We start from the raw sequence: 115343 nt of genomic DNA, 5'->3' as shown, positions 1-115343 counted from the left end.
GAAATATCTCTTGGATTATCAATGGCTTCCTTAATCGCTGATTTGGTGATTTCGTTGAAAAAAATACGGTGGACTGTTTTGTCTTTTAATAAGTTTCGCTCTTTCATTAACTCGAAAACATGCCAGGAAATGGCTTCACCTTCTCTATCCGGGTCTGTTGCAAGCAAAAGCGAATCGGCTTTTTTTAAAGCCTTTGCAATTAATTCAATATGTCGGGCATTTTTTTCAATGGGGCGGTAAGTCATTGCAAAATGATGCTCCGGCTCCACAGAACCTTTTTTGGGCGGTAAATCGCGAACATGCCCATAGGAGGCAAGGACATCATAATTATCGCCTAAATATTTTTGAATGGTTTTCGCTTTTGCAGGTGATTCAACGATAACCAAATGCTTACTCATGAGCCGTTAAACCTCGTTCCTGTGGTAATATCAATGCAGTGAATACCCATCTCTTTTTTGATACAGCACAAGATCAAGAAAAGCAAGTTGTTTGGTATTTAATGTATCAGCAAGCACACTACGAACCGTCCATTTCGTTTCCTCTAGGGAAACAATACGGGAATCAGAAAATACAAGTTGATTGATAATCAGCTCTAAAGTATCACGGTCAATAATTTCCCATACCAGTAAGCGCATCAAAAATTGATAGCTGGCTTTAGTAAATTTCATCTGTTCATCGTAAGTAAAGACACGCATGGAATCAGCACGCGCGGATTTGAAAAAATCAGCCTCGAGGTCTTCGCTAGCTATATCGAGGGAAGACGTATAAAGATCCGGCAAGTTTTCCTTGATTGTCTCTTTAGTTGCTCCATCGGTTGCATGATTTTCTTTTAGCTTATTTAATGTTTTTTCAAACAAACTTAATAGCATTTCAAACAAACTGTCTTTCATAACCTACACCTCATGTAACCGCCAGGCACTGCTTTTACAATGCCGTCCAATTCCAGCTCAGTCAAATCACAAGTCACTTTTTCAACACTTAAGCCACTGCGCTTAACAATCTGATCCACTGTCGTTGTCTCAAACCCAATGAACTTTACTAGGTTTTGGTTCTTACTTGCAAGGGAAACACAAACTTCTGCTGTATTTCTTTGCATGCTGGCTTGCACCCCTAATTCATTCAAGATGTCTTCACACGAAGTCACCAGTTTTGCACCTTGCTGCACCAAATAATGGCATCCTTTTGCTAAAGGATTATGAATTGAGCCTGGAATCGCAAAAACATCACGGTTTTGTTCCAATGCCAAGCGAGCTGTAATCAGGGAACCGCTTCTTATTGCAGCCTCAACAACCAATATGGACAATGACAAACCACTTATTATACGATTTCTACGTGGGAAATGTCCAGGCGCAGGCGGTGTTTCCAGGGGAAATTCCGTTATTAACAAACCATTACGAAGGATGCGTTCAGCCAGTTTTTTATGGCGAGAAGGGTAGATATAATCTATTCCTGTTCCCATGATAGCAATGGTTTTTCCTCCTGCTTCCAGACACCCTTCATGCGCCTGGGCATCTATACCAAAAGCCAAACCACTGACAATGGTGATATTATATTTAGCCAATTCAAACGCAAAGTGCCATGCAGTTTCGCTGCCCGTTATGGTTGGTTTTCTACTTCCCACGATGGCAATTGCCTGCGATTGCAAAGCAGATAAATCACCCTTAACGTATAATACAGGCGGTGAGTCATAAATTTCACGCAGCAAATAAGGATATTGCTCATCACACCAGGTAATCAAAAAATGATTTTCATCCTCTTGCCATTGCAAATCTTTTTCTATTTGGGTGACATCAAATGCCGCAATTGTTTTTGCCAAGCGCGTAGGTAACCCCGATTTTTCAAGTTCTATAGCAGACATTTGAAAAAGTTCTTCCAAATTGGGCCAGCGCGCCATTAATTTAGCAATCGTGCGAGGACCTACCTGATTCATTCGATTAAGGGCAAGCAAATAATGTTTATTATTCATGGGTTAGTAACAATATCCATCGGTTGAACTGCGCGGATTGAACGGACAACCAAAGCAAAACTGGTGTGCGTAAACGTGCGGAAAACCATCACTTCGCCAAGGCGTTCGGGAGGAAGCTGCACGCAAGAAGGGGGACATTGGGGGTCTGGAACCATTCTGCTTCGACTGAATACCCCAAGCACATCCCCTGCCTGTAATCCGGCATCTTTTCCTCGATTCAGTACAACAACAAGCCCTACAGCACCCTGTGAATAATCCCCAGGTAAGTCAATAATGGCACCATTAACCGGATGATTGGGCGCTTTAGGCTCAAAAGAAAGCGCAAATTCAGGATGATTATTGGGCATGACTCGATCATTTAATTCAACGCCTTGCATGATATCAGTTAACAGGACGGTAGCAGGATCACCTCGCCGCAACAGTTCAGCATAGCCTACCAATATAGCCTTATAGCCAAGAAAACACTTTGTTTCCGGATCGATGTATTCTCCGCACGGCCGATAAATGCCATAAGAAAAAGTAGTTCCTGGTGGTGGCGTTGGCGGGCATAAATTTTTGACATATATTTCATCCCCCTGACCGCCTAAAAGGTGTTCTGTTGTAAACGCAACAATATAGGGTGCATTTAATAAACTGTCTTTATCAAGCACCAACGATGCATCCAAAAAAGGCTTGATGTCACTAAGAGGAATCGGCGGAATAGCGTCGTCAAGCGGCATTGGACGCATGTAGGGTGATAATTTTATCGTTCCATTAGACAGCACTTTCAAATAAGGATTTTGCTGATAAAAATGCAACTCCAATACCGCTCCCGGATACAGGCGATTAGGGTTCTTTATTTGTGGATTAGCATGCCATAATGATTTCCACTCCCAGGGATGAGCCAAATAGCGATTAGCTATCTCCCACAAAGTATCCCCAGACTGTACCACATATTGTTTAGGAGCATCGGGACGTAATGTCAACGCCTGCGCAGACACCGAAAGCATCAATCCTAAAAAGAACATCACATAGCGCATAAATCGGTCCTTATCATGCATGCCTCTCAGAGCCTGTTCTCGGATATGAACATGTGAGTTTAACAATTAAACACAGTGCCAGCATCTTGCTACGGCACGGGGTATTAGCGATAATAACACGCATTTACTTTTTTAAAACAGATTCAATATGGCTATTCGCAAGATTATTTATTTGCCTGATCCTCGCCTCAGACGAGTCTCAGCAGAGGTAGAAACCTTTGATGACAAATTGCAAGCATTGATCGATGATATGTTTGATACCATGTATGATGCTCATGGCGTTGGACTGGCTGCTCCGCAAATTGGCATTAATCTTCGCTTATCCGTTATTGATGTGATTGGTGATAAAACCAACCAACTCGTTATCGCCAACCCTGAAATCGTTGACTCAGACGGCAAAATCGAATACCAGGAAGGATGCTTATCTGTTCCTGGCACTTACGATACGGTTATTCGTGCTGAAAAGGTAACCGTGCGAGCTCAAGACCGTTTTGGCAAGCCATTTGAAATAAATGCCGAAGGACTTCTGGCTGAATGTTTGCAACATGAAATTGATCATCTTAATGGTAAGCTATACATCGATTTACTGTCGCCTTTAAAACGAACCATGGCCAGAAGAAAATCCGAAAAATACGTCCGCCAGAAAGACAGAAACGCATGAAATCCTTAAAAATTGTATTTGCAGGAACTCCAGAATTTGCCTTGCCTTGTCTGGACGCATTGGCGGCCTCAGAGCATCAGTTAGAAGCAGTCTATACTCAGCCTGACCGCCCTGCCGGGCGCGGTAGGCAAATGCAGGCTTCTGCAGTAAAGCAATGGGCAGAAACTCAACATGTCCCCGTGTATCAACCGCTGAATTTTAAAACGCCCCAAGCCATTGATGAATTGGCAATGCTTGCTCCGGATATCCTGGTTGTTATTGCATATGGCTTGATCTTGCCTCAAGCGGTTTTGAATATCCCTCCTTTAGGTTGCATTAACGTACACGCATCCCTCTTGCCTCGCTGGCGCGGCGCTTCACCCATCCAACATGCTCTTTTGCATGGAGATACCCAAACGGGTGTAACCATTATGCAAATGGATGTTGGCATGGACACAGGAGATATGCTGGCGAAAGCAACTTACACCATACAACCTGAGGAAACCGCAGGAAGCCTGCATGATCACCTGGCGAAACTTGCCGTCGCACCTTTAATGAAATCACTGGAAAACATTGCTCTTGGAAAGAGTATTCCCCAGTCTCAAGATCATGCTGCCGCAACGTATGCTCCAAAAATCAACAAAGAAGATGCCAACATTCACTGGCAACGTTCGGCCATTGAAATTGAGCGCCAAATCAGGGCGTTTAATCCTTGGCCCATCGCATACACCCAAGCCGAAGACATTACTTTACGTATCCATCAGGCACGGGCTCTTCATGAATCCTGCGAAGAAACTCCTGGAACAATCTTGTCTCTTGATAAAAAAGGCATCAAGGTTGCAACCGGAAAACAGGTCCTACTGGTTGAACGCATTCAATTTCCTGGAGGTAAAGCGATGACAATAGCTGACTGGTTAAATGCACCACGCGCTCAACTTCATAAACAACTGGTTTTACGATGAACCATGATGAGCGATTGCAGGCGCACCGCATTCTTATGCAATTATTACGAAACCATACGCCCCTTTCCCATTCCATGCAGTCCGTACCACTCACGGCTTTCAGCAAAGATATTTGCTTTGGTGTGTGCCGCTATTATTTTCGTCTACAAGCCATTGCTGATCATTTACTTAACAAACGCCCTAAAGACATGGACGTATGGTGCTGTTTGCTGATCGGGCTATATCAGCTTCATCATCAGCATATTCCAGACTACGCTGTCGTCAAGGAAACTGTCTCTTTACTGGATAAAATTAAAAAGCCATGGGCAAAAAGTCTGGTGAATGCTGTATTGCGCAACTACTGTCGAAAACAAGAAGAAATCCTCACGACGTTAAAAAATGATGCGACATTTCAAAATAATCATCCAGAATGGCTTAGCAAGCGCCTGCAAACAGCCTGGCCAAAGGACTGGCAAAAAATACTGGCCGCCAATGACACCCACCCACCCATGAGTCTACGCGTCAATCGTCAGCAAGATTCTGTCGAAACTTATGTGTCCCGATTGCAAACCGCAGGCATCCAGGCGGAAACCCTTAACTACGCAACGTGCGGCCTTCGATTAACAACCCCTTGTGATGTTAAAGCATTGCCTGGATTTACCAATGGCGATGTATCGGTGCAAGATGAAGCCGCCCAATTGGCCGTTTCTCTTCTTGATTTAAAACCCGGGCTTCGACTTCTTGATGCTTGTTGCGCCCCCGGTGGTAAAACCTGCCACATACTCGAATCGCAGCCACATCTTGCTGTTTGTATGGCGCTTGATGTGGATGGTCAACGCATGCAACGCGTTCGTGAAAACCTTGAGCGCCTGAAACTGCATGCTACTTTAGTGGAAGCGAATGCGCTTGATAGCAATACCTGGTGGGATGGTAAACCATTTGACCGAATTTTGCTTGACGCTCCTTGCTCAGCCATCGGAGTCATCCGTCGACATCCTGATATCAAGTTGTTAAGGACCCCAGCCGACCTAAACATTGCAATAAAATTACAACAAAATCTATTGCATGCATTATGGCCTCTTCTTGCTCCTGGCGGTATTATGATTTATGCAACATGTTCCATCATCCCTGAAGAAAATGAATTGCAAATCGCTCAATTTATTAAATCTCAAAAAGATTGTCGTTTTTTAGCAGAAAAAAAGTCTGACTGGGGTAGAGAAACTGGTCATGGATGGCAAATTTTACCAGGTGAACATAATATGGATGGCTTTTTTTATAGTGCTTTAGGTAAGATAGGTTGAACATTTCTTGATACATTCTATTGTTTTTGCAGGAAAAATAATATGACAATCAATTGGCCTTTAGTCATTGTGTTATTTGTTCTCGCTATTCCCGGAGTATTTATTGCGATACCACGCCTCATTAATTTGTTATTAAGCAAAAATTCAGCCCAAATAAAAAAACGCCTCAGTGGACTAGCCATCGGCCAAACCTTGCTTATGGTGTTCGTCATGAGTATTGCTGGCAGTGTATTATCTGTGTCCACAGGACTGAATGCTTCTCTTCTGGAATCTCTGTTAAGAGGTGAATCCGTTGTTACAGCAATCCAAGATGGACTGCTGCCTGTGTTTTTATACACTTTAGGCGGATTAGTCATATTTTTCATTTTGTACTATGGAGTGGTCGCCAGTTTTCTTGATGAAACAACGTTAAAAATCATGCAAACTCTGCGAGGCAGCATAGGCCTGGACGGCTGCATGCTCTATGGTGGTGTGGTAGAAGAATTGCTGGGACGATGGGGTCTTATGAATCTCATGGCTTTTTTTGCAATCCTGTTTAGCGGACAGAGGGGACCACTGATTTTCTGGAGTGCGATTCTTATTTCTGGAGGCATGTACACCCTGGGACATATTCCTGCTTATCTTGCAGCTGGTTGTCAACCTACCCATCGCTTTTTTTATTCCCTTGTGCTTTTGCAGGGTTGGCAAGCCATCCTGTTTGGCCTGCTGTTCTGGCATTATGGATTACTGTTCGCCATCATAGCCCACATGCTTTTTCATTTGGGATGGTGGTTATACGATAAACCAATCACATTGCCTTTGTCGTCATGAATGCCTCCTTACAGCAATTACCCATTGAAAGCCTGCAACGAGGCCGCTACCAGCCTCGCCAAACATTTGCTCCTGAAGCCATACAAGAACTCGCTCAATCGATTCGCAAACAAGGTTTGATTGAACCTTTAGTCGTACGAGAAATAGCCCCCGGTCGTTATGAAATCATCGCTGGCGAACGACGATGGCGTGCCGCAATGACCATCGGTTTGACAGAATTGCCCTGTCTGATTGGACAATACAATGATCAACAGGCTGCAGCCGTTGCACTCATAGAAAATGTCCAACGTGAAAATTTAAATTTAATTGAAGAAGCCAGTGGTTATCAACGCTTGCTTAATGAATTTCATTTTAATCAGGATGAAATTGCCATCCTGGTAGGAAAATCACGCAGCCATATTGCTAATCTTTTACGTCTTCTAACGCTTAGTCCTTTCGTTCAAGAGCAGCTGCGTTCAAAACAATTAACATTAGGCCATGCGCGTATGTTAGTGGGGCTTGAGTCCAAGCAGCAGGAGACCTTGACCCGAAAAATACAACAGCAAAACTGGTCAGTAAGACGTCTTGAACAAGAAGTACGCCTCTGCAAATCTTCATCCTCTCTCATCTCACCGCAGCAGAAAAGCTATGATGTCAGCCATCTGGAAACGCAACTAGCCGAACAAATTGGAGCTCCTGTTCAAATCATCAGCGGTGATATCCAAGGTGGAGGATGGTTGAAAATAAAATTTTATGACAATGACACCCTTTCGGGACTTCTAGAACGCCTGGGCTTGCGCTATGATTAGAGCTCAACATTTTTTCATTCCATTATGAGTACTGTATCCATGAAACGGATTTTTTCAGGCTTATTATTATGGCTTCTCGGAACGGCAGCTGTTGCAGCCAGCCTGCAAAGATCAGTGGATGCATTAATTAATCAAGTCGACCCTGCCATTAATATGGGCATTGTGGTCGTTGATTTGAATACTGGGGAAACGCTGTATCAAAGGAATCCTAACCGGGCGTTTATTCCGGCAAGTAACATGAAATTATTTTCAGATGCAGCAGCTTTATTGGTTTTAGGGCCGGATTATCGTTTTAAAAGCCAATTGAGCACCAACGCAACCAGTCTAGAAAATGGCATACTCAAAGGCTCCATTTACTTACATTTACCAGGTGATCCTTCTTTTACCCAAGCTCATTTAGCCGACTTATTGAAAGAATTATCCAATTGGAACATCAAACGCATTCAGGGGAATATCGTCCTGGTCAGTAATAACCGCTACGTCAATGCCTATGCCCCAGGTTGGATGGTGGAGGATTTAAAATATAGCTATGGTGCACCTGTGGCACCGTTAGTAGTCGATGAAAATCGCTTAACGGTTACTGTCAATCCTGCCTATCAACCCGGACAATTGGCATTAGTAGAAGTTAATCAAAATGCAAACTTTTTAATTAATAATCAGGTCAAAACAAAAAGCAGCGCTGCCGGCTGTGGCGTTGATTTCAACATGGACCATGAAAACCGCCTGACCGTTCGGGGTTGTGTTGGGCTAAATCAATGGGCTATCCAGCAACGAATCGCCATTCGTAATCCGTTACGATATACGCAAGAATTAATTAAACAACAATTAGCCGATTTGCATATTGAACTGGACGGACAAATCATCCTTGGCGGCATGTCTGCCGGATCCTTCTTATTGGCCACCCATGATTCAAAACCAGTTGCACAACTCATGGCGGATACCTTAAAACCGTCTGATAATTTATATGCAGACAGCCTGTTTTTGCATGCCGCAGCAAAACTTCAGGGAGCACCACTAAACTGGCAACAGGCACAATCCGTTATAAAAGCATTCTTGCAAAATCAAACGGGTATTCCTTTAGACAGCGCGGTATTGACAGATGGGTCAGGATTATCCCGTTATGATCAGCTAACGCCGGATCAAACCGTGGGTTTATTACGCTATCTGCATACACGTTTCCCACTGGCTTATGAATACATTGCAGCGTTACCCGTTGCCGGCCACGATGGGACCTTACAAAAACGTTTTCGAAAACCAGAAGAACAAGGTTTGATCAGAGCAAAAACTGGAACCATGACTGGTGTTGTTAGTCTTTCTGGTTACTTATATACTGCTAATGGCCATACCTTGGCCTTTGCTATCTACATCAATAACATGCCAGGAACCAAACCAACTGTATCCGGACGCTACCGCTATTTAGTTGACACCTTATGCAGTTTTTTTCTCAAGCAAAAACCAAGATTCCACCTGTTCAGCTCACCACATAATCCACAGGCACGTGTAGCTTACCAGCAAAACCCGCCCAAACAGAACTGCAACGCAAGAAAAAAGCCAAATGGCGAAGTTTCGAATCTGCTGTAAAACAAGCCCTTAAAGGTCAGTCTGTAACGGTTGTATTCCGAGGAAATGAATTGATACTTCAGGATCATAATCCAAATGCCAATAAAGTCTGGGCAGTACTACAGGGCTTAAGAAAAAAATATGCCTTTGCTGCCGCCTTGGAAGATCAATCCACACCAATAAAAGATGCTCATTATCCTCTGCTTTTATGGGTAAAAAGCTCCAAACAAAATTCACCTCGTATTTGGACTCTGCGAGAGGCAGTCAGTTAATATTTACTTAATATCGATGTTATAGACTTCTAAATATAAGATAAAAGTAATCTTCAGAGGATTGACGGCCATGCCCTATCCAAAATTATCAGCAGTCTTAAACAACTGCCCACTGCATGCGTTGACTCCAGAAATTAAAGAGGAAATTTTAAAATTTGCAGCGGATGAACATTATGATAATCATCATAACGCGCAATACGAACAGTTAAAAAATGAGTTTGCAACGTTTTATGGATTTACCCCGGATACATTCAGTTGGCAACAATTTGCAGGAGTTTTAACTCGTTATAATGAGTTTGACACTCAAATTATCATGGGGCCAGTATTGCGTCATTTTATGAAGCAATACATCACTGCAGAAAATGAGGCAGCTTACTTGCTTTCCGTAGAAGCAGAGAAAGATTCAATAGACGAATACCGAACCTATGTCACAGAAATTGCAGAAGGCAGTGCCCGTTATGCAAGTCTTGATCCAGCAGCTCTTTTTCATTTTGTCAGCAAACCGTTAGGATTTAATCTTGAATACCACAAAGAACATACAGATACCTTCCGAGTAGCTGCCCATCCTATTAAAACAGTAGCCATTTACCATCAGGGGGGAGTCCACGGCGCAAGCTCAGGCGGTCATTGGGAACGAACTGCCGGAGGTGCTCAAAGCATCGACTATGAAGCGGCCCCAACCACCCAGCTTGGGTTCGCCCTACCTTTTCTGGGTGAAGGCGATCCCCGGTTGAATCCAAGTGGGTTCCTTTTGTTAAAAACACATGTAGCACTAAGTGCCCGCCCTACTACAGAGCTGGATGAAGTAGCTGAAGATTTTGCAGAACTCGCCCTAACTTCCGTGCAGATTAAACAATATCTTTATAATGTACAATTTGTACCCAAAGCACTTGCCATTACGCTTTTGGAAAGAGAAACCATGCTCACGGAAGAAACTAGGGAATTCATAAGAAACTATGAACTCATTGAGGTACCTAAAAATCAGATCTATGAACGCTATATAAATGCCCCCTTAGATAGAAAACCTGAAGTAAATGCATTTGAGTTACAAGTTATAAGAACACTTACAACTCCTGTTCAATTGCCTGAACCTGCAGCTAGCCGATTAAGAGATCATCGCCGTGCAATAGAAGAACGACGAGCGGCAGAAGAACGACGAGCGGCAGAAGAACGACGGGCCGCAGAAGAACGACGGGCCGCAGAAGAACGGCGAGCCGCAGAAGAACGCAGCAGGCGCCATCCGTCCAGAGAACAACATACTACAGAAGAAGATAGAGTACATGCAAGATCTCAAGACGCTCTAAGACAAAAACGGCGGCGCCAAGAAAAAGAGGAAGACCGAACTCGAGGAGTGGGAGATCTGGCAGAAACGACTCATCCATTACTCCCTGCGCATCAACCAGTTCGGGAGACTCCAAACTATAATTTTCTGCTGAAAGCAGGAGCAACGTTATGTGCAGCGGCAAGTATTGCTGCAGTGACGGTAGTAATTCTGGCTCTTATTGGCGTCATTAGCGTCTCGACGTTCGGCATTGGCGCCATTGCTATTGCTGGCGTGGCTGCCGCTGGACTGGCCGGTTATGGTTTCTTTAAATCGAGCCAGTCTGGTAATGGGCCTCCTGATAAGCCAGAAGAATCAGCTCCTTTATTATCAGATACCCCCACTTTGATTTAAATTATCTTGTTAATAACATGTAGCCTGGTTAACGCAGCGCGATAACCAGGTTTAACTGCCATCTATTTTTAGATCTCATCAACATGACGCTGCAAAATACTTAACTCATTACGCACACGCTCCAGCTCTTCCAGCAATTCCAGAACCAATACCACTCCAGGCATATTAATTCCTAAATCACGCTGCAACCTTTGCGCTGACTGGATTTTATGTAGAGTGAAATAATCAAATTGTGTCTTCTTCAAATTTCTTGTTTCAAATAATCCATGCTCCATCATTTCCGTCAGCAATTCTTCGGAAAGATTATATTTTTGACAAACTTCCACGTAAGAAAAGGATACATTTTTATCCATGATTAGACCGGTGATTACTTTTTTTCATTCATTCTTATACCCTCATGTTTTCGCGTGGATTAAAAGGCATTTCTTCTGCCATTTTTTTATATAATTCCCGCGCTGCATCCGTTGCTGGCTGAGGAATAACAATTTTGAGAATAACGTATTGATCACCAGCTTTCTCACCTGGCAAGCCACGATTTTTTAATCTTAATGTTTGCCCGCCCTGAGAACCGGGTGGAATTTTTAAATCAACCTTTCCTCCAAGCGTTGGCACAACAATGGTTGAACCTAATGCGGCCTCCCACGGTGAAACTGGTAAAGTAAGATACACATCATTATCCTTTACATCAAATATTGGATGCTTATCAATATGAACGGTTAAATAAAGATCGCCTCTAGGACCACCACGTCTACTTTCAGCACCCTGACCAGCTAAACGGATCTGTTGGCCGGATTTTACACCTGCAGGAATTTTTACCCTCAAAGTCTGTGCACCGAGACGTTCACTCTCTGAAGCTATTCGTAATTCTTTGACAGCACCTTGATAAGCCTCCTCGAGACTAATGCGGATACTGCTATGATAGTCAGTTCCTGCAAACGGTTGCTCACGAAAAGAAGAAACTCCAAATAACGATTCAAAAAAATCTGGGCTAAACTGATGGCTATCCTTACCGAGGTCCCAGGCTCCTTGTTGGGAAGAATAGTTTGCTTTCTGTCGAATATCCCAGTCTTGTACGTATTGATCATAGGTTCGCCGTTTCTCTGGATCCTTCAAAACCTCATAAGCCTCTGCCATCTCCTTAAATTTTTCTTCAGCATCCGGCTCCTTGCTGATGTCGGGATGATATTTGCGCGCCAAACGACGATAAGCAGTTTTTATATCTTTCTCCGTGGCATCACGATTCAACCCCATGATTTTATAATAATCTTTATGATTCATAATTATTCCATCTTATTTTTGTAAAACATAACTTCCAGGTGCTGCGGGTAAAGACGAATCGAGTGCATGCGGCTCAACACGATGCAATGAAGAGCGCTCAGCCAACCAGTTATGCCACGCAAACCACCAAGATCCATCCCTCACCTCCGCTTTCTCATACCATTTGCGTGGACCAACATAGGGAGTATGCTTTTTATGCTCGCGAATACGATAAAAACGGCCAGGATGATTCGGTTCGCTGACAATTCCCGCATTATGTCCACCGTTTGTTAGGACAAAAGTAATATCACTATTAATCATTAAATGTATTTTATAAACAGATGGCCAAGGAGCAACGTGATCTTTTTCCGTACTCACCACAAAAGCAGGTATACGAATATTTTCTGCAGCAATATGAGAACCTTCAACCATATAACGCCCTGCAGCAAAATCATTATTTAAAAACAGTTTTTCCAAATACTCACTATGCATTTTATAAGGCATACGGGTTGCATCTGCATTCCAAGCAAGCAAATCAATCATACCCCTTTCAGTACCATGCATATAATCTTGCACCATCTTAGACCAAATTAAATCATAAGACCGCAGCATCTGGAATGAGCCGGCCATTTGCTTGGTGTCCAGATACCCTTGATCCCACATCATATTTTCAAGAAAAGACACCTCGCTTTCCGTGATAAACAGCATAAGTTCCCCAGCTTCAGTAAAATCCCCTTGAGCAGCCAGCAAAGTAAGACTTTTAAGCCGTTTATCCCTTTCTCTTGCCATGGTTGCTGCTGTTATTAAAGCCAATGTTCCCCCTAAACAATATCCCATTAAATGAATTTTAACATTCGGAATTCGCTCTTCTACGGCATCGATTGCCGCCACAGCACCAAGTCGATAATAATCATACATGCTCAAGTCATGATCATTTCCATCAGGATTACGCCAGGAAACAATAAATACCGTATGTCCTTGACTCACCAACCACCTAACCATGGAATTATGTGGCGATAAATCAAGAATATAATATTTCATAATCCACGCAGGTAAAATTAATAATGGTTCTTTAAATACGGTTTCTGTCTGCGGTTCATATTGAATCAATTCAATCAGATGGTTACGATAGACAACTCTGCCGGGAGTAACAGCAACATTCTTGCCCGGTATAAAATGCTCTGCTCCTTTGGGAGGTGCTCCGCTGATTTTCTCCAGCATGTCTTCAACACCAATTTCCAATCCGCGAATAATATTTTTACCTCCCGTACGAATCGTTTCTTGAAACAAATCCGGATTGGTTAAAACAAAATTAGAAGGCGATAAGGCATCCAACATCTGGCGTACACAAAAAGATACGGTACGTTCAACATGACTTGGTACACCAGGGATATCAACGGTAGCACGCCGCCACCAATCTTCCAGCTGTAAAAAACCTTCGGCCCAGGCACGCCATGGGAATGTTTGCCAATTTTCCGTATGAAAACGTACATCCTGGCCGTCTGCTGGCTTTGGCTCAGTTAAGATACGTCTCAAAGCATCGCCACCATGCAAAACCGGATAAAACATTAACTCCAATAAATGGCCAGGTGATTGTGATAATTGCGCAAGCCAGGAAAAACCGGCACTGGCCATGGCTGCAGGACTAATACCAGCGGTCATTTTTGCAAGATTTGCCTGATAAATCCTATCTATGAAGGCAAAAAACTCTTCTGTTTTACCCTCATTAATACTCTGACAAGCTTGTTTCGACGCATCTGAAGATAAACAACGTACATCAGGCATGGTATGTTTTTTTCTTGTGGCAGCTCATTTCCTGATTTATTCATATTCATATCCCTGTATTACAATCCTTGTATTCTGCGTTTATCCGCACAAGACCTATACTCATTATAGAGCAAGAATTAAAGTAACTGATATTACTGGATATAGATGAACAAAGCATTCATCAAAGATGAAAACACTTTAAGACGAATCCCATTAGCATTCGTTTTTTACTCATCTTCATCATGGGTCTTCCAATTATTGCCTTAAATTATTTCACTGTAGACTTTAACGCCGTTATGAATGAAATGCCTACGCATATCACCCTGGACATTTCAATACTGGAAGCAAGAGTGCATCGCTATCTATGGCAAATGCTACTGCAGTGGACTGCCATTTCCCTATCTATTATTACGGTGTTGCTTGCGTTAACTCAATATCGCCTGACTCGCGATTCTATCGCCTTAATTATCGGCATGGCTGTTTTGTTTTCTGGACTGTTTGAATTATTACAAACGGTTATGATGAAGGAACTTTATCCCGTCCTAATTAATAAAAATTTAAATGCATTGATCTGGACCGTTGCCAATTCTATCAGTGGTCTTGTCCTCATGATTGGGCTTATTTTAATTTTAACTCATAAAGGAAAAACCCTATTCGAATTTTTATGATTCCCCTCGCCGCTCTTTTATTATTAGTTATCGCATTTTCATTGATCTATTATGCGGCAACGAAGATGCCTGTCGTGCACTTATGGCAAGAATACACTTTATTATCCAGATATTATGACGTTACTTATTTGATTATTTATCTGGTTATTGCGCTCTTTATTTATCCTTTTCTTTATAAAAAATACCCATCCATTCTGACAAATTGCGTTTTTTATATGGCGGTCACCCAAATAGTGGCGGCAATCTATTTAATAGCATTATCAACCACCTATTATAACGGTGCTTATAATATCGCTTATTTTCTTAAAATTATTGTATATTTCATTCCATTTACTTGTTTAATCATCAACTATATTTTTTCTTATAATTCCTATCTAAAAACCCAGGGTTTATTAAAAATAAATCAGGGAAAACTGGACTACATAACTACCCATGACCCTTTGACAAACTTGCATAATCGTCATGGATTTGAAATTTTATTAAAGAAGACCATCACAAACAATACCAAAGAAAACTCCTTATTTGCCTTATTTATTATAGATATCGATAATTTTAAGTTGATTAATGACACCCTTGGTCATGTTGAAGGAGATCATTTACTTAAACAATTTTCAGAAAATCTGTCTTTATTAACAAGAAAGGAAGACATTTTATCTCGAATTGGCAGCGATGAGTTTGCTCTAATTGTAACAAAAATAGCATCAATATCCTCGGCAAAAAAAATTGCCACAAGAATGTTAAACCAATTGAACATACCTTACCGTTTTGGCAATCAATTATTAATGGCTACAGCAAGCATTGGCATCGCGATTTACCCGATGGATGGAAAAAATACAGAAGATTTGTTAAAGCACGCAGACATTGCTATGCAGCATGCTAAGAAATCAGGGAAACAGTCGTATAGTTTTTATACAAAAAAATACATTTTCTCCATCGCCGCGAAGCCGAACTTGAATCCTATTTACGGGAAGCATTAAAAACGATGAATTAACAGTACATTATCAACCCAAATTCAACTTGCTCACGAGAAACATCGTTGGAGCAGAAGTTCTATTGCGTTGGCATAATAAAACCTTGGGAATTATTTCACCGGATGAATTTATTCCAGTCGCAGAAAATTCGGGATTAATCATTGATATAGGTCAATGGCTTTTAAATAAAGTATGCGAGCAAACAAAACAATGGTCAGAAAAATATAAAAAACAATTATCTTTCTCAATCAATGTTTCTCCTATCCAATTTGAACATCGGGCTTTTTTTAACAATCTCAGTGACGTCTTGAAAAAGTATGACTATCCTGCCAAATACCTTGAACTTGAAGTGACTGAAAGCCTCCTAATAAAAAATAATGATACAGTAACAGAAGGATTAAAATTCATAGACAAACTGGGCATTAATATTGCAATTGATGACTTTGGTAAGGGTTATTCCTCTCTAAGTCGCCTGAAATCACTTCCTATTCATACGATAAAAATCGATAAGTATTTTATTTCAGAAATCCAAAATGAACGAGATAAAGTCATCATCATCGATACTATTATAAAACTGGCTCATGAGTTAGATATGAATGTCATTGCTGAAGGGATCGAGACGCAAGCGCAACTAAATTATTTAATTGCTAAAAAATGCTATTTAGGACAAGGATTTTTCTTCAGCAAGCCATTGCCAGCTGAAAAATTTGAAGTATTAGCCTATTCATTTTAATAGAAAAAATTCAGGCATTCCTTTCTTCATGCTGGATTTTTTTTAATCCAATTAATTAATCCGCCCAACGTTATAATGTCTTTTTGCCGTTTAGACAAATTTTGTTTTACCCGAATTTTCTTATCATGAATCGTTATGGTGAAAACCTGTTTATTGAGGATATCCGGCAAATGGTCTAATTCAACGATATCATTCATTTCAATATCATCATAATCTTTTGAGTTCTCAAACACTAAAGGCAAAATGCCAAAGTTAATTAAATTCTGCCAGTGAATTCTGGCAAAACTTTTAGCAATCACCAGACGTAACCCAAGATACCTTGGTGCCAAGGCAGCATGTTCTCGGCTTGAGCCTTGCCCATAATTTTCACCACCAATGATTACATGTCCTCCTTTCCCTTGTTTTGCCCGCGCAGGATATTCTTCATCTATGCGAGTATAGGTAAATTCACTGATCTTGGGAATGTTGCTGCGAAAAGGTAATATTTTTGCACCGGCTGGAGAAATTTCATCGGTACTAACATTATCACCCACTTTAAGTAAGACCGGTAATTTAAATTGTTCCGGCAAAGCACTTAATTCAGGTAAGGAAACGATATTAGGCCCTTTGATTAAGGTAACTTGTTTTGCCTGCTCTGGCGGCAAAGGTGAGGCAATAGAAGGACGATTTAAAATTCTTTTTTCAGGCAAATGTACTTGCGGATAATCAAAATCCAGCGTTCTTGGGTCGGTGATAACGCCTTTCAAAGCCGAGGCCGTTGCTGTTTCTGGGCTGCACAGAAATACTTTATCTTCTTTTGTGCCAGAACGTCCAGGGAAATTGCGAGGTACCGTACGCAAACTGTTTTTATCCGTTGCAGGAGCCTGCCCCATGCCAATACATCCATTACAACCGGCCTGATGAATTCTTGCACCGGCATGAATGAGATGACCTAGATGTCCATCTCGTACCAATTCTTCTAAAATGGTTCTTGAACTTGGGTTAATATCCAATGAAACGCCAGGGCTTACTGTTCGTCCTTTCATTATTTCTGCAGCAATTGCAAAATCACGGTATCCCGGATTAGCCGACGAACCAATATAAGCCTGATAAATTTCTTCCCCTGCAATTTCCGAAACCGGTACAACGTTTCCTGGACTACTGGGTTTCGCGATTAATGGTTCAAGGGATGATAAATCAATGTCTTCGCCTTTATCGTAAGTTGCATTTTTATCAGCCTTCAACTCAATCCAGTCTTGCTCTCGTCCCTGACTTTTTAAAAATTCTCGCGTTATCTCATCGGAAGGAAATACCGTCGTGGTAGCACCCAGCTCTTGTCCCATATTGGCAATAACGTGCCTGTCCATCGTGCTTAAATTCTTTAAACCCTCACCATAATATTCAACAATATACCCTACGCAACCTTTTACATCATATCGACGTAGCATTTCTAAAACGACATCTTTCGCACTGACCCACGGAGGTAGAGCACCCGTTAATTTTACGCCCAACACTTTTGGCATTTTTATATACAACGGATATCCAGCAATAGCCATAGCCACTTCCAGTCCACCTGAGCCAATGGCAACCATCCCTAAAGAGCCCGCTGCACATGTATGGCTGTCTGAACCAGTCAACGTTTTTCCTGGTTTTCCAAAATATTGCATATGGATCACATGGCTAATGCCATTCCCGGGACGGCTAAAATATAAACCGAAACGTTTGGCGGCACTCTCAAGAAACAAATGATCATCGGGATTTTTATTATCTTCCTGAATTAGATTATGATCGACGTACTGTACAGAAATGTCAGCCTTAGTACGTTCCAGCTCCATGGCTTCCAATTCAAGCATGACTAACGTTCCCGTGGCATCCTGACAAAGCGTCTGATCTATTTTCAAGGCAATTTCTTCTTCTGCCTTCATTTCACCAGATAAGAGATGAGATTTAATGATTTTTTGGGTAACATTCATGACTGATACTTCCTTGTGATATTTGCCTATCATACACTCGGTATAACATCCTGTTATACCGAGTAGGGTTGCTAAACCTCTTTTAAACTATAGCACAGAGCAGTAGGCCCCGCGTTGTAAAGAACGGTGAGAGTTTTTAAGCAGTATGTTTACACAGTTTAATATATATTTTTTGCATGCTGGGCATATACTCAGACAGTTGTTGCAAGGCAAAGAGCGTTTTTTGTACTTCTGTTTCCTGCCCTTGTTGCCAATTAAAACTAAGCCATAACAGCCAACTGTGATAGCACAAGGCCCATAAAAGATCGTCTGCCCGAGGCAGTTTTCCTGCCTGCTGTTTATAGCCCATCAGGACAGCCTCAAAACGTTTTCTATTAAATTGTCCTGTAATGAGTCCTGCAGCATTGACAGCCACACCAATTAGCTCAACAAAAGGATGAATGAGGCCTGTACTTTCCCAATCAATCAGAAAAGGAGTATCTTTATTTTGCCATATTACATTAGCAGGATAAATGTCCCGATGACTGGTCACCCAATCCGACAATGCATGCAAACGGTTTTCATTACATTGCTGGATTTTATCATTTAGAAAATCCGTAGTGTTTGCTGTTATCATTTTTATCTCAGGAAAAGGCTTTGCCTGGGTTGTCGGTAATGGCAATTGATGCATGGCCGCTAAGAGAACTCCTAACAAAAAGCTTTGCCTGCCAGTCCAGCTACTTAATGACCGTCCTTTGCAATAAGGAATAAACAAAAGCCTTTCTCTGCAATTTGGGACAAGATACTGATTATTCATCCATTGATGTGCAGGCAGAGTGATGCCAAGCTTATCTGCCACCATAGAAGCAATGATTTCATTAAATTCTATGGCATCGCTAGACAGGGCTCCGAGCCAGCTCCCAGATTTTATTTGTTTACTGATCCAGACACTTTTGTCCTGCAATTTGACAAGCCAGATATTATGAATTCCGGTATGGTTAAGGGGGATGATTGCAATACTCGTTTGGTGAAACAATGTCTTGCAAAGCTTGCTTAACTCATCAGCATTGAAAGAAGTTAAAACGTCATTCATGCATTAACTGTTCAATATAGCGTCGACAGGTCAGTGGTTTATTAAGGTAGGTGATAATTTGCCGGCTGCCGCCTGTGCCGGTAATGACTAAAGAACCATATCGCAGGATGCTGCCAAATATGGATTGTCGAATATCAATGCTTTCAATTTTAGATAAAGGAATATCCATCGTTTGGCGAACCAAAAAACCTGTACATAAAATCACTTGCTTGTTTTTAATAGTCAACGAGGAAAACTGGTAGGTCACCCAAATCATAATCAACCAAGCCAATGCAATAAAGACTAGAAAATAGGGGACAGGATACAAGATAGGGTAATTAATAGCAGCATACACTGCCAAACAAAGCAATGCCAATGGCCAGAAAAAAAGAATCCAATGCAGACGCGCCTGGTATACGATGTTATTATTTGTCATCGATGATCCTTAAATACTCTACTATAAATTTTAGCCACGATTTATATAATATTGCAGGCAGATTAATTTTGCTATTCTAAAGAGAGGAACCAGCATGCGCCGCATCAATTCTTGTTTAAATGCCCAGTTGGAGACCCTATGCCAGCGTGTCATACAATTGGATGAGATGAACAAAATTGTATCTACCTACCTTCCCGAAACATTCCGTGAATACTGCCAGGTCGGAAGTTTCAATAAAGGATGTCTTGTATTATTGGTCAAAAATTCTGCACTAGCATCGCAACTTAGATATAGCTTGCCAGAAATTCGCAATAAATTAAGGACAGAAGCCCATATTTATCAGCTGACTTCCATTAAAATTACAATAGAAGTAGAACAATTTAATGCGCCGCTAAAAAAAACAAATCCACCATTTCTGTCTGATATAGCACGAAATTCAATCGTTACAACTGCAAATCAATGCCACTACACCCCATTGAAAGAAGCTCTTTATCATCTAGCTTCCTGTGGTGGTTCTGATAGGAATGACTAAGCTTCTAATGGTATCAAGCCTGTTTGAATTGAAGGCTGATAATTTTCTATGTCAAAATAAGTGTATTCCCATGCATCCTGACGAGCCATCAATGCTCTAAGCAATTTGTTATTTAACTCATGCCCAGACTTATAACCCTCAAACGCCCCAATCAAGCCTGAGCCCAAGAGATATAAATCGCCAATTGCATCCAGCACTTTATGTTTTACAAACTCATCATCAAAACGCAAACCATCTTCGTTAAGCACGCGATAATCATCAACAACGATGGCATTATCGAGACTACCGCCCTTAGCTAGATCATTTTCTCGTAATTTTTCATAATCAGAAAGAAAACCAAATGTTCTGGCACGGCAAACTTCTTTTACATAGGAGGTTGTAGAAAAATCAAAAATGGCTGATTGTGGTTTATCATTAAAAACCGGATGCTCAAAATCAATCGTAAAGGAAACCTTGTAACCGTTATATGGAAGGAACTGTACATATTTGCCATTTTCTTCAATTCGTATAGGCTTTAAAATACGAATGAAGCGCTTGGCAGCACTTTGCTCGCGGATGCCAGCAGATTGAATTAAGAAAACAAAAGGAGCTGCGCTCCCATCCATGATAGGTATTTCAGGAGCATTAATATCAACGTAGGCATTATCAATGCCTAATCCTGCAAAAGCGGAAAGCAAATGCTCTACTGTAGCAACTTTGACACCTTTATGCTGCAAGGAAGTACATAACATGGTATCACAAACATGTTCATAAGAAGCTGGGATTTCAACAGCCGGCGAAAGGTCTGTACGCCTGAATACAATCCCTGTGTTGATAGGCGCGGGACGTAAGGTTAAAAGCACTTTATCACCCGAATGCAAGCCAACACCCGTTGCTTGAATCACCTTCTTAGGAGTACGTTGTTTTATCATTAAGTGCTCACCCTTAAGCTAACCATTTTTCACGCGTAAAACCCCCGGAATCTTATCAACAATTTATTGATTAGTCTAATTTTTTCACTTCCCCCTGGGCAAAACCATACTTTGATTGCATTATACCTTATTTGTATCATTTTCGCGCAGGCAGAAATCCATCTTGCAAACAATGTCAACTCATCATAAAAATAGGTTCCCGCCTGCGCGGAAATGACAAAATTATAGCCACATCATAAGAGCATTTGTTAATCAAAATGGCATGATATTGCCTTGCCACTCCCCCAATAAGGTTTTCTATAATTAAATGAAAAAACGGCCTACAGGCCGTTTTTACGTTAACCTTCTTCCTGCCGACGCAGAAACGCTGGGATATCCAGATAATCAACATCCGCTACAGCCTCAGTCTCTGGCTTTGCAGCCGAGGCAGCAACAGATTGCTTGCGGATAACTGCAGGTCGGTCAAGTTGTTCGTAATCCAAAGATCCGTCACCTCGTCTCGTTTCCACTAAACGGGCTCTTCCAGCAGCATTTTGCTGAGATTGACGCTGTCTTGCATCACCCAATCCAGTCACAATTACCGTAACACGCATTTCTTCAGTCATCTCTGGGTCAATGACTGTTCCAACAACAACCGTTGCATCATCAGAAATGAACCCTTTGACAACATCGCCTACCTCTTCGAATTCGCCAATGGACATGTCCAAACCAGCAGTGATATTCACTAAAATACCACGCGCTCCGGAGAAATTAACGTCCTCAAGCAATGGTGAAGCAATTGCAGCTTCTGCAGCTTGACGCGCTCGTTGTTCTCCTTTAGCGCTGCCTGTTCCCATCATAGCCATTCCCATTTCCGACATCACGGTACGCACATCGGCGAAATCCACGTTAATCAAACCAGGACGAGTAATCAGATCAGAAATGCCTTTAACTGCACCCAACAAAACATTATTTGCAGCTTTAAAAGCATTTAATAAACTAATATTTTTACCTAATACACTAAGCAATTTGTTATTGGGTATCGTTATTAACGAATCTACATGTTCAGCCAAACGGCGAATGCCTTCCTCGGCGGCCAATGCACGCTGTTTGCCTTCAAAAGAAAATGGCTTGGTAACCACGGCGACCGTGAGAATATTTAACTCTTTCGCCACCTCAGCAAAAACAGGCGCAGCACCGGTGCCCGTTCCACCACCCATCCCTGCGGTAATAAACACCATATCGGCACCTTGCAACACTTCTTTAATTCGATCCCGATCTTCTTCTGCGGCTTCACGCCCAATTTGGGGATTAGCACCAGCGCCTAATCCTTTGGTCAATTGATCGCCTAACTGAATATGTATTTTAGCATTGGAATTTTTAAGTGCCTGAGCATCCGTATTAGCACAGATGAATTCCACGCCATCTATGTTTTCCACAACCATGTGTTCGACGGCGTTGCCACCGCCACCTCCAACACCAACGACTTTGATTACGGCATTGTCTTGCTGGCCTTCCATTAATTCAAACATTACTATACCTCTCGTGGTTCAAGTTGATCCGCTGCCTTATATACTCTGCGCACTTGAGTTTTCGGCTATGTTGCAAATTCGCTCGGCTTCAGTCATGTACTGTGTGTACACTCCTTCGCCTCGTTCATTTGCGCCTTGCCGAAAACCCAATTGCTGTGGGTATATTTTTTAAAAGTTGCCCTGAAACCAATTTTTCATTCGGGTCCATATGCCACTGGCACCATCACTCAGTACAGGGACATTATAACCACCTTCGTATTGTTGTTGGAAGCCATGAAGTAATAAGCCTACGCCCGTTGCCAAAGAGGAATTTGTAGAAGCTTCATTTAATCCGGAAATCTGATGCGCGCACCCATGACGCACAGGCATTTCGAAGCATAATTCAGCCAATTCAATTGCTCCCTTAATATTGGATGCTCCGCCAGTTAACACAATGCCTGCAGCCACTAGATCTTCAAAGCCACTGCGTCTTAATTCATTACGCGCCAAAGCAAATAACTCTTCATAACGTGCAGACACCACATCTGAAAGCACCTTGGCGGAAATTTTACGACCAGGGCGTTCATTGACGCTAAGAACTTCTATCATTTGATTTGCATTGGCAAGTTCGGACATCACGCAACCATAGTTTAACTTGATGGTTTCAGCCGCTTTACTGGGTGTACGCAGGGCCACTGCAATATCATTGGTCACCTGATCGCCAGCAATTGGAATTACTGCGGTATGTTGAATAGCGCCCCCTGAAAAAATGGCAATGTCCGTCGTGCCCCCGCCAATATCAACCAGGCAAACACCTAATTCTTTTTCATCGTCCGTTAATACTGCGTGGCTAGAAGCCAGCTGTTCCAAGATAATATCGTTAACTTCCAACCCACACCGACGCACGCATTTGGCAATATTTTGTGCGGCACTAACTGCTCCTGTAACAATATGGACTCGAGCTTCTAGCCGAACACCCGCCATGCCAACTGGCTCACGAATGCTGCCTTGATTGTCGATAATAAATTCCTGTGGCAGGATGTGGAGAATTTTTTGATCAGCGGGAATAACAACTGCTTTTGCTGCATCAAGAACTCGATCAATATCCGCCTGTGACACTTCCTGATCACGGATAGCAACGATTCCATGTGAATTAAGGCTGCGAATATGGCTGCCTGCTATACCCGTATAAACACTACGCACCTCACAACCCGCCATTAATTCCGCTTCTTGTACTGCACGCTGGATAGAATTTACGGTGGCTTCAATATCGACCACCACGCCCCGTTTTAACCCTCGTGAAGGATGCCGGCCAATTCCAATAATTTCAATTGTTCCATCCGCTGTTACCTCCCCTACTAGAGCAACAACTTTAGATGTTCCAATATCCAAACCAGTGATGATATTTTTTTCCGATTTTTTAGCCATTATCTTCCCGTTTGTTGTTTCCATTGCACCGCCATCCCACGCGCATAACGCAAATCAACACTAGACAGCTGCTCGGGTTTATCCGCAAACAATGCAGGATAGGCACTACAAAAACGTTGCAGGCGCCGCTCCATATCTCGCTTCCCCAAACGCAGCTGCACACCGTTTTCCAAGGAAAGCTCCCAAGCTTGGTTATTACTTAATTGCAATGAAGTAGCCCGTAAGCCATATTTTGATAATATCTTACTCAATTTTTGATAAATTTGTAAGACATCTCGTTGCTGATTCTCAGGGCCAGATAATCGGGGAAGCTCCACACTATTTTGATCAAATTCATGCTGAAATAATTCGCCATCATTTGTTAAAAAAGAATCATTCCATATGGCAACAGGCGTTTTTTCAGTTAATGTAATTTTAAGAGTATCAGGCCAAATTCGTACAACACTCACTTGTTTTGTCCATGCCAATGTACTCAAATCGGTGTGTAATTGTTTGACTGGCAATGAAAAAAAACTGGCATTGAGATATTTGGTCAACACTTCCTCGAGCTGCTTGCGCGTGATGTGTTGATAGGTGGCCACAATTTTAACCGTATTGATTGGAAACCGATGAGCATCTGCCAGGAATAAATAAATCAAGCGTCCCGATAATAATAATGCACAAGCGATGAGTAATCCCAAAAGACACATAAAACGTAATTTTGCCTTATCCCATCCTATCCATTCCATTCATCTATTCCATTTGTGCATATACTATTTGTCGAAATTTATTGATAGTGCGTTACTAATTTCTGACGATTATGATGGTGGACCATGGCAATCTGAATTAATTGATCCATTAATGCAGAATAGGATAAACCACTTGCCTGCCATAATTTAGGGTACATGCTGATAGGGGTAAACCCAGGTAATGTGTTGATTTCATTAAAATAAATTTGTCCATCATCACTGACAAAAAAATCAACTCGTGCCATACCTTTGCATTTAAGTGTGATAAAGACGTCGGCTGCAGTTTGCTGCAGTCGCAATAGCAATGCTTCGTCCAGTTGCGCGGGAACATGTAATTCAGTTTGGTCACTTTCCAGATATTTTGCTGTATAAGAATAAAATCCGTCTACATGATGCACACAGATTTCGCCAGCAATACTTACCTTCGGAGCCATCGTAGGAATAACATTTTCCAACACGGCCAATTCGATTTCCCGTCCTGAAATAAATTCCTCAATAAGAATTTCTTCATCATAACGTCGGGCATCATCAATAGCAGATAATAGTTCATCCATATTTTTTGCTTTATGGATACCCACACTAGAGCCCATTGAACATGGTTTGACAAACAATGGCCAACCTAATTCAGCAGCAATTTGCTGACATAATGATTTCATTTCAGACGCTTGGGAATGCCAGGAAAGCAAGCGATAACGTGCTGATTTTAAGCCATTTTTGCAAGCCAATCGTCTTGCCATATCTTTGTCCATGCCAATTGCGGACGCCAATACACTGCAACCAACAAAAGCAACATTGACCAATTTTAATAATCCTTGCAAGCAACCATCTTCATAAAGCGGTCCATGGACAACTGGGAAAACAACGTCTGCAGCAATCGCAAGACGCCCATCCTTAATCAAGCTGGGTAAAGGTTTGGAGTTTGGAGTCGTAACAGGCAGAGCATGCTTATAAAGCAGGAGCTCTTCGTATTGATTCAAAAAAAACAACCTTCTTTGTCTATCCCAACGGGTATGATGTTATAACGTGATGCATCCAGATTTGCCAACACAGATGCGGCTGAAACCAAGGAAACTTCATGCTCGCCAGACTTACCCCCATAGAGCAATACCAGATTAATAAGATTGGACATTATTCGTCTCCAATGATATGTACTTCGCGGATCAGTTTAATGGCTGTTTGCTCATACACGGTGTTTTGTACAAATTGAATTAACTCTTCAATATCTCTTGCCGATGCGCTGCCCTGATGATTAATAATAAAATTGGCGTGTTTTTCCGAAACCACAGCACCACCAAGGCGCTTACCCTTCAAACCACAGGATTCGATTAATTTTGCAGCATAATGATTCGGCGGATTTCTAAATACTGAACCACAATTATACTCACTCGTTGGTTGAGTTGCAGCGCGCCTCGCCAATAATTCTTTAATAATCTGCATGGATTTCTCTTTATCACCTGAAGGTAACCGACACGTAGCAGAAATAAACCATTCTTCTTCTGCTAATCCGGAAACAGAACGATAAGAAAAATCAAATTCATGCGCCTGGCGACGGCGTATTTTACCATCTCGCATCATGGTTTCAACTTCAATGACTAATGGCCATGTTTCTCCATTAAAGCAGCCAGCGTTCATACGTAACGCACCGCCCATGGTTCCGGGAATCCCTGCCCAAAACTCGCCACCAGTGAGATTATTTCGCGCGCAGAACCTAGCCATTTTTGCGCATGAAACACCGGCTTCTACATACACCGTATTGGCGTCCATTAAGCTAATTTCATTCAAGCAGTTTTGGGTCAAAATCACCGTACCGCGAAATCCCTTATCCTTGATGAGCGTATTACTGCCTAACCCCAACCAAAGTAAAGGTTCATCCGCAGGCACGGTCGCAAGAAAAGAAGATAGATCGGCAATACCAGCAGGTTTATACAATTTTGCTGCCTTGCCGCCAACTCGCCAGGTCGTATAATCGGCAAGGGACTCATTTAATAGCAACTGGCCTTGAGAAAGCACTGTTTCTTTGGTTGCTAATTCAGATCCGTTCATGCTGTTTCTCGCAGTTTTTGCATCAGATTTAAAGCCATTTGCCCAATATTCCCAGCACCCTGCATTAAAATCACATCGTCATCGACAATTATACCATCCAAAACTTGCTCAAGATTTTGTTCATTGACCAACGTCACTTTAGGGAAGTGATTGCGTATTTCTTTTGCCAATAGTTCACTGCTTACTCCTGGAATTACGGCTTCCCCAGCAGAATAAATATCAAATAAGAGCAGTTCATCCGCGAGACTTAATGAGGCTACAAATCGGTCAAAAAGCGATTGAGTCCGACTGTAACGATGAGGTTGAAACACATGAATCAAACGTTTATTCGGCCAAACCGAACGAAACGCTTCAATGGTAGAAAGAATTTCTTGTGGATGATGACCATAATCATCTATAACCAAGGCCGTTCCTCGTGTGAAGCGTCGCTCTCCCAACATTTGAAAACGTCGGCCAACCCCTTGAAATTGAAATAACCCTCGTCGAATGGATTCATCATCCACCCCAAGTTCGGTTGCAATCGCTATCGATGCCAAAGCATTTAATACATTATGACGGCCAGGCCACTTAAATTGGATCGACAATGGTTTATAAGGAGATGGACGATGAACAACAAATTCGCTCAACAACCCACTTTGCTTCCAATCAACAGCACGATAATGCGCTCCCTCACAAAAACCATATGTTCTGGTTGGACGTTGAATCGCTGGCAATATGCGCCGTACTTCCTCATCCTCAATACAAAGTACTGCTAAACCATAAAAGGGTAAGTGATGTAAAAACTTAATAAAAGTCTTACGCAAATTCTCAAAATCATTCCCATAGGTACCCATATGATCTGCATCAATATTGGTCACAACAGCCATGGTTGGTTTTAAAAATAAAAATGAAGCATCACTTTCATCTGCTTCGGCAACAAAATAGGCGGATTTTCCTAATTGTGCGTTTGTTCCACGGCTGTTTAGCTTACCCCCAATAACAAAACTCGGATCAAAACCGCCTTCGGCCAAAAGACTGCTAACCAAGCTGGTGGTTGTCGTTTTACCATGTGTCCCAGCAATTGCAATGCCTTGGCGAAAACGCATTAATTCAGCAAGCATCATGGCACGCGGAATAACAGGTATCATTTGCTCTTGAGCCGCAATAATCTCAGGATTATTATCATCAACTGCGGTTGAGCGCACCACAACATCCGCACCAATAATATTTTCTACGCGATGGCCTATGTGAATGATAATACCCAGTGCTCTTAAATGTTGGACAACACGTGTTTCACCTAGGTCTGAGCCAGTGATGTGATAACCTTCATTATGCAATACTTCTGCAATACCGCACATGCCGGCCCCACCAATGCCTATAAAATGTATATGCTCTACTCTCCCCATCCTTGGAGATTGAAAATGTTCGTTGTTATTCACCGCATTCCCCCTATTAATAAGCCACGAGTTCGATAGTTAACGTCATTCCTTGACAAGCTTTATTATAACAGTGTCTACGACCGCAATCCTAAGAATTGCCAGCGATTCTCATGATCAATCCGCAGCAATAATGCTGCGACACAAATACACACCATCATGCTGGCTCCCCCATAGCTCATTAGTGGCAATGTCAACCCCTTGGTGGGAAGCAACCCGGCATTGACTCCCATATTAATTGCCGCCTGAAATCCCAGCCAAAATGTAATACCATAAGCCGTGTAAGCAGCAAAAAACCGTCCGAGAGAATAGGCATTGAATCCTATCATAAACCCTCTAAACACTAATATACTATATAAAATTAAAACCAGCAGAATCCCAACTAGCCCCAACTCCTCTGCCAATACTGCAAATAAAAAATCCGTGTGTGCTTCTGGTAAATAAAATAATTTTTGCACACTATCCCCTAATCCTACTCCAAACCAGCCACCACGTCCAAATGCAATTAATGATTGCGTCAATTGATAGCCCGTATTGAATTGATCAGCCCAAGGGTCAAGAAATGCTGTCACTCGTGACAATCGATAAGGAGATGATATGGCAAGCGCAGCCAGACAACCACCTACGATTAACAATAAACCGATATAATACCGAAATTTAACTCCCGTCAAAAACAGCATGGCCATCGTAGTGACAGAAATAACCACCGTTGCTCCAAAATCTGGCTCTAACAGCAGCAAAAAAGAAAATACGCCAAGAATGATCATGGGTTTTATAAAACCGATGATGCTTTGATTAACAAGTTGATGTTGGCGTACCAAGTAACCTGATAAATAAAAAATCATGGTCACTTTGGCAAGCTCCGAGACTTGGATACCAATAGGCCCGAAAGCAAGCCATCGTCGACTGCCATTCACCATACGACCTATGCCAGGGATTAATACAATGATTAAAAGAAACAAGCACCCCAGAAGAATTGGGACGCTATACTTTTCCCAAACGCTGCTGTCGGTACGTATAATCACCAGGGCCACTAACACGCCAATAAAAAGATAAGCAACTTGTCGAAGCAGGAAGTGAAATGGTTGATGATAATATTTTGTCGAAATCATGACTGAACTGGAAGATACCATCATAAGCCCAATAATAATCAGGCCTACAATCGCCAAGATTAACCATTTGTCATAAAGAGCCATTGGCTTATGGGTTGGCTTTCCGCGTTGATTCAGATGACGGGGGCGCATTGTGCTCACAATGCATTTACCGCCGCAATAAAATCATCGCCTCGATGATTGAAATCGCGAAACATATCAAAACTGGCACAAGCAGGCGAGAGTAACACTACATCACCTTGCTTCGCATGAGATTTGGCCACATGAATCGCATCATCAAGAGAAGAAGCATGGAATATCGGCGCAATGCCACTTAGAGCTTTTTCTATTTTAGGAGCATCCTCACCAATCAACACCACGGTACGAACATAATCCGCCACTGGCTGGCGCAGGTCGGAAAAATCAGCTCCTTTTCCCTGACCACCAGCTATCAATACAATTCGACCTTCTATCGAGTCACCAATCCCTGCAATGGATGAAATCGTAGCCCCCACATTGGTTCCTTTGGAATCATTTACCCAGTCCACTCCATCTATGGTTCTCACCCATTGGCTACGGTGAGGCAATCCCGCAAAACGTTGCAAAACCTCCGTCATAAAACTCGGTTCAATGCCTGCTGCATCAGCCAAGGCACAAGCTGCAATGGCGTTCAGCCAGTTATGCTTTCCTCTGATATGCAAAACATCGACGGGTAACAAACATTCCTGGCCATGAGCAATATAATTGATGCCATTTTTATTAATGAGACCCCAATGATCACCTTCAGGAGCATCTAATCCATAGCTGACAAGCCGTCGTCCACCCAGACTTGCATCGGGGAAAGTCTGCTGGTCTTTGCGATTGTACAATAAAATTTCTGCCTTTCTATATATCCGCTGTTTTGCCTTGGCATAAGCCTCAAGCGTATGATGTCTGTCTAAATGATCAGGGGTGATATTCAAAATAGTCGCAGCCAAGGGCGCAAGAGAATAGGTCAAATCCAGTTGAAAGCTGGATAGTTCCAGCACCCATAAGTCATAACGAACACCGACATCCAGTATATCAAGCACCGGCAAACCAATATTTCCGGCAACAGCAACTGATAAACCGGAAGCCTTTGCCATTTCACCCACCAACGTCGTTACTGTTGATTTACCATTAGTCCCCGTAATAGCAATGATTGGAGCATCCACTTCACGTGCAAGACAATCAATGTCACCAAAAACAGGAATTCCCATTTCTAAAGCATCTTGAAAAATAGGTTCATCGAGCGAAACTCCCGGACTACTAATGATTCCGGACAATTGGCTATATAAAGACTTGGGAAATTGGCCCAAAAATACATCAACGCCTGGAAATTCATTACGAAATTCATCCACACCGGCAAGATTCGCACGAGTATCAAAAGCGACAAAAGGCAGATTCCTGCGACTTAAATAGCGGGCAATGGAATAACCAGTTTTTCCTAAACCTGCGACCAAATGAAGCGATGATTGCATATCCACCTCTAAATGCATATTGCAGCTCGCGGGACCACCGAACTATTTCCCGCACCGTAAATCTTTATCGGGTTTGCCTAGAATGAATACTTCAATGCGCATCACAGCAAAACCTCAAGGAAACTTAGCGAAGTTTTAACGTCGCCAAGCCACACAATACAAAAATAACCGTCATAATCCAAAAACGCACAATCACTTTTGGTTCGGACCATCCTTTCAGTTCAAAATGATGATGTAAAGGAGCCATGCGAAATAATCGCTTTCCTCCTGAATATTTAAAATATCCTACTTGTAAAATAACCGATAGCGTTTCAATGACAAATAACCCTCCCATAATCAGCAAGACTAGTTCCTGCCGAATAACAATAGCAACAATACCCAGTGCAGCCCCTAAGGACAATGAGCCAACATCTCCCATAAAAACTTGTGCAGGATACGTGTTATACCAGAGAAACCCCAACCCTGCGCCCACGATCGCGGAGCAAAAAATAGTTAATTCCCCCGTGTTGGGAACAAAAGGGATGGCAAGATAATGAGCATAAACCGCATTGCTTGCTGCATAAGCAAACACACCTAATGCTCCCCCGACCATAACAATTGGCATAATTGCCAGCCCATCCAAACCATCGGTTAAATTCACAGCATTACTACTGCCTACAATCACAAAATAAGCAAAAATTGGAAAAAGCGGTCCAAGATTGATTAACCAGTTTTTAAAAAAAGGAATTGTCAATTGCGTATGAATAGGCATACTGGCATTAAAATACAGATAAAAAACAGCAATCAGTGCAATGACAGATTGCCAAAAATATTTCCAGCGACCCGGTAACCCCTTACTGTTTTTCAATACCACTTTGCGATAATCATCTACCCATCCCACAAGCCCAACACTGAGAGTTACTAATAATACTAACCATAAGCTTGCCTGGTGCAAGTCACCCCATAGCAATGTACTAACCGTAATAGCTAATAAAATCAGCACTCCGCCCATCGTTGGCGTTCCGGCTTTCGCCAAGTGCGTTTTCGGTCCATCGTCCCGAACCATTTGACCAATTTGCAATCCTTGCAACCAACGAATAGTCATCGGACCACAAAAAAGCCCAACCAACAATGCCGTTAAAGCAGCCAAAATGGAGCGAAATGTTAAATATTGAAACACTCTGAACGCATGGTACTGTCCTTGTAAAAGTTGCGTTATCCAATATAGCATTTAAACATACCTCGTCTTAATTATTATGAATGAGCTATCGACTCACTTAAATCAATTGATGCACAACCTTTTCCATAGCCGCCGATCGAGACCCTTTTACTAACACCGTCGTGTTTGAATCCAACTGATTTAATAACTCGTCTACCAGTCTTTCTTGATTATCATAGTGTTTTCCATGTGAACCAAAGGCCTGGGATGTATATTGGCTATGATGCCCACAAGTCATGATGGCATCAATTCCAAGACGACGCGCCACCATCCCTATTTCCTCATGATGAGCTTTAGTCCACTCGCCCAATTCGCCCATATCTCCTAGAATCAGAATACGCCGGCCTTTATATTTTGCAAGCACAGTAAGTCCCGCCAACACAGAGCGCAGATTGGCATTATAAGTATCATCAATAATGACGGAATTATTTTTACCAGTACGATAAGTCATTCGACCTGATACCCCGGAAAACTGATTTAGTCCCGAAACAATCTCGGCTAAACGAATACCCAGCGCATACGTGCAAGTGGCTGCTGCCAAGGCATTATTCACATTATGAGCACCAGGCACTTTTAACTGGATTTCAGCCTCATCATCAGGTACCACTAATATAAAACGAGCACACTCCCTCTCATTATAATGAATATCGCGAGCATGAATTGCCGCGGGCTTAACCATAGAAAAACGTAAAATACGCTTATCAGCTAACAGGGCATCCCAATAATGAGCAAACGAATCATCCTCATTAATAACCGCCACTCCACCTGGAGCAAGGCCTTGATGGATTTCACCTTTGGCATCAGCTACCCCTTCGATAGAACCAAACCCCTGAATATGAGCTGGAGCTATATTATTGATCAGTGTCACTTGCGGCTGCACAATTGCCACGGTATGAGCAATTTCTCCAGGATGATTTGCCCCCAACTCAAATACAGCATAGCGATGCTCCGCCTGAAGCTTTAATACACTCAGAGGCACGCCAATGTGATTGTTCAAATTTCCCAAGGTCGCGTGTGATGGTTTAGGTAGGATTGCCGCAATCATTTCTTTGACGGTTGTTTTCCCGTTACTGCCTGTTAAAGCAATCACACCACAGGGGCATTGTTGGCGATGGTAAGTTGCTATGATTGCCAACGCTTGTATTGTATCTTCAACAACCAATTGTGGTACCTTGACCGCCGGTGATCTAGTCATACATAGTACCGCAGCAGCACCTCGTGCAACCGCCTCTGAAATAAAATTATGCCCATCAAACCGTTCGCCACGTATGGCAACAAACAAATTTCCAGGTTCCACGGTCCGGCTATCAATACAAACTCCGGTTAAATGGATATCCTGATTATCAGGGATGTTCAGCAAAGATGACATTTCAGCTAAATTCATATTCATAGCCATTTTATAAATAAATTATGAGAAAGCATGGTATACTCTTCGTACTTGAGATTTCGGCGTTATTGCAAACTCATTCGTCATCAGTCATGTACTGCTTGTACACTTCCTCAACTCATTCATTTGCGCCCAGCTGAAATCTCAATTGCTGTGAGTATACCCGCCCTATTTTATTGCAATATTCGTCATTAACCATTCAACGATTTGTTCCTGATTCCTATCCTCCGTCAAAATACGTATGACTTTATTACGACTTTCTTTACCTATTTGAATCAAAATATCTTTTTGCTGCACACGCAAGCGCTTAGCCAAGTATTTTATAAGCATTTTATTTGCCTTTCCCTCACATGCAGCGGCTTGTAAGGACAATAACAACTGCTGCCCTGACGATTCAATAGATATCTGGTTTTCTTTACTTCCCGGTTTAACTTTAATCTGTAAAGTTACATAGTGAGGATATACTTTAAGCCAAGGCGGTTTGTTCACATTCCTCACCAAGATTTAAATAACGGTAATAACGTTGAAGGCTGGTGTCTGAGAAAGGTTGACGTTTATCATCAAGCAAATGAGTGTCCAATCCTTCGCTTAATTGCTTTGCCGTATCCAACATAATGGAGAACCGTTCACGATCAACAACCGGATTACCTGAGGCCTGCATAAAAATACAAAGCCCGCGCACGCTAAATGCCCCGATATTTTGCAAATCAAAAACTCCAGTTTTTGTAGCCGCAGCGAGACTACACAGCACTGGCCCCTGGCCATTAGGATGCTGATGGCGATGAAAGAGATGCCCTTCACCAAAACGCAATCCTGCCGAAAGTACGGTCTGTAACAATTCATAACCGGCTAATTGTCGATTTTCCTTTGCCAGCAAAAACATCATGATAGACGAGGGCGCATCAACGGCTTTTACCGGCGCTGCTTTTGGTTCTGTACTCGCAGGTTTTATACTCGCAGGTTTTATACTCGCGGGTTTTATGTTAGAGGGTTCTATCGGTTCCTCACGAATTACTCTACGTACTGCAATAATATCGTCTTGTTGTTTATCATGAACGGTTGTATCCGGCGCTCCAACGGATGGCTGTCGATATGCGACCTTTGCATTGGTTCGCCTTGCCTTCATCATACGAGCGATCGCGATAAATACCCCAATTAATAACAGGACATTAAGAATTAAACTCCAATTTGCCTGCATCATTAACTCCTATTCATAGACAAGGCTTGCTCCACATCCACCGCAACGATTCGAGATACCCCTGGCTCGCGCATCGTTACCCCAATCAAATGTTCAGCCAATTCCATAGTATTCTTGTTATGGGTAATAAATAAAAATTGAATCCATTGGGACATTTCCTTTACCAATTCACAAAAACGCCGCACATTTACATCATCCAGTGGCGCATCCACTTCGTCAAGCATGCAAAATGGTGCCGGGTTCAATTGAAAAATAGCAAATATCAATGCCACCGCTGTCATTGCCTTTTCACCACCAGATAGCATATGAATCGTACTGTTACGTTTCCCGGGTGGTTGTGCCATAATTAAAATGCCCGCTTCTAAAAGATTATCACATGTCCATTGTAATGTGGCACGTCCGCCGCCAAAAAGTCGAGGGAAAAGTGATTGAAATGATGCATTAATTTGCTCGAAGGTTTCTTGAAGACGTTGTTGTGTTTCTTTATCCATTTTAGCAATTGCCAGTTCAAGCGTTGTTAAAGCTTCCATCAAATCCTGATGCTGCTTATCCAAATAGAGCTTGCGTTGCAATTCTGTTTCATATTCCTCAATGGCAATAAGATTAACCGCCCCTAAACGACTGATTTTATCACTGACTTCTAATAAATCCCTTTCGCGCTCTTCCAATGTCAGATTAACTGGCAAATTATTCAGCAAATCCTCAGGTTGTGTGTTTAATTCCGATAAAGATTCTATCATATTATCTGCGTGGATACTCAATGCCTGCTCTTGCATTTGTTGGTGCTGAATAGTTTCCTGAATTGTTTTTATTTGCTGTTCCAAGTTCCTGCCAAACTGGGCAAGGTGGTTGTTTTTGACTTGCAATTCTTCTACCTTTTGTCGGCGTTTGCTTAATTGCTCATCAAATTCGTGATGCCGCAGGACAGTCTGCTCAAGCAATCGTTTGTGGTCATCGCCCGCAGAATCCATCTCCAGGCAACGAGCCGACAGTGATTCTAATCGTTGTTGCAAAGTATCAATACGCAGAACTTCGCGTTGCAAATTTTCGTGAACTTGCTGTATTTTTATTTTTTCTTTTCATGATGCATTTCAGTTTCATGCAAAGCGCTCTTTATTTTTTCTACTTCTTGCCGACACTCAAAAAAACCGTCCTCCCATTGTTTTTTTCAACCTCTAATTGTTTTTTCTGTTGTTCATAATGAGTAGAATCTTGTGTAGCTATTTGCCATTTATATTCGGATTGAGATTGTTCTTCTGTGAGTGTAATAATAAGATTTTCTAATTCTTCAATGTCTTCTGTTAAAATTCTGGTGCGAAGTAAAGCTTGTTCCATCGATTGCTGATTTTTATGAATTGCTGCATCACAAAGTTGTAATTCATGTCTCTTTTCAGAGATAAGCTGTTTTAAATGTTCTTCTATTGCTTGGCCATCTTTTAATTGTGTATGCATCGCACCATGCTTATCCTGCAATTGCTTTAAATTTAATTGTGCAGTCGTCAAAGTTTGACTTACCTCATCAAGCAATTGCTTCCTTTTAAGCAATCCTTCTTGATTTTCTTTTGTAAAATTCGTGCTTCTTACCCATCCGACTCCAAGCCAGTAACCATCAGCCGTAACAACGGACTGACTGGAATTTAAAGAGGGCAGCCATTGTAAAGCCTCTTCCAAAGTCTCTGCGGCAAACACATGCTCCAGCAAATTATGCCAACAGGGAATTGCACCTTCAACCATATCAGCCAATCGCGGATATGGTGTTTTATTCTTACTTTTCTCAGCCTCAACAACAAATATGGAAGAAGTACCATGCAAACCAGGAGCTAGCGTTTGTAAAAAAGCCGTAGAATCCAGCAATATCGCATGCATTCCATCTCCCAATACCAACTCACAAGCACGGGACCATTTATCACTCACCTTCATGGCATCCACGAGGCGTAATGCATTTTTCCATTGTGGGTGTGCAAAAGATTCATTGATCGTTTGCAATGCCGAGTGTTGTGCCGCTTGTAAAGCGGCTTGCTCCATCGTTAAGGATTGTACCGTATTTGCGAGCTGCCGAAGCTGCTGTTCAATTTCAGCAATTTGCTGTCGTAAGACGGTATTTTTGCCGGTTGTTTTTTGATATTCATCGATGAGGCTTTCCTGTTCTTTAAGCAAATCAGCCTGTTCGGTCTGTTTTACTAACAACGCGTCTTTCAGTGCTTTGATATCAAAAAAAGACAATTCGTCTTTTACCTTTTCTAGTCGTAATAACGCTTGCTGACGACGTTGCTCTATGTGCTGCAAATGCACCTTTTCAATGTCTACTTTCTTTTGCGCCGTGACATACTCGGTATTCACCTGATGCCATTGAGCATTCCAACGCTTTTCCTCGTGCTGCTTTTGCGTTAATACGGTCTGATTTTCAGCAAATGCCGCCTGCAGCGTATGCAATTGTTTTTCCAGAACATGTAAAGACTCTGTGTCTGTTTGTAATAATTCCCTGTCTTGTTTTTGTTGTTCTATAGCCAGCTGGCAATCTGATTCCATTTGTTTTTTCTCTTCCAATAATCGCTGCTTTTCACGTTGCCGCTGCTGGATGAATTCTTCAAGACGAGCAATTTCAAGATTCAATTGATAGACTTGCATTTGAAGGTTCTGCAACTCGTCACTGCCCTCATGTAGGGTTTCCTGAGTCAATAATTCTTCTTTCCTTAGCTCACTCAGTTTGCTTTGATGCTGCTCAAGCTGCAGTATAATTTGCTGCATTTCCTCACGAATTTTTGTCCGTTCATGATTCAATGCGCGCCATTTCATTGCAAAAATTTCCGCTTTGTATAAACGTTCTTTTTCTTTTAATAACTTAAAACTTTCCGCCATTTTTGCCTGCCGTTCCAAGCGGCTAAGCTGCTTACTCAACTCTTCGCATATATCTGCTACACGCTCCAGATTTTCGCGGGTATGAGTGATTCGTTGCAGAGTTTCTCGTCGACGCTCCTTATACTTAGAGACGCCGGCGGCTTCCTCCAAATAAACTCTTAATTCTTCAGGACGGGCTTCAATCAAGCTCGTAATCATATTTTGACCAATAATGGCATAACCACGGGCTCCCGCCCCGGTTCCTAAGAAAATATCATTGATATCCTTACGACGGCAGCGGATGCCATTAAGATAATACGAGGAATCACCATCACGAGTGACCACCCGTTTAACTGCAATTTCCTGATAACTACCATATTGTCCAGTCAAACGGCCCAAACTATTATCAAAAATCAATTCAACCGATGCTTGTCCAATTGGCTTGCGGTGAGAGGAGCCATTAAAAATAACATCTGTCATTGACTCCCCACGAAGACTTTTTGCCGAACTTTCCCCCATAACCCAACGCACTGCATCGATAATATTTGATTTTCCGCAACCATTCGGCCCAACGATAGCCACCAGCTGGCTGGGGAATGGAATGACCGTGGGTTCAACAAACGACTTAAAGCCTGCCAATTTTAATTGCTTAAGATGCATGACAGCATGCCTGGGATAAAATGATTTTGATTGTAACCTACATTAAGCCATGGCCCAAGAAGCGAAACTACTTTGATTGTGAATCTTGCGTATACGGAACCTTTTCAAGTAATTTTTCAATAAAGTTAAGACTGCGTTCATAATCTTCCTCTAAAGAAAACAGCTCATCTTCAAGCTGTTCATATTTTTCCTCCAACAAAGAATTGTCTCTTACTTTATCCAGTTTAGTTTTTAGTGCATGCAATTCTTCATGCAATTCTTCAATGATAAGCGTTTTATCGGCTAATATTTTAGTTAAAATTTGCTTTTCACGCCGTACCTTGGCCATTCTTAACCATTGCAAAAAAATCATAATTGCTAATATCACAATCATGGGAAAAAACCAAAGTGGCCAGGCATGAAAGAAAAAATGAAAGCCTGGATAGGAGCGTTGCACAGGTAACCCGTATTGGTCATATCCACCCAGATAATGAGTCAAGAGATATGCCTCCCAAAAATAATATCCTACCGCGGCACCTATCACGCCTAGGGTAATCAATAAAATGATGGGGATACTAGAGCGTGTATTATCCATCAATGACTCTAAGAAAGTAGTCCTACTTGCTAATTTAATTCAAAACGCAGGAAAATAAAAATGCTAAAACACATTAAAGAAGTTATTATGACTAGAAATTTTTTTATGTTTAGCCATGCTATTTCTTTTTTATATTGAATAAGAAATACGTCATTAGGAGTTGAGGTGTATCAAGAAATAGAAATCAGCAAAACCATGCGTTCCATTGCAGAAAAAGGATTGCGCTTATTGGCTAGTATTCAGGAACAGCCTACGCAATTACCTATGTTTATGGAAAAATTCATGGAATTATCAGGCGATTTCCAAGCTATGCTTGCAGCTCTATTAAAAAATCCTGAAAAACTGTGGCAAATGCAAATTGCTTATTGGCAAGATGCCTTAGGTCTCTTGCAAGAGCAGCTTAAATACTGGTTGGAAGGCAAAGCCATGCCAATAGAAGACAAGCGCTTTCTAAGTGAAGAATGGGTCAATAATCCCTTTTTTAATTTATTAAGCCAACAGTATCTACTGGCAAATGAACATCTGAATTCCTTGTTGGAACATCTTGATTATGGAGATAAACGCCTGGCTAAACGTGTGCAATTTTTTGCTCGCCAATACCTGGATGCCTTGTCACCCGACAATTTTTTGCAGACCAACCCGCAAATCATCGCCGAGACCATTCAAAGTCACGGTAAAAATTTATTATATGGACTGGACAATTTCCTTACGGATATTGAAGCCGGATCAGCGCGGCTCATCATGAAAATGACGGATATGGAAGCATTCAAGGTTGGAGTCAATCTAGCCATCACACCCGGAAAAGTTATTTTTCGAAACGAGCTGATGGAATTGATTCAATATACCCCGCAAACCCAAAAAGTAAAATCAGTGCCTTTATTGATTATCCCACCATGGATAAATAAATATTATATTTTGGATTTAAGCCCTCAAAATTCCTTGATTCGTTGGCTAGTCAGCCAAGGTATTACTGTTTTTGTTATTTCTTGGATTAACCCTAATAGCAACTATGCAAATAAAGGATTGTATGAATACTTGAATGAAGGCCCCATGACGGCGATTCAAATCATTCAGGAGCAGCTGCAGGTAAAACAAGTGAATGCACTTGGATTTTGCATAGGAGGAACCTTACTGGCCCTTTTATTAGCCTATTATAAAGCGCATAAGCAAACGCCAGTACGTTCGGCCACGTTCCTTGCAGCCATGATAGATTTTAGTGATCCTGGCGATATCTCCGTGTTTATTGATGAAAATCAGATTGCTAAATTGGAAGAAAAAATGAATGCCAAAGGCTATCTGGAAGGCCACTTTATGGCCAGTGCTTTTAATTCGCTGCGAGCCACTGATCTAATCTGGTCCTTTTTTATTAAGCACTATCTTCGTGGCCAAACACCGGTACCCTTTGATATCTTGTATTGGAACGCTGACTCTACCAACATGCCGGCTAAAATGCATTCGCAATATTTACGCTGGATGTACTTACATAACGACTTGATAAAGCCAGGTAAAATTCATCTGAATCATACGCCATTAGATGTCAGCAAGATCAATATACCCACTTTTTTTATTTCCACAAAGAAAGATCATATCGCTCCCTGGAAGACCACCTATATAGGATTTCAAACCATGCAGGGAAAGAAAAATTTTCTCCTGGGCGGTTCTGGCCATATTGCTGGAATCATTATTCCACCTGGTAGTGAGAAATATGGTTTTTACCGCAACAACAGTGTTGCAGCAACAGCTGAAGATTGGCTGGCAAATGCCAGCCACCATCCAGGTTCATGGTGGCCTGAATGGCTGGAATGGTTAAAAAAAGAATCCGGACGTCTGATTAATGCCCCTGATATAACGCAGCTGCCATATAAACCGTTAATGGATGCTCCAGGCAGTTATGTTTACATGAACTCAAAAACAACAGAAGATGCTAAAGCCTCGTCGACTCCTGCCTAAGGTAGAATAAAAGGAAAAACTCAAATCCATATTCTGCGACCTAGGGACATTTTTGTTTAATCGAGACAAAAAGCGGGATTCAAACGGCGAAAAATCATTTTTAACAAAGAATAAACCTGGTGCAAAATATGGTTAAAGCCTGGCCAACACGACCAGGCTTATATATGGATTAAACGGGGGCAGCTACTGCTCGGTGGACTTCAGAAAGAGCAGGGCCTGCGCGCACGACATCAATGACTTTCTGAACGTCATCGCGATATTTCTGAATTTCAGCAGTATTGACACCCGCTGCAATTAACGCATCACACACTCGTTGTGAATTTTCCAAGTACGCCAACACATCGTCCTTATCAAAATCACCATCACCATCGACATCGCCAATTTCTTCCAATTTTGTGGGAACTTTAATTTTTGCAAGGGTATCCGCCACCCCGCTGCTTGCCTCGGCAATGGTATTAATTCGTCTTAATACATCCAATGTCCCTTTGGTATCGATACCCGCAGCTTCCAGTGCTTGCACATACATCTGTGCCGTTTTGGCAACACTGCCTAAAAGATTGATTGCTTCGCCAATCGTCTTGAATACTTCCGAAGCAGTTACTTTTCCATCCCTATTCCGGTCAAAAAATCCTGAACAGCAATTTCCCATGTTAATATCCTTATAGTAGTAAATAATGCCTCCTGACTATATCACTGGGAATTTTAAATGTTAACTACCTCTTATCAAATAAAAAATCCCCGAAAAACCGGGGATATAGAATAGATAAAAGTGATTGCCTACATCATCCCTCACAGGCATTATTTTTTTGCTTCCGCTTTTTCTGATTTGCTTTTGCTTTCTTGCAAAAGAGAAAGCATTGCTTTTTCCATAATCTGAAATGATTTTTGCATGTAATCTAATGCTTTGTGCCCATTGGCAACCGCCAGTTCAATTTGCTTTTCCAGCAATTCTTCAGGCTTTTTAACATTTGCAAATTCATCAGGCTTCAAATAGGTAAAACCTTGTAAGGTTTTTACATTTAATTCTGCCATTGCTTGAAATGGTTCTTGAGCTTTTTTGGCCATATCTGATAATTTTTCAAAATACTCTTGATTCATCATGCTCTCCAATTTATGTTGCACTGCACAATTAAATTGTAGTTATTAACAATATAAGTTGTCAATACATGTCATCAATTTTTTTTGCAATGCAGCAATATTACTAAATTTTATTTATTTTTGAAAAAATGCTGCCATTGGCTAAAAAAACTTTGCATCTGCTTATTCCATGCATCCGTCGCTTGTTGATAATCTTGTAAATAGGGATTCGCTTGCATTTGTTTATCCATAAACTCCATCATTTGCTCCAACATACCCTTCAACGTTTTATTCATGGGATGATGAGCCAGACCTATTAATTGGCGAAGTATTTCTGAAGATAAAAATTGACTTGATCCTGCTTCCATTTCTACCAGAATTTGCATCAATGTCCCATTGGTAATATCTTTACCTGTTTCTACCTCTTCCACCCGAAAAGGCAAACCGTCTACAACATAACGCTGCAAATCATCAATGGTAATATATTGGCTTTTTTCTGTGTCATACAAACGGCGATTTTTATATTTTTTAATTAATCTGGTCATAAAATTTCCCATTAATGAACAGAGCAGACTTACAAGGTTGATATCAAGCCTCTGATGTCTGCTTCAGGCTAATACATATGCAAACCACCATTAATACTTAAATTCGCTCCAGTAATATAGCTACTTCTATCATCGATAAGAAATTCAACCGCCCATGCAATTTCTTCCGGCTTCGCCAAACGCTTCGCCGGAATTTGCTCAATGATTTTTTCTAAAATGTCCTCACGAATCCCTTCCATTAAATGGGTATCCACATAGCCAGGAGATATACTATTCACAGTAATATTTTTTGACATCAATTCCTGAGCCAAACTCTTGGTAAATCCATAAATCCCTGCTTTGGATGCCGCATAGTTTGCTTGTGAAAATTGCCCTTTTTGAGCATTCACAGAAGATATATTTACAATTCGCCCACTTTCCTGCGCCCGCATAGGTTCCACCACTTGTCGAGTGACATTAAACATACCATCTAGATTGACGCGCAATACAGCATCCCACTGTTGTTTGGTCATTTTATGAAAAACAGCATCACGAGTAATGCCCGCATTATTGATGAGCACATCGATACGACCGAATTCATCCACCAATGCAGCAATGACTTTCTGACAAGCATCAAAATCCGTCACATCCATTTGTCGATAAAGCACATGTTGATACCCTTGTTTCTTTAAATCCGTCAGCCATTCAGCATGCTCATCAGGTTCGGCAATATCCAAAGCGATGACTTTGCCATATAAGCCATTTAACCGTTTGGCAATGGCTGTTCCTATATCTCCGCTACCTCCAGTAATTAATGCCACCTTTTCATTCATTCTTTTATCCAACCTAATATTATGCACCGTTTCTTCTACAAGAAATCAGCAAGTATCTCCTGCCACAAAAATACCAGCGGCTCACATATACTGACCACCATTCACATCAAGATTGGCGCCTGTAATAAACCCTGCTTCTGTAGAAGCTAAAAAAGCAACTGCTTCTGCAATTTCTTCAGGTCTTCCTAAACGACCAACAGGAATATCAGAAATAATCGACTTCAATACATCTTCTTTCATCGAAGCAAGCATGGGCGTTTCAATATAGCCCGGAGAAATGGTATTGACCGTAATACCCTTAGTTGCAACTTCCTGGGCCAGGCTTTTGGTAAAACCATATAAAGCAGATTTGGTTGCCGCATAATTACACTGACCAAACTGACCTTTGCGGCCATTAATCGAGGAAATATTAATAACGCGGCCATATCCATGTTCAAGCATCGCGGGCAATACATTTCTGGTCATATTAAAAACGCTGGTCAAATTGGCATCAAGCACTTGATGCCATTGTTCAGGTTTCATTTTTTTAAGGGTAGTATCGCAAGTAATGCCTGCATTATTGACCAAAACATCAATATGACCATAACGTTCCATGACCAAAGCAACCAGTTTTTCACAATCAGCAAAATCAGCAATATTGGCGTATAAAATGTCCAAATCATAACCGGCTTTTTTTGTGCTGCCTGCCATCGCTTTGCCTCTTCATGGTTACCATCTTTAAAATAACAAGCAATCACATGATAATCGGCAGCCAGCCGTCGGCATATTGCCGTCCCGATTCCGCCTGTACCCCCAGTCACTATCGCAATTTTTTGCTTCATCCATGTCTCCCTTAATGGCAAATGCAGATAGTATACTACAGATCAAAAGCCTGAATATGTCAAATTAGGGAAATAGCAAGATGAAAAGGATATTTTAAGAAAATATAAAAAGATAAAGGAATAAAACACGTCAATCAATTGCTCTGCAGATGGTGTAAGCTATCTGCAGAGCAATATAATCAGGCAGCAACTGGCTTAGGAACATAGCCTTTTAATTGTTGAGCGAATTGACGCAACACTTCAAGTCCAGACTCTTCTGCCTGCTTGCACCATTGCTGCAACGATTCAATCAAGTCTTTTTGTGAAGTTGCCGTTTTTAACCAAATGTTTTGCAGTGACTGACGATAACTGTATACAAGACGCAACCGCTCATATCGATTCAGCAGAGCCTGAAGCCGGCTACTAGCGCGTGGGGACAATAACTTTTCTTGACGCCGCAACAGGCTACCCGCGCGTAAAAAAAGCCGCTTATCGCCTTTGTTTTCTACATGATTGCGCTTTTCCTGGCGAAGAATTGGACGCACAACATGCTTATAATAATAAGACATCACTTGAAAACGATTGGATATAACCGCTTTCACCGTGTCCAAATCAACATGCCGCTTGCCTTCCTCTCTCGCTAATTTGGGCGGTAATTTTTTAACCTTGGCAAGTCCTAAAAAAGACAAAGTACGGATATAAAACCATCCTAAATCAAACTCCCACCATTTAACGGAAAATTTCGCAGAGGAAGCGAACGTGTGGTGATTGTTATGCAATTCTTCACCACCGATCCAAAATCCCCAAGGAAAAACATTTGTCGCAGCATCTGGGCATTCAAAATTACGATATCCCCAAAAATGACCTACCCCATTCACAACGCCTGCAGCCCATAAGGGAATCCATATCATTTGCAATGCCCAAATGGTAATACCAGGAATGCCAAATAAAAATAAGTCAATGAGCAACATCAATAAAATTCCCTTGGCAGAGTGACGGGAATAGAGTTTGCGCTCGATCCAGTCTGTTGGGGTACCATGAGAATATTTTTCAATCATTTCCCGGTCTTTTGCAGCCTCTCGATAAAGTTCAGCGCCTTGCCAAAATACTTTTTTTAAGCCAAGTACTATAGGACTATGGGGATCACCTTCAACATCCGTCGTAGCATGATGCTTACGATGAATAGCAACCCATTCAGCAGTGACCATACCTGTGGTTAACCAGAGCCAAAAACGGAAAAAATGGCTCACAATTGGATGCAACGTTAACGCTCGATGAGTTTGATATCGATGCAAATAAATCGTAACCGATGCAATAGTGATTTGCGTCAGTATGACAGTAGCCAATACATAACCCCAAAATGAAAGATTTAAGACACCAAAAAGCATAGGTTTACTCCTCAGGTGGATAACCAGATATGGACAAACAGCCCATTCTGCCCTCTTTGTATAAAAATACAAAGCATTTTGCCAAAAAAATAGCAATATATTATACTAATAATACCATATTTTGGACAATCCTGATTGCGTCAAAACGAATTGTAAACGATAATTTATTAAATAATGCTGGAGCATTTCCTAATCGTGCCTGCTTTACAACGCTAATATTACAGGCAATAAATCCATTTAAAAAACAGCAAGGCTTCCTTATGAACAATAAATTACAGCAAATACTAGAGCATCTTATACCTTTCATCATGTTAGGCATAGCTATTGCCTTTGCTGTTGGATTATTAATGATGTTTTTTTATGTCGTGATATGGGGCATTATAATTGGCGGCTTTATATGGCTAGTTGTATTTATAAAAACTATTTTTTCCCGCATCAAACTCCAAAAAACTCTGAAGGCCATATTATAGAACATAAAGATCAACATCGTGACTAGATTTTAGTGATGCCTGAATTACCTGAAGTTGAAACCACTAGACGAGGCATACATCCTTTTCTGCTGAATCAGACTATAGAGCGGATTGATATACGCCAAGGAAAACTGCGCTTTCCTGCAACACCGGAATTAAATGCATGTTGCTCTGGCAAACAGATCTTGGACGTTTCTCGCCGGGCAAAGTATTTACTTCTGCCATTATCCAGCGGGACCTTACTCATTCATCTGGGGATGTCCGGTTATTTACGTCTCGATAATCCACAATCTTCCCTTAAAAAACATGATCACATTGACATGTGTTTATCCAACGACATGGTTTTACGCTATCATGACCCTCGTCGTTTCGGCTTCTGGCTCTATATCGCCGGGAATCTTCTCCAGCATCCACTAATCGCGCATCTCGGCCCCGAACCTCTTTCCGATGATTTTAACGGTGATTTCTTATACGATAAAGCACGTGGTAAAACCCAAAGCATCAAGTCCTTCATCATGAATAATCATGTGGTTGTGGGCATTGGCAACATTTATGCGACCGAAAGCTTGTTTCTTACCGGAATCCACCCCCAAACAGCCAGTGGTAGGCTCGCAAAAGAACAATTCATACGTCTGAGCATTAACATTAAACAAATATTACAACAAGCCATCACTGCAGGAGGGACAACATTACGCGATTTTTATTCTTCCGATGGAAAACCCGGTTATTTTTCATCCGCTCTGCACGTATATGGCCGCCAAGGTCAACCATGCCCTCATTGTTATGAACGCATTTTGGCCGTTACCATTGCTGGACGTAAGTCCACCTTTTGTCCCCGATGTCAACCAATATAATGCCTCTTACACTATTCAATAAAATCCTTGTAGGCAAGACAGGATGCTTACAGTATTATCTGCTCTCCCAGTGAACCAATATTGAGTAAATCATGAAAGCCAGTAAACTTCGTACTCTATGGATTATGATCTTATCCGCATTTTATACTGCAAATGTCTGTGGTCATGCTGCTCTTAAGCATTTTTTAGGTAATATTAACCGTGAATGGGTTGATAAAACGATTCAACACTGGGTAGCCAAGATTCTTGGTTTGATCGATGTAAAATTTAAATTGGTTAATCCCCACCAGGTACAACCTCAAGCTGGACAACCCACCATCATCATGTGTAACCACAGCAGTCTGTATGATATACCATTAAGCCTTAAAGCATTTCCCAACCATTCCATCCGCATGTTGTCTAAAAAGGAATTATCAAAGATTCCTATTATGGGAAAAGGTATGCAAGCGGCAGAATTCCCATTTATTGATCGCCAAAACCGACGACAGGCCATTCAAGATTTACAAGCCGTACGCAAATTGCTGGAAAGCGGCATCGTCATGTGGATAGCACCTGAAGGGACGCGCTCTAAAGATGGAAAATTAAAAGCTTTTAAAAAAGGAGGCTTTATTACTGCCATTGAAGCAAAGGCGGTCATTATTCCTATTGGGATTAGAGGCGCCTATGATATATTACCTGCCCGCACCTACCAATTTAATATTCACCGAACCGCCGAAGTCCATGTTGGAAAAGCCATTGATGCCTCAAAATACACATTAGACAATAAAGAAGCCTTGATCAACGAAGTTCATGAAACCATAAAAAACCTGATAGAAGAACCAAATAATGTCTAGGCGTGCATGCTCAAAACATAGGGAATCTCATTTAATGTAACAAACCATACCCATCTTTATTTTTGCTTACCACCATCGCCATTCCAATATGTCTTGGATCAGAAGCTGCTGTAATTAAATGGTGTTTCTGATCCCAAGTAATGGCTTGCATGTCACCATAATACTGCTGTAAAGCCATCAAATGATACCCCATATTTAATAATTCCTTTTGTACAGAGGGTGAAAACGTATCAGGCTCAAACACTAACCAATCCGGTAAATATTGATGGTGAAAACGCATTTCCGATACCATTTTAATTGCTCCAAAAGAGTCATAAAAAGCAAGTGAGGCAATTAAAACCATGGTTGGTATGCGGCTTCCTCCTGGGGTACCCAAAATAGCCACCCGCCCAGGTAATTCCAAAAAGGTAGGTGTCATGCTAGATAGTGGTCTTTTTCCAGGTTCAATTTGATTCTTTTCACTGCCTACAATGCCAAACACATTTTTTACTTTAGGTTTTATGGAAAAATCATCCATTTCATCATTTAGTAAAACCCCCGTTCCTTTTGCCACAACACTGGAACCAAAAATATAATTAATCGTTAACGTGGCAGCAACACGGTTTCCTTCTTTGTCAATAATGGAAAAATGCGTTGTATTGTGTGCATTATCTGACGTTAATGCATGGGTTGGTAATGATGTACTGCTTGTTGCATGGTCTTTTTGAATGAGAGAACGCAAAAATCTCGTGTTTTCAGAAGATAATAATTTAGACACATCAATCTTGATAAAATCAGGATCACCCAACAATTCAGTACGCTGCCAAAAAGCCAACCGCATCGCTTCGATCAAATGGTGCACCCATTGAGCTTTTGGCAATGTTTGCAAGGGATAATCGGCAAGGATATCAAGCATGGTCAGCAAAGCAACACCACCAGCAGACGGGAGAGGTGCCGTTACCACATGCATTTGATGATAATTCCCCTCTAACGGTTGGCGGACTTTAATCTGATAAGAAGCCAAATCTTCCAACGTCCAAATTCCTCCTGCACGATTAACTTCTGTTACCAGAAGTGCTGCGATTTGACCTCGATAAAATCCATCATGGCCTTTCTTTGCCAAAAGACGCAAGGTGTTTGCCAAATCTCGCTGATATAATCGCTCACCAATCTGATAGGGTTTACCCTCATGTAAAAAAACCTCTGCAGAAGCAGGAAATTTTTTTAACTGCTGTAAACGATCTCCCATCGTTAAAAAATATTGCAGTTGAGGATCCACAATAAACCCATGCTCCGCTAACCGGATAGCCGGTGCCAATGTTTTTGTAAGAGGCAAACGTCCAAATTGCCTGGCGATATAAACCAAGGCGGCCGGTTCTCCCGGAATGGCCGCTGATAATCCACCAGTCAATGACAATCCTGGAATTGGCTTACCATCTGCAGCTAAAAACATATCCTTGGACGCTGCATGCGGTGCAACTTCTCGGCCATCAATAAAGATATTTCTTTGATTTTTTGCTTCGTGCAATAGCCAAAAACCTCCACCGCCCAAACCGGAATGATACGGTTCCACAACAGCAAGTGTCGCGCTCACTGCAACAGCCGCATCAAACGCATTTCCTCCTTGTGCAAGAATTTCAAGGCCGGCACTGGTTGCCAAAGGATGGGCGCTGGCAACAGCATACCCAGGAGGAACAATCTCCTCTGCCGCAACGATTATTGGCTGAACTAAAAATAACCCGCCAATAAAAAGATAAATTATACGGACAACAAGATGATTCATTTTTTTTGCGTCCGCATGCTTTCCAACGCATGCACAACGACATCAGGGACAAATTCTGACACATCGCCGCCCAAAGCAGCTATCTCTCTCACGAGAGTCGATGAAATAAACATATAATCTTCAGAAGGCGTCAAAAACATGGTTTCAATATTTTTCGCCAATTTACGATTCATTCCTGCCAATTGAAATTCATATTCAAAGTCAGACACGGCACGCAATCCTCGTAAAATCACGCCAGCCTCTTGCTTAAGTGCAAAATGGATCAAGAGCGTATCAAAACCCATAACACTTACACCCGGTAGTACACCCACAGCTTGTTGTACCAGCTCAATGCGGGTATTTAAAGGAAAAAAGGTCGTTTAGCCGCATTGCTGGCAACTGCCACAATCAACTCGGGAAATATTTTTGCAGCACGGGTAATGATATCAATGTGTCCATTTGTGACTGGATCAAAGGTTCCTGGATAGATTGCTTTTTGTTTCATATTCGACTATCTTGATAAATTGCATGATTTTCAGTCTAACGTATTGTTATTCGAAAAACTATTATCGACTTAATCAAAAGTTGTTGGCAGTATACTAATTTGTCATATTTTTTAGGATCAAACGTTTCCGTTGCTTAATTAACAGGGAGTTTAATCACGCAATGAATGCATTTAAGCGCCACATCATCATTACTCTGGGCCTTCTAACTGCTTGTGCTCCACCAAAGCCCGCTCCAGAAGCACCTATAAATGAAACCATGCCCGTGGTTGAACGAGAAGTAAAAACCGCAACAATATCTTCATGGGACATTGCAGGAGCAATGTCTGCCAGTAACCAGAAAAAAGCATGGACAGCTTCATTGAATTGGCATCAACAAGGGATCAATCATTATCAAATACGTTTATTTGGCCCATTGGGGGCGGAACAGTCATCATTGAAAAAGACGGAGGCATGATCACTTATAAAGATGGTCCGAAAACCATCTCATCAAAAAGTGCTGACGAACTACTATATCAAGAGACAGGCATTCGCTTACCAGTTACAAACCTGTACTACTGGGTTAGGGGTTTACCTGCTCCGGGGGCCGTTCAGTCAACCCAATATGATCAATACAATCATTTGACACAACTTAAACAGGCAGGCTACACCATTGATTATGCAAAATATACTTCTCTTAAAAACATTGACTTACCGAGTAAAATTCATTTGCAAGGTCATGGGGTAACAATAAAATTAATTATAAAACAATGGTCTGTTTAATTTTAATGGCGTTCAAAAGCATAATATAGTGCTGATTGTATTTATAAGGCGTATTTTTTTTCTTGCTTCATTGACAAGGCAGTTAAATCGCTGCAAAATACGCACCAGTTCGAGGTAAATGCCTCGTACATTCACGGATAAGAAAGAATCTTCAGCTTATTGGGGTGTCGCCAAGTGGTAAGGCACAGGGTTTTGATCCCTGCATTCCTAGGTTCGAATCCTAGCACCCCAGCCATACTCTTGTTGATTCAAGTAAACAGACGGCAGAAGATCCCCGGGGAGGATGCGTTCACCGGAATCGCTAAAATAATAATAATATCTTTCTGGCTGTCTTCTGCTATGTGTTTAAGCTACCGATTAAACTAAATCGAAGGTTTCATGCGCATGTCCACAATGATGATTTTCACCGGCAACGCCAATCCTGAGCTTGCATATAAAATTTCTTCTCACCTAAATTTGCCAATAGGTCAAGCTAACGTCGGCACGTTCAGCGACGGCGAAACCATGGTAGAAATACTTGAAAACGTTCGAGGTAAAGACGTATTTATTATCCAATCCACGTGTGCTCCAGCCAATAATAATTTGATGGAATTGCTGGTCATCGCGGATGCACTGCGTCGTTCCTCCGCCAGTCGTATTACCGCCGTTGTTCCATACTTTGGCTATGCGAGACAAGACAGAAGAGTGCGCTCAGCACGTGTTCCTATTACAGCAAAAGTTGTTGCAGATATGATGACTTCTGTAGGGATATCCCGTGTTCTCACTGTTGATTTACATGCCGATCAGATACAAGGTTTCTTTTACATGCCAGTCGATAATGTTTATTCAACGCCCATCTTACTTGAAGACATTAAACAAAAAAATCTTAGCAATCTTATGGTCATTTCGCCTGATGTTGGTGGCGTAGTTCGTGCTCGAGCCATGGCAAAAAGACTCAATGATGCCGAATTAACCATCATTGATAAACGTCGCAGCGGCCCTAATAAGTCTGAAGTAATGCATATCATTGGGGAGCCTAAAGGTCGTCATTGTCTTATTATTGATGATATAGTCGATACCGCCGGAACCTTGTGTTCAGCAGCGCAAGAGCTAAAAAACAGCGGAGCAATCAGCGTTCGTGCCTATGTTACTCATCCTGTATTATCTGGACCAGCGATTAACAACATTAATCATTCAGCATTGGATGAAATTGTGGTGACAGACACAATTCCTCTATCAGAGCCTGCAAAAAATTGCCCAAAAATCCGGGTTGTCAGCCTGGCAGAAATGCTGGCCCAAGCCATTAAGCGTGTCAACGAAGAAGAGTCCGTCAGCTCGATGTTTGCTGAGTAATGATCTTCTGAAAACCGCTATAAGCTACCCACGCGGCACTTATTTGTTTCATTTATTTGCTATTTTCTAAAAATAAAAAAAGAGGAAGACGCATCTTCCTCTTATCTACAATAATACTCTAAATGATTTTTTGTAGAAATTTAATCAAGCATTCGCTGAACTTATTCCAAAAGGCACAGAAAATTGACTTATCCCTTAACGGCGGGTTATTCGCGGGTTCCAACGTATTTATCGTCAAAATATCGACGCAGTTTTGTCCTTAATGTTCCTCTGCTAATACCAAGCATCAAGGCAGCACGAGATTGATTATATTTACAATGCTCCATCACAGCCCGGAACAACGGAGCTTCAACTTCTTCTAAAACAAACTGATAAAGATCAACAGGGTCGGTTCCCTTAAGTTCAGAAAAATACTTTTGCACGGATTGAGTTACGCTTGCAGCTAAAGATGCAGTGGTATCCCCAGCTTCATTGCTGATTGTTGTCATTATTATTAACTCCTTCTTTCAAAAACATGATTTTAACGAATTGGACAATTGTCGACAAGCATAGATATGAATACTTTGACCAAACGTGTGGGCAAATGCCCACACATCCTATCAAAATTTCATCACGGCGGGATTAAATGGTTGTCCATTTACACTAAGCTGTCCCTTTTCAAGCTTCAGCTCTATCGTATAATCACTTCCTTCCGCCTTCAGCATTCCTGCCTGTACTAATGATGACAGTTTATTTTCAGCCTGCATTTCAGCCTGCTTTTCAATATCTGCAGATGAAGCTGTGGGTGCAGCAGGTTGAGAAGATGTGTCTGGAACATTTTGCTCGCCTGTTGCAACAGTTGAATCACTCGCAGGAGTAGAATCGCTTGTATTTGCCTGCTCATCTGCACTTGCAGCATTTTTATCTTGCTCATGCTGTTGCATCTGATTTGCGATCGCTTGTGGCAATGTTGGCTGTTGCATCAATTGCTGTTTTGCAGATTCTGTCATCAGTCCCTTAAGTACAATAGCAGGTACCGTCAGCTTGCCCTCTCCCTCCATTTGCTGAATTAATTGGAATGGATTATTGCTATCGCTCTTTGGCAAAGAGACTAACACATGGCCTGCAATAGTCCCCTCTGGCATAACAAAGCTCATTTCTGAAATCTCAAATTTCGCCCCTTTATTAAATAGTTTGGGTAATTCAGGAATGAGCGCTAGTAATGCCTGCTGGCGTTCCTGTGCCGAACCTTGTTGTATTCTGTTTACTTGCTCATTAATTTGCGCAAGAACTTGGGCATCCAAATTCTTTAAAGACACTTCAATAAGACCAGGACCATAGGTTTTACCATTCGTAATGATTTGGTCTAAAGACGTTTTAAAATAAGAATTAAATAGTCCCCCATCCACATCGCTGCTAGTATGGATATCAAAATGTTCCATTTCGAATACTTTTTGATCTTTATTATTAACTATCAATGAAGGGAAAGAAAAATTGGCTTCACCCAAATATAAGCCTTCGTTAGTTTGATGAAGATCATAATTACTGGTAATTTTACCAATAACAGCATTCATGTTGTCTTTCGTTATCTTAATGCCATCAATGGTTAAATCACCATCAATGGTGCTTAGATTTGCAGCGACAGTAACATCACTGGTCATACCAAGCCACTCAAAATGCCCATTGCCTTCTTTAGCAATTAACGTAAACGCAGGCAATTCAATACGAAAACGGCTCTTATTTAAATAATTAACCAACACACTTAAATTCAATACAGGTTTGGTTGATTCACTGGAAAAGACCGTGGAAAATTGTTCTGCATAAGGTTGCGGTAAAGTTAAAACCGTATGTGCGTATCCTAAGCCAAACTGGACACCCTTATTTGAAAAAATAATTGGACCATGATAAACGACGAGTGGCATATCCAGAGAATAATCTTGTGCAGGAATAATTCTAGATTGGTTATTAGCATCTTTAGTAACCCTTTCAGGAACATGCAAATGCCATTTGAATGTTGCTGAAGAAGTAAACCAGCCACGATCATAGTGCTCTATTTCAGCATGCAGTCCATTGGACTGATTAATCATATTGACATTTTTTCTCAGTGTTCTCTCTGTAATTAATCCCGTTCCATAATAACTTCCGAGGACTAGAACAAGTATAATAACCACTAATCCTATCAATTTTTTCATTCTTATCTCCGTTTTGGTAATGGCCCCTCTATCGCGGTGGTTTTAATAAAAATACCGCAAGAAGGATAGCATCATATCGTAAAAAACTTACGATAGAAAACAGATGATATTAAAACACGATAATTACTATCTGGCCAAGTCACTAAACCACGTAAATGCCAAAAAATTAAGGAAAATTTAAGATATGAGATATAAAAATACGCCCTTATTGAGCATAGAATTTATCACCATCGGTAATAAACATTTTTTATGAATACAACTCAGCCAAACAACCCGTTTTTTATGACTATTCTTTCAGCGGCTTGCAATAAGTTTCTTTTACTGCAAACGCTAAAATTAAGGCCACTAAAGAACATAAAGGTAAAATACGCAAGCCAAATTGAAAATCGGAGAGCATAAGCGTTTCAACATGATAAGCACGCTCACCTGAGACCATATCAACCAAACGTCCAACCAAAGGTTGAAGTAAGGCGCCCACAAAAATGGACGTCATGTTAGTAAATGCAATGGAAGTCCCAATCACATTGCGCTTGTGCAATTCGGTTGACACTGCATACGCAATGGCTACACCAGTGTTTGTTAAACCAAAAACAAAAAATAACAGATAAGCCGTACTTTTATTCAAGTTGGGATAAAAAACAAACAGTGTGGTAAGAACAATGCCAAACAAAGCAGAGACAATCATGATTGGTTTTCTTCGTCCCATCTTATCGGATAACCAGCCAGATAAAGGCCCACCTATTCCCCAACCAATAAAAATCAATCCCGTAGCAAACGCGGCAGCGTGCGCATTAAGACCGCGCCCGTATTGAAGATAAGCCGGTCCAATTGCTTCACCAATAACAGCCGTTGGGCCAAAAAGAAAGCCTGCATATAAAGCATTTATCCAAGCCTGGCGATGCGACAAAATAACACGAAGACTTTGCAAGATACTTAATCGATTAGCTTCTGCTTCCCTATGAACTTTGGCATGTGGTTTATCTTGAACAAATTGATAGAGCAATGCCGCAAGCACAATAAAAAGAAATGCAATAACCAACATGCTGTGTCGCCACCCTACGGCACCAACCAGAAAAGAGACGGGCGCTTCACCAGCAGCAGCACCCAGCATGCCTAACGCTTGCGTCAAACCAGCCAAAAGCCCCAACATAACTGGAGGAAACCAGGAAGTCGCCAAACGCAGCGCACAAACAAAAGCAAAAGCAGCACTGAATCCTATCAACATGCGGCCAATAGATGCAGTCATTAAACCATCGGCCAAACCAAAAACACAACAGCCGAAGGCCGTAACCAGAGACATAATGGTTAATAACCAGCGAATACTTATTCTGTCAACAGTAAGCCCGACCGGAATTTGCATGAGGATGTATGGGATATAAAATGAAGCCGTCAAAATACCAAACCCTGCTTCGTTCATACCAAAATCAATTTGCAAGTCACGATGCATCACACCTGGGGCAACCCGCGCCATGTAATCAGAAAAATAAAACGTGGCCGCCAAACCCCAAATAAGCCATGCATAACCAAGTTGATTGTTACGTAATTTTTCTACTTGAGATAAAACAAATGTTTTCATAAATCCACTAATTTCTTTTACAGCCGTGATAAACAGACTGTTTATTTCCAATTAAAGTCCAAAATTGCTCAACAAAAGCGCAGACCAAGCTATTTATTATACTGCGATGGTCAACAATTTCAACATCTTGCTTATCTGAAGCGCTTTTTTTTGATCCCACTCATAATTTACTAACTATTTTTTAGTTTCAAACTTCTCATTATCTTTACAAGAAATTAAATAGTACAAGAGGAATGTTACGATTTGAAAAGTCAATCTTATCACGTGTTGATGCTCAAATTCATATTGTATAAAAAACTCGTCAAATAATATAAATATGGCCGTTATTGCCAAACTTACGGCAAAAGCCAAATAAGACACTTCTTTATTTAGTGAAATCACAGCCCACCAGAATAAAATGGAGGCAATAAAACACCCCAAGATAATTGCCAAATATGCCCCTGTCGCCAGTGACTGAAGATCATACACAAGAAGTGTTTTTACAACCAAATTATAATTATGTGATGAAAATGGAATATTAGGTGATAAGAAATGAGTAACTTGCAATAGATTTACTGAATCTGATGCTGTTACCAAGGTAAACCAAACCGCCCAAAATAAAATAATGCCACGTAATATCCAATTTAATAGTGTATCCGCACGCATCCTACTATTCTCTAATTATTACAGGTTAAAATTCAATTTCATTTAAAAATTATCATCGATGAAGTGGGTATAAATTCTTTTTGCATGCTACCATTGAGCGTACTTTTCATATCCAGAATATGGTATAATAAGCCCAAGCTACGTAGGTAAACACATCCACCTTCCGCCCATAGTATTATGGCAATGAGATATTTTTGGCAAGCAGGTGAAAACAAAAATATACTCAAAATCCTAGTGTAGGAAACCACTCAAGCACAGACTATGGTTGCAAGTTAAACAGGTCAAAAACAATGAATGCATTAGAAAAAGCAATTGCTGTGGCTTTTAAGGCCGAAGGCAGCAGTAAAGAAGCCAATAAAGCTTACTTGGAATTTATTAAAGCGAACTTTATTATACCTATTGAAAAAAATCCTCGTAGCACAGAGCCGGAAGTTCTTTATTTAGAGGAACAAAATCAAGTGTTTCTGCCTGTTTTTACCAACATGAATTTATTTAATCAATGGGCTCAGGGTATTTCAGATAAAATTCAATTACTTAAATTATCCGGTGTTGATCTTTTAAAGGGGCTTGGTGAACAAGTTACAGTGAGTTTAAATATTGGCAGTGATATTTACAAGGAATTCAATCCAAGTGAACTGGCAAGAATGCGAAGTATGGTCTTAAAACTGTTTAGCTGAAAAAAGCAACCGGGGGACATCATTCATCCCCCGAGATATTGATAATACTAAGCAACTAAATCAATAACTTGAAATCCAACAAGAGCCGAAACGGCAATCACTCCTGTGATTTCTAATACTTTAATAAGAAAATTATGCTTTTGCTGCTCATGATACATCTCATCATTAGCCGCTTTTTCCACGGCATCGACAGAGCGTGTCAGATAATCAGAAAGATCATAAATAGGCGGCTCACCGTAAAACCCTGCCCACCATCCCTCAAGCCATTGTTCACTTTCTTTTGTGCCTGAAGGAAAAGGATTTTCTGCCTCTTCTATTTCTGCCAATGCGCACTCATAGCCAAAAGCATAACACTCCTCAAAGCTCGGGTGCTTAATATTAAATTGCAATTTAACATCAGATAATAGCCCATTGAAATTGTCCATGCTGCTACCCCCTCTTAATAAATTTGTGTGTCCAACCACAATCATTCCGCTTAGATACAATTCTACCGCCAGGGATGCAGCAATGCGTTTCAAGGGGAAAAATTTACGTTTTTTTGACAATAAAATTATGGCGCTAATCTTCGATGAGTCCATTCACCTTTTTTCCGATAATAATGGATGCGGTCATGCAGACGACTATCACGTCCCTGCCAAAACTCAATTTCGTCAGGAATTATAATATACCCACCCCAATGCTCAGGGCGCACTACCATTTCTTGTTGATGGTTAACAATTAAGTCATTTAATCTTTGCTCAAGTTCAGCTCTTCCTGTAATTTCCTGACTTTGCGGAGAGACAACAGCGCTGAATTGACTGGCTTTCGGCCTTGATGCGAAATATACATCAGACTGAGCAGTAGTAGTCCGTTTGACACGCCCACGGATTCGAACTTGCCTTGCTGTTTGGGGCCAATAGAAATTGAGTGCTGCATATGGATTTTTAGCAATTTGCATGGCCTTGGCACTTTGATAGTTTGTATAAAAAATAAATGTACTGTCTTCTATGCCTTTCAAAAGTACCACACGCGAATCTGGAAAGCCTCTTTCGTCGACCGTTGCAAGCACCATAGCAGTCGGATCACTTTTCTCTGACTGCAATACTTCAGTAAACCATTCTTCAAATAATTCAATTGGATTATCCGGTATTTTTTCTTCACTTAAGTTCAAATGACCGTATTCACGGCGTATATCCGAGATTGTTTTCCATTTGCTTTTATTCATGGGTTATCTCTTGAAAATCAGATGCTAAAGTATACCGCTTATTTTCACCCTCTTGCAGCGATTTTTTTATTTACAAGCTTGTCTAATTAGTCAAAATACTACAAGAAGTGGAAGAAATTGATATCCAAGGTGATGCAAGAGATGACAGGCAAGATCAAACACTCCTGCCCGCCATTTAATAACTGATTTAGAAAATGTTACCACCCAGTAACTTCAGCAATAGCATCCCCTAACTCAGCTGGGGAGCGAACTGTTTTAACTCCGGCACGTTCAAGCGCTGCAAATTTATCTGCTGCAGTTCCTTTGCCACCTGAAATGATTGCTCCTGCATGTCCCATACGCTTTCCAGGGGGAGCAGTCACTCCTGCAATATAGGACACTACTGGTTTGCTTACATTTGAGTTAATGTATTCCGCAGCTTCCTCTTCAGCAGTTCCACCAATCTCACCAACCAAAATAATTGCTTCTGTTTTTGGATCTTGTTCAAATAATTCCAACACATCAATAAATGATGTACCAGGAATTGGATCGCCACCAATGCCAACACAAGTGCTTTGCCCAAACCCTTTATCCGTTGTCTGCTTGACCGCCTCATAAGTTAGCGTACCTGAACGCGATACAATACCAACTTTACCCGGCAGATGGATAGAACCTGGCATAATGCCTATTTTACATTCACCAGGTGTGATAACGCCTGGACAGTTTGGACCAACCAATCGGCTATTAGTATTATTTTCCAAATAAACTTTAACTTGTAACATATCCAGTACTGGAACCCCTTCAGTGATGCATACGATGAGCTTAACGCCAGCATCCGCAGCTTCCAGAATCGAATCTTTACAAAAAGGTGCAGGAACATAGATAACACTTGCATCCGCGCCGGTTTGCTCAACCGCTTCCCGTACCGTATTAAATACCGGTAAATCAAGATGCTTCTGGCCACCTTTTCCTGGTGTCACTCCACCTACCATGCGGGTGCCATACTGAATGGCCTGTTCAGAATGGAAAGTACCTTGCTTGCCAGTAAAACCCTGACAGATCACTCTTGTTTCTTTATTTATTAATATACTCATTACTTTGCCTCAGGAATAAAATTAGCAACCTCATAGGGTATGTTTTCAAGAAACAAGCCTAAGCAATAGCTGCCACAATTTTTTTAGCCGCATCCGTCAAGCTGTCTGCTGCTATAACATTCAAATTACTTTGGTTAAGAATATCCGCCCCTGCAATTGCATTATTTCCTTCAAGACGAACCACAACCGGCACTTTTACATGAACTTCTTTAACTGCGGCTAAAATGCCCTCAGCGATTAAATCACACCGCACAATTCCACCAAAAATATTCACTAATATGCCTTTTACTTTTTCATCGGACAGAATAATTTTGAATGCTTCACTAACTCGCTCCTTGGTTGCACCGCCACCAACGTCCAGGAAATTTGCTGGTTCTCCACCATGGAGTTTAATGACATCCATCGTAGCCATAGCCAGCCCTGCACCATTCACCATACAACCAATTTCGCCATCAAGAGGAATGTAATTCAATTCCCAGTCATGCGCGCGATTTTCTCGCTCATTTTCCTGAGTAGTATCTCTCATCGCCTTTAGTTTAGGCTGCCGATATAATGCATTGGAATCTATATTAATCTTGCCATCCAAGCACACCAAATCGCCAGATTTGGTAACCACTAGGGGATTAATTTCTAGTAAACTCAAATCACATTCAACAAACATTTTCCCCAATCCCAGCATAAGATGAGTAAGCTGTTTAATTTGGTTATCATTTAAATCCAGCTTGAATCCAACTTCCCGACATTGGAATGGCATAACGCCTACCAAGGGATCAACGGTTATTTTAACAATTTTTTCGGGGGTTTCTTCCGCAACTTTTTCTATTTCAACCCCACCTTCTGTTGAGGCCATGATGACCACACGGCGAGAAGCACGATCAACGACCGCCCCAAGATACAATTCACGAGCTATGTCGCTGGTTTCTTCCACGATGACTGAATGAACCGGCTGGCCGTGTTCATCCGTCTGATAAGTTACCAGGTTTGTACCTAACAATGATTTGGTATATTCCGCCAGCTCTTCTTTACTGGACACAAGCTTCACACCGCCTGCCTTGCCGCGCCCACCAGCATGCACTTGAGCTTTAACCACCCAACGGGGTGTTGATAACTGTGCAGCCACCTGTAAAGCTTCCTCTACACTGTGCGCAACATCTCCTTCGGGAATGGGCAAGCCATAGCTAGCAAATAACTGCTTGGCCTGATATTCATGTAAATTCATTCTATATACCTTATAATTTATACATTAAGTAACAAACGTGATGGATCTTCTAATAATTCCTTCACGCTGACCAAGAATTGCACTGAATCTTTTCCGTCGATCAATCGATGATCATAAGACAACGCAACATACATCATAGGACGAATAACAATTTGTCCTTTCTCAACCACCGGACGTTCTTCGATTTTATGCATGCCTAAAATTCCGGTCTGCGGAGGATTAATGATGGGAGTTGCCAACAGGGAACCAAACACACCACCGTTGGTTATTGTAAATGTTCCACCTTGCATTTCTTCCATAGATAATTTGCCTTGCCGGGCACGTCCTGCAAAATCGGCAATGGTCTTTTCAAGATCAGCCATGCTTAACTGGTCAGCATCTCTAATCACTGGAACAACCAACCCTCTTTCTGTCGAGACGGCAATACCAATATCATAGTAGCCATGATAAACAATATCCTGTTCATCGATAGAAGCATTTACTGCAGGGAAACGTTTTAATGATTCAACAACCGCTTTGGTAAAAAAGGACATAAACCCTAATTTCACGCCATGCTTTTTCTCGAAATGGTCCTTGTACTGAGATCGAATATTCATCACAGCTTGTAAATTAACTTCATTAAATGTCGTTAACATGGCGGCATTGTGCTGTGCTTGTAGCAAACGTTCGGCAACTCTGGCACGAAGTCTTGACATAGGAACACGTCGTTCTTCACGAAGACCAGCAGGAGCCTCTTCACTCTTTTCCTTAGGCGCTGAAACCTCAGCGGATTTGCCCCGGTTTGACTCAATAAATGAAAGAACATCTTCCTTGGTTATACGACCTTCTTTGCCAGTGCCTTTAATTTGACTTGGCTTTATATCATGCTCAGCCAGAAGCCTTCTGACTGCAGGGCTGGAAGATTGATCAGACGTATCTTCTTCTGATTTATCTTCTTTTTTGGTATCTGCTTTCTTTTCTTCATCCTTTGCAGGCGAGCTACCTTCTTCAATCCGGGCTAATAATTCCCCTGTTTTAACGGTATCCCCTTCCTTAAATAATATTTCTTTCAATACTCCATCCGCTGGCGCCGGAACTTCAAGTACAACTTTATCCGTTTCCAGATCCAATATATTTTCATCGCGAGTCACTTTATCGCCAACTTTCTTATGCCAAGTTGCTATCGTCGCATCGGCTACCGATTCGGGTAAGACAGGTACTTTCACTTCAATAGACATAGTTTTACCTTCTTTTATTACGTAATTTAATAATTGCTAGAGCCCTGGAACAACTGTAAAACTAATCCAGTAAAGCCTCTTCCACCAATTCCTGCTGTTGCTGTGCGTGAAGTTTTGGACTTCCAGCAGCAGGCGCAGCAGCAAAACCCCTTCCAGCATAATACAGAGAATGATCTTTATGCAGGCAATCCTTAATATTATGCTGTGAAGAAAACCAAATTCCCTGATTTTGAGGTTCTTCCTGACACCAAATGACGGTTTTTGCATTCGGATATTTTGCCAATTCCTTAATCAATGCTTTTTTAGGAAACGGGTAGAGTTGTTCAATGCGAATAATCGCCACATGATTTAACTTATCATCGCGTCTTTTTTGCAGCAGATCATAGTAAACTTTTCCACAGCACAACACCACTTTCGTAATTTTTTCCGGATCTAACTCATCAATCTCCGCAAGCACATTTTGAAAGCTACCGCGTGTTAACTCCTGCAAAGATGAGGTTGCCAACTTATGGCGCAATAAACTCTTGGGCGACATGATAATTAATGGCTTACGAAACTTTCGCAATACCTGGCGACGCAACAAATGAAATATCTGGGCAGGCGTCGTTGGGGTGCACACTTGAATATTTTGCTGAGCACATAATTGCATATAACGTTCCAGTCGCGCCGAAGAATGTTCTGGTCCCTGACCTTCGTAACCATGCGGCAATAGCATCACCAGTCCGCATAAACGCCCCCATTTTTGCTCCCCTGAACTGATAAACTGATCGATAACAACTTGTGCGCCATTAGCAAAATCACCAAATTGCGCCTCCCATATCACCAGCGAGTTAGGCTCGGAAGCAGCAAAACCATATTCAAATGCAAGGACAGCTTCCTCGGAAAGAACGGAATCAATTACCGCAAATGGTTTCATGGGATCAGAAGCGACTTTTTCTAGAGGTGTAATGTATTCACCCGTTTCTACATCATGCAAAACCGCATGTCGATGAGCAAATGTCCCACGCGCAGAATCTTGCCCTGACAAACGCACAGCATGACCTTCGTGTAATAAAGTCGCATAAGCCATCGTTTCGGCATAACCCCAGTTTAGTGGCATTTCATCAGCAGCCATTTTTTCCCGCTCTGCTAACAATCGCTGAACCACAGGATGTGGTTTAAAACCATCCGGTAATGTGTGTAACTGTTTAGACAGCTTTTGCAATGTTTGCTCATCTACTCCAGTATCTACCTTGTCCGTCCATTTTGCATGGATAAACGGTGTCCAATCGACTGATATTTTCCCCTCATAATCTCCCTTAATGGTTTCAACAACAGCCTGACCTTTATCTAGCTTGTCCCGGTATTCATCCATCAACGTCTCAACGCGCTCTTCGCTAATTAAGCCTGCTGCAATTAACTGTTTGGCATAGAGTTCACGAACGGTTGGCATTGATTTTACTTTTTTATACATAAGGGGCTGGGTTACTGACGGCTCATCCGCTTCATTATGGCCATGACGACGGTAACAAACCAAATCCAATACAACATCTCGTTTAAATTTCATACGAAATTCAAACGCAATCTGCGTCGCAAAAACAACGGCCTCAGGATCATTCCCATTCACATGGATCACTGGAGCCTGTACCATTTTAGCAACATCCGTACAATATAAGGTCGAGCGAGCATCCAACGGATTACTGGTGGTAAAACCAATTTGATTATTAACGACAATATGCACAGTTCCGCCTGTACAATAACCGCGAGCCTGGGAGAAATTAAACGTTTCCATCACGACACCTTGGCCAGCAAACGCTGCATCTCCATGGATAACCACTGGGACAACAGAATCTTTCTTCTCCAAATCATTGCGCCGTCGCAAACGAGAACGCGCTGACCCCTGAACAACCGGGTCAATGATTTCTAGATGTGAGGGGTTAAATGCAAGAGCCACATGAACAATGTTACCTGCTTCTGTACGTAAATCAGAAGAAAAGCCTAGGTGATACTTTACATCACCTGTCCGTTCACCGTCGATCTTTCCTTCAAATTCCTGAAACAGTTGATTAGGTTCTTTACCCAAGACATTGACCAGCACATTCAAGCGCCCACGATGAGCCATGCCAATTACAATTTCTTTAACTCTTTGCTCTCCACCTCGTCGGATAATTTCTTTTACAACAGGAACCAACGCATCGCCACCTTCCAACGAAAATCGCTTTTGCCCAACAAAACGAGTGCCCAAATAACGTTCCAAGCCTTCGGCAGCAATTAATTCATTTAGAATGGTAAGTTTTCTTTCAGAAGCAATAGGAGGCTTACCTTGCACAGATTCTAATTGATGTTGTAACCATTTTCTTTCTTCAGTATTGGCAATATGCATGTATTCAATACCAATACTGCCGCAATACGTTTCACACAATGCTTCATAGATTTCGGACAAAAGCATGCGTTCTTTAATAAAAGTATTACCCGCAAAAAAATACGTTTTTATCATCATCAGACAAATGATGGTAAGCAAGCTCAAGATTGGCAACCGATGGTCGCTCAGTCATTTCCAGTGGATCAAGCTTGGCTATAAGATGACCATAAGTTCTATAAGCATTAATTAGATGCGCAACTTCAGCTTGTTTTACATCTGCAGAAACGACTTGCACCTTTTTCTTATCGGCATTTTTCAGAAAATAATCACGAATCTCTCGATGAGAAATATCCTTGCCTTTGCCATCCGCTTTTGCCAAATCATTAAATGTTTTTTTCCAGTCTTCCGGAACTGAATTAGGATCCTTTAGATAATCTTCGTACAAAGAATCAACATAAGCCATGCTTCCGCCGGATAGGTAGGAAGAGGCCCATTCTTTTTGCAGATTGCTGCTCATTACTTCGTTCTCCACAAGGCTCGTCTGGCTATATTCCAGACAAAAGCAATATCGGATTTCTCAAATCTTTGATGCCCAGCGTTCACACGGGAATCGTTGCAAGTGTAGGCTGCTTATTGTAAAAATGCCAAAAACCCCAGCAACTAGGCATGACGATGCTCAGTTACTTAGGGTTTTTCGTCAATTACAACCGCCTCCCCGGCCCGAAAAATTTGAGACCATATAGACAATCATTTAAGTTTCATGGGTCAACATTTGTTGACGTATTTCTCCAATCGCTTTCGATGGGTCGAGTCCTTTCGGGCAAACATTCGTGCAATTCATGATGGTACGACATCGAAATACACTGAATGGATCTTGTAATTTATTCAATCGATGTATGGTTGCCGTATCACGGCTATCCGCTAAGAATCGGCGAGCTTGCAACAGCCCAGCCGGTCCTACAAACTTATCTGGATTCCACCAGTAGGATGGGCAAGAACTTGTACAACAAGCACATAATATGCATTCGTACAAGCCATCCAGCTTAGCACGCTCTTCTGGAGATTGTAGATATTCGCGCGCCGGAATCACTCCATCATGCTGCAAATAAGGTTCTATGCGTTCGTATTGCTGGTAAAATTGAGTCATATCAACCACCAAATCACGAACAACGGGAAACCCTGGCAGCGGACGAATGACTATTTTATCAGTATTCAACTTAGAAAGATGAGTGACACAGGCAAGGCCATTTGTGCCATTAATATTCATGCCATCTGAACCACATACACCTTCACGGCAAGAACGGCGAAACGCCAGCGTTGCATCTTGTTCCATTTTCAAGCGTTCAAGCAACGTCAGCAACATAGGATCGCTTTTTTCCGGAATAGCTATCTCATAATCTTTCATATAAGGCTTAGCATCAACCTCAGGATTATAGCGATAAATCGATAAAGTCAGTTTTCGGGTATCAGCCATAGTATATCCTCATTAATAAACACGTTCTTTCGGCTCAAATGGCTCAACGTATTTAGGTGTCGTATTAACCGGCCGATAATCGATTTGATCATCTTCGGCAAAATACAAAGTATGTTTAATCCAGTTAACATCGTCTCGTTTTGGATAATCTTCACGACTGTGCGCTCCCCGGCTTTCCGTACGACTAAGTGCGGATTTGGCAGAAGCATAGGCTGTTGCCATGAGGTTATCCAATTCCAAAACGGTTACTCGTTCTGTATTAAACACTTTGCTCTTATCCAGTAATTTGGCATGAGTCAACCGTTCCCTCAACGCTTGTAAACGCTCCAAACCCTTTTCCATCACATCGCCGGTACGAAATACACCAAAATCTTCCTGCATGACACGCTGCATTTCATCACGAATAGCAGCAGGATTTTCACCATCCTTAGAATTCTCCCAGCGGTGATAACGAATCATAGACGCTGCAATATCATCTTCTGATACATACGATATATCCGGGAGCTGATTGGATTGCCAAAGCTCTTCTACGTGCAACCCGGCCGCCCGACCAAATACCACGAGGTCCAGCAGAGAATTTCCTCCCAGACGATTGGCACCATGCACTGAAACACAAGCACACTCGCCTACCGCATACAGCCCTTCAATCACCTGCTCTTTGCCACGATGCTTGGTCAAAACCTGCCCATGAATATTAGTGGGTATACCGCCCATGCTATAATGGCATGTCGGTACAACTGGAATAGGTTCAACAATTGGATCAACACCGGCAAACTGCAGCGAAAGCTCACGAATTCCCGGAAGACGGGATTTAATTAAATCAGCACCCAAATGATCCAATTTTAATTTGACATGATCAACGCCTTTGGGGTCAAAACCTTTTCCAGCGCGTAATTCCAAAGCGATGGCTCTTGAAACAACATCACGGGAAGCCAAATCTTTCACATGCGGCGCATAGCGCTCCATGAATCGCTCCCCATCTTTATTAATAAGATAACCACCTTCTCCTCGACAACCTTCGGTGACTAAAGTGCCAGCCCCAGCTATCCCGGTGGGATGAAACTGCCACATTTCCATATCTTGCAATGGCAGCCCCGCGCGTAATGCCATGCCAAATCCATCGCCAGTATTAATGTATGCATTGGTGGTCGATTGAAATATACGCCCAGCCCCTCCGGTGGCCAAAATACAAACCCGACTTTGGAAAAACACCAATTCACCAGTTTCAATACACAAGGCAGTCACACCGCTAATCCGGCCATGACTGTCTTTCACCAAATCCAGAGCCAGCCATTCACTGAATACGTGGGTTTTGGCTTTCAAATTCTGCTGATACAATGTATGTAGTAGAGCATGGCCTGTCCTATCGGCCGCAGCACAAGTTCGTGTCGCTTGCTCACCACCAAAATTCTTAGATTGACCACCAAATGGACGTTGATAGATTTTGCCATTATCCATTCGTGAAAACGGCAATCCCATATGTTCCAATTCATAAACGGCTTCAGGACCAGTTTTGCATAAATATTCAATCGCTTCCTGATCACCAATATAATCCGCTCCCTTAACGGTATCATACATATGCCAACGCCAGTCATCTTCATCAGCATTGCCAAGTGCTGAAGTTATGCCGCCTTGAGCAGAAACCGTGTGTGAACGTGTAGGGAAGACCTTCGATAATAAGGCAACTTTCATGCCGGAATTAGCCAACTGCAACGCAGCGCGCATTCCCGCTCCACCTGCACCAATAATTACTGCATCGAATTCGTTACGCACAAAAGCCATTATTGTCCCCAAACAATCATTAAGCCCCAAATAAATTGGCTAAGTAAAAACCATACGACAAGAAATTGCACAAAGACTCTAAGTACCTTACTTTTAAGGTAATCCGTGGTTACCGTCCAAATTCCGATCCAGGTATGTAGTAAAAAGGTCAATAAAGCAATCATTGTGGTCACTTTCATCCCTACAGACTGGAAGAGAGCATGCCATTCATGGTATTGCAACTGCGGATGTGTCAGTAAAAACACCAGTAAAAACAAAGAATAAATAGCAAGATAAACAGCAGTAAACCGCTGAATTAACCAATCTTTTAAGCCATTGCCCGTTAAACTTGTGACGTTTGTTACCATATCCAGATTCCCAGAAAAATTATCAAAATAATCGCAAGAATAATAACGATTATTGCACTTCGCCGTCCTGTCTCTAAACCTTCAGCAAACCCCATATCCATCAACAAATGGCGAATACCTGCCAGCAAATGATAAATCAAGGCAGAACTAAAGGCCCAGAGCAACAGTTTGCAATATGGATTGGCGAGAATCCTGCTCATATCTTGAAACGTTAATGGCGAGGTTAATGACAAACTAAACAAATAAAGCAACATCGGGAATAATAAAAACAGAATAATCCCCGAAATACGATGCAAAATAGATACGATCGCCATCGGCGGATACTTCAAGCTGGTCAGGTCAAGATTGACCGGTCTTTTTTGCTTCACGGTAATTTTCTTCCTTTTGGAATATTAAAAATACAGAGCTGCTGCGAAACGATGTGAGCTATCGGCAAGCATCCATAAAAACTTAGGAAGTATACCACTCTGTTTTTTCCACGCAAAGTTTAACCATTCTTCCTTGGCTGGAAATATTATAAGATTTCATGGTTTTATGGCGGAAGAACATATTATGTATTTTTTTCGATATTTAGGTGCATTAATCTACGATACGTTTGTTTTATTTACCTTATTTGTTGTCTTTACTGCAACATGCCTTTTATTTCGACATGGCAACATCATCGAACCGGGAACTTGTTGGTATCAATTGAGCTTGGCAAGCATCGTGTATTATTACTATTTTCTATCTTATCGATATGGAGGGCAAACCATTGGGCTACGAGCATGGAAAATGAAGCTTGTTTCGTGCACATATCCTTTAAAGCAAAAACAAATACTGGCAAGATTTTTACTGATGTTTCCAGCCTTGTTGTATGGTGCCATTTGTTTGAAAAACCCAATGACCATACTCAAACAATGGACAAAATGCCAGATCACGACCGTTTAGTCGCGGTAGTAGGCGTATGGGCATGTCGATATGTGTCCCGTGGAGCTTCTGGCGGATAGCCATAACCTTTATCAGCCAGGCGCTTGACATTTTGAAGATAACGCTCTCCCCAAACACCGGGATCAAAATTGGTCACCACAACGTTGTAATTAAGGTTAATAACGGATTCAAACGCCTTGCGTTGCGCCAATTCATGTCCACCAAAAGCAACTTGCACTTCCGTTTCACCGTCAATGCCGCCGGATTTCAGGCGCTCGACCAACAAGTAAATCATTTTTTCAATAGTCATATACAATTTATACATTGACATTCCGACGGTAAACATTTCTTCACCCTTGGAAGTACTGAGCTTATAACCGTGATCGTAAATGGTATAAACAAATTCAAGTTCCCCGTTAGCATCCACAGTGGCCGGGGGAATAATCAAGGGAGGAGAAATGGTATCAATGGTTGGACTAATGATAAACAAATGGAAATCACCCCAGCGCCACCATAATTGATACACTCTTTCTACAAGAACAATGGGGTCAAATTCATCTTCTTCGTATAAAACTTTGCGTTCGTTATAAACCGCCTGTGCCAAATCTTCTGTTGGGATGTCTTGAGAATCTGCCATCACACTTCAACCATTTTATTTCTATAAGATAATCTTAGCTGAAATTCCTTAATCTAGCACGGTTAACAATAAATATCTTATTGTTTTTCGTAGCGTAAAATGATTTAGACTCTTATACAAGCTGATAAAATACCGGGGCTTTGCTACTACAGCGCAAACAGCTGCTTTGACAGCCCGTTTTTTCTTGGCATGGGCGGATGACCCCTTTATTCACCCACATCATTAACATAGGCTGCAACGCTTGCTCATCAAGGTGAAATGCGCGAGCCAACTGTTGGGTGCTGACTACTTTCTCTCGAGTAATAAACTCACGAATTTGCAGTAACATGGTTGGCTCCTTGATAGGTAGCGCCTAAGCGCATCATAAAAACAACAGAAACGATTAACCCTATGATACATCCAAGAGTAATCATGGTTTGCTGGGGATGTTCCATATACGTTGCCACTTGATAAAACAACACGGCACTGGCATAAGCAATAAGAAAAGACCAGGTAATGGAAAACCACATCCACTTACGATTTGCTTCCTGACGAATCACTGCCATGGTAGATACGCAGGGAATATAAAGAAGAATGAACAGCAAATAAGCATAAGCACCAGCTTTACCATCAAATTGCTGATACATCATGCCATAAACCGATTGTGATAACTCTCCATCAGGAGCGCTGGCAACTATGGGATTTAATAATGCCTGCCCCAATTGAGTAAGATTGTGCGGAACCGACCAAAGAGCAGCTTGTATGGAACCCCAGAAATCAAAATCATTACCTGCAGTATGCGCCATCGTAATCATTTGGCCATACAGTGTATTTAACGATCCCACCACCACTTCCTTGGCGAGCATACCAGTCAGCAGTCCAACCGTTGCTGGCCAGTTCTCTTGATGAAGCCCCATGGGATAAAATAGGGGCGTTAAGTATTGCCCAAGCCATGACAAAACGGATTCGCTGCTTGCCTCAGCACTGTTTATTCCACCATGCATTGTCAAAGCATTCAAGCCGCCAAGAATCACGCAGACTGGTATAATCATTTTGCCCGCACGGACAACAAAATGACGCAAACGCAGCGAAGTGTCTTTAAGTACCCGACGCAAAGAAGGTTTGTGATAGGCTGGTAATTCAAGAATTAAAGGAGACGTCTGTCCATGAAGCATGGTTTTACGTAAGAGAAATCCCGTCAATACTGCCATGAGAATCCCTATCAGGTAAAGGGAAAATACGATATTTTGACCACCGGTTGGGAAAAACGCAGCCACAAAAACGGCATAGATAGCCAATCGAGCACTACAAGACATAAAAGGACTCATTAAAATCGTCAGCAAACGATCACGTTCAGAATCCAGCGTACGGGCTGCCATAATGGCTGGAACATTACATCCAAAGCCAACGATCATGGGTACAAATGACTTACCAGGCAAACCCAAAATCCGCATAATCTTGTCAACCACAAAGGCTGCTCTTGCCATATATCCCGATAATTCCAGTAGTGACAGAAAGAAAAACATAGCAGCGATAACTGGGATAAAAGTCAAAGTCGTATTGATTCCCTTGCCAACCCCATTGGCCAACAAAGCAATCACCCAGGCAGGCATATGGAACTGTTGCAATAACCACGCTGTCCCTTGCACAAACAAGACATCGGTGGTGATATCAAAAAAATCTTGGAATGCGCCACCTACGTTAATGGCAAATAAAAACATTAAATACATCACGGCAAAAAAATAGGCAGCGCCCAAACTCGATGTAATACAATGCGGTCAATCTTATCTGTTAAATGTTCACTGGCATCGGATTTTTTACGCTGTACCTGTGAAACAATCTGATGAACAATCTGATAGCGGGCGTCAGCCAAGAGCACATCCGCATCTTTTATGCTGTCTGCAGCAAAAAAATCGCGTTCAAGTAATAAGGTATCGCCCTCTAAAAAACGACGAGCCAAGTATGAAGCCATCGCTGGCTTATTACCTTGAGATAATAATATTTTTTCAAAATCTGCCAGCACCGTAGAAACAGCGGACGGTAATGACAACTCCAAAGGACATGCTGATTTTTGTTTTGCCAATATGGCATGCTTTAAAGCCTCAACACCCAGTTGACGATGCGCTTGTAATTCAATCACAGGACAGCCAAGCTGCTTTGACAACGCTTTAGGGTCGATGGTAATTCCACGTTGATGCGCTATATCAATCATGTTAAGTGCAATAACAACCGGTTTACCTAATTCCAATAATTGGCTTGTCAAATATAAATGCCTTTCCAAATGACAAGCATCAATGACATTAATGATGATATCCATGTCAGTCGTAGCAACATTTTGAGCCGTAATTTGTTCATCCTGACTCGAACCAGTTGTCGATGAAACGAGGGAATAAATTCCTGGTAAATCGGTTACAAGCACTTGCTCCGCATTGATGTCAAACTGTCCAGTTTTCTTCTCAACCGTAACGCCTGGCCAATTGCCAATACGCTGATTATCTCCAGTCAAGGCATTAAATAAAGTTGTTTTTCCACAATTGGGATTACCAATCAGCATCGCATGAATCATAAACGCTCCCAAATTAAATGGCAGGCTTCCTCTTTGCGCAAGGTAAGTGACGTACCACGCACATCCACTTGCAAAGGGCAACCTAAAGGAGCTACTCGTATTATCTTAAGGACAACGCCTCGTGTTATTCCCAATGATAAGAGACGACGGCGATAAAGAACGTCCGTTTCACCAAAATCTACCAGACGTACTTGATCACCTTGAACCAATTCAGAGATTTTTATCATGTCGTAAAACATACAAGAAAAAAAGCAGTATAGCATAAATGCTATCGAGAATCATTCTCAATTAAAAGCAATTTGTGTAAATAACCTGAAATACCATCCATACGTGTTCAGTTTACTGAACACGTATAAAAAAACTTATCTTGAACAGGTTATCCATTCACTGTATCCCATACAATTGGCGGATTCACATTTAACGGTTCGATCTTTCCTTTTGTGTAAATAGGACCATGAAATCCGGGTTCATAAGGCTGCGCCTGTTCATTAGGGAACACGAGCAACTGAATACTCACCCCTTTTATAGGGAAACGCTCATACAACGCGTTTCCTATGCGCTCAGCAATCACTTCCCAATAGGCATCCGCAGGCAACTCTTCGCTAGGTTCAAGATAACTGAGTAATGCCGCACGAATGGGAATATAGTCTGGATACTGCGACCGCTCTAATCCATCCTTTAACGCGTAACGAACGTACACGTTCAATGTTTGTCCGTTTTGGCGCTGGGTATGGTATTGCTGAATCTGAAACTGAAAATAATTATGATCCGGAATGGCCGCACTATTTACACCTTCCGCAAAAGATAAACTGGTCAGTACCCAGAACATACTGATTAAAAAAATTCTTGATAAATATAGCATTTTAAACCTCAACTATTTTTTTATGAAGGCGTCCATCCTCTTTTCTCTAAGTGAAGGCTCGCCGTTTTAACTCAATACACAACCATTCATGGCCGTGGAGGTTTAAATATATTCTTTAAGGGTGCCAAAAGAAGAAGGCCAATAGACAAAAGAACGATGATTACAAAACGATTGGGATAGAAATCATCCCCATTAAAGGAGGGAATAAAACAGGACAATCCAGTCATCGTTTGGCAGTTTTTCAAAGTAACGCTTAGATTGGATTTACATGGTGTGGACACGATTGAAGAATAAGCATGCCTAGATTTTTCTATCTCACTGAATGATTTTTGCATGAAGGGCATAAACGTCATACATTGACACAGTATCAATAAAGAGACGAGCCACTTATAAAGCGCCATTGTATGCGAAGACCTAATCATCATCTGTGTACATGAACCAAATGCTTAAGTTAAAATCTTATCATAAAAATCAAAATAAAAACAATATGATTTATTTGCAAACTAAAGCATGGAAACTTCCCGACGAGTATGGCGTCTTAGATAATCAGAAGATTGCATTTCTTCCAATCGACTCAGCGTGCGTTGAAAATCATGGCGTATTGCCCCTTCGGTATATAACTGTTCAGCCGGGACTTCTGCTGAAAAAATAACACGCACCCCCTTATCATACATCACGTCAATAAAATGCATCAGTAAAATGGCTCGTACGGTGTCGTCACGGGTCAACCTTGGAATCTTACTGACAAATACCGTATCAAAGCGTTCAGCTATCTCCAGATAATCCAATTGGCTACGAGGCAAATTACAAATGACATCAAAGACAAACCAAACCGCATGCTCACTGCATTTCACAAAAGGGATACAGCGGTTTTGTATGGTCAATTTCCCTTCAGAGATAACCTCACTTGAGATAGCCTCAAACTGCCGATGTAATGTCTGGTTTGTTGAGTCATTTAAAGGGTAGAGATAAGTTTCTTCCAAAAGAGCACGTCCTAGACGATAGTCTCTATTTTCCATCAAAGCCAACACCTGACAATGGCTTTTGATGAGTTCAATAGCAGGTAAGAAACGGGCTCGCTGCAAACCATTCAAATAAAGGTTATCTGGCTCTGTATTTGAAGTAGCGACTAAAATCACGCCATGATTAAAAAGTGCCTGCAATAATTCAGCTAAAATCATTGCATCGGCAATATCATGCACAAAAAATTCATCCAGGCACAACAAGCGAGTCGATTTAGCAAGATTGGCCGCAATGTTGCGTAATGGATCTTTATGCCCCTGCAAACGACGTAATTGCGCATCAACTTGTTGCATAAAATGGTGGAAATGAAAACGGGACTTCTGCTGAATCCCAACACCCTGATAAAATAAATCCATTAAATAGGTTTTTCCGCCCCCTACAGGCCCATAAAGATAAATCCCTTGCAATGTTTTTTTTGTCCGTAATGAAACCAAGAACGCTTTACAGCATGCAATTCATCAACAAGTCGCTGAAAATACTCAAGCATCTGACGTTGAACAGGATCGTTGATAATTTCTCCACAAGCCAGTGCCGTATTATAATGTTCAATCAAAGTCATAAAGTTGGAACCTGCCTGCGGACTAACTCAAGCAATCCTGATTTAAGCTCGAGCAAACGTCCATGAAAAAAATGCCCCGTCTCAGGAAAGCGAAGCACCGAGATGGACGGTTTTAAACGAGCGGCAAAATCCAAAACAAATTGCAGTGGTACAACGTCATCATCATCTCCTTGCACCAAGATCCAAGGAGTAGGAACAGGATCATATTCCGTATAGTCGTAATGATGCACAGGTGGTGCCACCGTAATTAGTAATGCATGCTCATGCTGTGCTGCTGTTCGATATGCCACATAAGAGCCAAAAGAAAAACCGGCAAAAATAAAATTAACCGGTGATATTTGCTCTTTATACTGCCGAGCAATAGACAACATGTCTTCACTTTCCCCAATGCCGTGATCATAAAGACCGGCTGATTGACCAACCCCACGAAAATTAAACCGAATACTTGGGACAGCAAGCTCTTTAAATAAACGTGCCAACGTAGTGACGACTTTATTATTCATTGAACCGCCTTGCAAAGAATGAGGATGTCCAAGGACAGCAAGGTAATCCGTTCTTGCCTTTTCAGGCACCGTGAAAATTCCTTCTAACTGGCCAGCTTGCCCTTCTATTACAAAAGGATGCTCACCAGCGGTATTTAAATAATGTGTTGGCAGCATAGAAAAAACCTGTATTAACGATAGATTACACCCGATTGGCAAAATACCTTGAAGGTGATCATTCATGAGCAATGACTGCTAAATTATAACGCATCTTGCATTTTAATTCCTGTCCGTTATGATAATAAAAGCATCGACTTTTCGTTGAGCGGTGACCTTATTAATTATTTTTATTTCGGAGGACTTGATCCATGCGACAGGTACCTGCATGTTGTGCAATAACTGCTACCCCCTCCTCCTATCATGGAGGATTTCATGAAAATACATGATTTTAAAAGAAAAAAAGAGCAGCATGAAAAAATTACCATGCTGACTTGCTATGATTATCCCTCAGCTTGTATCGTGGCAGAATCCCACGTTGATTGCGTGCTGGTAGGCGATTCAGTGGCCATGGTGGTTCATGGACATGACAGCACCATCATGGCAAACATGGACATGATGTTATTGCATACTGCGGCCGTGTCTCGTGGCCTTCATCAGCAGTTTTTAGTCAGTGATCTTCCTTTCCTATGCCATCGAATTTCACCGGCCGACACGATGGAAAATGTCAAAAGACTCATGCAGGCAGGTGCACACGCCGTCAAAATTGAAGGCGCTGACCCAGAGGTTTGTCAAACCATATCACAGATAGTGACTGCCGGTATCCCGGTCATGGGCCATATTGGTCTTACACCACAATCCATTCATCAGCTTGGCGGCTATATTGTTCAGGGTAAGGCTGAAGAAAAAGCCATGGATTTATTACGGCAAGCCAAAAATTTGGAAGCAGCCGGCTGCTTTGCTGTGGTTATCGAATGCGTTCCAGGACATGCAGCAAAACACATTACCCAATCGCTTGGTATTCCTACCATTGGCATCGGCGCTGGTGTGGACACCGACGGTCAGGTGCTTGTATGGCATGATCTGCTGGGTTTGCAAACAGAACTTAAGCCACGGTTTGTTCACCAGTTTGCCAAAGGCAAAGAAATTCTTCTCAATGGTATTAATGCTTACGTTAGACATGTGGCGCAAAAAGAATTCCCCATGCCCGAACATACATTTTGAGGATGTAATCATGAATCTTTTTCATCAGTTAGATGAGTGGCGAGCGTTTCGCCGTGAGCTGCCAAGCCATTGCTCATTGGGGTTTGTGCCTACGATGGGAAATCTACATGCTGGACATGCCTCACTTTTTACGATAAGTCAACAGGAAAACGACTATACTGTCGCCAGCATCTTCGTCAATCCCACCCAATTTAATCAAAGCGATGATTACAACCGCTATCCTCGGACGTTAAATGCCGATTTGGATTTATTAACCAGCCTGGGCGTTGACTACTGCCTTCTTCCCGAAGAAAAAACCATGTATGCGGATGGTTATCGTTACCAACTTCAAGAAAACCAACATACACAACTCATGGAAGGACGACAAAGGCCTGGTCATTTTACAGGAGTACTGACCGTCGTCATGAAACTGCTTAACCTTGTTAAACCAAACCGCGCTTATTTTGGCGAGAAAGACTACCAACAATTTCAGCTTATTCGCGACATGGTTTCTGCCTTTTTTATGGATATTGAAATCAAATCCTGCCCAACCATTCGCGAAACCAGTGGCCTTGCCTTTAGTTCACGCAATAACCGCTTAAATTCTGAACAGCGCAAGCTGGCCGACCAATTTGCACATGTTTTTCATCAACCACTATCTCAAGAACAGATAATAACGACCCTCCAACAACTAGGCATTGAGGTAGAATACATTGAAGACCATCAAAACAGACGTTTTGCCGCCGTCAATATTGGCGGCATTCGATTGATTGATAATTACCTTTTACCTTGATCGTGTGCAGAATAAGCGGCAATGGCTGCAGCAATGATTGCAGCCTTATGCGTTGGTAAAGATTTATTGGAATAACGCAACCATTCCGGGTGAGCCTCCAGTAACCCAGTATCAAACAAACCTTGCTGTAATTCTTGAGACTTTAACATCTCAAGATAAAACGGAATGGTTGTTTTAACTCCAAACAGGCGCATTTCCCGCAAGGCACGATTTGCCCGACTTAATACAGCAGGCCAATCAAGACCCCACACGGTTAACTTCGTACATAAAGAATCATAATCGGGTGGGATATTATATCCTGTATAAATCGCACTATCGGTACGAACCCCTGGGCCACCAGGAACATAATAACGTGTAACCCGGCCAAAACTCGGTAAAAAATCATTTTGCGGATCTTCAGCATTAATGCGAAACTCCATGGCTATCCCTCTACGCACAATATCTTCCTGGCGCATATTAAGTTTCAAACCCGCAGCAATTCGAATTTGCTCTTGAACAATATCTACGCCCGTAATCTGCTCCGTAATTGGATGCTCGACTTGTAAACGCGTATTCATTTCTAAAAAATAAATATTATTTTGGTCATCAAGAATGAATTCTACAGTACCGGCATTGGTATAACCTACCGATTTTGCTGCCTGCACAGCATAAGCATACAAAGTCTCTCGAATATTATCATCCAGTTGCAAAGCGGGTGCAATTTCAACCAGTTTTTGATGGCGCCGTTGAATAGAACAATCGCGTTCAAATAAATGCAACACTTGTCCGTGGTGATCGGCAAGAATCTGTACTTCGATATGACGTGGATGACGAATCAACTTCTCCATAAACACATGCGCATTCCCAAAAGCCTTACCCGCCTCTGATTGTACGCGTATAAATTGTTGTTTTACCTGCTCTGCATTATGACATATACGAATGCCTCTTCCTCCACCACCAAAAGTGGCCTTCAGCATGACTGGATAAACCAATTTTTCTGCACAAGCGACAGCTTCCTCAGGATCTGCAAGATTGCCTTCACTGCCCGGAATTACAGGAACCCCTGCTTGCTTCATCACTTTTCGTGCTTCCACTTTTGAGCCCATTGTTGCAATAACGGATGGAGAGGGGCCAATAAAAACAATTCCTGCTTGCTGACAAGCTTCGGCAAAATCGGGATTTTCTGATAAAAATCCATACCCAGGATGAATTGCCTCACAACCAGCTGCCTTGGCATATTCAATAATGCGTCGGATGTTTAAATAAGCATCCAGGGGATTTTTACTCAAACAATGCGCGTGCGATGCTCTCTTTACATGCAACGCATAGCGATCTGCTTCGCTGTATATGGCCACCGCTGCAATATCCATATCTCTGCAAGCCCGAATAATTCGCAAGGCAATTTCACCACGATTACTCACCAGAATTTTTTTAAACATCTGCGTTTACTCCCTTAAGCTTGGCTCAACATTTCCCTTGCAAGAGTCAATCGACGTTCTATTTCTCCTATCTCAGCTCGCAGGGTTAACATCGATTGTAAATCATCTTTTTCTTTGAATAACCGTAACTGGCCTGTAAGCGCTTGATGTTGTTCGCTTAATGCCATGATGTCATCTTGTAATGATGCCAGCCATTGTTGGCGAGTACTTATCGCTTTGATGCCGAAGTGATTGGTTGATTGAGAAGATGATGTTTGTTTCTGTCTTAAGCATAAGACAACAAGAAAATTAATTTTCCTGGAAATGCACTCTGCGAGATAGCGAGCACTTCGCTCATTAGCCTGACATTGCAATCGCTCCAGATCATATTTGATTTCATCAATACAGGATTTTGCAGTAATATCAGGAAAGGAGCGAAACATCCCTTGCGGAATCACGTTTGCATGAAGAGGAACCGCCATCCTATCCAGCTTCCATAAAAGTTCAGGTAACCTCGCCGATAATTTTAAAACCGATTCAATCCTATCATTCATAATGAAATCCAAGTCAATGGCTTATCAGGATGATAAGCATCCATAATAAAGCCGTGAATCTGATGACCAATACGATAATGATATTGGCAATGCAAATGCCCACTAAACAGATTAAACAAGACATCTGGATAGCATGTTTTTAATTCATTCAATGCTTCTGCTAAAGCTTGAGAATAATACACCGTACGTTTAGCTTGGAAAGATTTGGGCGAACCGCTCCCCAAACAAGCTTGTCCGGGTGGAACATGCGTCAACAGGACAATTTTCTTAAGGATGTTATTCATCATTCCCTGCCGGCATTTTATTAACAATTGTTCAGCGTCTTTTTTAGCTTCCCGATTCATACTATCCTGTAATAAAGATAATGTCTTGCCTTGCCAATCCTGGATTTCATCGCCATCCCATGTTTTTTCCAACAATGGAATCTTCCCCGTATTCGCCCAGCCATCCACACCAGCTAATACCACATCATTGCATATCACCGATGGCATGGTAGTTAAGTAATAAGCATTGGCATAACGCTTCATCAGTTCTACTGCCCGGGAACGTGCCTCTTCAATTTTTAATCCGTAAAAATCATGATTTCCCAATACAAAATAAACCGTCGTGTTGATATAGGTTAAAAGCGTTTCAAGAAAATGCCAATTATAGGGCGGATTGCCAATATCGCCGGTTATCCATATGGCATCAGCCGCCGCATTATGGATGCGATGCAACAAATGGCGATAATCCTGTTTTGATAATCGATCAACATGCAGATCAGTCAACCACAGACAATGCTTCATGCCATTTTCCACTTCAAACTTAAGTACCGGTTTAAAAATCTTTAACAAACACGTTCTTTGCGCTAAATTCTTATTCATTATACCTTTAAAACATCCTACAGGGAGGTATTAAACAAATGCCAAGGGATACAGCTAAAAAATTTATTGAAACCATGCTAGAACCAACTGGTATTACCATCAACGGCAATCAGCCATGGGATATTCAGGTTCATAATAATGAACTGTATTCTCGTTTTTTGCAGCAAGGCTCGCTTGGTTTAGGTGAATCTTACATGGACAAATGGTGGGACTGTGAGCGCCTTGACATGTTTTTCGATCGCATTTTACGTGCAAAATTAGACACAAAAACAAAAATACCATTCCGTGTATTTTTTACACATGCCCTGGCAAAACTCATTAACTTTCAAGATAAATGGGGAGCAAAACAAGGGATAAGTCATTATAACATTGGCAATTCTCTATTTAAGGCCATGCTGGATAAAAATATGGTCTACAGCTGTGGTTACTATAAAGAAGCCAATGCCTTGGATGAGGCACAAATTGCCAAACTGGATTTAATATGCAAGAAACTGCAGTTAAAACCTGGGATGCGTCTTTTAGATATTGGCTGCGGGTGGGGTGGCTTTGCACGATATGCCGCCGAACATTACAACGTTCGTGTGGTAGGCGTTACTATTTCAGAACAACAATACGAATTTGCAAAACATCATTGTAAAAACTTAGACGTGGATATCCGTCTACAAGATTATCGTGACATCCAGGACGGCCCTTTTGATCGTATTGCCTCAATTGGCATGTTTGAACACGTCGGTCACTTAAATTATAAAGAATTCATGCAGACCATTAACCGCTCGCTGGTCAATCAAGGTTTATTTTTATTGCATTCAATCGGTGTCGATAAAACGGCCTCGCTTGCTGATGAGTGGATTAGAAAATACATTTTCCCTCGCGGCATGTTGCCATCCATCATGCAAACAGCGGCAGCAGCAGAGCCTTTTTTTGTGATGGAAGACTGGCAGAATTTCGGTATTTATTACGACAAAACGCTCATGGCATGGTATCAAAATTTTGTGAATAACTGGCATGAATTAAAAAGTCAATTCGATGAACGCTTTTATAGGATGTGGACTTATTACCTCTTATCCTGTGCTGGCGGCTTTCGCGCCCGTGGGATGCAGCTTTGGCAAATCGTTTTTTCCAAAGGAGGTCTGGACGATGGATATATGGCGCCAAGGTAAAAAGCTAAGGGATGAACATCTTGTGTGCGAGAAAAATCATGAAAAAAATGAAAAACAATTACATCATTGAGCGCATGACTAAAAAAGAGGTGCAACTTGCAATAGATTGGGCTGCCAGGGAAGGATGGAACCCGGGCCTTTATGACGGCGACTGTTTTTACCAGACCGATCCACATGGTTTTTTTGCAGGCAAATTAAATGGCAACACCATTGCCATAGGCTCAGCCGTCATTTATGACGATCAGTTTGCATTTTGTGGATTTTATATTGTTGATAAAGCTTATCGCAATCAAGGTTATGGCTTGGCTTTAACCAAAGAGCGATTGGCTTATATTGGACAACGCAATGCCGGTATTGATGGTGTCGTCAATATGCTCGATAAGTACAGCCGTCTTGGTTATCAAATAGCGCATAATAACGCTCGTTATGAAAGCAAAGCATTTTATTCTGCCACCCAAAATAAGGCTATTGTTCCCTTAACAAAAATTGATTTTGATCACCTGGTTCACTATGATCGCCGTCATTTTCCCGCCCTTCGCCCGACGTTCTTACGATGTTGGATTAACCAACCTCAAGGAAAAAGCTTAGGCTATATGAATCATGGCCAACTTCAAGGTTATGGGATCATTCGGTCCTGTCAGCAAGGTTTTAAAATTGGTCCTTTATTTGCTGATACGCCGGACATCGCTCAGGAATTGTTTTTGAATTTAGCGAATCATGCTCATGGCCAGCCCATTTATTTGGATATCCCTGAAAATAATCCCGATGCCATCCATCTAGTCCAACATTACCAATTTAAAAAAGTATTTGAAACCGCTCGCATGTATTTAAAAGGCCAGCCACAAATAGAATTAAATCACATTTATGGCATTACTAGCTTTGAATTGGGATAAAGCATGAAACGCGATATAGTAGGTTACGGCAGACACGTCATCCCCGTCCAATGGCCTAATAAGGCAAGGCTTGCCCTAAATTTTGTGGTGAATTATGAGGAGGGCGCAGAATTATCCCCAGTCAACGGTGATCAATACGCTGAAACTTATGGAGGAGAATTTACATTAGCTGCTAAGCCTCAAGGCATGCGTAATCTGAGCATGGAATCCTTATTTGAGTATGGAAGTCGTACAGGAATTTGGCGTCTCATGCGTTTATTTGATCAAAATAATATACCGGTTACTTTTTTATAACTGGATATGCTTTGACATTAAATCCCGTCTTTTGTGACTACCTGCGTGAAACGAATCATGAGATTGCGGGGCATGGCTGGCGCTGGATTGATTACGCCACCATACCAAAAGAGGAAGAAAGAAAACACATCCAGAACTGTATACAAACCATACAGAAATTAACCGGAAAAGACGTTAATGGTTGGTACAGCGGCAGGCGCAGCGAGCATACCCGTCAATTACTGCGAGAGATAGGAGGATTTATTTATGATTCAGACAGTTACTCTGATGATCTACCCTATTTTGAACACGATCATTTAATCATTCCATACACGCTTGATTGCAACGACTTTCGATTTACCACCAGCCCAGGCTTTAGTATGGCTAATGATTTTTTAACGCATCTTAAATATGCATTCACTTATTTATATGAAGAAAAACGCCCTGCATTAATGACTATTGGTTTACACTCAAGAATAAGCGGTCATCCAGGACGCTGCATGGCAATCAAGCATTTTATAGAATTTATTAAAACGTTTTCGAACGTCTGGATAGCAAGACGAATCGATATTGCTCATCATTGGTTATCTCAAAACAATAGCCCCCCAGTGAATACTATTAAAAACCATTCTAAATAATTTGCAAATTTGCTAGCATATGCCTCTTTTAGGCAGCAATATAATGACATTAGAAGAATTATCTGCTCTTTTTACCACAAGACTGGCAGAAGTTGTTTCTTATGCACCAGTCCCGCGCCCGCCTGCAACTCCACGCCATGATCGGACGATTAAACACACGCTTTATCCCATAGAGCACTTGCCTGAATTAATAGCAGAACTTGAAAAACTTGATGATGCAGAAGGTGATAAAAAATTTAGCGTCCGCTATCTCGTCGATGAAGAAAACGTATTATGGTTGGCACGTGAAGGCAAGCCTGGACGCCACATACCTGCTCATCGACAAATGCGGGATAACTGCCTGGCCGCCGGCAATATTTTCTTTTCTCAAGATTTTACCGAGATTACCAAAATAAATCACCAAAGTGGTGATTTTCATCCCGATGCAGCAAGTCTTCTATGGCCATTAGCCATTTTAAATTGTATGAAAACAACATTATCTAATCCATGCGTTATTGAAGTCAGTCGTATCACACCCGCAGGCAATTTTGAAAGAGAGCAGGAATTATCCGTCACCCCGGAAGAAATGGCATTTATTTTGTCAGGTAGTGCCGTTCTGCAAGAAAAATTGCTTGTCGCCAATCAGGGGAAAATACCGGACATCATAGAATACGTTGATCCGGCTAGACCCCAAAGATTTTTTCCAGATATTTCCACTACCGAATCTCTTGCCGCAGCCGCTGGCGAAGCCTCTTCCATAGATGAGTCGCTACAGCCACGCCGATTATTCTAAGACATTCACAAACGTATTATCATTAATCTATCGCTAATTCTTGTGCTGCTGCCTCACGATTTATCTGCGACTTTAAGGTGATGAACGGCGGTAGACACATCAATATCAATCCAACAATTAAAGTAAGCTCATAGCGACTGATACTGCCCACATTAATACCCTCAGGAGGCAGAAAACTCACTGCCAAGGTGACAAACGCCCCCAGAATGCCTATGCCTGCAACCGTAAGCAAACCAATCATGCCACCTGGGATACGGAATGTTCCTTTATGATGCGGCATCTTAAACCGCAATTTGATGGCAGCAGCAAACATCAATAAATACATCAGCATGTAAAGTTGTGCTGCCAATGCGGTCAACAACCAATAAGAACCATTTACGCTGGGCATAAATAAAAACAAACTGGATAAAACAGTTACGATGGCTGCTTGACCTATCAGCATAATCAATGGGGCATTATGCCGATTTGCTCTTTGAAATGCTGGCGGCAAATTACCATCTTGGGCAGCAACCAACAACCCTTTCGTTGGAGCAATAATCCAATTGCTAACACCGCCAAGCCCACCTAAAACTAACATCACCGCAATAACCGGCATAAACCAGGTCAAATGATAACGAGCAAAAAAAGCATCAAACGCCTGCATAATGCCCGCAACCAGATTAATCTCTTGTTGTGGCAATACCACTGCAATGGCCAGAGAACCTAAAATCAGCGTACTTAAAATAATCACTACAGAACTAATAAGCGCATAAGGAAAAGCACGCTGGGGATTTTGCACATCATTGGCATGAACAGTCGCAATTTCAATACCACAAAAAGACATCATGATGGCCGTCAAAGACACCCACATGGAACGATCCTGCCAATGCGGAGTTACGTCTTGTACTCCAAAATGAACTTGCATTGGATTGCCACCAATAATCCATACGATTCCCAAACCAATGATCAATGACATAGGCAACAATAAGCCTGAAATGGCACAGATATTACTGAATAATGCGGAGGAACGCATACCGCGCAGATTAATAAAAGTAACACCCCAGAAAGAACCGACGATAATCAACCATAGGAAATAAGGATTACCGGCCAATGAAGGATTGATTAAATAACCAACAGTTCCAGCCACAAAGGAAAGAATAGTTGGATACCAAATGACATTTTCAATCCACTGCAACCAAATGGCAAGAAACCCTGCTCGTTTGCCAAAAGCTTCTTTTACCCAAATATAAATTCCGCCTTGTTTCGCCCAACCAGAAGCCAATTCAGCAGATACTAACGCGGTAGGAATAAGAAAGAACACAGCCCCTAGCATGAAAAAAAATATTAATTGGCTGCCAAACAGTGCGGTAGCAGGTAAATTACGAATACTATCCACTGAACCGACCGTGATCATAGTAAGACTGAACACAGTCAATGCATGTTTTTTATTGCTCATGGCATTCCTTCTCTGCTTCTTATGCAGCACACTATAGACTAAAAAATTACTTTATACTGACAACGTGAGAACTCAAAGTCATTATTTTGTTTAATAAAAATCTTCTTGTCAACTTTTTGAACAAAAATAGAGCCGTTATTTACGGTTTTTCAAACTAAAAACAATAATGCTCGCACTCGAAAAATGCAAAATTTTTCTTAAAGACAACCACGTTTATACGTCTAGATAAAGATTAAGCACATTAGAGTGTAACACAATGAAATTTATTGTGCATTTGTTATTCATTTGAGAAACATTGTATCATTTGTGCTCACAAATCACTTCTTCTCTTACCAATCATTTATTCTGCATCCATTTATTAATTAAAATATTTTGCAAACAACAAAACTATTAAGTTACGATTAATTAAGTTTCATTCATCATAAAGGCATGAAACATGCAATTTTTTTTAATAATTTTTACTTTTTTATTCATTAAATTAATATACCCTTCTGCTTTATACGCCAGCGAAATTCGTTCTTCTGCAATGCTTTGCCGCAATGCTGATAAAATCTTCACAAACGCCACTTTCCTTACGATGAATCCCAACCAACCTGTCGCCAAAGCGGTGGCCGTCACCAAAGAACGAATCGTTGCCATCGGTGAAAAAAAACAATTATTAAACCGATGTCAGGGGGAAAATACGAAAATAATTAATTTAAAAAATACGATCGTTACTCCAGGGTTCATCGATACTTATTCTCAATTTGTTCTCTATGGATGGCTTGCTAACCATGCTTTTGATGTATCAACAAGCAATGTCTTTCAGCGCGATGATTGGAAACCAGTTAAAACCCTGGATCAATTTTTAACGACCATTAAACACCAACCAAAAAATCGAGATCAATGGCTGATTATCAGTGGTTTTGATGAAAGCAAAATACACGGTGGGCAATTAACAACAGCCATGTTGGATGACATTGCAGATAATTCCCCAGTCATTGTTTTCTCTTCCTCAGCAGAAAAAGCCCTTCTTAATCATGCCGCCATGGATAAAATCAAACAACAAGATGATGGGAAAACTCTCGCCATTGAAGCAGATGGCAGCGTCAGCGGTACTTCTTTAAACACGCTCTTAAACAAGCTCATCCCCCCAAATGAAGTCGCGGAAGCCATTAAAACCGCCGCAAATCGCTACGCTCGCCAAGGATATACTACCGTTACACAAGTCTATGGACCAAATGATTGGCTGCCAATTTATGATGAATTAACACAGAATGCAAATCTCCCTGTAGATGTCATTTACAACCCAAGTACTCTCGCTGATAAACAACGGCTAGATATCATTTATAAAGATAATCCACGCCTCTACCCCGGGCCTTTATTGCTTCAAGTTGATGGTCCGGTACAGGATTTTTCTGCTTATCTAACTCGTCCCTATACACAATCCTCTCCTCCTCGCAGCATTGATTGGCGCGGCACGCTCAAACAATCGACGGAAGGCATCGAGAAAACCATCTCCGAAGCCAATAAAAACGGCTTGGCCATAGCAATTGACAGTCATGGTGATGCCGCCTTGGATTTGTCATTAAACGCCATTCAAAAAATACAATCGGTTTCAAAAAACCACAAACCCACGCCAGTTATTCTTAATATGCAATACGTACGAGAAGATCAATTAACTCGCATGCGTCAAATGGGAATTAAAGCAAGCTGGTTTGGCCCCTATCTTTATTATTGGGGAGAGTCTATGTGTTATGAAGGATTAGGCTCTGAACGCGCACATCGCAGTAATCCTGTGGCCACTGCAGAAAAGATCCTTGGCAATACTAGCGTTCACGCGGGAACGCCTTCGGCATCGCCTGCTCCTTTACAGATTATGAATTGGTTAATAACCCGAAAAGTACAAAAATGGAACTATCCAGTAAATCGCAAGTGTCCACCATATTTTGCAATTGAAGAACGAGTTAATGCACAAGATGCCTTACAGATGTTTACGATTCACGCAGCAGAGCTTTATGGTATTGATGAGGATAAGGGTTCACTTGCTCTTGGAAAACTCGCGGATATGGCCATATTAAGCGGCAATCCATTAAACAGCAATCTCGAAACCATTACGGTACTCGGAACAATAACCCGAGGGATAGTACATTGGAATGAACCGCAAGATCACTAATTAAATGCCCAGAGAGTTTCAACTCATCCCTTTTAATTTTCAGCGTAGACGTTTACCACTGAATACTTCAAAAATGGCGCTGGGTTGACTCTCTCCTCCCAACTCGCCAGCTATTATAGCGTCGATACCTTGGGGAAATTGCAATGACAAGCTTTCCACATCACGTGCAGGAGACTTGCCACTCACATTGGCACTGGTGGATATGATAGGATTTGAATAACAAAGCTGCCGGGCAATAGGATGTGCACTCATACGAATCGCTATGGTGTCGCGATGGCCGCTAAGCCAATCAGGAACTATTTTAGATTTTGGGAATACCCAGGTCACCGGCCCAGGCCAGCTTTTTTTAACCTTGCTCAGTAAAGCTTCGGGCACTGTATCTATTAAAGGACTTAATTGCGTCCAATCAGCAATCAGCACAATTAAACCTTTATCAACTGCGCGTTTTTTTAGCGCCAGTAAGCGCTCAACAGCCCATTGATTAAATGGGTCACAACCGAGTCCATAAACCGCCTCCGTTGGATAGGCAATAATTTTTCCTTGACTCAGAAGTTCTTGTGCTTTCTCAATATTATCAATAATTCTCATAGTAAATGTTCATCATTAGACCCTAAATAGAGCCAATGATTATGGCCCAAATCATTTGATAAAGAAATGCTGCTTTAACATCGATGCTCTTATAAACGATAGAAGAATAATCAGCCATTATTTGCTCAAAATAATATTTAACTGTATTATTATTGCTCTTGTAGAGCCTTAATTAAGATATTAAAGGACAAAAAATGAATATTTTAAAAAAATATTATCACTCATTTTAGTGACATACAGCAGCCTATCTTTCAGCGCTGGCGTCAGTTTAAAGGATAAAATAGGCCAAATGTTCATTATAGGTTTTGAAGGCAAAACCATTGAAACCGACGCTCCTATCATAAAAGCAATCGAAGAAAACAATATTGGTGGAGTCATTCTGTTTGATTATAATTTAAAAACGGAACGGTTTGATAAAAATATAGAAAGCCCGGCACAAGTGCAAACGTTGAATCAAACTTTGCAAAAGATCGCAAAAAAAGCCAATGTTTCTCAGCATCGCGATGATATTCCTTTACTCATTTCTGTTGATTATGAAGGTGGAGAAGTAAATCGTTTAAGGAAAGAATATGGATTTCCTGAAACGTATCCAGCTAAAGCCATAGGCCAAATGCCGATAGAACAAGCTGAAACAATCGCTCGCAAGATGGCTGGAACATTGAAATCATCCGGGTTTAACTTGAATTTTTCACCAGTATTGGATTTAGACATCAATCCAAACAACCCTATCATTGGAAAGCTCAAACGCAGTTTCTCAGCAAATCCCTATACTGTCGCCAATTATGCTCATCTATTTTCCTCGCAATTTCTAAACCAAGGAATCCAATGCGCGTATAAACATTTTCCCGGACATGGAAGTTCTGACGGAGATTCTCATCTTGGTTTTGTCGATGTCACCGACACGTGGCATGAAGAAGAAATTATCCCTTATCAGGAACAATTTACTCAATCCAGCCATTGTGGCATGGTCATGACTGCTCATCTTGTCAATCGCAAACTAGATCCTTCAGGAGTACCAGCAACACTGTCCTATGCTATATTAACTGAATTATTACGCCACCAATTACAATTTGATGGTGTCATTATTACCGATGATATGCAAATGAAAGCCATTGCTGATAATTATGGTCTGGAACAAGCGCTGACTATGGCAATTAATGCCGGAGCAGATATGCTTATTTTCGGCAATCAACTCAGTGAGACACCACAAGATCCAACCGAATTAGTTGATATTGTCATGAAAAAAATTGCTCAGGGAGAAATATCAGAACAACGAATAGACGAGGCTTACCAGCATATTCTTAAATTTAAACAAACAATAGCATAAGCAACTCTTAAGAACTTTGCATTGCCTCTACAGCTTGTACTAAAAATCAACCTCAAAAAACTTAGGATCAAGCTTATAGCAATTCCAGTTTATTTTTTTGCCATTTTCTTCAATGAGAATTCTCACCACATCCAGGGAAGCCAATTCAGGTTTTTTCTGGATGTAACATACCCGGTCAGTCCCTGTAAATGTTACAAAATGATAACCCTGCGAGAAGTTAGTATAAGTCTCTGGAAAGGTAAAATATCCCAAATGTTCCTGTAATTCTACCGGTTTCCCATGCACAACAATTTTTTCCGACCAGGCACTCAAACTAAAAACATCAACAGCATGGAAATGATTATTTTTATCATGATTCCCCTCCCGTCCTTATAGGTAATTCATGTTAAAAACAATCACTACCTATCCATTTCTGTTCCCTGAATACGATGAATCACAACGTAACAACCGCACCAAATCATACTTTACCTGTCATCACTAACCAGACTAACCAACATCTAGCTTTGCTCATTCACAGAGCCGTGTTTTTTTAAATTAAGCAAGATATATTAAATTATAGCTGCTATTTTACCTGTCATAGCTCAAAAATAATTTAAGGCAAAACCATATTTTAACTATAGAATGTAATTACTTCAGTCACTCCTACCGATAGGCGTGATGAAAAATACATTCAACATGGCGCAATCTTGCCTTAAAGGGCCATTAGGATTCTATTTCACGAATTTCTTTAATGATGATGTCCTCTTCCGGCACATCACTATGCCCTTTGCGATGGCCTGTTTTTACTTTGGCAATAGAATCCACAATATCCATACCGTCCACAACTTCTCCAAACACACAATACCCATAAGTTTGAGCTTGCTCACCGCTGTAATTTAAAAAAGAGTTATCAACCACATTGATAAAAAATTGTGCGGTTGCAGAGTGTGGTTCCATGGTTCTTGCCATAGCAATGGTTCCTCGCTTGTTTGGCTTGGCCATTCTTGCTTCATTTTTAATTGGAGCCTCTGTTGCTTTGGTTTCCATATTCGCAGTCAGCCCGCCACCTTGAATCATAAACCCGTCAATAACACGATGAAAAATCGTATTATTATAAAAGCCTTTACGAACGTAGTTAAGGAAATTTGTTGTGGTATTCGGTGTATTTTCTTCATCCAGTTGCAAACGAATATCACCTTTTGAAGTGTGAATTAAGATCATAAGTTCTCCCATTTTAAAACCCTATAAAAAAACAAAGAATTCAAGTTAAAGGTTATGAACAATCCTCTGTTATGACGGCGCGCATTTTAGCACATACATCCTGTAAAACATGGACATTATGGATACTCGCTAATACTGTAAACAAATTTGCTTTTCGTTTGACGAGGTGGTGCAAATAGGCTCGAGAATAGTGTCTGCAGGTATAGCAAGCGCAATTTTCCATAATGGGTGACAGGTCTTCTGCATAACATGATTTTTTAATTTGAAGACGGGCATTCTGATGTTCACTGGCAAACTTTAACCAATTTCCTGCTTTTACTATCTCACCACAATACAGTGCACCATGACGGGCATTACGTGTAGGTGCAACACAATCAAACATATCAATTCCCTCTGCAACCACATCTAACAGATCCTGTGGCGACATGCCTACCCCCATGGTATAGCGTGGCTTATTTTCCGGTAAAAATTCTTTTATCCAACGGATCACTTCCACCGTCTTTTCCATATCAAAACCAATCGTTTCTCCTCCAATTGCAAAACCATCCATGTTCATTGAAGCCACAAAATCAGCACTTTCACGACGCAAATCTCTATAAATTCCCCCTTGCACAATACCAAACAACGCTTGACGAGCACCATACCGTGAAACAGGATGCTCTTGGTGATAAGTCATGGATTGCCTGAGCCATCGGTGAGTTCGACACATGATTTGATGTGCTTCAGCAGGAGAACAGTGATCTGGCGTGCATTGATCAAACGCCATGATAATATCAGCGCCAATAATTTTTTGAGTTTGCAATGACATTTCAGGCGTCATATGAATGACTCGTTGAGAACCTGGTAGGAGAAAATGAGCCCCTGTTTCATCAATCGTGCAAATTTCTTTGTTTTTTGAAAGACTAAATACTTGAAATCCACCGCTATCCGTCAGCATGGGGCCATGCCACCCCATAAAAGCATGCATCCCGCCCGCTTGTTCAATCACAGCCATCCCCGGGGCACATAACATATGATACGTATTACCGCCCAAGATGATTTGGCTGCCTGCTGCACGCAGTTCAGAAGGCATCATATTATTTACGCCTGCTCGCGTACCCACTGGCATGAATACCGGTGTTATAAATTCTCCGTGCGGTGTTATCACCTTGGTTATACGTGCAGCTGTATGTTTATGGCGGTGAATAACTTCACAGTGAAATGTGTTCATTACCGTCCAGAATTGACAAAAAAATGATCATAACCAAGAAGAGAAGTCTTTACCAGTCTATTTTTCACGGCAATCCTTACCATCTCCCAAGCTGTCGCAATGTTCGACCCAATCGCCAGTATAAGACACCACAGACAACCAACATAAAGAAAAAATATAAGGCTGCCCATGCAGGCATAGACAAACCCAGCCATTGCCATGACACCTCAGCACATTCTCCTGATCCCCAGAAAAGCGCATGCGCCACATCCTGCCATGGGAAATAGCGAATTAATATCTCAAGGCCAGGCAGACAAACCGGGGCTTGCTCTGCTGGCAGAGACTGTAACCACAATTGTCGCGAGGCAAAAAACAACCCACTTGTTGCGAAAAACATTTGCAAAATGGCAACAAATCGTCCTCGTTTTAAAGTCGACAAACACAAACCCATCAGACAAAACATACCCAATAAAAAAGCACACAAACGCTGCATTAAACATAACGGGCACGGTTGCAATCCAACGACATATTGAAAATAAAAAGAAAAACCGACGACGATAAGCGTTAATAAAAGCAAAACAGCTTGTATGCTTCGATAATTACGTTTGCTCATGATTGTGGCACCATATATTCTACTGTGGCTTTGATGTCTGCTTCACTGCATTCAACACAAGTTCCCTTGGGAGGCATTGCATTTAATCCTTTCATAGCACTCTTCGTTAAACCATCTATGCCTTGCTTATCCAATCTTGATTTCCAATCCGCCTCAACACGAAATTTTGGAGCCCCCGCTACCCCTTCGCGATGGCACACCACACAATATTTCTCATAGGTTTCCTGACCTGCTGTTTTCTGTGTTTTAATTTCCTTTTCTTTCTCAGCGGTAACCGTCGCAGGCAAATTGCCTTCATTTTGAATTCTAACTTTCCCTATTGGACTAATTCTTTGTTGAATTTGTTCACGATAGAAATCACTCTCAGCATGTAATGCCATTGGCAGCAAAAGCGCACCGACAAAAATGACTGTCCGCATGAAAACATTCCTAAAATTAGCAGATTAAAAAATCATACCTGATAAGTCATCTTCATTTCCAGTAAAGCCTTCTTGCTATTCATTAAATGATTTATTTGCCAAATTTTTAACCTGTTATATAATGCGCTAATTTTGATATCCTGGATTATTTTATGCGCATCATAGGTATTTGTGGACCTTTTGGCTCACGAGCAAAGCAACTAGCTACACTATTAAAGGAAAAAATCGAAGTAGAAAATTCCGTCACCTTAATTGAGGAAGAACAGTTTTGCAGCCCTGATTTTGAACTAGACAAAGATGGTCTACTCTCTGCCATCCACAAGGCTGAAGACATTATCATCGTCGTAGGCCACTTTTTATTTGAAGATGCCACTCTTCGCGAAGCATTAGAGATCAAAGTTTTCATGCCTGAAGATAAAGACAGCTGTCTTTGCCATTACTTGGCCGCTTCGCAATCACAATCTGTAACGCTCGCTTCATTATTGCAGGAATATGAGAAAAAACTAAAGCCAGCTAATGACAACCGCATTAATCCTTCGCAAGGATATGCCGATATCTCTGTGCCTTCGTCAAACGATTTCCGTGCACTCTTGTCATTACTGCATAGTGCTGTAACATCCATTGATGAAGCACCAAAACAGACCACTGGTCGCTCTTCCTATGGCTTTTTTTAAACGACGTTAAACCCATTTAACCCATTAACAATTCCTCAGCATCCAATTCTTCCAAATAACGATGATAAGAGAGAATTTTTTGCTGCCGAATGTTAGACAAGGCTTTACCCTGCAGGTGAGCATAATAATAAGTGTCCTTGCAGGTTAACTTTTGCGCAGGAACCAACGACGACAACCAATCCGTCGTCTGAGAGAATGCGCTGGCTTGCCACAAACCTGGCATCTGTTGGCCACAAGCTAAATACTCCAGGATAGATTCGCCGGCACCCTGCGCCAAAGCCAGATTATAATAAGCATGCATTTCTTCTTTATTTCTAACCAGAAGAAAACTGAGATTAGCATCATCATCAAGCATAAAAAAGCTGCCGGAATTATCTGCCAAATAATATTCGATGATGCCTTTTTCCTTAATAAATTTCAGAAAAAACCAACGAATTCCCTGTCCTGTAAACAACGGGGAGGCATAAACGACAGCATGCGTACAATCGTATCCGACATGGCTTGAAAATATTGAAATTGCAACTCATAAATGCTCTGAGTAATCAGTTCGATTGCATTTACATCACTCTTTTTAATGTAACGATGAATCAAACCCTCGTTAAATGCCTCTATTGCCAAGTGCTCATCAGCCTGTCCACTTAATAGAATTTTTTTAATATTACTGTTTTCTATTCGTCGACAAAATTCCAACCCATTCATTCCTGGCATGGCATAGTCAACAACCACCACCGAAATTTCAGAAAACCGATGCGGATTATATACTTCTGCATGAATAGCCGCCAAATCCAGGTCCAGTGTATGATTAATCAAATCAAAACGCCGAGAATCGGAATATTCACTTAAACCATCTTGATTCAATAACTCCAGCTCACAATGTTTATTGTGAATATAATCCAATGTCTTATTAGGATTATCAAAAATTCTGTAGGCAACGCCTTCATCCAATTGCAAGACAAAATTCAGTAGAAAATCACGGCTATCATCAAGAAATAATACAGTACTTGGAAAGTAACATGCAGGAATTGAAAAATGTTGCATAGCTCCTCCTGAGCAGACGCAAAATTACTGATAGAATTCTTTTATACTATATTCAAACAACCGGGAAAGTTAAAGTAAATTTTGTATACACTCCCTCTTGGGCCTCACAAACAATATCACCGCCAAAACGATTCATCACTAATTTACAAAAAGACAAGCCTATACCAGTTCCCATAAACGTTGTTGTATAAAAATGATCAAACAAACGTGTCAATTGCTGTTTTGTCATGCCTTTAGCAGTGTCCTTAACGTATAAATAATTAAATTTATCAGAGCATTCTGTCCATATACTAATGTCTCCGCGCTCAGACATGGCAATCACGTACAAGGCATTTTTTAAAAGATTAAATAAAACATGTTCCATCAATAATTTCGATCCTATAAATTGAAAATCTCCATGCCAACTCACCAATGCCCGATTTTCAGCAGAGCGGAAAGGGTATCTGTCGACTGCTTCTTGTAAACATTCAGCCATGGAACACAATTCCATAGGGCAATTTTTCAAGGAATTATCACGTCCCGCCTTAATTAATAACATATCAATAATGGTATTTGCGTAATTTATTTCCCGGATAATACGTTCACTAACACTTTGCAATTGCTGCATACGATTTTCCCGAAAGGCAGAAGACAATAAGCCCCGTTCTTTAGCCAATAAATACCCCTCATATAACTTCGGCATAGACGCATTTAATGCCTGAGCACCGCTTTTAATACTCAACAATGGAGTACGCAATTCATGGGCAATCATCCCTGCAGCTGCGGCTATCCCTGCCATACGTTGGCGTTGTAATACCGCCGTTTTATAATTCACCGTTGAACCAGCAATGATAAAAAATAGCGCTAATACGCCTACTTCTGCATGTTCTTGCGTGAAATAAAATTCCGGGGAAGTAACATAATAACCAGCAAAGGCCAGCCCACATCCAATAAACAGCAACAAGCAAAGTCCGGACAAATCCACCAGTAATACAAGCAAAAATACGCTGCATAATAACGACATAGAAGAAACGTCACTGGCCCGGCTCATTAAAAAAAAATAGGTGAAAAAAAGGGTAAAACATACAGCAACGTAAAAAACCAATACCAGTGCATGTATTGTCTCATGCCTTTTGACCAATAGGGAGATAACATTAATCCCAGGCCAAGAACACTGCCAATTAATCGCAGCTCGAGCGATTCATAAGGCTGTGGATACCATGCGGTCCAGATCCAATAGAATGAAGGGAAGCCTAGAAAAACGAACATCCCGACAAACACCAGTTGGTGAGCAGAACTGGACATGTGGCGCTGTAAGGATTGATCAAGGTATTTTATAATGTGCATTGCATTCATTGCGGTTTAATCAGTTTCTGTGTAGCTCATCCTGCCCCAAAATTACTTGGGTACTAAAATCATGCTATCATAAATATCTTTAATCAGTATATTGTCATTCATGTCACCACAAACGCTCAAAATTGCTACCCGCAAAAGCCCTCTTGCCTTATGGCAAGCCAACCATGTGGGTGAATTGTTAAGACAATATTGGCCTGCTTTACGAATTGAACTGTTGCCCATGCAAACCTCGGGCGATAAATTTCTTAAAGACAAATTATTAAGTGTTGGTGGGAAAGGCTTATTTGTCAAAGAATTGGAAGAGGCGCTGCTCGATAAACGCGCTGATCTGGCGGTGCACTCCATGAAAGACGTTCCTGCATCATGTCCTCATGGATTAACCATCTCTGCTATTTGTCATCGTCATAATCCCCTTGATGTACTCATTAGTGAAGCGTATGAAAATCTGATGACGTTGCCTGCTCAGGCCATCATTGGAACGTCCAGCCTTCGTCGTCAGACGCAATTGCTGGCCTTGCGTCCTGACTTGCAAATTAAACCCTTACGGGGAAACATTCAAACACGGATAAGTAAAATGCAAGACGGCGAATATGACGCCATCATTCTCGCGGCAGCAGGACTTGAGCGCATGGGAATGCAAATGCTTATTAAAGAAATACTGTCGGATGAAATAATGCTGCCAGCATGCGGGCAAGGGGCCTTAGGCATCGAATGCAGAACCGAAGATCAAACAGTACAACAATTGCTTGCTCCTTTGAACGATCCCCTGTCCGCACTTTGCGTTAATACCGAGCGGCAAGTGAATGCTCATCTTGGCGGTAATTGTCATAGCTCTTTGGCAGTTTTTTGTAAAGCCGCACCACATTCACAGCTGCTGCTGCATGCAAAAGTTTCCAGTATGGATGGCCGTGTAGTAATCAGTAATAGTCAACGCGGGCATCAACGAGATGCTACCATATTAGCAGATAATTGCGCTCAATCTTTATTACGTGATGGCGCATTAGAACTTTTGAATGGTTCTTCATTATGAATTCAAACCATTTACAAGGCCTTTGTTTGCTTAATACCCGCCCCAAAGGACAAAATATAACATTAAGTCAAACCATTGCCAAAGCCGGTGGACGCTGTATAGAGCTTCCGGCATTAGAAATTAAACCAACCGATGGCTGGTTTGAACATTTACCGGATATGAGCCGTGTTACTCAGGCTGTGTTCACTAGCCCCAATGCCGTAAACTATTTTTTTGGCAAACTCACTCAACAACATGTTATATGGCCCAATCATATCCAGGTTACAGCCATAGGCAAGGCCAGTGCTTTAACACTATCGCAATGGGGTATACGTGTCGATAAAATACCGGCTATTTCCAATAGTGAACATCTGGTGCAATTGGATGCTTTTCAAACCGTAGGCAATCAAACCATCATGATGGTTAAAGGTGAAGAAGGAAGAACCTTGATTGCTGATACCTTGCGTTTACGAGGCGCTCATTTAATTGAATTAGCCGTCTATTATCGAACATTACCCTGTTATTCAGCGCATGAGATTAATTCCCTATGGCATGATGACTCAGTGAATATTATACTGTTTACCAGTCAACAAGCCATTGACAATCTGTTTACCTTATTGGGCGAAGAAGGTCGTTTATGGCTTTGCAATAAACCCTGTCTGGTTATTAGTGAGCGGCTGGCTAAAGCAGCCTCCTTGCGTGGGATCAAACCTATTATAACCAGCAGCTATGATAGCATTTTAGATTCACTCTATATCTTTTATAAACAAACGTTCCAAAAGAAAAACAAGGATTAATTCATGGCCAACAGCAATGAAGCTAACACCCAATTATCTTCAAGTGACCCCAAATTAGAACATCCGGAAACGCCAAATCAACGTCGTGATGTTTCAACAAGATTTGTTTCATTACCATGGTTTACGCTAATCATTATTCTTGCCTTAATTGCCCTTGGCGGTGCTTTATATGCGATTTATGCAAACACCCAGCTACATCAACAAATGACGGTTCAGAATAACTCATTATTAACTGCGCTGAATACAATCAAACAACAGCAAACAGAAAATACCAACCAAGCTCAAGCAACCATAAACACCCTGCAGCAAGCACAAAATACGTTAAAAGACAAACTTACTCTTTTGGAAAAAAACCTTCACTCCGCCATGCAACAGCGCTTTTATCAAACCAAAGACTGGATGCTTCTTAAGGCTCGTTACTACCTTCAATTGGCACAAATAAATGCTCATTGGAGTAATAATACGCAAACAACCATTGCATTATTACAACAAGCTGATAAATTACTCTCCATAACGCATGATCAGCGCTTATTTGCAGTCAGACAAGCCATAGCAAAAGAAATAACAGAAGCGCAAGCCATTCCTGACGTAGATATAGCTGGTTTGCTAAGTCGCCTAGATGCGGCCCAAAATTTAGTTAATACTATCCCTATTAAAAAATCCGTTATTCCATCCGATGATAAACAGCAAGAGACTCCAAGCGATACAACACCTTCTGCATGGAGAGAACGATTAAAGGAAAGTGTTGGATTATTGGAAAAACTGGTTGTGATTCGCCGACATGACGAAACCATGCAACCCTTATTAACCACCACACAAGAAGCCATGCTTCGTGAAAATATTCGGCTGAATTTACAAGAAGCGCAATGGGCCATTTTGCAAAATAACGAAACCATATACAAAATAGCTTTAAATCAGGCACTCAAAAGCATTCAAAATTCATTTAAACAAAATGCTCCAACCACCAAAGCACTCATTATTCAATTGCAAGCCATGCAACAAGCGTCTCTTATCCAGAAAAAACCTACGATTGAAACCTCTTTATCATTGCTCAATCAGTTCATCGAATCCAATGATTCACAAGCTGATGAATCTACCCTAAAGGGAGATAACTCATAATGATTCGTGTTTTATTTATTTTTATCTTGCTGCTCGCTTCTGTCTGGCTGGGCTTGCAATTGCAACAAGATCCAGGCTATATCCTGGTCGCCATTAACCACTGGACTCTGGAAACCACTTTATGGGTTGCCGTCGTGGGTTTGATTCTCTTTTTTTTCTTCTTTTATTTACTCATTTCTACCTTAAATTGGATCTTACGCATTCCTGCCTCATGGAAACGTTGGTTAGCCAAACGGCGTTCGCAAAAAGCGCAGATGAAAACTCGCCAAGGTTTAATAGAATTTAGTGAAGGCTACTGGGTACAAGCAAAAAATCATTTGATTAAAGCACTGCCCGATGCGGACACCCCTTTATTAAATTATCTAACTGCCGCACGTGCCGCTCAGGAAATGGGAGATAATAAACTTCGTGATGATTATCTGCGCCAAGCACAACAATCCATGCCAGAAGCCAAAATAGCTGTTGAATTAACGCAAGCGCAATTGCAACTCGCCAACCGTCAATGGGAACAAGCGCTGGCCACGCTCAAACATTTGCAAACATTAGCCCCCCAACATCCTTATGTATTAAAACTATTAATGCACCTTTATGAAGAAGTCAGAGATTGGCCACAATTAATCAACCTACTGCCTGAATTAAAAAGTAATCAAGTTATATCAGCGGATACTTATAAACGTCTGCAGCAACATACTTATCTACAAGCCATGTCAGATATGATTAAACAAAATCAACTGCAACTGCTTGAAGAGTATTTTTCGTCTTTACCTAAAGTGTTAAAACATGATCCCGAATTAATTGCTTTATACTGCCGTTTTCTAATAGAAAACCAAAAATATCCACAAGCTGAGTCCTTATTGCGCCATTCTCTTAGCAAACAATTCAACGAAGAATTAATCATGCTTTATGGCCAAATCAAAGATGATGTCGCTCAATTGGATTTTGCCGAATCCTTGCTTGGAGAGCATCCCCATTCAGCAGCTTTATTATTATGCCTTGGCCGTTTGAGTCAGATAAAAAACTTATGGGGCAAAGCTAAAACGTATCTGGAAAACAGCATTGCATTGAGTGCTACCCCAGCAGCTTACGCAGAACTGGGAAAATTACTTGAGCATTTAAACGATGAAAACGGCGCTTGTGTCGCCTATCGCCAAGGCTTACTGTTAGTCGTCCAATAATATTAAAGCCTAACATGCCACTTGAGGATGTATAGGCAACTACTACTTACCTAACGGGCTGTATTTTTAAATGGAATTTAAGGACATGGCCAGATCAATACAATACAAGGATGTTAAGGCCAACCGCCAGCAATCGGCTGAATTTAGACCATTTTTTCCAATATTAATGACCTCTTGCAAATTCATTGGATTATGGTCCATGATATTTCTTGGTGGCTGTCACACAGCCGTAATACTTAATCCTTCAGGCCAAATCGGCGCCAGCGAAAAAACCATCATCATCGTCGCGGCCATATTAATGCTTATTGTCGTTTTACCTGCTATTTTCATGACATTTCTGTTTGCCTGGAAATACAGGGAATCTAATAAGACATCCACTTACAAACCAAGGTGGCAATTTTCCAGAACCATTGAAATCACGATTTGGCTTATTCCCGCTATCATTATCACTATCCTTTCCATTCTAGTTTGGATTACTTCTCACACTCTGGATCCTTACCAGCCACTGAAATCCGACCACAATCCCCTTACCATTCAAGTCATCTCTTTAGATTGGAAATGGCTTTTCATTTATCCTAAACAACAGATAGCTACCATTAATCAGCTTGTACTTCCAACCAATGTTCCCATCCATTTTCGCCTCACTTCGGATTCAGTCATTAATTCATTTTTTATTCCCCAACTGGGCAGCCAAATCATGACCATGGCAGGCATGCAAACTCAATTATTCCTCATTGCCAATAAGCCCGGTACTTATCATGGTATTTCTGCCAATTTTAGCGGGCTTGGTTTTGCCCACATGAATTTCAAAACCATTGTAGCCACCAACAACCAATTTGAACGCTGGGTGAATAAGGTCAGAAGAAATACGAACAATACTCTTGATTACCAACAATATGAACAACTTGCAAAACCGACTATAAATAATCCTGTTGAATATTTTTCACCAATACAATCGAACCTGTTTTTTGAAATTATCCATAAGAACATGACTCAAAAATAAAGATAGCAGCAGACGTCTCGTGGTCCGCGCAAGAATGAAGGAAAAAATAGACATGTTAGGAAAATTAAGTCTTGCAGCAATACCTTATAACAGCATGATTATTATGATTGCATTTGGTGGCATGATTCTGTTTTTTCTTATTTTCTTAATATTAATTACATACTTTGGCAAATGGAAGCTTCTCTGGACTGAGTGGTTTACTTCGGTCGATCATAAAAAAATTGGAGTTATGTTTATTGTTGTTGCCTTGATTATGGGATTTCGTGGTTTTATTGACAGTGTCATGATGCGCACCCATCTTGCTTTATCTTATGGAGCATCTCAAGGTTATCTAGCTCCAGAACACTATAGTCAAGTCTTTACCGGCCATGGTGTAATTATGATTTTTTTTATGGCCATGCCATTCATCATGGGATTAATCAACATCATTGTCCCATTACAAATTGGTGCCCGTGATATGGCATTTCCTTTTATGAATGCGCTGAGTCTATGGTTATTAATTGCAGCAGCCATTCTTGTCAATATCTCACTGGGCATTGGTGAATTTGCAAAAACAGGATGGGTCGCGTATCCACCCTTATCTGAACTTCCATACAGCCCTGGCGTCGGGGTAGATTATTATATTTGGAGCTTGCAAATTGCAGGAATAGGAACACTGTTAAGTGGCATCAATTTTGTTGTAACCATTTTAAAACTTCGAGCCCCTGGAATGACGCTTATGAAAATGCCACTATTCATTTGGACTGCTCTAGGCACCAGCATTTTAATTATTGGGGCATTTCCAATTCTAACGGTGGATCTTGCCTTATTAGCCTTGGATCGCTATCTGGGAATGCACTTTTTCACCAGTACGGCCGGCGGTAATATGATGATGTACGTTAATTTATTTTGGGCGTGGGGTCATCCAGAAGTTTATATTTTAGTTCTCCCCGCCTTCGGCATTTTTTCAGAAATTGTAAGTTGCTTTAGTCAAAAGTCATTGTTCAGTTACTCTTCTATGGTTTATTCAACCATGGCCATTACTATTATTTCTTATCTGGTGTGGTTACATCATTTTTTTACGATGGGTGGTGGTGGCACTGTGAATGCCGTATTTGGCATCGCTACTATGATTATTGCCATTCCCACTGGGGTAAAAATTTTTAATTGGTTATTCACAATTTATCGTGGCCGGTTACGCTTTGCTATCCCCATGCTATGGTCGCTGGCTTTTCTTATTACTTTTGTCATTGGCGGGATGGCTGGTGTAATGCTTGCTATTCCTTCTGCCGATTTTGTTTTGCACAACAGTGAATTTGTAGTCGCTCATTTTCATAACGTCATAATAGCTGGAACCATTTTTGGCGCTATCGCCGGCTTCACTTATTGGTTTCCCAAGGTCTATGGCTTTACATTGAATGAGACCTTGGGGAAAACCGGATTTTGGTTTTTTATCTTAGGGTTCTACATTACCTTTATGCCGCTTTATGTACTTGGTTTCATGGGCATGACTCGACGCCTCTATCATTACGATATCCCTGCCTGGAAATTGCCTCTATTCATTTCAGCTTGCGGGGTTGTATTTATTGGCATTGCTGTTTTTTGTCTTATCCTGCAAGTGATTGTCAGTTTCATCAGGCAAAAGCATCATCTTGATGTAACAGGCGACCCCTGGAATGGCAGAAGCCTCGAATGGTCACGGCCTTCGCCTGTCCCTCATTATAATTTTGCTTACATCCCATCCATTGATGCTCGCGATGATTTTTGGGTTAAGAAACAAAACAATCGTACTTACCTAAGACCCGAAACCTACCATGACATCCTCATGCCCAAAAATACCTCCGCCAGCTTTTATATTGGTGCATTAAGTTTGGTATTTGGGTTCGCTATGACTTGGCATATATGGTGGTTATCCATTTCAAGCCTTTTAGGCATTTTATTAACGCTGTTAATTCGTTTATCACAAGATGATATTTACTATTATATCCCTGTAAATGAAATAAAAAAAATTGAAGAACAGCATCACCAACGGATGAGAGCAAACGATGATGTAAGAGGGCATCATGCATCATAAAGCCCTACCCACTACAACGATGTGGCACACCATTATTACCACCCGAATATTGGGTTTTTGGCTCTATTTAATGAGTGATTGCGTATTGTTTGCGGCTTTATTTGCAACTTATGCTGTTTTAAGCACCAGTTATGCTGGTGGGCCATCAGGCCATGAGTTATTTAATCTCAACACCGTCTTGCTTGAAACTCTTTGTCTATTAACAAGTTCCTTTACGTATGGCCTTTCTCTGCTGGCGGTTAAAAAAAACAATACACAGCGTATGATAGGTTGGCTTATGTTGACTTTTATGCTGGGCACCGTCTTTATCAGTATGGAAATTAATGAATTTTACCGTCTTATCATAGAAGGAAATGGACCACAACGAAGTGCATTTTTATCCGCTTTTTTTAGTTTAGTTGCAACCCACGGTTTTCATGTTGTAATAGGATTACTTTGGATAATCATCATGATTGGTCAAATACTTAAAAAAGGGTTAACGTCAAACACCAAAATTCGCTTGGTTTTACTTGGTTTTTATTGGCATTTATTAGATGTGATATGGGTTTTTATATTCACGCTCGTCTATTTGTTGGGAACATTGTAATGAGCTTTGGATTGGAACAGAAATGCCTGAAGTACTATATATTAGGGTTCGGTTTATCAATTCTGTTGACAAGCATTTCTTTTAGCGTAGTCATGCTTCTCAATCTCACTCACGACATTATAAAAATAATCATTATTTTTTCAGCGATCGCACAAGTTATCGTTCATTTTGTATTTTTTTTAAATATAAAATCATTCGTTAAGTCGATGAGCTGGCTAGCACTTATTTATACATTTATTTTGATTTTTATTCTGGTAGGGGCCTCTATATGGATTATGGGGCATTTAAACCACCGCATGATGAGTCATGAGCCTCCCTACATGGATAATCATTACCCATCACCATAATAATATTTACGTGTCCAAAGCATAAAAACATTTCACTCTAAATTTAAAATCATTTTTATCGCTAATAGGACAAGTGCTACCGTTGCTCAATGCAGGATTACATCTTGATAACACTCAAAGATAAGAAGTACAAGCATCATCACAATGACTTTTTATGCGTTCAACTTGAAATGTCGTATGATGAATATTGTATTCGTCATGAAGTCTCTTGTTTAACGCTTGACGTCCTGCATCCGTAAGTGGATTATCTGGCATCCACAGATGCACTGATAAAGCATTTTCTTGTGTACTTAACGCCCACACATGTAAATCGTGAACATCCTCTACACCCTCTTCACTTTCCAATAATTGACGTACTTTTACTATAGAAATTCCTCGAGGAACACCATCCACTATCAAACGAAAGCTATCGCTAAATAAAGACCATGTCCCTTTTAAAATGACCACAGCAATCAATAATCCAACTAAAGGGTCAATCCAATTCCAACCCGTCCAATAAAGAAGGAATGCCGATACAACCACACCAACGGAAATCAGCGCGTCATACAACAAATGCAAAAAAGCCCCACGAATATTTAAATCATCCGTGCCCCGTAAAAACAATGCTGCCGTTGCTCCATTAACGATAATACCAATTCCGGCAACCACCATAACACCGATGGCCTGAATGTCTGAAGGGGAAAAAACTTATACATGGCTTCGGTTGCAATGATTCCACATGTAAAAATAAGCAATACCCCATTGGCAAAAGAAGCAAGAATGGTGGTTTTTTTCATGCCATACGTCGATTTCTGGGTTGGCAGGCGCTTTAAAAGATTACTAGCGACCCAAGCTAATATCAAACTCAATACATCACCAAGGTTGTGGATGGCATCAGCCAGCAAACTTGTTGAATGAGTTACATAAGCAAAAATGATTTGAATCAAAACGAATAAACCATTTGCAGCAATTGCAATGATAAAAGCCGTATTAAATGCTGGCGCTGTATGTTGATGCCCATCCTCGTGTTGGTGAAAAACAACCATGACAATCGCTCATCCCTCAGTGTTATTTATATTGTTGGCTGGTTTATCTTGTGCAGTTGCTGGAATAGATTCTTCATCGCCATAATAATTTATGCCAATTTTAATGCGGCAGCGATCATTTTTTTTCCGCCAGGTATTTGTATCGCGTAAAGAATAAACACAGCCGCAATATTCCTGTTTATAAAAATTTTCTCGTTTTGCAATTTCATACATGCGTGCTGCCCCGCCATTTTTTCGCCAATTGTATGTCCAATATTCAAGATTTGGATAACGACTGGCTGCACGAATGCCGGATTCATTAATTTGGTTCATGTCTTTCCAACGTGAAATACCCAATGAACTGCTTATCACTGGGAAACCATGCTCATAGGCATAAAGCGCTGTGCGTTCAAAACGCATATCAAAACACACCGAACAACGCTTGCCTCGTTCCGGCTCCCATTCCAATCCTTTAACTCGTTCAAACCAATTGTCTTTATCATAATCTGCATCGATGAAAGGAATATGATGCTTTTGGGCAAACTCTATATTTTCCTGTTTTCTGATTTCGTATTCTTGCACTGGATGAATATTGGGATTATAGAAAAAATAGCAAAATTAATTTCAGAAAACAGTAATGCCTCCATCACTTCTCCCGAACAAGGAGCACAACAAGAGTGAAGTAATAATTTATCTGCGCCATTTGGCAATACTAATTGCTCTCTTATAACCACGTTCTATCTCCTACATCGACTCGTCAGGTACTTGCATGAAATGCTGACGATAATAAGCCAATTCAGCAATAGAATCTTTAATATCTTCCAGAGCCAAATGCTTGGATTGCTTTGTCACACCGCTTAAAATTTTCGGATGCCAGCGTGCAGCCAATTCTTTCAACGTACTTACATCCAGATTACGATAATGAAAAAATGCTGCAAGTTTTGGCATGTATTTGTATAAAAAGCGACGATCCTGACAAATGCTGTTACCACACATGGGCGATTGCCCCTGATCAAGGTATTGACTGAGAAATGTTAACGTCAGTTCTTCTGCTTGAGCCTCGGAAACTTCACTTTCCCGTACTCGTTTAACCAAACCAGATTGATGATGCTGGCGGGTATTCCAATCATCCATGCTAGCAAGAAGCGCTTCCTCTTGATGCACAGCCAAAACGGGTCCTTCCGCAAGCACATTTAAACGAGCGTCTGTTACAACAGTCGCTATTTCAATAATGCGCTCCCGCTCAGGGTCAAGGCCGGTCATTTCCAAATCAATCCAAATGAGGTTTTGATTGTTTTTCATCGTTTTTCCAAAATTAACAAGATACTATTTTAAAAGCAGTTCTGCGAACAGCTACTACTCATGCTTTACCAGATTCCAAACCAAGCATTAATTTTACCTGATTTACTCGGCGCTCGTGTAATGCAGATTTAATTGCTTCTCCTCGATATCCTTCGGCTATAAGAGATTTAGCTTCAATTTTCATGCATTCGGTCAGCACTTCTTGCCAGCGTACAGCTTCTGGGTATTGAGATGACTCCTTCCCTTTCCCTTTAGCATCTGCTTCACACACGATTAATAATTTTTGAAATAATTGTGGCCGTCGAAACGCGTCTGTACGTTCAAGAATAGCCACAATTGTATTCGCTCGCAACTTAGCGAAACGATGGATATTTAAATGATGACGGCAAACCATCACTGCAAATTTGCGGTAATCCACCGGAACTCGTAAACGTTGGCATAAAGCCTTAATTATCTCCTGACCACGTTTTTCATGTCCATATTGCGCAGGCCAAATGGCCATTGGAGTATTACCTTTCCCTAAATCATGCATTAAAGCCGCAAATCGAATTTCAGGATCCTGACTCAAAGAAGCAGCAGCACGCAATACTAATAATGAGTGTACTCCACTATCCACTTCCGCATGATACCGGCGCCAATTGGGAATACCAAATAAAACATCTAATTCAGGTAATATGACCCGCAAAGCCCCGCAAGAGCGAAGGACAGTAATGAATACATCAGGATTTTTCTCTTGCAAACTGCGTTGCCACTCCTGCCAGACACGTTCAGCAACCAGATGATCCAACTCCCCATTTTTAACCATTGAATACATCAGTGTTTGGGTTTCATCAGCAAGCTTAAAACCCAAATGATGAAATCGCGCCGCAAAACGTGCAACTCTTAGAACCCTCACAGGATCTTCCACAAATGCCGGCGATACATGACGTAATATCTTGTCTTTTAAATCTTTTTGGCCATGATACGGGTCAATCAATTGTCCCTGTGCATCCATAGCCATAGCATTCATGGTTAAATCTCGACGAGCCAAATCTTCTTCCAATGTAACATTAGTATCGTAAACACAAGTAAATCCATAATAGCCAGGCGCACGTTTACGCTCCGTACGAGCTAATGCATATTCTTCTCCGGTTTTAGGATGAAGAAAGACTGGGAAGTCACGGCCAACCTGTTGATAACCTTGATGGATTAATTCATCTGGGGTTGCACCAACAACAACCCAATCGCGTTCTTTAATCGGGAATCCCAACAATTGATCACGTACTGCCCCACCTACTAAATAGACTTTCATGAAGATGTTTCCAATCGTATTTATGGGTATATAATAAACCATGAGTAAACGTCGAGTCAGTAAACAACAATCAACCCGTATCGAGAAAAAACAAACATCCTATCGGCAGCCGTTAGAGGATAATAAAACAACCGTCGATGGATTGGTTATTACTCGTTTTGGTTCCCATGCCCTCATTAAAAATGATGAGGGAGCCTGTATTCATTGTTCAATCCGACCTGCCATTGATTCTCTGGTTGCAGGAGATCGTGTCGTATGGCTACCAGAAGGTGAAGCACAAGGCGTTGTTGTCAGCCGCTATCCGCGGCATAGCGTGCTTGGACGTCCTGATAAACGAGGGATTATTAAACCAATTGCCGCTAATATTACTCAAATCATGGTGGTGGTTGCCCCCAAACCGCAAATTTCCTGGTCATTATTAGACAGCTATCTTGTCATGGCCGAGCATTTAAATTTAAAAACATGCATTATATTAAACAAAATCGATTTACCCTGTACAAACCTGGCAGAGCGCTTGCAGCAACAATATCAACCCTTGGGATATTCCATTTTATTTACTTCCCCAGAACGCAAGAACAGCTATCAGGAACTGCAGAAAGCGCTTCATGATGAAACCAGTGTTTTCGTAGGACAATCTGGGGTTGGAAAGTCATCCTTGATTGCAAAAATCTTGCCTTTTGAATCCAATATACAAACTGGTGATATTTCTATCATAAGTGAGCTAGGGCGTCATACAACCAGTAATTCCTGTTTTTATGAATTACCAACAGGTGGTGCATTAATTGACTCACCCGGCGTGCGTGAATTCGGTTTATGGCATATGCCGGCAACCGAAATTGCAAAAGGCTACCGAGAATTTAAACCCTATTTATCCTCATGCAAATTTCGCAATTGTGATCACTTAAACACGCCAGGTTGTGCGTTATCTAATGCCATAAAAGAAGGGGTAATAACACGTGATCGTTATGAGAACTATGTTAAGATCAGTAAACAATTTGCAAGCTGATATTTTATGTTTAAATATTTTTCACTTCCCAACCTGATTGCAGGATTTGTTGGCGTTATGGTAGGATTTACCAGTTCCGCCGTATTGATCTTTCAAGCCGCGGCAACTGTCGGCGCCACACAAGCAGAAATAAGTTCATGGCTTCTTGCGTTGAGCCTATGTATTGCCGTTACCTGCATTGGATTGTCACTTCGTTACCATTTGCCTATTTTAACCGGTTGGTCCACCCCTGGAGCTGCCTTGCTAGTTACCAGTTTATCAGGCGTATCTATGCCGGAAGCCATTGGTGCCTTTATTTTTTCAGCCGTATTGACACTTATTTCGGGATTTACTGGTTTATTCGAAAAAATCATGTCTCATATACCGCACTCACTGGCCTCCGCCATGCTGGCTGGTATTCTTCTTCATTTTGGCATGAATGTCTTTACCTCCATGCAGCATCAATTTTCTTTGGTAATCATCATGTTTATCGCCTATTTAATAGGAAAACGTTTATTCCCTCGTTACGTCATTTTTTTGGTTTTCATACTAGGAATTATTACAGCTTGGACACAAAATTTATTTCATTTAAACCATTTCCATTTTGCTTTATCCACTCCTATCTTCATCACACCAGTATTTTCCCCTGCAATACTTATTAGTATTGGCCTGCCTCTTTTTATAGTCACCATGACTTCACAAAACATTCCTGGTGTGGCTGTACTAAAAGCTAATAATTATGAACCACCGGTTTCATCATTAATCACCTGGATAGGATTAGCAAGTCTTCTTTTAGCGCCTTTTGGATGTTATGCAATTAATCTGGCAGCGATTACCGCAGCCATTTGTACAGGAAAAGAGGCCGATAATAATCCTGCCACTCGCTACAAAGCGACGATATTTGCAGGACTTTGCTGGTTAGTTATCGGTTTATTTGGTGCTACCGTCGTTACCTTGTTTGCTACTTTTCCACAGGAATTCATTTTAACAATCGCTGGACTTGCACTGTTTGCCACCATTGGCAATAGCCTAAAAACAGCACTGGAAGAAGAATCTCAACGGGAACCCGCGCTCATTACCATGCTGGTTTCTGCTTCAGGCATGTCTTTATATGGTATAGGGTCGGCATTTTGGGGATTAATCGCTGGAGTTTTATCTTTAGCATTATTAAACTGGCACAAAAAAGATCCCTTGGCCATCAGCGCACACCTACAAAAAAATTGATAGGGGTTGTGCTTAACAGATCCTTGTCAGTAAATCAGGCTGGGGCTAAGCCCACTGGCGGAGAAGGGGGAACTTCAAGATGAGGTGCTGGTAAAAAACCACTTCTCATAGGTTGTAAATAACTCAACATTTTATCAGACACATGATGGGACACAGGAATGGTATGATCGCCCAGCCCCGTTTGCAATCCTTCCAGCACATCCATGAGCGAATGAGTATGGCCTGCTATAGCCTTTTGTAGTTTGCCTTTTATGGTTTTATAAACAGATGATGCATGACCCTCAGCGCGATCAAAAAAACCAGTTTTAGAGGCCATAGACGTCCTAGCCCCTATTAAAGCTAAACGATGAATCAGTTGTGTAGCACAAATTTCATGAAATGCAGCATCTTCAACCATCAAATGTTCGGATGCTTTCAACGCACTTAATATATAATTTCTCACAGGTTCATCCAAATCTCTCAGCAACGTGGCAAACTGCGCATTAATCATTGCATCCCTCATGACTTGACTTCCAGAGGTCAAATAAATGTAAACTAACTTCTCCAGAAAAACTTTTAGCGGTGGACAAATAAATGAACGGTCTTGTGCTAAAGGAAATAAGGTTACTAGAAGAAATTTAGGTTCAAACCACTCATCTTTTTGCGTAAACAACGTTTGATTTGCAATGGATACAAGCCAGCTATGTGTATCATTATACCGGGTCATCCATGTCTTCCAGCTTTTATCTCGGAGTGCCGGCTTAATCACAGATTCCATCATTTCAGCATATACAGCCACAGCAGGAATAAAATTACCCGACAAGACCATTGGCATGAGTAATGAAAAAATTTTATTGACTTCAGGAGGAACCGTATTAATAACACCCAACCCTGATATAGATATCCCATGTAAAGGCCAGCAAGAAAAATTATGAGTCATTAAAGATTTATAGATAATTAGAAGTCGTTTTAAAGCATCTTCATGACTCAGATATGCATAATCACTCGGTACTTTCTGCCTGGAATGGGAACGCATTTTATTGACATCAACTCGAAGTTCAATTTCTCTTTGGAATGTCAAGTATGGAGCGTAATCCATGACGAGTTGAGCCAAATATTGGCCATATACGGCAATGCATTCATCTTGTTGTACTGCTCGCAGTACCTGCGCAAAAGTTACCCTTTTGTTATTAAAGATAATATGTTGTCTGTTTAATTTTTGTCGTTCTTCCTGTGGCATTCGATGTAAAAATTCCGCAAAAACACCATAAGCTCTTTCAGCGGCAACCATTTGTTTTTGATCATAATCATACCCAAACAATAGTCCGACAGGATAAAGACTTTCATCCACAAGCCTTTTTATGGCTCGTATTGTTTTCAAAGAAATAGGTGGGTCTTGTTCACTTGCTTGGCAACGAAGTATTTCAATGTATTTATGGAAGCGTGGGTTAGCATAGGCAATACGTTCTTCTTCTACCGTTGTCAAAGGTTCTATCGACGTTTCTTCTATTTTAGAAAAATTTCCATGAATACGGTAATTATCGGCACAATTATCCAAGAGAATTAAGTGAGTACCGTCCTCTGATAAAATATAATGGGACAAAGGAAAAGCAGTCAAACATTCTAGGCGAACGACATCCATGGTATGTTGGATGGTTGGCATTAAAAATCTATAATAATTTTTTCTATGTAACCAGCACCTGCCAAATACTGTGCCATTGCTATCCAAGGCGCATTTTTTCTCCCCTGGATACGCGTATAATCCATATCTTTTCCGCTTATTTGGCTCCATCGTAAATGATAAATTGCCCGTAAAGAAGTAATGATTTTTGATGAAATATCGACCGATCTAGTTAATTCTTCCTGAATCTCAACCAGCTTACTACGCAATTCAGGCGTCACTCGAATGATCTCTGCCAACAATTCTTGCAGTTTAGCTAAGTTAAATGAGGTCCCAACGGCAAACTCTCCATATAGGTCATCAAGCTCTCTGCTCTCAACAATGAACGATGCATCATATTGACAAAGCCAACGAGCTACGCCTCTCATTTTATTACACAATGCTAACTTATTGTCCTGTAAACAATCGAGAAGAATATTGATCAAATAAACATTTTCACCATCCACGGAAATACTTTGTGCATATAACCAATTGACATCATGAACGGGGCAAGTGCGTAAGCATTTTATCCACTCCATCAGTTGCTTACGAAATTCCGGCAATTTATCATGCTTTTCAGTAAAAAAAGCTTCAATTAACTCCAGCAGGCCTGGCAATAAGTGTCTGGGACATTCACCGCGCGTCTGCCATGTCGGCATCATTTCTTGTTCAAGATAATCCCAGAAATTTTGATAAGTTTTACCCGATAGTTCAAATTGTAGTCTTGCTCCTCGTTTGGTGCGAATTCTTAGCAACTCAGATAAAGACAATGGAGATAAAAGACGACTCTTGGGATTAGTATGCGTTGAAAAAACATGACTAGCCTGCACATGCTCCAATAATCCTCTGATACGATATAAAATCTTCTTATCATCACTACAGAAAAAATCACGTAAATCCGTACAATCTGCAAGCCGGCTAAGATTATTTGGATCAATAGAATTAACAATACTTGGCATGAGTATTTGCAAATACTTTTTTCCGGTATCATCAGCCAAAGCTTTTGCAAACTTTATCCAATATTCATTAATACCGTCAGGACAAACGGTATAATCTGCAAGCGTATCAAAAACGCATTTCCACCGTTTTGCAAATATATTCAAAATAAGTTTAATTTGAACGTCATTCAAGCATTCATCATCACGAACAATAGGACATGCTTCGCTTAATTCATCTAAAAATTTCCGGTCAAATTTTTTTAAAGCGGAATTGCTATTTAAATTTCGAATAAATTCCCTAACATGATGGACTAACATAAAGCTTTAATTCCTTCAAAACGCTGATTTATTCTAAATAATTCAACCATAATTGGCGATAATTATTTATAAAATGAATAAAGACAATCCGTTTAAACAGAAAGCACTTTGAGTCATTATATCTGGGGAAAATGAACCGTGGACAAATAAAGATAAAATTTTTTGAAAAAAAAGCGGCTCTTTAGCCGCTTTAGGAAAAAAGCCCTGGCGATGACCTACTTTCACATGGGGAAGCCCCACACTATCATTGGCGCGCGTTCGTTTCACTTCTGAGTTCGGGATGGTATCAGGTGGTTCCAAACGGCTATGGTCGCCAGGAAAAACGGTATTGGAAGCTTACGCTTCCAAGTGGTAAAGATTGAGGCATACACAAACGCATGCGTTAACCTGAATCAACTCAGGTTATATGGTCAAGACAATCAGCCAATTAGTACGAGTTAGCTTCACGTATTACTACGCTTCCACACCTCGCCTATCAACGTCGTCGTCTTCAACGGGCTTCATGGGAAAACTCATCTCGAGGGAGGCTTCCCGCTTAGATGCTTTCAGCGGTTATCCCGTCCAAACTTAGCTACCCGGCAATGCAACTGGCGTCACAACCGGTACACCAGAGGTTTGTCCACTCCGGTCCTCTCGTACTAGGAGCAGCTCCTCTCAATTTTCCTACGCCCACGGCAGATAGGGACCGAACTGTCTCACGACGTTCTAAACCCAGCTCGCGTACCACTTTAAATGGCGAACAGCCATACCCTTGGGACCTGCTGCAGCCCCAGGATGTGATGAGCCGACATCGAGGTGCCAAACACCGCCGTCGATATGAACTCTTGGGCGGTATCAGCCTGTTATCCCCGGAGTACCTTTTATCCGTTGAGCGATGGCCCTTCCATACAGAACCACCGGATCACTAAGACCTACTTTCGTACCTGCTCGAGCCGTCGCTCTCGCAGTCAAGCACCCTTTTGCCTTTACACTCTTGGTACGATGTCCGACCGTACCGAGGGTACCTTTGTGCTCCTCCGTTACTCTTTGGGAGGAGACCGCCCCAGTCAAACTACCCACCATACACTGTCCTCATCCCAGTTCATGGGACCAAGTTAGAACCTCAACAATCACAGGGTGGTATTTCAAGGTCGGCTCCATACAAACTAGCGTTCATACTTCTTAGCCTCCCACCTATCCTACACAGTCATTGTCAAAGTCCAGTGCAAAGCTGTAGTAAAGGTTCACGGGGTCTTTCCGTCTAGCCGCGGGTATACGGCATCTTCACCGCAATTTCAATTTCACTGAGTCTCGGGTGGAGACAGTGTGGCCATCGTTACGCCATTCGTGCAGGTCGGAACTTACCCGACAAGGAATTTCGCTACCTTAGGACCGTTATAGTTACGGCCGCCGTTTACCGGGGCTTCGATCATCAGCTTCAGCTCGCGCTTAACCAAATCAATTAACCTTCCGGCACCGGGCAGGCGTCACACCCTATACGTCTTCTTACGAATTTGCAGAGTGCTGTGTTTTTAATAAACAGTCGCAGCCACCTGGTCTCTGCGGCCTTCGCCAGCTTCATTACGTAAAGCAACTAACCAGCAAAGGCGTACCTTCTCCCGAAGTTACGGTACCATTTTGCCTAGTTCCTTCACCCGAGTTCTCTCAAGCGCCTTAGTATTCTCTACTCGTCTACCTGTGTCGGTTTGCGGTACGGTTCTCTATAAGCTGTCGCTTAGAGGCTTTTCCTGGAAGCTTGGCATCAATAACTTCTCAGCACACCAAAGTGTCTGAACCACTCCGCACCTCAGCGTTAGCAGCAAGTCGGATTTGCCTGACTCGCCCGCCTACATGCAAGTACCAGGACAACCATCGCCTGGCTCACCTAGCCTTCTCCGTCCCCCCTTCGCACTTATAAAAAGTCCAGGAATATTAACCTGGTTCCCATCGACTACGCGTCTCCGCCTCGCCTTAGGGGCCGACTCACCCTGCTCCGATTAACGTCGTGCAGGAAACCTTAGACTTACGGCGAGAAGGCTTTTCACCTTCTTTATCGTTACTCATGTCAGCATTCGCACTTCTGATATCTCCAGCAACCTTCTCAAGTCACCTTCTCAGACCTACAGAACGCTCCCCTACCACGTGCATCTAATGCACATCCGCAGCTTCAGTGTATGGTTTTAGCCCCGTTACATCTTCCGCGCAGGCCGACTCGACCAGTGAGCTATTACGCTTTCTTTAAAGGATGGCTGCTTCTAAGCCAACCTCCTGGCTGTCTATGCCTTCCCACATCGTTTCCCACTTAACCATAACTTTGGGACTTTAGCTGGCGGTCTGGGTTGTTTCCCTCTCCACGACGGACGTTAGCACCCGCCGTGTGTCTCCCGTGGTCCAATTAACCAGTATTCGTAGTTTGCATCGGTTTGGTAAGCCATGACAGCCCCCTAGCCGAAACAGTGCTCTACCCCCAGTAATCAACCCACAAGGCGCTACCTAAATAGCTTTCGGGGAGAACCAGATATCTCCGAGCTTGATTAGCCTTTCACTCCTAGTCACACGTCATCCGATAATTTTTCAACATTACCCGGTTCGGACCTCCAGTTGGTGTTACCCAACCTTCATCCTGCACATGACTAGATCGCCCGGTTTCGGGTCTACTCCCAGCGACTCTCGCCCTATTAAGACTCGATTTCTCTACGGCTCCCCTATCAGGTTAACCTCGCCACTGAAAGTAACTCGCTGACCCATTATACAAAAGGTACGCAGTCACCCAACCTAAGTCAGGCTCCCACTGCTTGTACGCAAACGGTTTCAGGTCTATTTCACTCCCCTCTCCGGGGTGCTTTTCGCCTTTCCCTCACGGTACTGGTTCACTATCGGTCAGTAAGTAGTATTTAGCCTTGGATGATGGTCCACCCATCTTCAACCAGGATTTCACGTGTCCCGGCCTACTTGCTCGTGTGCTTAGTTCCTAATGCTACCTACGTGTACGGGACTATCACCCCCTACGGTCAACTTTCCCAAGTCGTTCCACTTCATAGCATCATATATCACACCAGGCTCTTCCCCTTTCGCTCGCCGCTACTAAGAGAATCTCGTTTGATTTCTTTTCCTTTAGGTACTTAGATGTTTCAGTTCCCCAAGTTCGCTCTCATAACCTATGTATTCAGTCATAAGTGACTCAACTCTCGTCAAGCCGGGTTCCCCCATTCGGACATCTTCGGATCAACGCTCGTTTCCAGCTCCCCAAAGCTTTTCGCAGGATTCCACGTCCTTCTTCGCCTCTTACTGCCAAGGCATCCACCGTTTGCGCTTCTCTTCTTGACCATATAACCTCAATTAACTCAATCATACAGCCGCACTCTCTCAATACAACCATCACCTTCAACTTCAGTAATAGCCATACCAAAACGCTTGTGTTACCTCAATCTCTACCATATTGTTAATGAACT

General features: G+C 41.5%; 104 protein-coding genes, 1 tRNA gene, 2 rRNA genes and 10 pseudogenes (1 of these 117 only partly in view). 41 read left to right on the top strand and 76 right to left on the bottom strand.

The features are described 5' to 3' along the window. The 4 genes in view from topA to LOA_RS02670 are tightly spaced (at most 30 nt apart) and all read right to left on the bottom strand, a layout consistent with a single transcriptional unit that may run on beyond the window. Window positions 1–398 carry the start of a type I DNA topoisomerase gene (gene topA, locus LOA_RS02685; RefSeq protein WP_025385032.1) on the bottom strand. 1888 nt of this gene lie to the left of the window's left edge, so 398 of the gene's 2286 nt are visible here — the first part of the coding sequence; it begins with the start codon at window positions 396–398; its stop codon lies beyond the left edge, outside the window. Between the two features lie 30 nt (window positions 399–428). Then, entirely contained in the window at window positions 429–890 is a 462-nt protein-coding gene (locus LOA_RS02680) for a DUF494 family protein (RefSeq protein WP_025385031.1), read from the bottom strand. After that, on the bottom strand, window positions 887–1966 hold the full coding sequence (gene dprA, locus LOA_RS02675) for a DNA-processing protein DprA (RefSeq protein WP_025385030.1): 1080 nt from the start codon (window positions 1964–1966) through the stop codon (window positions 887–889). The genes LOA_RS02680 and dprA overlap by 4 nt, the downstream gene beginning before the upstream one ends. Beyond that, window positions 1963–2985: a LysM peptidoglycan-binding domain-containing protein gene (locus LOA_RS02670; RefSeq protein ID WP_025385029.1), complete on the bottom strand. Its 1023-nt coding sequence runs from the start codon at window positions 2983–2985 to the stop codon at window positions 1963–1965. The genes dprA and LOA_RS02670 overlap by 4 nt, the downstream gene beginning before the upstream one ends. Window positions 2986–3133: 148 nt before the next feature. Here LOA_RS02670 and def point away from each other — a divergent pair, with 148 nt between their 5' ends. The 8 genes from def to LOA_RS14840 all read left to right on the top strand — a co-directional run bounded on the left by def (window position 3134) and on the right by LOA_RS14840 (window position 10972). Continuing rightward, window positions 3134–3646: a peptide deformylase gene (gene def / locus LOA_RS02665; protein ID WP_025385028.1), complete on the top strand. Its 513-nt coding sequence runs from the start codon at window positions 3134–3136 to the stop codon at window positions 3644–3646. Continuing rightward, complete coding sequence (gene fmt, locus LOA_RS02660; protein ID WP_025385027.1) at window positions 3643–4587, top strand: methionyl-tRNA formyltransferase; 945 nt, start codon at window positions 3643–3645, stop codon at window positions 4585–4587. Before def ends, fmt begins: the two co-directional genes overlap by 4 nt. Further along, the gene (gene rsmB / locus LOA_RS02655) at window positions 4584–5867 is read left to right on the top strand and encodes a 16S rRNA (cytosine(967)-C(5))-methyltransferase RsmB (RefSeq protein WP_025385026.1); all 1284 of its coding nucleotides are present in this window, start codon (window positions 4584–4586) and stop codon (window positions 5865–5867) included. The genes fmt and rsmB overlap by 4 nt, the downstream gene beginning before the upstream one ends. Before the next feature lie 42 nt (window positions 5868–5909). Further along, the gene (locus tag LOA_RS02650) at window positions 5910–6677 is read left to right on the top strand and encodes a CPBP family intramembrane metalloprotease (protein WP_025385025.1); all 768 of its coding nucleotides are present in this window, start codon (window positions 5910–5912) and stop codon (window positions 6675–6677) included. Next, window positions 6674–7465, top strand: coding sequence for a ParB/RepB/Spo0J family partition protein (locus LOA_RS02645; RefSeq protein WP_025385024.1), 792 nt, complete (start codon window positions 6674–6676; stop codon window positions 7463–7465). The genes LOA_RS02650 and LOA_RS02645 overlap by 4 nt, the downstream gene beginning before the upstream one ends. A 39-nt stretch (window positions 7466–7504) precedes the next feature. Further along, window positions 7505–9046 (top strand): D-alanyl-D-alanine carboxypeptidase/D-alanyl-D-alanine endopeptidase, encoded by a 1542-nt coding sequence (gene dacB, locus LOA_RS02640; RefSeq protein WP_338010466.1) that lies wholly within the window; start codon window positions 7505–7507, stop codon window positions 9044–9046. A 50-nt stretch (window positions 9047–9096) separates the two neighbouring features. Then, window positions 9097–9297: a hypothetical protein gene (locus LOA_RS15980; protein ID WP_338010465.1), complete on the top strand. Its 201-nt coding sequence runs from the start codon at window positions 9097–9099 to the stop codon at window positions 9295–9297. 70 nt (window positions 9298–9367) lie between these two features. Then, window positions 9368–10972: a hypothetical protein gene (locus tag LOA_RS14840; protein ID WP_025385023.1), complete on the top strand. Its 1605-nt coding sequence runs from the start codon at window positions 9368–9370 to the stop codon at window positions 10970–10972. A gap of 68 nt (window positions 10973–11040) precedes the next feature. On the opposite strand, the gene LOA_RS02630 is transcribed toward LOA_RS14840, so the two are convergent. The 3 genes from LOA_RS02630 to LOA_RS02620 are packed head-to-tail and all read right to left on the bottom strand — an operon-like array spanning window position 11041 to window position 14014. Then, window positions 11041–11325 (bottom strand): chaperone modulator CbpM, encoded by a 285-nt coding sequence (locus LOA_RS02630; RefSeq protein ID WP_025385022.1) that lies wholly within the window; start codon window positions 11323–11325, stop codon window positions 11041–11043. A 34-nt stretch (window positions 11326–11359) separates the two neighbouring features. Further along, window positions 11360–12250 carry a DnaJ C-terminal domain-containing protein gene (locus tag LOA_RS02625; RefSeq protein WP_025385021.1) on the bottom strand — a complete coding sequence of 297 codons (891 nt, stop codon included), beginning with the start codon at window positions 12248–12250 and terminating at the stop codon, window positions 11360–11362. Window positions 12251–12262: 12 nt separating this feature from the next. Continuing rightward, window positions 12263–14014 (bottom strand): PHA/PHB synthase family protein, encoded by a 1752-nt coding sequence (locus tag LOA_RS02620; RefSeq protein ID WP_025385020.1) that lies wholly within the window; start codon window positions 14012–14014, stop codon window positions 12263–12265. Window positions 14015–14301: 287 nt separating this feature from the next. Between LOA_RS02620 and LOA_RS14335 the strand changes: the two genes are divergently transcribed. The 3 genes from LOA_RS14335 to LOA_RS14325 all read left to right on the top strand — a co-directional run bounded on the left by LOA_RS14335 (window position 14302) and on the right by LOA_RS14325 (window position 16368). Beyond that, the gene (locus tag LOA_RS14335; protein ID WP_158423008.1) at window positions 14302–14664 is read left to right on the top strand and encodes a hypothetical protein; all 363 of its coding nucleotides are present in this window, start codon (window positions 14302–14304) and stop codon (window positions 14662–14664) included. 65 nt (window positions 14665–14729) lie between these two features. Beyond that, window positions 14730–15641: a GGDEF domain-containing protein gene (locus LOA_RS14330; RefSeq protein ID WP_158423007.1), complete on the top strand. Its 912-nt coding sequence runs from the start codon at window positions 14730–14732 to the stop codon at window positions 15639–15641. 40 nt (window positions 15642–15681) lie between these two features. Continuing rightward, window positions 15682–16368, top strand: coding sequence for a putative bifunctional diguanylate cyclase/phosphodiesterase (locus tag LOA_RS14325; RefSeq protein ID WP_238551304.1), 687 nt, complete (start codon window positions 15682–15684; stop codon window positions 16366–16368). A 26-nt stretch (window positions 16369–16394) separates the two neighbouring features. On the opposite strand, the gene LOA_RS02605 is transcribed toward LOA_RS14325, so the two are convergent. From LOA_RS02605 to LOA_RS02595, 3 genes are all read right to left on the bottom strand, one after another. Beyond that, a complete protein-coding gene (locus LOA_RS02605) occupies window positions 16395–18320 on the bottom strand; it encodes an aconitate hydratase (protein WP_025385019.1) in 1926 nt (641 codons plus the stop codon). Window positions 18321–18456: 136 nt separating this feature from the next. Beyond that, window positions 18457–19392 (bottom strand): phosphotransferase, encoded by a 936-nt coding sequence (locus LOA_RS02600; protein WP_025385018.1) that lies wholly within the window; start codon window positions 19390–19392, stop codon window positions 18457–18459. Further along, complete coding sequence (locus tag LOA_RS02595) at window positions 19385–19807, bottom strand: PH domain-containing protein (protein WP_025385017.1); 423 nt, start codon at window positions 19805–19807, stop codon at window positions 19385–19387. Before LOA_RS02595 ends, LOA_RS02600 begins: the two co-directional genes overlap by 8 nt. Before the next feature lie 94 nt (window positions 19808–19901). Between LOA_RS02595 and LOA_RS02590 the strand changes: the two genes are divergently transcribed. Further along, window positions 19902–20339 (top strand): DciA family protein, encoded by a 438-nt coding sequence (locus tag LOA_RS02590; RefSeq protein ID WP_025385016.1) that lies wholly within the window; start codon window positions 19902–19904, stop codon window positions 20337–20339. Here LOA_RS02590 and lpxC read toward each other — a convergent pair. The 15 genes and pseudogenes from lpxC to LOA_RS02515 all read right to left on the bottom strand — a co-directional run bounded on the left by lpxC (window position 20336) and on the right by LOA_RS02515 (window position 38799). After that, on the bottom strand, window positions 20336–21250 hold the full coding sequence (gene lpxC, locus LOA_RS02585; protein ID WP_025385015.1) for a UDP-3-O-acyl-N-acetylglucosamine deacetylase: 915 nt from the start codon (window positions 21248–21250) through the stop codon (window positions 20336–20338). The two genes, LOA_RS02590 and lpxC, sit on opposite strands and share 4 nt — an antisense overlap. Before the next feature lie 338 nt (window positions 21251–21588). Then, complete coding sequence (gene ftsZ / locus LOA_RS02580) at window positions 21589–22761, bottom strand: cell division protein FtsZ (protein ID WP_025385014.1); 1173 nt, start codon at window positions 22759–22761, stop codon at window positions 21589–21591. Window positions 22762–22929: 168 nt separating this feature from the next. Then, on the bottom strand, window positions 22930–24168 hold the full coding sequence (gene ftsA, locus LOA_RS02575; protein ID WP_025385013.1) for a cell division protein FtsA: 1239 nt from the start codon (window positions 24166–24168) through the stop codon (window positions 22930–22932). Further along, on the bottom strand, window positions 24168–24896 hold the full coding sequence (locus LOA_RS02570) for a cell division protein FtsQ/DivIB (RefSeq protein WP_035893082.1): 729 nt from the start codon (window positions 24894–24896) through the stop codon (window positions 24168–24170). Before LOA_RS02570 ends, ftsA begins: the two co-directional genes overlap by 1 nt. 38 nt (window positions 24897–24934) lie before the next feature. After that, window positions 24935–26025: pseudogene (locus LOA_RS02565) on the bottom strand (D-alanine--D-alanine ligase family protein). Next, complete coding sequence (gene murB / locus LOA_RS02560; protein WP_025385012.1) at window positions 26025–26939, bottom strand: UDP-N-acetylmuramate dehydrogenase; 915 nt, start codon at window positions 26937–26939, stop codon at window positions 26025–26027. The pseudogene LOA_RS02565 and the gene murB overlap by 1 nt, the downstream one beginning before the upstream one ends. After that, a complete protein-coding gene (gene murC / locus LOA_RS02555; protein WP_025385011.1) occupies window positions 26936–28357 on the bottom strand; it encodes a UDP-N-acetylmuramate--L-alanine ligase in 1422 nt (473 codons plus the stop codon). The genes murB and murC overlap by 4 nt, the downstream gene beginning before the upstream one ends. Window positions 28358–28431: 74 nt before the next feature. Continuing rightward, complete coding sequence (gene ftsW, locus LOA_RS02550; RefSeq protein ID WP_035893080.1) at window positions 28432–29598, bottom strand: putative lipid II flippase FtsW; 1167 nt, start codon at window positions 29596–29598, stop codon at window positions 28432–28434. Window positions 29599–29603: 5 nt separating this feature from the next. Continuing rightward, the gene (murD, locus tag LOA_RS02545) at window positions 29604–30944 is read right to left on the bottom strand and encodes a UDP-N-acetylmuramoyl-L-alanine--D-glutamate ligase (protein ID WP_025385010.1); all 1341 of its coding nucleotides are present in this window, start codon (window positions 30942–30944) and stop codon (window positions 29604–29606) included. 124 nt (window positions 30945–31068) lie between these two features. Further along, the gene (gene mraY, locus LOA_RS02540; RefSeq protein WP_025385009.1) at window positions 31069–32154 is read right to left on the bottom strand and encodes a phospho-N-acetylmuramoyl-pentapeptide-transferase; all 1086 of its coding nucleotides are present in this window, start codon (window positions 32152–32154) and stop codon (window positions 31069–31071) included. Between the two features lie 46 nt (window positions 32155–32200). Beyond that, complete coding sequence (locus tag LOA_RS02535) at window positions 32201–33526, bottom strand: UDP-N-acetylmuramoyl-tripeptide--D-alanyl-D-alanine ligase (protein ID WP_025385008.1); 1326 nt, start codon at window positions 33524–33526, stop codon at window positions 32201–32203. A 171-nt stretch (window positions 33527–33697) separates the two neighbouring features. Then, window positions 33698–34018 carry a DUF167 domain-containing protein gene (locus LOA_RS02530; RefSeq protein WP_025385007.1) on the bottom strand — a complete coding sequence of 107 codons (321 nt, stop codon included), beginning with the start codon at window positions 34016–34018 and terminating at the stop codon, window positions 33698–33700. Beyond that, window positions 33996–34727: a cell division protein ZipA C-terminal FtsZ-binding domain-containing protein gene (locus tag LOA_RS02525; RefSeq protein ID WP_025385006.1), complete on the bottom strand. Its 732-nt coding sequence runs from the start codon at window positions 34725–34727 to the stop codon at window positions 33996–33998. The genes LOA_RS02530 and LOA_RS02525 overlap by 23 nt, the downstream gene beginning before the upstream one ends. A gap of 2 nt (window positions 34728–34729) precedes the next feature. Continuing rightward, window positions 34730–38225: pseudogene (gene smc, locus LOA_RS02520) on the bottom strand (chromosome segregation protein SMC). Window positions 38226–38292: 67 nt separating this feature from the next. Next, window positions 38293–38799 carry a V-type ATP synthase subunit E family protein gene (locus LOA_RS02515; RefSeq protein ID WP_025385005.1) on the bottom strand — a complete coding sequence of 169 codons (507 nt, stop codon included), beginning with the start codon at window positions 38797–38799 and terminating at the stop codon, window positions 38293–38295. 195 nt (window positions 38800–38994) lie between these two features. On the opposite strand from LOA_RS02515, the gene LOA_RS02510 reads away from it, so the two are divergent. Beyond that, window positions 38995–40749: a PHA/PHB synthase family protein gene (locus tag LOA_RS02510; RefSeq protein ID WP_042239124.1), complete on the top strand. Its 1755-nt coding sequence runs from the start codon at window positions 38995–38997 to the stop codon at window positions 40747–40749. A gap of 169 nt (window positions 40750–40918) precedes the next feature. Here LOA_RS02510 and LOA_RS02505 read toward each other — a convergent pair whose 3' ends face one another. The 6 genes and pseudogenes from LOA_RS02505 to LOA_RS02480 all read right to left on the bottom strand — a co-directional run bounded on the left by LOA_RS02505 (window position 40919) and on the right by LOA_RS02480 (window position 45371). After that, complete coding sequence (locus tag LOA_RS02505) at window positions 40919–41398, bottom strand: hypothetical protein (protein ID WP_025385003.1); 480 nt, start codon at window positions 41396–41398, stop codon at window positions 40919–40921. A gap of 149 nt (window positions 41399–41547) precedes the next feature. Then, window positions 41548–41847: a phasin family protein gene (locus LOA_RS02500; protein ID WP_025385002.1), complete on the bottom strand. Its 300-nt coding sequence runs from the start codon at window positions 41845–41847 to the stop codon at window positions 41548–41550. A 110-nt stretch (window positions 41848–41957) separates the two neighbouring features. After that, window positions 41958–42371 carry a polyhydroxyalkanoate synthesis regulator DNA-binding domain-containing protein gene (locus LOA_RS02495; protein ID WP_025385001.1) on the bottom strand — a complete coding sequence of 138 codons (414 nt, stop codon included), beginning with the start codon at window positions 42369–42371 and terminating at the stop codon, window positions 41958–41960. Between the two features lie 68 nt (window positions 42372–42439). After that, complete coding sequence (gene phbB / locus LOA_RS02490) at window positions 42440–43183, bottom strand: acetoacetyl-CoA reductase (protein WP_025385000.1); 744 nt, start codon at window positions 43181–43183, stop codon at window positions 42440–42442. Window positions 43184–43264: 81 nt separating this feature from the next. Further along, a pseudogene (gene phbB, locus LOA_RS02485) lies at window positions 43265–44004 on the bottom strand (acetoacetyl-CoA reductase). A 179-nt stretch (window positions 44005–44183) separates the two neighbouring features. Next, window positions 44184–45371 carry a DesA family fatty acid desaturase gene (locus LOA_RS02480; RefSeq protein WP_025384999.1) on the bottom strand — a complete coding sequence of 396 codons (1188 nt, stop codon included), beginning with the start codon at window positions 45369–45371 and terminating at the stop codon, window positions 44184–44186. A gap of 29 nt (window positions 45372–45400) precedes the next feature. On the opposite strand from LOA_RS02480, the gene LOA_RS15110 reads away from it, so the two are divergent. The 3 genes from LOA_RS15110 (at window position 45401) to LOA_RS02465 (ending at window position 47528) form a co-directional block, all read left to right on the top strand. Beyond that, window positions 45401–45841, top strand: coding sequence for a hypothetical protein (locus tag LOA_RS15110; RefSeq protein WP_052335869.1), 441 nt, complete (start codon window positions 45401–45403; stop codon window positions 45839–45841). A 35-nt stretch (window positions 45842–45876) separates the two neighbouring features. Beyond that, a complete protein-coding gene (mutM, locus tag LOA_RS02470) occupies window positions 45877–46695 on the top strand; it encodes a bifunctional DNA-formamidopyrimidine glycosylase/DNA-(apurinic or apyrimidinic site) lyase (RefSeq protein ID WP_025384998.1) in 819 nt (272 codons plus the stop codon). A 92-nt stretch (window positions 46696–46787) separates the two neighbouring features. Beyond that, window positions 46788–47528, top strand: a complete 741-nt coding sequence (locus tag LOA_RS02465) for a lysophospholipid acyltransferase family protein (RefSeq protein WP_025384997.1) — start codon at window positions 46788–46790, stop codon at window positions 47526–47528. 31 nt (window positions 47529–47559) lie between these two features. On the opposite strand, the gene ggt is transcribed toward LOA_RS02465, so the two are convergent. After that, window positions 47560–49290: a gamma-glutamyltransferase gene (gene ggt, locus LOA_RS02460; RefSeq protein ID WP_025384996.1), complete on the bottom strand. Its 1731-nt coding sequence runs from the start codon at window positions 49288–49290 to the stop codon at window positions 47560–47562. Next, window positions 49287–49774 (bottom strand): annotated as a pseudogene (coaD, locus tag LOA_RS02455) (pantetheine-phosphate adenylyltransferase). Before coaD ends, ggt begins: the two are co-directional and overlap by 4 nt. A gap of 161 nt (window positions 49775–49935) precedes the next feature. On the opposite strand from coaD, the pseudogene lolB reads away from it, so the two are divergent. The 3 genes and pseudogenes from lolB to LOA_RS02440 all read left to right on the top strand — a co-directional run bounded on the left by lolB (window position 49936) and on the right by LOA_RS02440 (window position 51866). Continuing rightward, window positions 49936–50534 (top strand): annotated as a pseudogene (lolB, locus tag LOA_RS15100) (lipoprotein insertase outer membrane protein LolB). Window positions 50535–50694: 160 nt separating this feature from the next. Then, a tRNA-Gln gene (locus LOA_RS02445) sits at window positions 50695–50769 on the top strand. A 149-nt stretch (window positions 50770–50918) separates the two neighbouring features. Continuing rightward, on the top strand, window positions 50919–51866 hold the full coding sequence (locus LOA_RS02440) for a ribose-phosphate pyrophosphokinase (RefSeq protein ID WP_025384995.1): 948 nt from the start codon (window positions 50919–50921) through the stop codon (window positions 51864–51866). A gap of 206 nt (window positions 51867–52072) precedes the next feature. Here LOA_RS02440 and LOA_RS02435 read toward each other — a convergent pair whose 3' ends face one another. The 4 genes from LOA_RS02435 to LOA_RS02420 all read right to left on the bottom strand — a co-directional run bounded on the left by LOA_RS02435 (window position 52073) and on the right by LOA_RS02420 (window position 56258). Then, the gene (locus tag LOA_RS02435) at window positions 52073–52354 is read right to left on the bottom strand and encodes a helix-turn-helix domain-containing protein (protein WP_025384994.1); all 282 of its coding nucleotides are present in this window, start codon (window positions 52352–52354) and stop codon (window positions 52073–52075) included. Window positions 52355–52465: 111 nt separating this feature from the next. Beyond that, window positions 52466–54037, bottom strand: a complete 1572-nt coding sequence (locus LOA_RS02430) for a DUF945 family protein (protein ID WP_025384993.1) — start codon at window positions 54035–54037, stop codon at window positions 52466–52468. A gap of 286 nt (window positions 54038–54323) precedes the next feature. Then, window positions 54324–55613, bottom strand: a complete 1290-nt coding sequence (locus LOA_RS02425) for an MFS transporter (RefSeq protein WP_025384992.1) — start codon at window positions 55611–55613, stop codon at window positions 54324–54326. A gap of 174 nt (window positions 55614–55787) precedes the next feature. Then, window positions 55788–56258 (bottom strand): hypothetical protein, encoded by a 471-nt coding sequence (locus tag LOA_RS02420; RefSeq protein ID WP_025384991.1) that lies wholly within the window; start codon window positions 56256–56258, stop codon window positions 55788–55790. 290 nt (window positions 56259–56548) lie between these two features. Here LOA_RS02420 and LOA_RS02415 point away from each other — a divergent pair, with 290 nt between their 5' ends. Then, the gene (locus LOA_RS02415; protein ID WP_025384990.1) at window positions 56549–56935 is read left to right on the top strand and encodes an SseB family protein; all 387 of its coding nucleotides are present in this window, start codon (window positions 56549–56551) and stop codon (window positions 56933–56935) included. Between the two features lie 47 nt (window positions 56936–56982). On the opposite strand, the gene LOA_RS02410 is transcribed toward LOA_RS02415, so the two are convergent. From LOA_RS02410 to sdhC, 10 genes and pseudogenes are all read right to left on the bottom strand, one after another. After that, a complete protein-coding gene (locus LOA_RS02410) occupies window positions 56983–57360 on the bottom strand; it encodes a hypothetical protein (RefSeq protein WP_025384989.1) in 378 nt (125 codons plus the stop codon). Window positions 57361–57485: 125 nt separating this feature from the next. Next, window positions 57486–58139 (bottom strand): pyridoxamine 5'-phosphate oxidase, encoded by a 654-nt coding sequence (pdxH, locus tag LOA_RS02405; RefSeq protein WP_025384988.1) that lies wholly within the window; start codon window positions 58137–58139, stop codon window positions 57486–57488. Window positions 58140–58336: 197 nt separating this feature from the next. Next, window positions 58337–59212, bottom strand: a complete 876-nt coding sequence (gene sucD, locus LOA_RS02400) for a succinate--CoA ligase subunit alpha (RefSeq protein WP_025384987.1) — start codon at window positions 59210–59212, stop codon at window positions 58337–58339. A 58-nt stretch (window positions 59213–59270) separates the two neighbouring features. Beyond that, window positions 59271–60431 (bottom strand): ADP-forming succinate--CoA ligase subunit beta, encoded by a 1161-nt coding sequence (gene sucC, locus LOA_RS02395; RefSeq protein WP_025384986.1) that lies wholly within the window; start codon window positions 60429–60431, stop codon window positions 59271–59273. Between the two features lie 17 nt (window positions 60432–60448). Continuing rightward, window positions 60449–61648, bottom strand: coding sequence for a 2-oxoglutarate dehydrogenase complex dihydrolipoyllysine-residue succinyltransferase (gene odhB, locus LOA_RS02390; RefSeq protein ID WP_025384985.1), 1200 nt, complete (start codon window positions 61646–61648; stop codon window positions 60449–60451). A gap of 61 nt (window positions 61649–61709) precedes the next feature. Further along, window positions 61710–64506: pseudogene (locus LOA_RS02385) on the bottom strand (2-oxoglutarate dehydrogenase E1 component). Window positions 64507–64740: 234 nt separating this feature from the next. Beyond that, window positions 64741–65463 carry a succinate dehydrogenase iron-sulfur subunit gene (locus LOA_RS02380; protein WP_025384984.1) on the bottom strand — a complete coding sequence of 241 codons (723 nt, stop codon included), beginning with the start codon at window positions 65461–65463 and terminating at the stop codon, window positions 64741–64743. A 12-nt stretch (window positions 65464–65475) separates the two neighbouring features. Further along, on the bottom strand, window positions 65476–67245 hold the full coding sequence (gene sdhA, locus LOA_RS02375) for a succinate dehydrogenase flavoprotein subunit (RefSeq protein WP_025384983.1): 1770 nt from the start codon (window positions 67243–67245) through the stop codon (window positions 65476–65478). Continuing rightward, on the bottom strand, window positions 67245–67592 hold the full coding sequence (gene sdhD, locus LOA_RS02370) for a succinate dehydrogenase, hydrophobic membrane anchor protein (RefSeq protein WP_025384982.1): 348 nt from the start codon (window positions 67590–67592) through the stop codon (window positions 67245–67247). Before sdhD ends, sdhA begins: the two co-directional genes overlap by 1 nt. Continuing rightward, entirely contained in the window at window positions 67586–67960 is a 375-nt protein-coding gene (sdhC, locus tag LOA_RS02365; protein ID WP_025384981.1) for a succinate dehydrogenase, cytochrome b556 subunit, read from the bottom strand. Before sdhC ends, sdhD begins: the two co-directional genes overlap by 7 nt. Window positions 67961–68144: 184 nt before the next feature. Here sdhC and LOA_RS02360 point away from each other — a divergent pair, with 184 nt between their 5' ends. After that, entirely contained in the window at window positions 68145–68519 is a 375-nt protein-coding gene (locus LOA_RS02360) for an RDD family protein (RefSeq protein WP_025384980.1), read from the top strand. Here LOA_RS02360 and LOA_RS02355 read toward each other — a convergent pair. From LOA_RS02355 to LOA_RS02325, 7 genes and pseudogenes are all read right to left on the bottom strand, one after another. Then, window positions 68506–69135: a hypothetical protein gene (locus LOA_RS02355; RefSeq protein ID WP_025384979.1), complete on the bottom strand. Its 630-nt coding sequence runs from the start codon at window positions 69133–69135 to the stop codon at window positions 68506–68508. The genes LOA_RS02360 and LOA_RS02355 overlap by 14 nt on opposite strands. Window positions 69136–69247: 112 nt before the next feature. After that, a complete protein-coding gene (locus LOA_RS02350; protein ID WP_025384978.1) occupies window positions 69248–69463 on the bottom strand; it encodes a FeoC-like transcriptional regulator in 216 nt (71 codons plus the stop codon). Then, window positions 69444–71680, bottom strand: a pseudogene (gene feoB, locus LOA_RS02345) (Fe(2+) transporter permease subunit FeoB). The gene LOA_RS02350 and the pseudogene feoB overlap by 20 nt, the downstream one beginning before the upstream one ends. Continuing rightward, entirely contained in the window at window positions 71677–71904 is a 228-nt protein-coding gene (locus LOA_RS02340; RefSeq protein WP_025384977.1) for a FeoA family protein, read from the bottom strand. The pseudogene feoB and the gene LOA_RS02340 overlap by 4 nt, the downstream one beginning before the upstream one ends. 152 nt (window positions 71905–72056) lie before the next feature. Beyond that, entirely contained in the window at window positions 72057–72542 is a 486-nt protein-coding gene (locus LOA_RS02335) for a hypothetical protein (protein WP_025384976.1), read from the bottom strand. Window positions 72543–73045: 503 nt separating this feature from the next. Next, window positions 73046–74124: pseudogene (gene zapE / locus LOA_RS02330) on the bottom strand (cell division protein ZapE). Beyond that, window positions 74121–74783 carry an alpha/beta hydrolase gene (locus LOA_RS02325; RefSeq protein WP_025384975.1) on the bottom strand — a complete coding sequence of 221 codons (663 nt, stop codon included), beginning with the start codon at window positions 74781–74783 and terminating at the stop codon, window positions 74121–74123. Before LOA_RS02325 ends, zapE begins: the two are co-directional and overlap by 4 nt. Before the next feature lie 255 nt (window positions 74784–75038). On the opposite strand from LOA_RS02325, the gene panB reads away from it, so the two are divergent. Then, complete coding sequence (gene panB / locus LOA_RS02320) at window positions 75039–75827, top strand: 3-methyl-2-oxobutanoate hydroxymethyltransferase (RefSeq protein WP_025384974.1); 789 nt, start codon at window positions 75039–75041, stop codon at window positions 75825–75827. A gap of 10 nt (window positions 75828–75837) precedes the next feature. Next, complete coding sequence (panC, locus tag LOA_RS02315; protein ID WP_025384973.1) at window positions 75838–76599, top strand: pantoate--beta-alanine ligase; 762 nt, start codon at window positions 75838–75840, stop codon at window positions 76597–76599. Here the strand turns inward: panC and LOA_RS02310 are convergent. From LOA_RS02310 to LOA_RS02300, 3 genes are read right to left on the bottom strand one after another with little or no spacing between them, the layout of a single operon-like run. Then, window positions 76584–78017, bottom strand: a complete 1434-nt coding sequence (locus LOA_RS02310) for an acetyl-CoA carboxylase biotin carboxylase subunit (RefSeq protein ID WP_025384972.1) — start codon at window positions 78015–78017, stop codon at window positions 76584–76586. The genes panC and LOA_RS02310 overlap by 16 nt on opposite strands. Before the next feature lie 14 nt (window positions 78018–78031). Beyond that, entirely contained in the window at window positions 78032–78550 is a 519-nt protein-coding gene (locus tag LOA_RS02305) for a hypothetical protein (RefSeq protein WP_035893024.1), read from the bottom strand. Further along, window positions 78547–79383, bottom strand: coding sequence for a metallophosphoesterase family protein (locus tag LOA_RS02300; RefSeq protein ID WP_158423006.1), 837 nt, complete (start codon window positions 79381–79383; stop codon window positions 78547–78549). The genes LOA_RS02305 and LOA_RS02300 overlap by 4 nt, the downstream gene beginning before the upstream one ends. 68 nt (window positions 79384–79451) lie before the next feature. Here LOA_RS02300 and cfa point away from each other — a divergent pair, with 68 nt between their 5' ends. From cfa to LOA_RS13560, 5 genes are read left to right on the top strand one after another with little or no spacing between them, the layout of a single operon-like run. Next, window positions 79452–80573: a cyclopropane fatty acyl phospholipid synthase gene (cfa, locus tag LOA_RS02295; RefSeq protein WP_025384969.1), complete on the top strand. Its 1122-nt coding sequence runs from the start codon at window positions 79452–79454 to the stop codon at window positions 80571–80573. A 47-nt stretch (window positions 80574–80620) separates the two neighbouring features. Then, window positions 80621–81466 (top strand): GNAT family N-acetyltransferase, encoded by an 846-nt coding sequence (locus LOA_RS02290; protein WP_025384968.1) that lies wholly within the window; start codon window positions 80621–80623, stop codon window positions 81464–81466. A gap of 3 nt (window positions 81467–81469) precedes the next feature. Next, entirely contained in the window at window positions 81470–81760 is a 291-nt protein-coding gene (locus LOA_RS15095; RefSeq protein WP_238551299.1) for a polysaccharide deacetylase family protein, read from the top strand. Between the two features lie 11 nt (window positions 81761–81771). Then, window positions 81772–82377 carry a polysaccharide deacetylase family protein gene (locus LOA_RS02285; RefSeq protein WP_238551298.1) on the top strand — a complete coding sequence of 202 codons (606 nt, stop codon included), beginning with the start codon at window positions 81772–81774 and terminating at the stop codon, window positions 82375–82377. 43 nt (window positions 82378–82420) lie between these two features. Next, entirely contained in the window at window positions 82421–83149 is a 729-nt protein-coding gene (locus LOA_RS13560) for a hypothetical protein (protein ID WP_025384967.1), read from the top strand. Between the two features lie 22 nt (window positions 83150–83171). Here the strand turns inward: LOA_RS13560 and LOA_RS02275 are convergent, their stop codons facing one another. After that, a complete protein-coding gene (locus LOA_RS02275; RefSeq protein ID WP_025384966.1) occupies window positions 83172–84584 on the bottom strand; it encodes an APC family permease in 1413 nt (470 codons plus the stop codon). A 436-nt stretch (window positions 84585–85020) separates the two neighbouring features. Between LOA_RS02275 and LOA_RS02270 the strand changes: the two genes are divergently transcribed. Then, entirely contained in the window at window positions 85021–86739 is a 1719-nt protein-coding gene (locus LOA_RS02270; RefSeq protein ID WP_081724926.1) for an amidohydrolase, read from the top strand. A 39-nt stretch (window positions 86740–86778) separates the two neighbouring features. Here the strand turns inward: LOA_RS02270 and tsaC are convergent, their stop codons facing one another. Then, window positions 86779–87327 (bottom strand): L-threonylcarbamoyladenylate synthase type 1 TsaC, encoded by a 549-nt coding sequence (tsaC, locus tag LOA_RS02265; RefSeq protein WP_025384964.1) that lies wholly within the window; start codon window positions 87325–87327, stop codon window positions 86779–86781. Window positions 87328–87538: 211 nt separating this feature from the next. Here tsaC and LOA_RS02260 point away from each other — a divergent pair, with 211 nt between their 5' ends. Continuing rightward, entirely contained in the window at window positions 87539–88654 is a 1116-nt protein-coding gene (locus LOA_RS02260) for a glycoside hydrolase family 3 protein (RefSeq protein WP_042238652.1), read from the top strand. A gap of 39 nt (window positions 88655–88693) precedes the next feature. Here the strand turns inward: LOA_RS02260 and LOA_RS02255 are convergent, their stop codons facing one another. From LOA_RS02255 to LOA_RS02235, 5 genes are all read right to left on the bottom strand, one after another. Continuing rightward, window positions 88694–88966 carry a hypothetical protein gene (locus LOA_RS02255; protein ID WP_025384962.1) on the bottom strand — a complete coding sequence of 91 codons (273 nt, stop codon included), beginning with the start codon at window positions 88964–88966 and terminating at the stop codon, window positions 88694–88696. A gap of 390 nt (window positions 88967–89356) precedes the next feature. Continuing rightward, complete coding sequence (locus LOA_RS02250) at window positions 89357–89854, bottom strand: peptidylprolyl isomerase (protein WP_025384961.1); 498 nt, start codon at window positions 89852–89854, stop codon at window positions 89357–89359. 52 nt (window positions 89855–89906) lie between these two features. Then, window positions 89907–91064, bottom strand: coding sequence for a tRNA guanosine(34) transglycosylase Tgt (tgt, locus tag LOA_RS02245; RefSeq protein WP_025384960.1), 1158 nt, complete (start codon window positions 91062–91064; stop codon window positions 89907–89909). 76 nt (window positions 91065–91140) lie between these two features. Next, window positions 91141–91656 (bottom strand): disulfide bond formation protein B, encoded by a 516-nt coding sequence (locus LOA_RS02240; protein WP_025384959.1) that lies wholly within the window; start codon window positions 91654–91656, stop codon window positions 91141–91143. Continuing rightward, window positions 91653–92075, bottom strand: a complete 423-nt coding sequence (locus LOA_RS02235; RefSeq protein WP_025384958.1) for a c-type cytochrome — start codon at window positions 92073–92075, stop codon at window positions 91653–91655. Before LOA_RS02235 ends, LOA_RS02240 begins: the two co-directional genes overlap by 4 nt. 152 nt (window positions 92076–92227) lie before the next feature. On the opposite strand from LOA_RS02235, the gene LOA_RS02230 reads away from it, so the two are divergent. Next, the gene (locus tag LOA_RS02230) at window positions 92228–92749 is read left to right on the top strand and encodes a nucleoside/nucleotide kinase family protein (RefSeq protein ID WP_025384957.1); all 522 of its coding nucleotides are present in this window, start codon (window positions 92228–92230) and stop codon (window positions 92747–92749) included. Between the two features lie 16 nt (window positions 92750–92765). Here LOA_RS02230 and LOA_RS15090 read toward each other — a convergent pair whose 3' ends face one another. The 4 genes from LOA_RS15090 to LOA_RS15080 all read right to left on the bottom strand — a co-directional run bounded on the left by LOA_RS15090 (window position 92766) and on the right by LOA_RS15080 (window position 95113). Beyond that, on the bottom strand, window positions 92766–93104 hold the full coding sequence (locus LOA_RS15090) for a hypothetical protein (RefSeq protein ID WP_238551297.1): 339 nt from the start codon (window positions 93102–93104) through the stop codon (window positions 92766–92768). Between the two features lie 62 nt (window positions 93105–93166). Continuing rightward, window positions 93167–93787: a response regulator gene (locus tag LOA_RS15085; RefSeq protein WP_238551296.1), complete on the bottom strand. Its 621-nt coding sequence runs from the start codon at window positions 93785–93787 to the stop codon at window positions 93167–93169. Between the two features lie 52 nt (window positions 93788–93839). Then, window positions 93840–94766 (bottom strand): sensor histidine kinase, encoded by a 927-nt coding sequence (locus LOA_RS02220; RefSeq protein WP_238551295.1) that lies wholly within the window; start codon window positions 94764–94766, stop codon window positions 93840–93842. A 50-nt stretch (window positions 94767–94816) separates the two neighbouring features. Continuing rightward, window positions 94817–95113: a hypothetical protein gene (locus tag LOA_RS15080; RefSeq protein WP_238551294.1), complete on the bottom strand. Its 297-nt coding sequence runs from the start codon at window positions 95111–95113 to the stop codon at window positions 94817–94819. Between the two features lie 109 nt (window positions 95114–95222). Here LOA_RS15080 and hemC point away from each other — a divergent pair, with 109 nt between their 5' ends. From hemC to LOA_RS02180, 8 genes are all read left to right on the top strand, one after another. Further along, window positions 95223–96152: a hydroxymethylbilane synthase gene (gene hemC, locus LOA_RS02215; RefSeq protein WP_025384956.1), complete on the top strand. Its 930-nt coding sequence runs from the start codon at window positions 95223–95225 to the stop codon at window positions 96150–96152. Beyond that, a complete protein-coding gene (locus LOA_RS02210) occupies window positions 96149–96928 on the top strand; it encodes a uroporphyrinogen-III synthase (protein WP_025384955.1) in 780 nt (259 codons plus the stop codon). The genes hemC and LOA_RS02210 overlap by 4 nt, the downstream gene beginning before the upstream one ends. Window positions 96929–96931: 3 nt before the next feature. Then, window positions 96932–98047 carry a uroporphyrinogen-III C-methyltransferase gene (locus LOA_RS02205; protein WP_025384954.1) on the top strand — a complete coding sequence of 372 codons (1116 nt, stop codon included), beginning with the start codon at window positions 96932–96934 and terminating at the stop codon, window positions 98045–98047. Next, window positions 98047–99222 (top strand): heme biosynthesis HemY N-terminal domain-containing protein, encoded by a 1176-nt coding sequence (locus LOA_RS02200; RefSeq protein ID WP_025384953.1) that lies wholly within the window; start codon window positions 98047–98049, stop codon window positions 99220–99222. Before LOA_RS02205 ends, LOA_RS02200 begins: the two co-directional genes overlap by 1 nt. Before the next feature lie 85 nt (window positions 99223–99307). Further along, the gene (gene cyoA / locus LOA_RS02195) at window positions 99308–100225 is read left to right on the top strand and encodes a ubiquinol oxidase subunit II (protein WP_158423005.1); all 918 of its coding nucleotides are present in this window, start codon (window positions 99308–99310) and stop codon (window positions 100223–100225) included. Between the two features lie 52 nt (window positions 100226–100277). Beyond that, a complete protein-coding gene (gene cyoB / locus LOA_RS02190; protein WP_025384951.1) occupies window positions 100278–102278 on the top strand; it encodes a cytochrome o ubiquinol oxidase subunit I in 2001 nt (666 codons plus the stop codon). Then, window positions 102268–102864 carry a cytochrome o ubiquinol oxidase subunit III gene (gene cyoC / locus LOA_RS02185; RefSeq protein ID WP_025384950.1) on the top strand — a complete coding sequence of 199 codons (597 nt, stop codon included), beginning with the start codon at window positions 102268–102270 and terminating at the stop codon, window positions 102862–102864. Before cyoB ends, cyoC begins: the two co-directional genes overlap by 11 nt. Then, the gene (locus tag LOA_RS02180; protein WP_025384949.1) at window positions 102864–103211 is read left to right on the top strand and encodes a cytochrome o ubiquinol oxidase subunit IV; all 348 of its coding nucleotides are present in this window, start codon (window positions 102864–102866) and stop codon (window positions 103209–103211) included. The genes cyoC and LOA_RS02180 overlap by 1 nt, the downstream gene beginning before the upstream one ends. Before the next feature lie 114 nt (window positions 103212–103325). Here the strand turns inward: LOA_RS02180 and LOA_RS02175 are convergent. The 4 genes and pseudogenes from LOA_RS02175 to LOA_RS02160 all read right to left on the bottom strand — a co-directional run bounded on the left by LOA_RS02175 (window position 103326) and on the right by LOA_RS02160 (window position 106808). Next, window positions 103326–104236 (bottom strand): annotated as a pseudogene (locus LOA_RS02175) (cation diffusion facilitator family transporter). A 9-nt stretch (window positions 104237–104245) separates the two neighbouring features. Further along, window positions 104246–104949, bottom strand: a pseudogene (locus LOA_RS02170) (epoxyqueuosine reductase QueH). 10 nt (window positions 104950–104959) lie between these two features. Beyond that, on the bottom strand, window positions 104960–105517 hold the full coding sequence (gene orn, locus LOA_RS02165) for an oligoribonuclease (protein WP_025384948.1): 558 nt from the start codon (window positions 105515–105517) through the stop codon (window positions 104960–104962). Between the two features lie 58 nt (window positions 105518–105575). Beyond that, on the bottom strand, window positions 105576–106808 hold the full coding sequence (locus tag LOA_RS02160) for a multifunctional CCA addition/repair protein (RefSeq protein WP_025384947.1): 1233 nt from the start codon (window positions 106806–106808) through the stop codon (window positions 105576–105578). Window positions 106809–106848: 40 nt separating this feature from the next. Between LOA_RS02160 and rsgA the strand changes: the two genes are divergently transcribed. Next, a complete protein-coding gene (gene rsgA, locus LOA_RS02155; RefSeq protein ID WP_025384946.1) occupies window positions 106849–107814 on the top strand; it encodes a small ribosomal subunit biogenesis GTPase RsgA in 966 nt (321 codons plus the stop codon). Window positions 107815–107820: 6 nt separating this feature from the next. Continuing rightward, window positions 107821–109017, top strand: coding sequence for a benzoate/H(+) symporter BenE family transporter (locus LOA_RS02150; protein ID WP_025384945.1), 1197 nt, complete (start codon window positions 107821–107823; stop codon window positions 109015–109017). 34 nt (window positions 109018–109051) lie between these two features. Here the strand turns inward: LOA_RS02150 and LOA_RS02145 are convergent, their stop codons facing one another. The 4 genes from LOA_RS02145 to LOA_RS02130 form a co-directional block, all read right to left on the bottom strand. Beyond that, on the bottom strand, window positions 109052–110659 hold the full coding sequence (locus LOA_RS02145) for a hypothetical protein (protein ID WP_025384944.1): 1608 nt from the start codon (window positions 110657–110659) through the stop codon (window positions 109052–109054). After that, the gene (locus LOA_RS02140; protein WP_025384943.1) at window positions 110659–111912 is read right to left on the bottom strand and encodes a hypothetical protein; all 1254 of its coding nucleotides are present in this window, start codon (window positions 111910–111912) and stop codon (window positions 110659–110661) included. Before LOA_RS02140 ends, LOA_RS02145 begins: the two co-directional genes overlap by 1 nt. A gap of 202 nt (window positions 111913–112114) precedes the next feature. Beyond that, window positions 112115–112230 (bottom strand): 5S ribosomal RNA (rrf, locus tag LOA_RS02135). Window positions 112231–112318: 88 nt separating this feature from the next. Further along, window positions 112319–115218: ribosomal RNA gene (locus tag LOA_RS02130) — 23S ribosomal RNA — on the bottom strand. Window positions 115219–115343: the final 125 nt, after the last annotated feature.

Origin of the sequence: Legionella oakridgensis ATCC 33761 = DSM 21215 (assembly GCF_000512355.1) — a bacterium.
In the GTDB taxonomy this organism is placed as follows: domain Bacteria; phylum Pseudomonadota; class Gammaproteobacteria; order Legionellales; family Legionellaceae; genus Legionella_A; species Legionella_A oakridgensis.
This window is presented reverse-complemented; position numbering and strand designations above follow the sequence as displayed.

Coding starts and splice junctions, on each gene's coding strand:
- LOA_RS02630 (WP_025385022.1), bottom strand. CDS start 11,325: ATGGATAAAAATGTATCCTTTTCTTACGTGGAAGTTTGTCAAAAATAT.
- LOA_RS02410 (WP_025384989.1), bottom strand. CDS start 57,360: ATGGACAATTTCAATGGGCTATTATCTGATGTTAAATTGCAATTTAAT.
- def (WP_025385028.1), top strand. CDS start 3,134: ATGGCTATTCGCAAGATTATTTATTTGCCTGATCCTCGCCTCAGACGA.
- orn (WP_025384948.1), bottom strand. CDS start 105,517: ATGAAAAACAATCAAAACCTCATTTGGATTGATTTGGAAATGACCGGC.
- panC (WP_025384973.1), top strand. CDS start 75,838: ATGAATCTTTTTCATCAGTTAGATGAGTGGCGAGCGTTTCGCCGTGAG.
- LOA_RS02600 (WP_025385018.1), bottom strand. CDS start 19,392: ATGAATGACGTTTTAACTTCTTTCAATGCTGATGAGTTAAGCAAGCTT.
- LOA_RS02305 (WP_035893024.1), bottom strand. CDS start 78,550: ATGAATGATAGGATTGAATCGGTTTTAAAATTATCGGCGAGGTTACCT.
- fmt (WP_025385027.1), top strand. CDS start 3,643: ATGAAATCCTTAAAAATTGTATTTGCAGGAACTCCAGAATTTGCCTTG.
- LOA_RS02425 (WP_025384992.1), bottom strand. CDS start 55,613: ATGAAAACATTTGTTTTATCTCAAGTAGAAAAATTACGTAACAATCAA.
- LOA_RS02440 (WP_025384995.1), top strand. CDS start 50,919: ATGTCCACAATGATGATTTTCACCGGCAACGCCAATCCTGAGCTTGCA.
- LOA_RS02240 (WP_025384959.1), bottom strand. CDS start 91,656: ATGAGCAAACGTAATTATCGAAGCATACAAGCTGTTTTGCTTTTATTA.
- LOA_RS02140 (WP_025384943.1), bottom strand. CDS start 111,912: ATGTTAGTCCATCATGTTAGGGAATTTATTCGAAATTTAAATAGCAAT.
- LOA_RS02235 (WP_025384958.1), bottom strand. CDS start 92,075: ATGCGGACAGTCATTTTTGTCGGTGCGCTTTTGCTGCCAATGGCATTA.
- LOA_RS02570 (WP_035893082.1), bottom strand. CDS start 24,896: ATGGAATGGATAGGATGGGATAAGGCAAAATTACGTTTTATGTGTCTT.
- rsgA (WP_025384946.1), top strand. CDS start 106,849: ATGAGTAAACGTCGAGTCAGTAAACAACAATCAACCCGTATCGAGAAA.
- LOA_RS02205 (WP_025384954.1), top strand. CDS start 96,932: ATGGCCAACAGCAATGAAGCTAACACCCAATTATCTTCAAGTGACCCC.
- LOA_RS02525 (WP_025385006.1), bottom strand. CDS start 34,727: ATGCAGGCAAATTGGAGTTTAATTCTTAATGTCCTGTTATTAATTGGG.
- LOA_RS02270 (WP_081724926.1), top strand. CDS start 85,021: ATGCAATTTTTTTTAATAATTTTTACTTTTTTATTCATTAAATTAATA.
- LOA_RS02250 (WP_025384961.1), bottom strand. CDS start 89,854: ATGATCTTAATTCACACTTCAAAAGGTGATATTCGTTTGCAACTGGAT.
- LOA_RS02290 (WP_025384968.1), top strand. CDS start 80,621: ATGAAAAACAATTACATCATTGAGCGCATGACTAAAAAAGAGGTGCAA.
- LOA_RS02500 (WP_025385002.1), bottom strand. CDS start 41,847: ATGAATCAAGAGTATTTTGAAAAATTATCAGATATGGCCAAAAAAGCT.
- tsaC (WP_025384964.1), bottom strand. CDS start 87,327: ATGAGAATTATTGATAATATTGAGAAAGCACAAGAACTTCTGAGTCAA.
- LOA_RS02480 (WP_025384999.1), bottom strand. CDS start 45,371: ATGCTTTTTGGTGTCTTAAATCTTTCATTTTGGGGTTATGTATTGGCT.
- LOA_RS02465 (WP_025384997.1), top strand. CDS start 46,788: ATGAAAGCCAGTAAACTTCGTACTCTATGGATTATGATCTTATCCGCA.
- LOA_RS15090 (WP_238551297.1), bottom strand. CDS start 93,104: ATGCTTGATGATGATGCTAATCTCAGTTTTCTTCTGGTTAGAAATAAA.
- LOA_RS15095 (WP_238551299.1), top strand. CDS start 81,470: ATGAAACGCGATATAGTAGGTTACGGCAGACACGTCATCCCCGTCCAA.
- LOA_RS02515 (WP_025385005.1), bottom strand. CDS start 38,799: ATGGATAATACACGCTCTAGTATCCCCATCATTTTATTGATTACCCTA.
- murB (WP_025385012.1), bottom strand. CDS start 26,939: ATGAACGGATCTGAATTAGCAACCAAAGAAACAGTGCTTTCTCAAGGC.
- LOA_RS02435 (WP_025384994.1), bottom strand. CDS start 52,354: ATGACAACAATCAGCAATGAAGCTGGGGATACCACTGCATCTTTAGCT.
- sdhA (WP_025384983.1), bottom strand. CDS start 67,245: ATGGCTTTTGTGCGTAACGAATTCGATGCAGTAATTATTGGTGCAGGT.
- LOA_RS02680 (WP_025385031.1), bottom strand. CDS start 890: ATGAAAGACAGTTTGTTTGAAATGCTATTAAGTTTGTTTGAAAAAACA.
- tgt (WP_025384960.1), bottom strand. CDS start 91,064: ATGAACACATTTCACTGTGAAGTTATTCACCGCCATAAACATACAGCT.
- LOA_RS14330 (WP_158423007.1), top strand. CDS start 14,730: ATGCCTGTCGTGCACTTATGGCAAGAATACACTTTATTATCCAGATAT.
- LOA_RS02605 (WP_025385019.1), bottom strand. CDS start 18,320: ATGAATGTTACCCAAAAAATCATTAAATCTCATCTCTTATCTGGTGAA.
- dacB (WP_338010466.1), top strand. CDS start 7,505: ATGAAACGGATTTTTTCAGGCTTATTATTATGGCTTCTCGGAACGGCA.
- LOA_RS15110 (WP_052335869.1), top strand. CDS start 45,401: ATGGACAAACAGCCCATTCTGCCCTCTTTGTATAAAAATACAAAGCAT.
- lpxC (WP_025385015.1), bottom strand. CDS start 21,250: ATGATAAAACAACGTACTCCTAAGAAGGTGATTCAAGCAACGGGTGTT.
- phbB (WP_025385000.1), bottom strand. CDS start 43,183: ATGAATGAAAAGGTGGCATTAATTACTGGAGGTAGCGGAGATATAGGA.
- sucD (WP_025384987.1), bottom strand. CDS start 59,212: ATGAGTATATTAATAAATAAAGAAACAAGAGTGATCTGTCAGGGTTTT.
- LOA_RS02620 (WP_025385020.1), bottom strand. CDS start 14,014: ATGCCTGATGTACGTTGTTTATCTTCAGATGCGTCGAAACAAGCTTGT.
- LOA_RS02160 (WP_025384947.1), bottom strand. CDS start 106,808: ATGAAAGTCTATTTAGTAGGTGGGGCAGTACGTGATCAATTGTTGGGA.
- LOA_RS02180 (WP_025384949.1), top strand. CDS start 102,864: ATGAGCTTTGGATTGGAACAGAAATGCCTGAAGTACTATATATTAGGG.
- cfa (WP_025384969.1), top strand. CDS start 79,452: ATGCCAAGGGATACAGCTAAAAAATTTATTGAAACCATGCTAGAACCA.
- LOA_RS02510 (WP_042239124.1), top strand. CDS start 38,995: ATGCGTTCCATTGCAGAAAAAGGATTGCGCTTATTGGCTAGTATTCAG.
- LOA_RS15085 (WP_238551296.1), bottom strand. CDS start 93,787: ATGCAACATTTTTCAATTCCTGCATGTTACTTTCCAAGTACTGTATTA.
- LOA_RS02430 (WP_025384993.1), bottom strand. CDS start 54,037: ATGAAAAAATTGATAGGATTAGTGGTTATTATACTTGTTCTAGTCCTC.
- LOA_RS14840 (WP_025385023.1), top strand. CDS start 9,368: ATGCCCTATCCAAAATTATCAGCAGTCTTAAACAACTGCCCACTGCAT.
- odhB (WP_025384985.1), bottom strand. CDS start 61,648: ATGTCTATTGAAGTGAAAGTACCTGTCTTACCCGAATCGGTAGCCGAT.
- LOA_RS13560 (WP_025384967.1), top strand. CDS start 82,421: ATGACATTAGAAGAATTATCTGCTCTTTTTACCACAAGACTGGCAGAA.
- LOA_RS02645 (WP_025385024.1), top strand. CDS start 6,674: ATGAATGCCTCCTTACAGCAATTACCCATTGAAAGCCTGCAACGAGGC.
- ftsZ (WP_025385014.1), bottom strand. CDS start 22,761: ATGTTTGAATTAATGGAAGGCCAGCAAGACAATGCCGTAATCAAAGTC.
- LOA_RS02150 (WP_025384945.1), top strand. CDS start 107,821: ATGTTTAAATATTTTTCACTTCCCAACCTGATTGCAGGATTTGTTGGC.
- ggt (WP_025384996.1), bottom strand. CDS start 49,290: ATGAATCATCTTGTTGTCCGTATAATTTATCTTTTTATTGGCGGGTTA.
- LOA_RS02275 (WP_025384966.1), bottom strand. CDS start 84,584: ATGAGCAATAAAAAACATGCATTGACTGTGTTCAGTCTTACTATGATC.
- sucC (WP_025384986.1), bottom strand. CDS start 60,431: ATGAATTTACATGAATATCAGGCCAAGCAGTTATTTGCTAGCTATGGC.
- pdxH (WP_025384988.1), bottom strand. CDS start 58,139: ATGAATAAAAGCAAATGGAAAACAATCTCGGATATACGCCGTGAATAC.
- LOA_RS02415 (WP_025384990.1), top strand. CDS start 56,549: ATGAATGCATTAGAAAAAGCAATTGCTGTGGCTTTTAAGGCCGAAGGC.
- LOA_RS02595 (WP_025385017.1), bottom strand. CDS start 19,807: ATGACAAATAATAACATCGTATACCAGGCGCGTCTGCATTGGATTCTT.
- LOA_RS14335 (WP_158423008.1), top strand. CDS start 14,302: ATGCCTACGCATATCACCCTGGACATTTCAATACTGGAAGCAAGAGTG.
- LOA_RS02670 (WP_025385029.1), bottom strand. CDS start 2,985: ATGCGCTATGTGATGTTCTTTTTAGGATTGATGCTTTCGGTGTCTGCG.
- LOA_RS02230 (WP_025384957.1), top strand. CDS start 92,228: ATGCGCATCATAGGTATTTGTGGACCTTTTGGCTCACGAGCAAAGCAA.
- LOA_RS02310 (WP_025384972.1), bottom strand. CDS start 78,017: ATGTTTAAAAAAATTCTGGTGAGTAATCGTGGTGAAATTGCCTTGCGA.
- LOA_RS02650 (WP_025385025.1), top strand. CDS start 5,910: ATGACAATCAATTGGCCTTTAGTCATTGTGTTATTTGTTCTCGCTATT.
- LOA_RS02325 (WP_025384975.1), bottom strand. CDS start 74,783: ATGCTGCCAACACATTATTTAAATACCGCTGGTGAGCATCCTTTTGTA.
- LOA_RS02505 (WP_025385003.1), bottom strand. CDS start 41,398: ATGGGAAATTGCTGTTCAGGATTTTTTGACCGGAATAGGGATGGAAAA.
- LOA_RS02420 (WP_025384991.1), bottom strand. CDS start 56,258: ATGCGTGCGGATACACTATTAAATTGGATATTACGTGGCATTATTTTA.
- cyoB (WP_025384951.1), top strand. CDS start 100,278: ATGTTAGGAAAATTAAGTCTTGCAGCAATACCTTATAACAGCATGATT.
- panB (WP_025384974.1), top strand. CDS start 75,039: ATGAAAATACATGATTTTAAAAGAAAAAAAGAGCAGCATGAAAAAATT.
- mutM (WP_025384998.1), top strand. CDS start 45,877: ATGCCTGAATTACCTGAAGTTGAAACCACTAGACGAGGCATACATCCT.
- LOA_RS02625 (WP_025385021.1), bottom strand. CDS start 12,250: ATGAATCATAAAGATTATTATAAAATCATGGGGTTGAATCGTGATGCC.
- ftsW (WP_035893080.1), bottom strand. CDS start 29,598: ATGCGCCCCCGTCATCTGAATCAACGCGGAAAGCCAACCCATAAGCCA.
- LOA_RS02535 (WP_025385008.1), bottom strand. CDS start 33,526: ATGAATTTAGCTGAAATGTCATCTTTGCTGAACATCCCTGATAATCAG.
- LOA_RS02495 (WP_025385001.1), bottom strand. CDS start 42,371: ATGACCAGATTAATTAAAAAATATAAAAATCGCCGTTTGTATGACACA.
- LOA_RS02380 (WP_025384984.1), bottom strand. CDS start 65,463: ATGGCTGATACCCGAAAACTGACTTTATCGATTTATCGCTATAATCCT.
- LOA_RS02210 (WP_025384955.1), top strand. CDS start 96,149: ATGAATTCAAACCATTTACAAGGCCTTTGTTTGCTTAATACCCGCCCC.
- LOA_RS15080 (WP_238551294.1), bottom strand. CDS start 95,113: ATGCACATTATAAAATACCTTGATCAATCCTTACAGCGCCACATGTCC.
- LOA_RS02355 (WP_025384979.1), bottom strand. CDS start 69,135: ATGGCAGATTCTCAAGACATCCCAACAGAAGATTTGGCACAGGCGGTT.
- cyoC (WP_025384950.1), top strand. CDS start 102,268: ATGCATCATAAAGCCCTACCCACTACAACGATGTGGCACACCATTATT.
- LOA_RS02335 (WP_025384976.1), bottom strand. CDS start 72,542: ATGCTATATTTATCAAGAATTTTTTTAATCAGTATGTTCTGGGTACTG.
- mraY (WP_025385009.1), bottom strand. CDS start 32,154: ATGCTATATTGGATAACGCAACTTTTACAAGGACAGTACCATGCGTTC.
- cyoA (WP_158423005.1), top strand. CDS start 99,308: ATGGCCAGATCAATACAATACAAGGATGTTAAGGCCAACCGCCAGCAA.
- ftsA (WP_025385013.1), bottom strand. CDS start 24,168: ATGGCTAAAAAATCGGAAAAAAATATCATCACTGGTTTGGATATTGGA.
- murD (WP_025385010.1), bottom strand. CDS start 30,944: ATGCAATCATCGCTTCATTTGGTCGCAGGTTTAGGAAAAACTGGTTAT.
- LOA_RS02590 (WP_025385016.1), top strand. CDS start 19,902: ATGCGCCGCATCAATTCTTGTTTAAATGCCCAGTTGGAGACCCTATGC.
- LOA_RS02350 (WP_025384978.1), bottom strand. CDS start 69,463: ATGTTACTGCAAATTCGTGAGTTTATTACTCGAGAGAAAGTAGTCAGC.
- rsmB (WP_025385026.1), top strand. CDS start 4,584: ATGAACCATGATGAGCGATTGCAGGCGCACCGCATTCTTATGCAATTA.
- LOA_RS02360 (WP_025384980.1), top strand. CDS start 68,145: ATGTATTTTTTTCGATATTTAGGTGCATTAATCTACGATACGTTTGTT.
- LOA_RS02200 (WP_025384953.1), top strand. CDS start 98,047: ATGATTCGTGTTTTATTTATTTTTATCTTGCTGCTCGCTTCTGTCTGG.
- LOA_RS02145 (WP_025384944.1), bottom strand. CDS start 110,659: ATGCCAACCATCCAACATACCATGGATGTCGTTCGCCTAGAATGTTTG.
- dprA (WP_025385030.1), bottom strand. CDS start 1,966: ATGAATAATAAACATTATTTGCTTGCCCTTAATCGAATGAATCAGGTA.
- sdhD (WP_025384982.1), bottom strand. CDS start 67,592: ATGGTAACAAACGTCACAAGTTTAACGGGCAATGGCTTAAAAGATTGG.
- hemC (WP_025384956.1), top strand. CDS start 95,223: ATGTCACCACAAACGCTCAAAATTGCTACCCGCAAAAGCCCTCTTGCC.